This is a genomic window from Pedosphaera parvula Ellin514, from assembly GCF_000172555.1.
GTDB lineage: Bacteria > Verrucomicrobiota > Verrucomicrobiia > Limisphaerales > Pedosphaeraceae > Pedosphaera.
On record NZ_ABOX02000005.1, the window covers coordinates 57,672 to 173,014 of the forward strand.

Sequence of the window (115,343 nt, forward strand, 5' to 3'; positions counted from 1 at the left end):
AGGGCGAGCTGCCGGGCCAGAAGTTGTCCGGCCAGCATTTCCCGCTGCTCGCGGATAAGATATCCCGCATTCTTCATGTCACGTATTCTGTGTCCAGAAAAGCATTCGAAATCCTCTTTGAAAATCTTCCCTCGAACATAACTTCAATAAGCCATGTCCTTGGAATTTATCAATGGAAGCAATTTAATTGCTACCCATGTTTAGGCGGTTGGCTGGAGTAGTAGCCGAATTTCGTCGTAGGAGTGTCGCCGAAGAGTGAACGGGCGTGGTTGGTGTAGCTGGTGGCATCCTTGAAAAGCCAGATGTTGATGGTCTCGGGCGGGTCGTTGGTGAAGTAAAGTTGTTTGAGTTGATCGACGGCGAATTTGACGGTGCGGGTGGCGTGGAGTTGGACTTCAGCGGGTGATTCATCGCCGAGGACGACGAAGGGTGGTTGGATGATGGCGGTGAAGTCGGGTGGGTGTTTGAGTTGGGAGAGGTGATGGGTGAGGCTGGAGGAGTTGGTGGCGGCGTGGGCGGGAGAATTCGAGGCCAGCCAAATTAAGATTGCCAATATTGTTATCCTCCCATGGTCCTTAATCATATTACTTGCTTTGTTGTGTTTTCATCGCGGTATTTGGAAGCCTTCGGGAACAGCGACTGGTGGACGGTTTGTTAGAGCTGAGGGCCAGCGTGAAGCGGGTTGGTTGGTGTGCGTCGCGCGGTATTGCTCGAAGGCGGACGTAAGGACCAGTCGATTGAACTCGCAGTTCCGCTGCTGATAATCTTCGCTGTTAGGGATGGGGTTGGTTTTTGATTCGAGGATTTTGAGGGCAATCTTTGCGCACTGCGCGACGCCGCGATTGGGGTTATTGAGGGCAGCTCTCAGCGGGGGAATTACTTTGGGGCCGCCGATACATGTCAGGACGTAAGCAGCGGTTGGATCGGATTTCGCGGCATTTAACGAATTGGAAAGAGCGGGGATGGCTCCCTGGGCTGCGGGGCCGAGGATGTCGCAAGCTTCATAGGCGAGGAGTCGCGGATGGTATGAGGGAGTAAAGTGGAATTGGATCAGGGTTTGTTTCTCCGCCAGCTGTTTCAGGCGGTTTTTAAGAGGGGAGTCTTGGGCTTGGGCGTAATTGATTATGAGTGGAACGGCTTTGGTGCCGATGTTGCGTATGGCAGCCTTGGCGGCGGATTTGGTTTCGGGTTGTTCGGCCTGCAGGTCTTCCATCCATGCGCTGAGTTTTCGACCGTGATAGGACGGTTCGCGAGAGAAGAAAAAGAGGAAATAAATTCCGACTCCGAGAAGGAGCGATGCGATTAGAATTCCCTTGGCCCAATTTTTGTTCAGAAGGGCAGTATGGGGGATGCGGAGAGAAAGGCAAGATTGGAGGATCATGAGGCGCGCACAGGAGCGGGGAGCCTTGCTTGGACAGTTGGATTGAATCACTGATCGCCTACGCGATGACCACGATGAATTGGATTGGAGTGTGAGGGAGGTCAGGGAAGCGGCGCAGCGCGTTCCCTACCAACGCAATAATTGTTGCCTTGCGGTGGGATTGGGTCGTGGGCCGCGTCCGCGGATGGGCTCGATGGGTGTTGGCAGGGTCACCGACGAGGTTTGAATTCGGGCGAAGCCTCATTCCACCGTTTAGTTGATTGCTGGCGCTAGGATTCAGATCGTAGGCCGCATCCGCGGGAACGGGTGAGGGCAGGATTGGATCGTGGGCATTGTCAGGGAGCGAGCGGCAGCTCATTCATACCGGCGCAAGGGAACGTGCCTGGCGGTGGGATTGTGTCGTGGGTCGCGTGCTCGAGTGGAAGCAGCTGGGGAGATGGAAATGCGGGCAAAGTTAGGGCCTCTCGGAGCCTGGAGTGATTGGTGGTTCGTTGACGGCAAAGCAGGTTGAAAACCTGCGATACGGCAGATTTTAAATCTGCGCTACAAGGATTGGCTGCTATTGCGATGGTTTCTGGAGGGTGAAGGAGAGGTAGCGGGTTTCGCGGGTCTTGAAGGCGTTGTGGATCTTGGAGCCGGTGACGCCGGCGAATTCGCTGAAGGAGGAGCGGAACGGGGCGGGGATGCTGCGGCGGATGTGCTCAAGTTTGGTGGCGGTGTCGGCATCCATGGCGGCGAGGACGCGTGGGGTGATGTCGCGGAAGCTTAGTTGCTTGAGGCCGGAGGTGGCGACTTGTTGGTGGAGGAGCGGGAGTTGGGTGGCATCGCGGAAGTCGGCGCAGAGGAAGTGTCCACCGGGTTTCAATACGCGCGCGGCTTCGGCGAGGAATTTTTCCATGGAGGGATAGCAGTGGGAGGATTCGACGTTGATGATGCAATCGAAGCGGTTGTTGTCAAAGGGGAGGGCTTCGGCGTCGCCTGGTTGGAATTGGATTTTTTGGCCGGTGTATTTGCGGCGGCAGAGTTGGATGACTTTGGCGGAGAAGTCGACGCCGACGGTTTCGGCGGGTTGATGGTAGCGGTGGATGTAGCTGAGGCCGCCGCCGCGTCCGCAGCCGACTTCCAAGATGCTCTTTCCGTGGGGCGAGGCTGATTGGAGGAGGTGATGGTAGAGGCCGATTTGGAGGCGGTTGAATTCGTCGGCGGGGGTGAGTTGGGTGGGGGCGGGTTCATCGAGGCCCGGGAGGTAGCCGTAGTTCATGAATTGCCAGTCGAAGCCGGGGTTGCGCATGGCGAGGAGTTGGTAGAGGCCGCGCCAGAGGAGTTTTTTCATGGTGGCGTTGCGGCAGAGCCAGGCAAAGGTTGAACTGAGCATGGGGAGAGGGTAGCGGGAAATTTTTGATTTGCGATTTTGGATTTTTGATTGGAGATGGAAACTGGCATCGGCTCGTGCGTCGCGCACGCGCCCAAGGTCATCCAATCCAACCGCCAGGCACGTTCACTTGCGTAGCATCTCCGCGTGAGCGGGATCTAACTTTTCTTTTTCCTCACCGACAATTAATAAATAAGAACATGATTCCACTCACCTCGAATGCCATCCCCTGCTCTTCGTGAGCCAACTCCAAAATCCCCTCGATCATGCCAGACTCTGAAAATCCCAATCCACTGCGAGGCCAAGGCACCAACCGCAAATTCTCCCTCCCGCGCCTTCCACGTGAATACTATCAGGCCGATGCCGTTGTGCACTGGACCCTGCCCATCGCGATGCGCCGGATTGGATGGCTGACTGAAACTTTCCATTCAGCTTTTCGCGAAATCATGCTCCACGCCGCCGCCCGCGAAGGCTTATTCTGCCCAACTTACTGCCTCATGCCCGATCATCTGCACTTGGTCTGGATGGGGCTGCGTCTCGATTCTGATCAGCAACTCGCCATGAAATTCCTGCGTGAGCATCTGGGCCCGGCTTTGCGTCCCAACAAATTTCAACACCTACCCCACGATCATGTCCTCCGTGAAGAAGACCGCAAGCACAACGCCTTTGCCAAGGTGTGCCAATACATCATAGAAAACCCGCTCCGTGCCGAACTGGTTAAGCACCCGAACGAATGGTCATTTATAAGTTCCGTCGTGCCCGGTTATCCAACCCTGCATCCACTGGATGACGATTTCTGGCCGACCTTCTGGAAGGTTTATACTGCAAAACGCTCTCCAGACGCTGGCAACTTGAAGAGGCCTCCTCTCTGACCTGGCTGTTCCAAGTGAATTGATTCCAACCTTTGATCTCATTGCCCAGGAAAATAAATGATCCCGCTCACGCGGAGATGCTACGTGAGGGTTGATTGCTGGCGCGCGGTATGGCGTCCCGAGTGGTGTAAGAGAGGTTGAGGAGTGGAGATGCTACGCAAGTGAACGTGCCTGGCGGTTAGGTTGAGATCCTCGGCCGCATTCGCGAAGGAACAAGCGGTTTAGCGGCCAAGAAGAGAATCGATCTTTGCTTTGATGGCGGGGTCCATTTGGATGAGGGGGGGCCAGGGGCGTTTGAAGCCTTCGCCGGGGAGTTTTTTGGTGGCATCGATGCCGAGTTTGGTGCCGATGGCGATGTCGGTGGTGGCATGGTCGAGGACGTCAGCGGGGCCGCGGGTGAAGATGGAGTCGCGCTGGGGGTCGGTGTTGGCGCAGAGGTGGAAGAGGACTTCGCTGGTGTTATGGACGTTGACGTCGGCATCGACGATGACCATGTATTTGGTGAACATCATCTGGCCCATGCCCCAGAGGCCGTGCATGATTTTATAGGCTTGCATGGGGTAGGTTTTTTTGATGCTGACAAAGACGAGGTTGTGGAAGACGCCTTCGGCGGGGAGGGCGATGTCGACAATCTCGGGAAAGTTCATCTTAAAGATGGGGAGGAACAGTTTCACGCTGGCACCGCCGATGTAGAAGTCTTCCATGGGCGGGATGCCGACGATGGTGCAGGGATAAACGGCATCCTTGCGATGGGTGATGGCGGTGATGTGAAAGACGGGATACGGCTCGGGCAGGGTGTAGTAGCCGGTGTGATCGCCGAAGGGGCCTTCCATGCGGAGCGGTTCCTGGGGATCGATGTAACCTTCGATGACAAAGTCGGAATTGGCGGGGACCATGAGGTCGTTGGTCTCGCATTTGACGAGTTCGACAGATTTTTTGCGGAGATAACCGGCGAGGAGGAATTCGTCGAGGCCATCGGGCAGTGGGGCGGTGGCGCAGAAGGTAAATACGGGGTCGCCACCGATGAAGATCGAGACGGGCATGCGTTGGCCGGATTCGTAGTAGCGGCGTCCGTGGCGGGCGGCGACTTTTTGAAGTTGCCAGTGCATGCCGGTGGTTTGGGCGTCGTAAATCTGGATGCGATACATGCCGACGTTGCGGTCGCCAGTGTCGGGATCCTGGGTGACGACGCAGGGGAGGGTGATGAAGCGGCCGCCGTCGTGGGGCCAGCATTTGAGGATGGGCAAGTCGAGGAGAGACGGAGTTGTTGCGTGTTGCGTGTTGCGTGTTGCGGGCTCGGAGATCATCGGAGCATCAGGCCAGTGGGCGGTGCGGGTGGCGGGGGCGTCGTAGCGGTGGATGACGTCCTTGCACGGGCCGGAGCGGACGGTTTTGGGTTTGGCGTGGCGAAGGTCGAGGGCGGTGCTGAGGAGTTTCAGGGCTTCGCGCAGGCCGGTGGGAGGCTTGGCCTTCATGAGAGCGCCGAGTTCGGCGGCGGCGGCATCGATGGATTCGGCGCCGATGCTCATGGCCATGCGGCGATGGGAGCCGAGGGTGTTGATGGCGACGGGGAATGGGGAGAGTTGCCCATTCACGGTCGGTTTTTCGATGAGGAGCGCCTTGCCGCCACCGGGGGATTTCATTTCGCGATCGGCGAGCTCGGTGATTTCGAGCTCGGTGGCAATGGGTTGGGAGATGCGCTTGAGTTCACCCGATTGCTCGAGTGTGTGGAGGAAGTCGCGAAAGGAATCGAACGCCATACGAGGGAAAGGCTAGCAGAGGGGTAGGGACAAGGCAAAGCAAAGGGGCAAGGATGGAGGATGGCAAAAATTGAAACATCCAACGCTGAACTTGCAACATCGAACATCGAAAGGGGAAAAATGGAAGGCGCGGGAAATTCACGCGGAATGCGTGAGGATGCTCACGTGCAGGGGTTTTAAGCGCGAGAAATGTTGGGAAATCGGGTAAAAGTTGGATTGGCATGGGTGATGCAGTAGAGAGCAATCAAATCAGGTTGACACTGGAACTGAATTTAAAATAAAGTTTGCAGACTGTTACCCAACACGAAACAAAGTATGAATAAAATGCGAAAACTCAAAACTGGGGCTTTCACTCTAATCGAGCTGTTAGTCGTCATCGCCATTATTGCCATTTTGGCCGGCCTCTTGCTGCCTGCGTTGGCGAAGGCCAAACAGAAGGCGCAACAGATCAATTGCGTTAACAACCTGAAGCAAGTGGGACTTTCCTACCGCATGTGGGGTGGCGATAACGGAGATAAATATGATTATGCCGTCAGCACTGCGGCGGGTGGTGTCTCGGAATTGTTTCCTGATCCGGGTACCCCAAATGCAGATCCTAATGTTTACCGCGCTTTCCAGTGCATGTCGAATGAGTTGAGCACTCCGAAGGTGGTGATGTGCCCATCAGACGAACGCGTTGCTTGCACCAACTTTGCCCAAATGAATGCTGCGGTTAATACTACTGCCAACGGCGGAAATTTTGGAGTTTCCTACTTTGTAGGCATCCATGCCGATGAAACACAGCCGCAGGCATTGTTGAGCGGTGATCGTAACCTGGGTGCATGGTCTGGCGGCACCGCTCCGAATTACACCACTCCTCCCATAGGATTTGGATATGACAACTCTACTACCGCAGCCGGTGCTTTCATGTATTTGACTACCAATGGAACAGCCGTTGCTGGTTGGACTGACAAGATGCATCAACGCAGTGGTAACGTCGGTTTGGGCGACGGCAGTGTGCAGAAGACCACATTGTCCGGTTTCCGTAAAATCTTGAGCACTTCGGGTGATACTGGTCTTGCCACTTCGCCGACCACCACCGGAAATGCGATTTACATCCCATAACCTGACTACGGGGTTAAGATCTTAAGTTCCAAAGGCGTCCGTAAGGACGCCTTTTTTGTTATTATCAGGCGGGACGCGAGATGAAAGTATGCTCCGACGAATACCGGACGAGTTTTTAACTGGCTGAAGCAGTCAGCTCAATGATGCGTCGGAGGGAAGTGGAGGGTTGAAAGTCGATGGTTTTGAAGAGTTTGTCAACGACGGGCTTGCGTCGGCGCATGTCCTCGAAACCGGGAGCGTAGGCCTGGTTGTAGGGGAGGAACTCGATGGTGGATTTGGAGTTGAGGGCGTGAATGACCTGCTGAGCCAGTTCGAGAATGCTAATCTCCTCCGTGCTGCCAATGTTGAAGACTTCACTGCGGGCAGCGGGGCAATTTTGAAGACGGGTCAACGCTTCGACGGTGTCTTGAACGTAACAGAAGCAACGGGTTTGCCTGCCATCTTCGTAGACTTTCAACGGTTGGCCAGCCTTGGCAGTGGCAATGAACCGAGGTAAGACCATGCCGTAGCGGCCGGTTTGACGGGGGCCGACAGTGTTGAATAAACGGGCAATTACCACCGGGAGTGAACGTTCCTTGGCATAAGCCATGGCCAGAAACTCATCCATGAGTTTCGAACAGGCATAACTCCAGCGTCCGCGGTGAGGTGGGCCAATGAGCAGGTCATCCTCCTCGGTGAATGCGGGTTTCTGGCTTTTGCCGTAAACTTCCGAGGTGGAGGTGAGGAGAATGGGTGTTCCGTGAGCCGCCGCGACTTCGAGGATGATTTCAGTTTCGTGGAGATTTGTCTCGAGAACGTGGATGGGCGAACTGACCACCAATTCAACTCCCACCGCAGCCGCCAGATGATAAATGGATTCAGCGTTGGCAACGATTTCAGACAACTGTTTGCATTGGGAAACCTTGCTTTGAATCACCGTTAACTCGGGATGAGTCGCGAAAGGTTTCAGATTTTCCAAGCTTCCGGTGGAGCAATCATCGATAACAACAATTTTTTTGCCAGCGGGCAGGAGCCGTTCAATCAGATGCGAACCGATAAAGCCAGCACCGCCCGTGATCAGGATATGTTTGGCGTCCGGCATTAGTTTGTCTTTTCGGCAGGTTGAGTGCCGCCGGGAGGCGCGGGAGACTGGCTGGCCAGGTGCACGTTGGAATCCATGCTTTCCAGCAGGGCTTCAGCAACTGCCTCAGCAAGTTTCTGACGATAAGCAGGGTCAGCGATGCGCCGGGCTTCCTGAGGGTTCGACAGGTAACCACCTTCAATCAAAACAGCTGGACGGCTCTGGTTTTGCAGCACACCCAAAAACCGCGCACGTCGCACGCCACGGTCGATTTGGCCGTTCACTTTCAACAAGGAGCGGTGCAGGCGGACAGCGTATTGCAGATTGTCCCGATCATAATAATTGTTGGGAAAGGAGAGGTTTGCGTTATCTGAATAACCGCGGGTGAGATTGGAGGGCAGGCCTTTAGGGGTGAGGCAATAGGTTTCCAATCCTGTCTGCGTATGGTCGGGCAGGGAGGAATTGAAATGCAGGCTGAGAAAGAGGTCAGCTTTGTGTTTTTCGGCGAAGGCGACCCGGTTGGAAAGGGCGAGATTGGCATCGCTGGCGCGGGTCATGAGGGCCGTGAACCCTTTGGCGGCCAGGATTGCCTGGAGGCGGTAGGCCCAGTCCAAGGTAAACTCCTTCTCGAAATGACCGTTGAAAACACTCTTTGTGCCGTTATCCGTGCCGCCATGGCCGGGATCAATGACAACAACCCGATTGGTCGACCACTGGAAGGAGGGTTTGTTGTTGAGCAAAGGCTCGAAATTCTTGTTTGCATCCAGCGCATGAAGATAAGGGCGTCCATTGGAGAGTTGCGGTGCGAAGCCGAGTCGATACTCCAAGCCATTCCAGTAGGCCAGTTGACTTCCCACTTTGACGCTCATCGTGCCATTCGGTGTAGCAAAGGAATAGGTCGGATTCGCGTCAGCGGTGAGACGCCGCAAGGTTCCGAAGCCGTTGAGTTGTACCCAGCGGTCCAAGGCGATCCACGCATCGGTAATCTGATTGGTGGGGGCGGCAGGAGTTACTGGTGCTGGAGCCGGAATTATCCTGGGCGCCGGAACTGCAACCGGCGCCGGAGTGGGCACGGTAACGATGGGGCTTGCAGGTGCGAAATTGGCTGACGCCGTAACGATCGCAGTTTGTTCAGGAACAACCGTAACTTCCGTGGGCGGTTGTTGCGGAGGGACGGTGGAACAGCCAGCCAGGACGACCAGAAGAAACGTACCGAATTTTCCGCACTTTGACACACCGTTATTGTGCGAAAGTGGTCGGTTTACTCAAGAAGTTTTGCAGGGGTCGTAACACTTTTGTTTAAGGCTCCCGCCACATCTCAAACGGGCTTGCGAGATGCTCACCCTGGCTTCATGATTAGGCTTTGGAAAGAATGATGAAAAAGGCCCGCATTTGAGAATACTTGTTGCCATAACCGGCGCCAGTGGTTCGCTCTACGCGCAGCGTTTGCTCGACAACCTGGATGCCGGGCAGCACGAGATCCATGTCGTGATGAGCAACTATGCCCATGCGGTCATTTCGGAAGAATTGCCTGAAGGATTGAAATTGCCAGCCGGTGCGAAGCTTCATGGTTTGAAAAGCATGAACGTGCCCTTCGCCAGCGGTTCCAATCCATTTGATGTGATGGTGGTCATTCCGTGCAGCATGGGAACAATGGGACGTATCGCGCACGGTTATAGTGAAGATGTTCTCCTGCGATCAGCTGATGTCATGTTAAAAGAGCGCAAAAAGCTGATTCTCGTCCCACGAGAGACACCGCTGAATCTGGTGCACATCAAAAATTTTGAACTGCTCACGCTGGCTGGAGCGGTCATTTTGCCAGCCAATCCGTCGTTTTACACCCGCCCTAAAACTGTTGAACAAGTAGTCGATACCGTGGTGGCGCGAGTGTTGGATCATATGGGCGTGCCGCAGGATTTGGTACAGCGTTGGCAGGACGAAAAAGATTAATTAGTAAGCAATCTCAGATGTTTTCTCAAATTTCCAAATACGCATCATTCGTCAAACTATCCCATACGGTATTCGCATTGCCTTTTGCATTGGCATCAATGGTGGTGGCGGCGCGGGAGAATCGAGGCTGGCCGGGATGGAAAACATTTGGTTTGATCCTGGCAGCGATGGTTTGTGCCCGGACTTGTGCGATGGCGTTCAATCGCATCGTGGATAGGAATTTTGACAAACTGAATCCACGGACTGCGAGCAGGCATTTGCCGACGGGGCAAATTACATTGTTCAGCGCAATTTTAGTGTGTGTGTTAAGTGCTGCGGGCTTGATGGTGGCGAGTTTTTTCTTAAATCCGGTTTGCTTTTATCTCTCGCCGGTGGCGCTGACGGTGGTCTGTTTTTATTCCCTGACCAAGCGGTTTACGGATTTCACACATGTATATCTGGGAATTGCATTGGCATTGGCGCCGATTGGGGCATGGCTCGCGGTTCGGGGTGGTTTGGCATTTTGGCCAATCGATAAGCATTCCGGCGTGCTGCCGATTATTTTGGCGGTGGCGGTGGTGTTCTGGTTGATCGGCTTTGATATTATTTATGCGCTGCAGGATTATGAATTTGATCGCAAGCAAAGGCTGCATTCGCTGGTGGTGAGATGGGGGCCGAATAATGCCTTGAGTGCGGCATTTCTGGCCCATGTTTTGATGTGGGGATTGCTCTTCCTCTTCGGGTTGCTTTCGGGGTTCCGCATGGCATACTTGGTGGGGTTGATCGTGATACTGTTCAGTCTGTTGCTGGAACATTGGCTGGCCCGGCGTCGAAGTTTGAAATGGATCAATGTAGCATTTTTCCGGCTGAACGCACTGGTAAGCCTTGTCTTCCTGGTCATCACGGTCGCGGAAGTTGTATTTCCGGGATTTAGGATGAGACAATGAATTCATTTGTACAACGCAGTGAGTTGCGCGACATCTACGAGAAGGTGGCGGCGGGGCAGCGTATTTCCGAGGCGGATGCCTTGCGTCTGTTTGATTCCAAAGACCTGAATGCTATTGGAGCCATTGCCGACCTGGTCCGTCTCAGGAAAAACGCTAATCGCGCCAGTTACATCATTAACCGCTATATCAATTATTCCAACTACTGCATCCTGAGCTGCCAATTCTGTTCATTTGCCAAAAAGAAACGCGATGCGGACGGTTTTCAACTGTCAGTGGAACAGATTGTGCAAAAGGCACGTGAAGCGTCGGCAATTGGCATTACGGAACTTCATATTGTCGGTGGACTGCATCCTTCACTGCCCTTCAGCTATTACACGGAGATGTTGAAGTCACTGCGCGCGCTCGATTCGCGGTTGCAATTGAAATGCTTTACGGCCATTGAGATCCTGCATCTCGCCTGGTTGGCGAAAAAATCAGTGAAGGAAACCTTGGGGGAATTAAAAGCTGCGGGCCTGGATTCGTTGACGGGAGGTGGCGCGGAAATTTTTCGCAAGGAAGTCCGTTCGGCCATTGCCAAGGGCAAGGAATCAGCCGACGAGTACTTGGAGGTACATCGCACTTGGCATCAGATGGGCGGACGTAGCACGTGCACGATGCTGTTTGGTCATATCGAATCACTCACTGATCGTGTGGATCATTTGCGGCAGTTGCGAGCGTTGCAGGATGAGACCAAAGGATTCACTGGTTTTATTCCATTGCCGTACCAACCGGAGAATAATGAGATTCCAGTGAAAACGCCGCCCACTGGTTTTGATACTTTGCGAACGCTGGCGATCAGCCGCATTTACCTGGATAACTTCGATCATATTACCGCCTACTGGGTTGGCATGGGACTGAAGCTCGCGCAAGTCGCGTTGAGCTATGGGGCGGATGATATCCATGGCACTATTATTGAGGAACATATTTTCCACATGGCCGGCGCCAATTCGCCGCAGGAGCAGACGGAAGCCAGTTTGGTGAAGGTCATTCGTGAAGCTGGTCGAGTCCCGGTGCAGAGAAATACGTTTTACGAACCGATCAAAATCTGGGATGCGCCGACGCAAAACGAAATCAGTGCAGGCGCTAACCGGTCCAAAGTTTTGGACGATAATCTCGCCACCGCATGAGCCTTCCGGAAGAAATGCCCAAGTTGCGCATGGCTCCGGTCGAAACGCCCGAGCAATTGGCGCAACGTGCTGAACGTGAGAAGCGCGCACAGGAACTCCAGCGTGAAGGTAATTTGGAACAGTCGCTGGCACCTTTTCGTGTTGGCTCCGTCCATTATCTCAATGCTGCTCCTTTGACGCGAGGCATCGAGGATGAAATCGTGCTGGCCACACCGTCCAAACTTGCGGAGATGTTGCGGCGGGACGAGCTCGATGCCGGGCTTGTGAGCATTACTGAAGTTCTTCTGAACGATCGTTATGACATCCTTGATAGCATGGCCATTGCATCGCTGGGTGAAGTGAAGAGCGTGTTTCTGGCGCATAGGCGTCCGATTGAGGAAATTAAAGAAGTCTTCTGCGACACGGCTTCGCTTACGAGCATCAATTTATTGAAGGTGCTCCTCGCTGAACGCGGGTTGAAGCCGGAGTTCAAGCCATTGCCCAGCTACGAAGCTGCGACTCAGCTGGATTATGTGCTCCTGATTGGCGATGCTGGAATCGATTTCATACGCGCGCCGCATCAGCATGAAATTTTTGATTTGGGTGCGGCCTGGTATGAGCTGACCAGTTTTCCTTTTGTGTATGCAGTCTGGGCGTTGCGTCGTGGAGTGGAGAACAGCCAGTTGCGTCGACAACTAAGGGAAGCGCGGGATTTTGGCCTGGATACATTGGATTCCATTATTCGCAGCCGGACCGAATACGATTACGAATTCCGCAAGGATTACCTTGGCTGGCATATCCATTACCACATGGGCACGGACGAAAAGCGGGGTGTCGCGAAGTTTGTCGAATTATTGCGCAAACATGGACTCGGGCCGGTTTATGAGCCAAGGTTTGTAGTGTAATCTATGAACTGTCCCGTTTGCCAGACCAGGACACTTGCCACTCACAGTCTTGACCAGGACCTGGCCTCCTGGAGGTGCGATAGCTGCCAGGGCCAATGGATCAACTCGTTTCAGTTTTCGAAATGGATCGAGCAACATCGGTTTGGCCATCGTGTCGAAGGCCCGGTGCAAACTTTTGAATTGGCCAGCAATGAAACGAAGTCGGCCAAGGTCTGTCCTGAATGCAGTCGCATCATGACCAAATTCAAAGTGGGAAATTCGCTTCCGTTCTCACTGGATCGGTGCGGAAATTGCGGCGGAATATGGTTCGATAAAAATGAATGGGAGATGTTGCAGGGCTCCAACTTGCGCGATGAGATTCACCTGATTTTTTCCGCAGCGTGGCAGCACCGAGTTCGGCATGAGGAACAGGTAAGGCATCTTGAGGAACTCTTTAAAGAAAGAGTGGGCGAGGCTGACTTTGCTGAAATTAAACGGATCCGGGAATGGTTGAAAAAACATCCCCATCGGCAGGAACTTTACGGTTATTTAAATAACCCCGAGTTTTAACTCTGCTCCTTTTCGAGCTTAGCCAGCACTTCCGGGTCCCGCACATCGACCCAGCGACCGGCGATTTCCATTCCAGCAATGGGATGATGCGCAGCTACGAGTGCGCTTATGGCATCCGTGAGTTCATATTCACCACGCGGAGATTTTTGCAATTTCGCTGTGAAATCAAAAAGGGATGGCCGGAAAATGTAGATGCCTGCATTGTACCAAGCCGTGTCACCGGACTTTAGCCAGCCATCGCGCTGCAACTCGTCCAATTGTGCCGGGCTGGGTTTCTCTACGAGGCGCTTCAGGGAAAACTTTTCATCGAAAAATACCAATCCGCCTTTGGTGACATCCTCACTGCCAGTGACGGTGAGGACGCCTGAAAAATAGTCCTCGTTATAGCGATGAACCATTTGCTGGTATGTTTCAGGTCTGACGAGAATGTCGCCGTAGCTCAGGAAAAAGGGTGAGCTGCCGATGAAGTCTTGAGCGAGCTCAGGAGCTTTGCCGGTGCCGTCCTGCACGAGTTGACGGCCATAAGCGATTTTTAATTTCCATTTTTCGCCGGTGCCAAAATAACTTTCGATCACCTCGGCTTTGAAGCCGGTGACAATGAAAACTTCGTGCACTCCCGCCGCCGCGATGCCTTCAAGAATGTGTTCAAGAATCGGTTTGCCATGCACTTTGAGCATCGGTTTCGGAAGCTCATTGGTGAGTTCCCGCATGCGGGTGCCTTTACCGGCGGCCAGGATAATTGCTTTCACGAGCCAAACTTTAAATGGAAGGAGGAATGATGCCGATAAAAAATTATTACTGAATCCCGAGGCTGGACCACGGGATGCCATAAACGCGTTCAAAGAGCAGCTTTTTTCGCTCGTCGCTGGAAAGGTCCTTTGGTAGCGATGCCAGGATCATTTCACGTGCGGCACTGAACATACGCGCTCCCATGATAAACCGCTCCTCGCCAGAGCGGGACATGATCATTTCACGAACTTTTTGCTCGATTTCAGGAGTTGTATCATTCATTGCAGGCACTCTTGCAACAAGGTATTCAAATTCAGCTCCTGTGTCCACCATTCCAAGTCAATGAGGCCGTTATTACATCATTATCCCATTGAATATTTTTGATAGTTCCCCAGTCTTGAACCGTCTCCTATATGATGCGAAACGTTTTGGTTTTAGCTGTGGTTTCGGGCTTTCTTGCCGGCAGCGATGCGTATGCGGCAGGAAAGCAATTAACGGGGCAACACGCGCCGGCCAATACGGCGGCTCTTGCGCCAGCCGAGGCGCAAAAGGCCTTTACAGTGCCGGAAGGATTTGAGGTGCGCCTGTTCGCCAGCGAACCAGATGTCATCAATCCCGTGGCCATGGCTTGGGATGAACGTGGACGGTTATGGGTCGTCGAACTCTACGAATATCCGTTAGGTGCTGCACCCGGAACAAAGCCACGTGATCGAATAAAGATTTTGGAAGACACAGACGGCGATGGTCGGGCGGATAAAGTCACCGTGTTCGCCGATGGATTGAATCTCGCCACGGGTATTCAGGTGGGTTACGGGGGGGTGTTTGTTGGTCAGGCACCGGATTTATTGTTCCTGCAGGATACCAATCATGATGACATTGCTGATACACGCACGGTCTTGATGACTGGCTTTGGATTGGAGGATCGGCATGAGTTGCTGAATGGCTTTACCTGGGGGCCGGATGGTCAGCTTTATATCACGCATGGAGTGTTTACGCATTCCAAAGTTAAAATTCCTGAAGCCAGTGCGCCAGGGGTGGAAGTGACGGCAGCGGTGGCGCGGTTTCAGCCGAGGACGAAAAGATTCGAGGTCTATGCGGATGGAACGAGTAATCCGTGGGGAGTGGACTTTGACCGGTATGGGAATGCGTTTGTCAGCGCCTGTGTGATTGATCATCTCTTCCACATGGCGGCGGGAGGAATTTATGTGCGGCAGGGTGGAACTCCGGCGAATCCCTATTCCTATCAATTGCTGCCTTCGATTGTGGATCACAAGCACCTGATGGCGGCTTATGCTGGTATTCAGGTGTATCAAGGCAATCAATTTCCGAAGGAATGGCAGGGCGAGGTGCTATTTGGCAACATTCATCAAAGCGCCATTAATCATGATCATCTCGTGCCAAACGGCTCGAGTTTCAAAGCTGAGGCGCAAAAGGATTTTCTCACTACTACAGATGGATGGTTTCGTCCCGTAAGTGAACAAGTCGGACCGGATGGAGCGCTATGGGTGATGGATTGGTATGATAAATATCCCTGCTATCAAAACGCGCAGGCTGACCCGGAAGGAGTGGACCGCGAGCGCGGGCGCATCTGGCGCGTGGTGTATACGGGCAAGCATCCGGGAGCGAAGGTGCCGTCACGTCCTGAGGTGAAGATGGATTTGGCCAAAATGAGCACGGTGGAGCTGGTGAATTTATTGGCACATCCCAACATTTGGCAGCGCAAGACCGCGCAGCGCGTGCTCACCGAACGCCGAGATCCTGCGGCTGTGCCGGCACTCAAGAAACTTCTGAGCGATGGAAAAACCTTGGAGGCGCGCCTGTTTGCGTTGTGGACGCTGAACAGTTCAGATCAGATCAGCGAATCGGTGCTGGAAGATTTTTATCAGGATAAAGAGCCGGCGATACGCGCATGGATCGCGAGGATAGCGGGTGAACGACGATTGGCCGACGAAGCTGTGATCAAAGGGCTGGCGAAGCTGGCGAGTGATCCAGACCCGAGTGTTCGCCTGGCAGTGGCGACAGCGGCGCGGCAATTGGTGTCCGGTTCACTGACTGTGGACACACCGGTGCCCGACAGTTTGAAGGAGATCGAGACGGGGCGCATTCTGGCTCCGCTCGTAATTGCTTCAGCGGATGCCAAGGACCCTTTGATCCCGTTCATGATCTGGCAAGCGGCTGAACCGAGGATTGCGGAGCATCCCGAGTTTGCGTTTCGATGGTTGGCAGCGAATGGCGCCGAAGCCATGCCCCTGCGCGACCAGATTGCGCGCAAGACCATGCGCCGCGTTTGTGATACGCAGGATACCGCCAAGCTGGATATGGCAATGCAATTTTTGGAAGCAGTCAGTGGTAAGAATACCGCACTGACGGCAGCGGCATTGGACGGGCTGCTCGAAGGTTTGCAAGGGAACAAGCTGAAGCCGACGGTGGATACTGATGCCCTGCTTAAAAAGCTGGCTGCTAGTGGCAAGCCGGAATTGGTGGATCGGGCCCAGCGCCTCGGCACTTTGTGGGGCAATGCTTCCTCCATTCAAGCCGCAGTGGGAACGGTCAATGATTCCAAAGCAAGCACTGATGAACGCATCAAGGCAGTTCAGGCGGTGAGGAAAGTTAAATCTTCGGCAGCGCGGGATGCCATGGTCAAAGTGCTCTCGAATAATAATCCTGAGCCGTTGAAATTGGAGGCGATTCGCGCGCTGGGAGAAATTGGTGGCGACAACGTGGCCGAGGGATTGGTGGAACGATGGAAGGAGTTCACACCCGGAGAGCGACGAGTGGCGGCGGAAGTGCTCGTGTCACGGCATCGTTGGATTTATACGTTTTTGTCCGCCATTGAAACTAAAGCGATTTTTGCGAACGAGATTCCGGCGACTGTGATTCGCACATTGAGCGAAAACAGTGACGCGGCGATTCGGCAGCGTGCGGTGCAGGACATCGGGCGGGTTCGTCCCGCGGATGCGGACAAGCAGAAGATCATTGCGGTCAAGAAACAGATGATTCTTGAGGGAAAAGCCGACTTGCAGGCCGGGCATGAGCTGGCGAAGAAAACCTGCTTTGTCTGTCACAAATTGTACGGTGAGGGCGCAGAGGTTGGGCCTGACCTGACCGGTGTGGGGCGGTCAACGCTGGATGCCTTGCTGGCGAATGTGATCGACCCGAATCAAGTTGTGGGCAAGGGATATGAGAATACTGAAGTTGAGACGAAGGATGGCCGAAGCATCAGTGGGCGGTTGGTGGAAAACACGGATACACATGTCAAATTGCTGTCTGCCGGACCGAAGGAGGAAGTGGTTGCCAAGTCGGACATCGCCGTTATGCGCACGGGTGAACTTTCACTGATGCCGGAAGGATTGGAGCAAATGTCGGATGCCGATTTTCGTAATCTGATGATGTTCATCCTGCATCCGCCACAGGAGAAGATTGCGCAGCAGAAATAATTCTGCTTGCGCAGAATCCTTAAACGAAGCCAAATGCACGTAAGTTATGAATAGACGTCAATTTATTCGCACCGCCGCCGTGGCTACAACGGCCGCTGCCACTCTCAAGTTTTCCACCGCTGAAGCCGCCGAAGCCAAAGGCACGAACTGGCCAATCGGTTGTTTTAACCGGCCCTGGGTTGGTGACAACATGACCTACGAAACTGCGCTGATCGGGGTTAAAGCAGCGGGTTACAAGCTCACCGGTTTGCTGACGACGACAAAGGAGGATCCTTTCATCAAGGCTGAGGCGACACCGGAATATCTGGCGGCGTTGAAGGAAAAAATCGCGGCACATGGCCTGAAGGCGAACATGGGGGCACTGCGGTTGAAGAACGAACTCTCAGTGGAGGATTCGATCAAGGATGTGCGCAAGCAGATTGATAATGCCAAGTTCCTGGGATTGGATTTCATCCTGACCTTCGGCGTGGATAGCCCGAAATATTACGAGAATTATTACAAGGTGATGGCGGATGCTGCGCCTTATTCGCAGGAACATGGGATGAAGCTGGTCTTGAAGCCGCATGGCGGCGGCAGCGGCGCATCGGAAGAGATCATCCGTTGCATGGACAAGGTGAAGCAGCCGAATTTCAAAATCTGGTACGACGCGGGCAATATCATTTATTACACCGGGAAGGACCCGCTCGAACAGCTCAAACCCATCGCAGAACATGTTACCGGTTTCTGCGCCAAGGATTGCGACAAGGAAAAAGGAGATGTCTGGCTGGAGTTCGGCACCGGCAAGGTGGATTTCAGAGCAGTCTTCTCAGAATTGAAACGTGCGGGCTTCAACGGCCCGGTAATGGTGGAATGCTGCAAGAAAGGCAAGACCGTCGAAGAGGCCACGGAAGGCGCGCGCAAGAATCGCCTCTATTTGGAAAAGCTGTTTGCCTCGCTGTAATCGGTATGGCTTTTAGGGCGCCAGCACAGAGCGGTAATAACGATGTTCTGCGCTGGCGCCTGCGGGATCGATCAGGTTGAAGGTTCCGTTGGTTGGATACTGTGTGCCGATGGTGGTCCAGTTTTGCAGATCGGTTGAAGACTGGACTTCGTAGGGATATCCATCGTAGCCGGTAAACTGGAGTTGCAACTCACCATCCGCCCTGATCGCAGGTGTGCCCACGGAATCGGCTCTCAGCAAAGGCAGAATTTGGGAGGGAATCATTTCGTAAGCAGCGTCGGAGATGCCGCGTTGAAGTTGAATGCTAGTGCCTTGATTCAACCAGGGAGAGTTCACAGTCAGCTCTGGTGTGGCCAAAATATCAATGGGATCATGGAAGTAATGGCCAGGCTGGAGTGAGCGTTGGGAATCGCGGCCAGCTAAAATCGCTGCAGCTTGCGGTGAGTCCGGGAGCATGGAGACTGAGTTGAACTGGGGAGAGACGGGCGTTACAGAATCAAAGTCCGTATCACTCGTTATGTTTGTCAGAACACTCAGACCTTGAGCAAAGTTTTGAAACAGATTGCCTTGATTCACCGAGAATAAATCCTGCGGCCTGTTGGTGTTAAGGAGTGAAATCATGAGCCGCGCGAGATTCCAGTCGTTGGTGGGATGAGAATAAGCGGCATCCATCGTGAAATAATTGTTGTTCCACTGTTTCGAATAATTGCCGGTCCACTGTTCCCAGGAATTCAGATCCGCAGCGGGAGATTTTAGATAAATGGTTTGCCATGGTGTTCCGCGATGGACGTGACCGAGCCAATTAAAGCTAAGGGGCGCATTGGTTGGGAAACTCCAATCGTCGGAGCGGGTAATAAGCGGGTCTTTGAAGGCAAGGTCGAAAGCATGAGGATCGTTGTCAGAATTTTTTATTGGATTACCTCCCCATGGACGAAACGGATCGTTTAGTGCGGCCAGATTTGGCAGCAGACTAGCTGCGGTCAGACCAAGATTTACAGGTAAGACCTGGGTGGTGTTCAAAGGCGATGATAAATCATTGGATATATAGTGCACCAAAGGATCGTTCGCCTGCCAAGTTCGATACGCGACTAGTTCTCCAGTTGGTGCGAAGGGAGTTTGCATCGAGAAATTGGTACTGGCTCCGATGTAGAATGACTGAAATTGTGAAATTGCCTGACTCTGAGAGGGACCATTTGGAGCACTGATCATGTATTTTGTCCAATCAGCGGGGACAATCGGGCCTTGGCCGAGGGAGATTTGTATTTGCTCGAACATGCCTCTGGTTATGTGCGGAAATCCCGCTTGCAGAGTAGAATCCCAAATGGCTGAAGATGCAGCGGAGTAGCTTCCAATTGGACCTGCATTTCCTAAATCGCGGATAATACTATGGTTGTCCCATAAACCATCGAGTTGCACATAATCAAGAAGTTTCCCTGTGACAGCGTCAACAGTGATGACGCGCAGATGATTCGTTGCGCTCAGGACCCAGTTTTGCACATTAATTCCTGAATTGGCTTCAAAGTTTAAAGGGGGATTGTTTGATAATCCTGGTGGATTATATATGAGAACCGACGTTGGTATAAAGGCGATGTTAGTAATCAACGGAATGTCAAAAGAAAATGAGGGATTCGAGAGGTTTGACGCTCCAGCCCAAACGTTGGATCCGATTTCAACCAAGTTCCCGATGATTAAATTTGTTTGAGCTATTATCCCAAGATCGTTCGTCAATATTATTGCGACTTCATTCGTGACCATGATGTTGACTGCGCGTGGAAATGGAGTCCCATAGGAATTCCACATTTCTACAGCGAAGATGTTGGAAATGCCTACAGCATATTGAGTGCGGTACTCCCAATGGGCGGGATTGTTGTCTGAAAGGTTAGGCTTCCTGATTTGCATCCTCCGAGTGAGTTGCACAACCGCAGCCATCGAAAACTCATTGAAGTTGGGCAAGCCTTTTTTGGCGCCGATAACGAGAGGGATGCCGTAGATGTTGTCGTCTGGCTGAAGGTTGGCGCGGTCGTTGGGGTTGAGGAGATCAAGGGGCTTTTTGGGGATGACGTTGGTCCCGGTTTCTTCGACGTAGCCGGTGATGTAAATTGTGCCGTTGTCGTTCGTAAACTGCGGACGGAAGATGGTGGGTAAATAAGGATAGTCGGTCAGGTCAGCGCGATTGGTAGTGCAATCGTAGATGTTGGCGGTGACTTGGAGCAGTCGATGCACGGCGGGCGTGTATTGGTTGGTGGGGTAGATTTGAATATGGTTGAGATCCAAGCCCATCTCCGATTGTAGGAGCCGTCCCGCAAAATTCGTGAAAAAGCCAATTGGAGTCTCCGTGTTCAGCTTTGGTTGTCCCTGTGAGGGCAATAAAGTCGCGAGGAGTACAAAAAAGATCAAGAGCCTTTTCATGACATGGCACTGTTTCAGCTTTGAGAGGTGGGTGTTCATTATCCAACCTTGATTATTTAACGCGCATGACCTTATGAAAGCTGTGGGGAATTGTCACCTGAAAAAGGTTCGTTTGCATGGGCATGGGCAGAGCACCCTAGTTGAAGTGTGGTTATTCTCCGCAATGTTCTTGAAGGCGTTAAACCGTCAAAAACCTGGCTGAGAATTGTTAATACAAACGCACGACCAAGGAATACCATGCCAACATATGAACACCTTCAGGATTTGAAGAAGGATAAACATCTGTCGAACCCGGATAAAATCGGTGCCTGCCTGACCTGCAAGTTTTGGGACGTCGAAGGCTCGCGTGATGAAGCACTGGCTCCGGAGGAAGCGCTTTGCCTGAATCCAGAGCTCAGAAAGTTCCAACTGATTGTGAGCGGTGGCAGTGGTTGCAACGTTTGGGCCAAGTTGCCGGGCGTTTCCCAGGAAGCAGAAGCCTACGCCATGCGTGGTGAGAAGTGACCTTCCCTACTCACTAGGATTTTTGGCGACTGCGCGTTTACGGCCGCGCAGTCAAGCTCTCCATAGAAAATTTGTTTACAAGGACCGAAGTCAAGTTTGCCTTAAGTGGTGGCAACGACGACTTCGCGTCCTATGATTTACCGGTTCATGTGGGCATCGGCTGTATCCTCCCTGGTACGATTTTGTTTTCTCAGAACCTGATTTCTCGTTGCGTTGATTCATTACATGCTTCGTCTCAGTTCCACCAACATTTGATCCATGGCATTGATGCGGAACACACCCACGTACGGATATTCCAGGTCATAGATAAGAAAAACCGTGGCCGATAAGCTGACCGCGAGGCCAAGAATATGAAGCCAGCTGCGCGACTTGCCGCCAGCCATCCCGTAACCGGCGAGCAGTGCACTCAACAGCATCAGCGCGCTGAGCATCACGAAAATGACTTTTGGAGGGTGTATTCGCGCAGCCAGGGCCCGGGCATGGCTGATGTCGAACATCTGGTTCAGAGCGGGCAGAAGCAACGCCCAGGATGAGGTTACTCCCGACTCGTGACACGCGGTGATCGTCTTTTGCCAGATGTCGTCCTGCAACTTCACTGAGCGCGCAAATTCCGCTTTGCCTGCGGCGGTGTCCGGCAGCTTCCGATACATTTCCAGCCGTGAATCGAGATATTGCCGGAATAACTCCTTCAAGGCTGCTTGATCATCCGCGCGCAGCAGGTCAAGCCGCAGCCATGCCGTTCTGATGGCGCTGACTTCCTGCCCGATCAATTGCCGTTCCGTCTCGAAACTGGTTAGGGAACTGGAAAAAGTGAAAGCCATGATCAAGCCCACCAGACCAAAGATGGCGCCCTCCACCGCCGTCTGTCCGGGGCGTGTTTCTTCGAGGTCGTGCGCCAATCGCCGGACACCGATGCGCCGGCCAATTTCGAGCATGCCGAGCATGCCGAGCAACAAGCCGCCGGTGGCGAGGACGGTAAGAAAAGTGAAATTCATTTCATGATATAGGGTGGCTATTGGAGGAGAAATAGAGTTGCCTCGAAACCTCCCATACACGAATCATGAGGTAAGGATAATATTCAGATCCGAGGTCGATCTTTGTCTTTTTGTTATGCGAATGGTTGTTGTTTGATGTTGGAATTCCGAATTTGACAAAGTGACGCGTTTCCGGGGCCAGGAAACCCAGGTTAGCCTGACGTGCATTCAGTCCCCTTTATAACTTATTGATTTGAAACCAACGCGCCGGATTTCTTCAAGGATGCCGTGGTCTCAGTGGCAGGGGGAACTTTGTAAGCGGTATAGCTCTTGGGCAAACCAATCATACGCTCAAGCCAGATTGATGCCTGAGGGAACATTCCGTTGAACTCATTTCGATCGATCAATCTCAGTTCAGCGAGGACCGAGTCCAATGTCTGTTCCGATGGCCTTTGGAGCCATCCCCAGATGGTGTAATTGCGCAGGAGACGTTTCTGGACTGGTTTGGAAAGCCAATGAATGAATGGAGTAAGGTAGTGCGGTTCGATAAGGCATTCCCGCGCGGGTGTTTGCACCCAGTAACCCCGCCCCACACGTTGTGCTTCACGGGCGAATGCCTGTTGCTTTTCGAATGTTCCCAAATGTTCAATCACACTGTTGGAAAAGACGATGTCAAAGGATTTATCTTCGTAGTGTAAATCAGTGCCATCGCCCTGCACAAACTCCTGGTTTGCCGTCATAAAAGACCGGTCATACGAGCAAAGAGGATGGGTGTTCAACAAAGTGATATGAGATTGGATTGGTATGTCCCGCCAGCAAAGTGGATATCCACCGACATCAAGGATTCTCGTTTCCCTGGTGGGTTGAAATGTTGAGAGAAATTTTTTAACACGCCGCCTTCGAAAAAACGGCGAGATTTTGGAACTAATACTAAAGATTGTCATGTACTCTCCTGTTTTAACGTCATTGATGGCATGCAAAAATTTGGTTGTTGCTTCCCTGATTCAGATCATCCCGAAAGAACTTCCAAACTAATTGTCACGCTCGATACCTGCCTTGTGTAAGAGGTCTGGTAATTATACATCGCCCGACGATCATTCTCAAATTTCTTTTTGCTGTTGGCATGAACAGATCGGTTTTCGACTCGGAACTATTTGGCAACTCCGTCGGAAGAAGTTTTCTTTCAACAATCAATGACAGAGGAGCGGGCAAAAGAAAGCTGCGAACGTCACATGCAAAAACTTGCCGTGCTGTGAGGCGTTTCAGCAGGCTGCGGGTTGCGAAACCGAACGCCAATTAAAAAGTGAACCAGGTGTGATGTCGGGATGCGAAATCACTTTTACAGTGTGGAGGGATGGGGCGGACTTGCTTCCAGCGATCGTAGGCGGTTCATTCGCTGCCTTCCGGAAGCGGCAATCTGACTAACACGATTTGGGAGTTAAACCAGTTGATCAATGCCATGCAAATCACTATTCACCTATGATTTTAACTAAAACCCGCTTGCGCCGACGACCATCAAACTCGCCATAGAAAATCTGTTCCCACGGGCCAAAATCGAGCTTGCCCTTTGTGATGGCGACAACGACTTCCCGGCCCATGATTTGTCGTTTCATATGGGCATCAGCGTTATCTTCGCCCGTTCGGTTGTGATGATATTGGGAAGTGGGGGCATGGGGCGCCAGTTTCTCCAACCAGACTTCGTAATCATGCAAGAGTCCTTCCTCTGCATCATTTATGAAGACCGCCGAAGTGATATGCATGGCATTCACCAGGCAGAGTCCTTCAGACACACCGCTTTTTCGCACCAGTTCGTCAACAGTGTTGGTAATATTCACAAATCCTCTTCGATTGGGAACTTCGAACCACAAATGCTCAGTGAGAGATTTCATGCTGTTCTGAATAGCAGAGGTGGTTCCGTTTGAGAATCGGCATTTGACCTTATTAAAGTTGCAAAGCCCTCACCACGGAAACTAATACCTCGTGATTTACGGTAACTTCTTCCCGTCCGGCGTGCGCGGTGTTGGCAGGAGTACTGGAGAAGAGGCGAAGGCTTGAATCGTGCTTGCCGCAGCAAACCTGTTGTTTGACAAAAAGTCGCGCAACATGAAATAATGCACATTGTGAACCCCTTCGTGACTTACACGGAACGAAAAAACCGTCGTTTTTTCGTGCCAAACCGCATGACCACAAACTGTCCATTCAGCAGTCCAAGGGGCGCGGGTTCGCTTCGAGCGTTGTCCAAAGGTGCACCCGTCCTGGCTATCACCCTCTCCCTGTTCGCTGGGGTTTTTCCCAGCTCCGCGACAACCTTCAACTGGAACCAATCCGCTCCGGCTGCTTACAACAGTTCCGCGAATTGGACGCCGAATGGGGTTCCGGGATCGGCGGACGTTGCGACCGTCGGCAACGGCACGACTCCGAACGGTTCGGTGCTCTACAACAACGCGGTTTTTGCTTACGGGCTGAACGTGCTTCAACTTGGCCAGTCGGTTGCCGGCAATGGCACGTTCAACATGAGCGCCGGCGCATTTGGGATCACTAATAACAGTGGTAATGGACTGGCGATCGGCAACGCCGTGGGTGCCTTCGGCTATTTCACGAACAGCGGCGGGGCACTCACAATCCAGAGAAACGGAGCCGGTGAAACTTATTATCGGGACGTGTTTCAACTGGGGGCCGTCGCGGGTGGCACGGGTTTTTTCACCTTGAACAGCGGTACGGTCACCTGCCTGGGCGGCATTGAAATTGGCACTGGAGGCATTGGCACTCTTACCGTCAATGGCGGGACGCTGATAGGCAACGGCTGGTTCGGCCTGGGGCGCGGCGGCAGCGGGAGCGGTTGGGGCATCTTCAAGCTGACTGGCGGCACGGTTTATCTTTTACGTAACCCAAACACGGATAATGGAGCCAATGGAATTTCATTCTGCCAGGGCGGGACCAATGGCACTGCCAATATTAGCGGTGGGACCGTTTACTGCCCTGTAATCCGAATGCACGTAGGGCCGGGCAGCGCCTTCACGGATTGGGAGAACCTTAATGTTTCCGGCGGGAATATTTACCTTGGCATCGGTGGCGTTTACGACGCCAACGGGGCTGGCACTCACAACACCGCCATCAATCTTTCGGGCGGCACTTTCCATACGGCAAACCTTGCCAATAACAGCGGTGGCACGCTGGGCACGAATTCAATTATTCCGGGCGGCGCGGACTGGTCCTGGGCTTCGAGTCTGCCTGCTACGCTGACAACCAGTCCCGGTCCCGGCACCGTCACCTTCGCGCCCGAAGCGACGCACACCATCACCCTGAACGCCGCATTTTCCGGCGCTGGTAATCTCACGTTGGACGGCCCTGGCACGCTGGCCATGGGTGCCGCCCACACGTACGTGGGTAATACCATTGTCAAGCAGGGCACGCTGGCGTTCGTTGGCGCGGGCGGGTTGGTCAATAGTCCAAGTATCATCCTGTCCGCCGACTCAACGCTGGATGCCTCGGGTGCATCATCGAATTTCGTTTTGGGGGTGAGCCAGACGCTGACCAACAGCAGTTCGACGGCAACGCTCAGCGGCTATCTCAATGCCGGCGCAGGCACGGTATCGTTGCTCTATACCTCGGGTGTTCCCGCGTTCACGGTTGTGGGCGGGGCTCTGGCCCTGGCCACCAACACGGTGTTCAAGATCAACAACACCGGCGCGCAGCTCGGGGCCGGGAGTTACAAGCTCATCTCGGCTGGCTCCGGGGGGCTGGTGTCGGGAGTCGGGCTGCCACCGGTGGCCGTGAACGGCGGTGGCGCCGCGTCGGGGCAATACGTCTCGTTAAATGTTACGGGCAATGAGCTTTACCTCGTCGTCACAAACGACCGGCCACCGGTGGTCGCGAGGAACGTGAGTTTCGACCTGCTTCCGGGAGCCACATGGCAGGCCGCGATCACCAATCTTGCGACCATGGCCGGGTGGAGCGATCCTGATGGCGACACGGTGAGCTTCAGCAGTGCAGGCCCGTTCAGCGCAGCTGGCGCGAGTGTCACCAGTGACAGCAATTCTATTTACTTCAACGGACCGCTGGCAGCGGATGATTATTTCTCTTATACCATCACTGATGGCAAGTTGACCGCCAGCGGCCTGGTTTACCTGCATGTGTTGAATCCCACAGCGGTGATTCCCAGCGAAACAAACAATGTAATCTCGCTGGACGGCTCCTGGCGCTTCTATCTTGAGCGGCTTGCGAACTACTGGTCCGGCTCGGTGCCAAATATTTCGATCGTCGATTCGAGCCAGCCATTCCAGCGGATGGATTACGTCGAAAGCCCGGGTTGGACCAACATAGCGGTGCCGGGCAATTGGGAGATGGCAGGATTCTCACCGGCAACCTATTTCGCTCCCGGACACCACCTCCCGGCCTGCACCGGGATTGGTTTCAAGTGCCGGCTTCGTGGCAGGGGCGGCAGATCTATCTTTACTTCGATGGCGTCCAGACCAGCGCACAGGTGTGGGTAAATGGCCAGCCGGCAATGGTGAACGAGCCGAGCTGGGGCATCAGCAATTATCACGACAGCGGTTGGACTGGATTTCAGGTTAATATTACTTCGCTCGTGAACCTCGGCACGACCAACCTCCTGGCCGTTCGCGTCGTGAAAAAATCACCCTCGGTCGATCTGGACTCCGGCGATTATTTTACACTCGGAGGCATTTTCCGGCCGGTGACTCTTTATTCCGTTCCCCAAACGAATTTTGCCGGCGTCCAGGTGCAAACTCATCTGCTTGCCAATAACCAGGCCGAGGTGGATGTGTCAGCAGATGTGACTCAGGGTGACGCCTCAACGCCGGTTGTAATGACTCTTAATGGCGTGACGACGGTGACGAACGCAGCCAATGGGAAAGCGGTTTTTACCCGGATTCTAAACCAGCCCCAACTGTGGTCCGCGGAATTTCCCAACCTTTACGGTTTGACGTTGCAGTTGAAGAACCCGGCGGGACAGATTACCGAAACCGTTTCCAACCGCATTGGCATTCGCGAGTTGACGATCAGCAATGCCGTTGTGCTGTTGAATGGCGTTCCGGTGAAGTTTGCGGGCGTCTGCAATCATGATTCTACCGCAACCGTAGGCAACGCCATGGGGCCGGACGATTGGAGGCGGGACATCCTGATGATGAAGGCCGCCAACATCAATGCGATCCGCACCACTCACTATAACTTCGGCTCAGGATTCTACGATCTTTGCGATGAACTCGGGATGTACGTGGCGAACGAACTGCCGTATTGCTGGGTCAGCTCCGTAGGCGATCAGGGCATGACCCCTGCCTTCCAACAACGCGCGCGGGAAGTCATTCGGCGAGACAGGAATCATCCCTCCGTGGTGATTTGGGCAATTGGCAACGAAAATAGCGCCGGCACAAACCTGCAGGTCGTGGCCGATCTGGTGAAAACCCTCGATCCCACCCGTCCACGCCTCGTCTCCACTTTTGACGCTTCCAAGTACAACGTCGAACTTTCTGATCGGCATTATCCTTCTCCGGCGACGATGCAGAGCGACGGCGCCTCCGCGACGGTTCACCCCTGGATTTACCTGGAGCAGCCAAACACCTGGGACATACGTCTGGCTGCCGATGCGAGCGTCTGCGAGCAATGGGGCATCGCCCAGCAGCGCGTGTGGAACGTTTGCCTGCAGTATGACACTATTGCGGGTACGTTTCCTTTCGAATGGTCCGATCGCGCCCTGGCTGATCCAAATTCCGACGCGAGTTACCAGCAATACCAAAGCACCGGCGTTCAATTGCTATATTCATTCCCGGCGACGGGCATTCACATCTTGAAGTGCAAAGGCATGGTGGACGGTTTCCGAAATCCACGGCCGAAAGTTTATGAGGCGCAGATGGTCTATTCGCCGATCCAGGTCAGCAACGCGCTCACGGTGTCGTCCGGGCAGGTGTCGTTCCCCGTTAAAAATCTCTATTCCTTTACTGACTTGTCTTACCTGACAACGGCCTGGCAGTTGCAGCGCGGCGGGGTGACGATCGCCTCCGGCACCACCAATGTTACCCTGCCGCCCAGAAGCAGCGGTACCGTGCGAATTTCTGTTCCTGCTGATGCCTTGGCCTATGCGGATGCCTTGCGAGTCGATTTCAATCACCCGGATGGCCGGGATATCGTGGCTCATCAATTCACTTTGGCTAATGCCGCGCCCACCTCACCGGATCCCGCGTTGCCGGCTGGACTGCCAATCCCGACGTTCAATCTTATCACCCGGCAAACCGTTTCTGATCCGGGCTATTGGACCAAGGTATTGCGTTATCCCGCCTCGCTCACGGGCGTCACGCTCACGCCGGCCAACGCCACCACGCTTGGGCAACTGCAAAGTCTCTCGGCCACGGTCATCGGTGGATCCAGCGGCAGCCAAGTGCTGGGGCAGATCCAGGCGCAATATGCGAACAATCAGTTTTCCTATACCTTGCAATGGACCGCCAGCAGTGCGGAGGTGCAGGAAGTGGGTTGGATCTTCCAGATGCCATCGAGTTACGACCATTTCTCGTGGGACCGTGATACACGCTGGACCGTCTATCCGCCTTTGAGCATCGCGCGCGCCACCGGCACCGCCACGCCCGATTCGACCAATGTGGACATCACGCGCATGGACCTGCCGAACGCCTTCGACTTCAACTCGACCAAATATGATTGTAATTGGGCCAGCCTGGCTACTGGAACAGGTGCCGGGCTGATGTTGAGCTTTGATCCGTCTCAACGTTTCCACTGCCGGGCGGGCGGGGGAAATGGCGGTAACTACCTCCTGTACGTCAACCAGCAGGTCAGCCTCCCAAATGACTTTACCATGCAAGTAGTGCCCGATCTTATCCTGACACTTTCATCCGGCAACGTGCTTCAAGGCAGCTTTGACGTCGGTTCCGTGGCTGCGGGTGGGGGCACGTCGTCCTCCAATGCCGTTGCGAGCGTGACCAACGTAACTCCCTTTGCCACGGCTTCGGGAGGCGGGGTTCAATTTGCCCTGACCTTCAGCGCCGTTGTTCACAATAGTTTCAGCGTATGGGCATCCACCAATTTGGTGAATTGGATCTGGGCCGGACCAGCGACCGAGTTCAATCCTGGCCAATATCAATTCTTCGATCAGACTTCGACTAATCTGCCGTCCCGCTACTACCGCGTTTCCTCTCCTTGAGAATTTGCTGCCGACGCTTAGGGTGATGTGCATGGCTGTGAAAGGCAGAGGCCTTACTGAACGCCACTTTTTCTGCCGAGTACTTCGACGGTGTCGGTGAGGTTGATGAAACCTCGGCGATTGGGGACTTCGAACCAGAGATGTTCGGTGAGGGATTTCATGCCGTTTTGGATATCAGACTTGTCGGGGCTGAGAAGGAATTCGTTAATCGCAAAACTTGCTGGTAACGGATTGCCGCAAAGGCAAAAATAGTTGATCGCCGTGTGGAGAGGCGGAGTTATTTTCCCTTGCACGAGAGGTGCAACGGCTGCAGTGCAGAAATTTTGGGGAGCTTCGTAAGTTAACACTTTGCTCACAACAATTCGGCGTGTGAATCTTTATCCTCAGACAAAATGCGAGGCAGTTTATAGAGTAAATCTTGACAAGCACCCTCAAAAAAAATATAAGGGAATCCGGTAGGTGCATTCCTGGGTTTCATGGCCATGGCGGATTTCCATTTTCATAATGATGATCGTTACGTCCTGAACTACTGTGCAAAGTACTTGGGGCGTTTCAACACTGATCGGCGACACTCATACGGGAGCGGCGCGGAAGCCCCGCGAGATCGCATTGCCGAAGCCTGGCGCTTTCCGATTATCGATACCTACGGAGGGGGCGCTTCGGGGATAACCGCGGCTGCAAGTTATCAGGATTACAACCAGGTCACTTTTGTTTATGCGGGGGCGGATACACAATCGCCAGGCAGCGTGGCGGTGATTGGCACGTTCGCCACGCTATACGATCCGATCCCTCTCCAGCGGGTGCAGTTTGAGGGCGAGGACACGAGATATTGGTCGTTGGCCTACGCGGTGCCGAAGGGACAAGTCCATAACTATCGCTTTGTGGTGGATGGATCTTACCCAATAAATGATCCGGTGAATCCCCAGGAAACGGCGACAGAAAATGGCGCTGTATGGTCAAGCTTCTTCACGGATGGCTTTTCGTCCCCTCTGGTGCTGGAAAAGTGGGAGATCGCGCTGCTTTACCGTCTCACCGCCGGCATCCTGCCATTTCAAACTGCTGACGGAACAAATTTTCTGGATCGGTTCTATAACTATCTGGACCGGCAGAAACAAGCGGATCTGTATAACAACGTCTACCGGATGGATAATTCGGTGGGCGAGATTAATTACATCGATAATATTTTGGCGCGCGAAGAACGCCATCACCTCGCGGATTATAAGACCTGCCTGCGACAGATTGATCGTATTCTTAGAACCCGGAATCCTTATACCGAGCCATCACGCATGAGTCGTGAGTTATACTTCGCTCTTTATGATGAGATGGCCACGGATCGAGTTGATGGCTGGGATTACGCGCTGTACGGCAGCCCGCAATATTTTCTGTATTTGCTGCGACGTCACGTTGTAACGGGCGCGTTCTGCCATCCCAAGTATGGAGGTAACGCCGGTGCGGCGGGTTGGGCATATTTAAGCGACCAATATCGACTTCCTTCACCGGCACCCGGGAAGCATGGGGCGACGCTATTCGATTGGCGTCGCGCGATGGAGTCCCCGCTCGGGGTCAATTCGGATTATCTCGGCTGATATTAACGGTTTGGCGTTGGAAAGGTTCTGGAGTAGATCATGAAAGACCAATTTGACGTGATCATTATCGGGAGTGGTGCTGGCGGTGCGCCCATCGCAAATGTGCTTGCGAAGGCGGGGAAATCCGTTCTGGTGCTGGAAAAAGGGCCGATGATCCGTCCCCAGTATCAGAGTCCGAATGGCCGCAGCGATTTCAAACGGGACGAGTTGAGCTCTGACGGACCGGAGAAGCGTCTGCAACTGCCTTTGGCGAACCAAGGTGTTTCCTATTACTCAAGCCACGTTGAGCCAGATCTGAATGATGAACCACACGTGTATCGCGATGGTGATCATTCTGATAAAGCAACCCTTGAAGGTTACACGGCGCAGGTGGTTGGCGGTGGGACGCAACTTTATGGCGGAGTTTCATTTCGCTTTGTGCCGCTCGATTTCAAGCTGGCGAGCTTCAATGCCGGTCGCAACGATATCCGGGAAGACCCGAATGGCGATATCCGGCGTGAAGCCCGCGATTGGCCCATTTCGTATGATGATCTCGAGCCGTATTATACCAAGACCGAGGAATTGGTCGGCATAAACGGAATGGTGCAGAATCAGCAGAAACCATTCAGCCGCGATGTTTATCAGCCGCCTCTGACGCCAAATGGCATCAGCGAATATGCGCGGCGCGGGATGGAGTTGCTGGCCAGGGAACTTAGACCTGCCAATCCGATTCTGCCATATCGCACGCCGCTGGCGGTCATTACGCGGGATCATGGTCCGAGTGGACGTAAGATTCCCTCGGATCCGGAAACCGCGAAGACGAGCTATGTGAATCGTTATGGCGATCCGCTTGGTCTCAAGTCGAGCGCCTGGGTTTCACTGCTGACCCCGGTGAAGGATTTGCCTAACTTCACAATCCGGTGCAACTCGATCGCAACGCGGCTGACTTACACCAACGGCAAAGTGGATCGTGTTTACTACCTGGATCCTGGAGGGATGGAGCGGTCTGCACAGGCAAAGGTGGTTGTCGTCGCCTGCTCGGCGATTGAATCGATTCGGCTGCTGAAACTTTCGGCGAAACTCGATTCTGGATTCGATCAGGCCATTCACCAAAACGATTTGCTGGGTCGTTATTTCATGACGCACTGTTTCGGCGGTGCTGCAGCATTGCTGCCTGATCGATACGACAAGTCAATTGCGCTCGATGCCGACTGGGCAACTGATTGCTGTGGTAACGAGGATTTCCTGCGGAGCCAGGGTCTGTGGGCGGGAGGTGCACTTTACAACAACACATCGGATGAAGCCCTGCCGATCTCCTTGTTCCGCACGCAGGGAGCGATGGACCTGGATAATCTCTGGCTCGGCTTCATGTATAATGCCGGCTTGAAAGGCCAGGCCGTGGTTGATTTTCTGGATACGCAGTTTGGAAGAGGCCTTTCCATCAGTTTCATGGCGAACCAGGTTCCCCAGCGGGACAACCGCATCGAACTCCATCCGACGATACAAGACAAATGGAACCGGTCAGTGGCGTACATCATCAAGGATTGGCATCAGCACGACCGGTATTTGATGGACACTTATGCGAACATGGCGGCGCGTGTTTTGGAGCTTTCGGGGCAGGGCATTCAGGCATTCAAGTTTGTCGGCAAAGGCGGATCCTATCTCGCGCCCAATGGGCTGGTTAGAATTGCCAATCACATTCTGGGAGGCGCCCGTTTCGGCACAGACCGGAACGACTCGGTACTCGACCCGAACTGCCGCGCCTGGGATTTCGACAATTTGTACGTGACGGACGGTGCGTTTATGCCGACTTCCGGAAGCGGCAATCCCACCAACACGATCGAGGCAAATTCATTCCGGGTGGCGGATCGCATATTGGCCCAACTATAGGATTAACACCATGGATCCAAGATTCACCGAAATTGAGAACCGGCCGGAAAACCAGATCTTCAGCATTGTCTTTTATCCTGACCGGATCTACCACGCGCAATACCTGAATGCGACTCGCAGTCCTCGATACCGGTATTACGTCCACGAGGTGCGCAATAAAGTAGACAACGCGGTTCTCAAAGGGCAGGTCTTCCTGGATGGCGCGTTGCTGGCCCGGTTTATCCGAATCGAGTACCGTGCTTCGAGGCTCGTTGAACTGGCCCGGGAGAAGGAACGATTCCTGAAAGACCGCGTGCTGGCTTTTATCAAGGTGAATCACGAGGACCCGGCAAAGAATGCCGAGGGCATGGTTCGCCTGCATTATGACGCGTGGATTGGGGCTTTTCAGGCGGAAATCTGGGACAACCTCGAACCGCCGCCGACCAAGCATCATGATGCGAAAGTGGAATCCATGATGGGACGGGATGGAAGCATTACCCGTATCCGAAGGTTTGGCCCGGCTTTATCCGATCCAAACGGAATCAGACAGGTGGAAGTTGCGTTTCGTGAGAACGAAATCGACATCCCTTTTGGTTATAAAATTGGCGATCCTCAATGGGATAATAATTTCAAGCAGACTTACCAGGTGCCAAACACCCAGACGCCGAGCGCTGACCAAAACACAGTGCCCAAGAACAATTACCTGCTCGACTTCCAGCGCGGATTTTTCTTCCAGAACGTTCGTGATTTGCTGCCGGTGCGATATAAGAACGCGATGACAGAGCCGACGTCGGCTGATTTCGGACGGCCGGGTCCCAACGACAATACCATCGAAATGCGCTGGGTCGTGCAACGGGAACTCGGCGGGTCGAACGTATGGTTTCACGAGGTGACAATTCCGGCCGGAACTGTGGAGGGGACACACCAGCATATCGGCAGCGAGGAGTTATATTACATTTTTGAAGGCGAGGGCATTGCCTACATGGGAGATGGCGATGATCCCAGGATGTCGGATGACACAAAGTATCCCTTGCGTACCGTCGACCTCTTCGGGCTTCCCAAGCACGATGTGCGAGAGGTCAAGGTACAGCCAGGGAGCGTGATTTTTACGAAGAGCGGTGGCATTCACGGCATCCGCAATATTAACAGCGATAAGCCGTTGCGATTTGTCGCATTTGGTTATCACTGCGCTTAGGAAAGCATTATGCCAATGAGAATTGTAAGTGGTGATCGCGTTTTTACCGTCAAACCCCCTGCGTCCGCGGATTATAAGCAAAATAATCCGCTGGCACGGCTGATGAGCGTTCTTGAAAAAGTGGAATTGGCAGCGGAGCGCGAGAACTATTTGTTGAACCAGGTTCAGTATTTGATGCCTTACGATTTCCTGGAACTCTATGGACCCTCCGGCTCTGCTTACAATGTGACTGATCCGGGACAGCAGGATAACAAAGAGGACTTTCAGAAACAGAACATCCATGATTTTCGTTGCACAGATACGTGGATCGCCCGCGGTTGGGCGACGACTCGGGAAGATGCAAGCGACACGGAGTGGACCGGTCCGTTCCTCTTTCTTTCTTATCGCGGAGGGCCAGACTCGAAACTCTCACAGATGTCAGGCCATCGGCTGGGACAGAGTTTGAAATTGTACGTGAAGGTGCAGGGGATGGAAGCGGCGTCGCTCATTGATGTTCCATACAATCCCGAGACTGATCGTTATGAGATTGAGATTTGGGGTTACCCTGGCAACGATCTGCGCAATAAACTCGATGGCCGTGGAATAGCAGCCATCGACCGGGGAGGAATTATTTGCCTGCCTTCCCTCGTTCAAGGTGGTGCCAACGACTTTGCGCGCGAGGGTCTGGACAACCGTGATATGCGCACTGTGGCTGCCAACCACGCGATGCATCCTGTGCTGCCCATGACTGTGGAAGTGGCGTGGGCGGATAAATCCCAGACATGGTGGGACTCCAAAGGCGGGCAAAACTACCGTTATCAGTTCAACATGATTTACCGGGGTTGGGATAACTATCTGAAAGTCGGAGTCAGCGAGTCCCCACACGGTGGATTCGGGTTTCTGCACTTCCGCAATGTGCTCTCCAACTATTTTGATTTTCGTGACAGCGGGGAACTTGGGAGGGAAGTGGCACCCTGGATGTTCGGAGCGAACGGCGATAAGAGCGGGGCGACGCGCTACGAGAAGTTTCTGGCCGTGGAGTATATGGACCTGCACATTCTGAAGCCGGAGTGCGGTATTGGGATTCATCGGCATCGCGATAACCAGGAGATTTTTTTCCTGATGAGCGGGGCAGGCGTAATGGTGACGGGTGACTGGTGCGAATTCCCCCAAAGGGAACGGTGCTTTGAGATACGCACGATGACAGCCGGTTCATTTAGCCTGCTTAAGCCGGGCAACCTGCATGCCCTGTTCAACGTTACTGACGAGGACATTTCACTTCTGATGTTCGGCGGGTACGACTGAAAACCGATGACTACTCCCCAACCGGATCTTTCCAAAGTGCCCATGGGTGGCAGCCTCGTGCCTGGCGGCGCTGCTTTCCGTATTTGGGCGCCACGCGCCAAGGCTGTTTGGGTCTCCGGCGATTTCAATGGCTGGAAGCAACAAGACGATTGCCTGTTGGATCGAATTGGCGGAGGACATTGGGCGGGATTCTTCCCCGCGCTAAAAGAAAGCGACCAGTATCTATTCTACATCGATGGGAATGCCAGCACGGGGTACAAGCGTGACCCGGTTGCCCGGCAGCTTACATTTCAACCTGCCTTTCCAAACTGCAACTGTGTTTTACGTGACCCGTTCCGGTTTCCATGGCATCAAAACGGATTTCGGCCACCGGCTTTCAACGAGTTGATCGTTTATGAACTTCATGTTGGTGCGTTCTCACAGGAAGCGGGACATTTGCATGGCAAGTTCCTTGATTTGATCAAGCGCATTCCCTATTTGAGCGACCTTGGCGTGAATGCAATCGAATTGATGCCGGTGCAGGAGTATCCCAGCATTTTCAGCCTGGGATATAACGGCACGGATTACTACAGTCCCGAAAATGACTACGGCGAAGCGGATGAGTCTCAGCTTCAGGGATATTTCAATTCGGTCAATCAGGTGCTTCAACAACGCGGGCAGGCAGGCTACACCGGGATCGATATCTTGCGCGGCCCGGACAATCAGCTCCGAGCACTCATTGACGTCTGTCACGTCTATGAGATCGCTGTGGTCCTGGATGTGGTCTTCAACCATGCCGGTGGCGGTTTCGATGCAAATAGCATGTGGTTCGAGGACCGGATGCCGGATGGGAATAAGAACGACAGCCTCTATTTCACCGACCATGATTGGGCTGGGGGACAGGTGTTCGCGTATTGGAACAACGACGTGCAGCAATTTCTCATCAATAACACAAAATTCTTTATAGAAGAATACCGCGTCGACGGTTTCCGTTTCGACGAATTCAGCGTGATGGATCGTAACGGCGGATGGAACGCGGGCCAGGCAATCAGTGGCACCCTTCGCGCGATGAAACCGGAAGCCATCACAATCGCGGAATACTGGCCAGTGAACGATTCCGTCGTCAGGGCGGCCGAATCTGGTGGTGCTGGTTTTGATGCCACCTGGCACGATGGTATCCGGCTGAGTGTCCGGGCGGCCATCAGCGGGGCGTCGTCAGGTGCTTCTGCCTTCGTTGACATGGATGCCATCGCCCGCGCGGTGGAAAATCCGGGATTGAACGCCAGGTGGCGTGGTGTCCAATCCGTGGAGGACCATGATGTTGTGCGCCGGGATAAAGACCCTCGGATTCCACGCTTGGCTGATGATTCGAATCCGCGGTCCTGGTATGGTCGGAGCCGCAGTCGGGTCGCAACTGGTCTGTTACTCACCGCCCCTGGCATTCCCATGCTGTTCATGGGCCAGGAATTTTTGGAGGACAAACAGTGGAATGATGATCCTTCGTCAGGGAACCAGCTTTGGTGGTTTGGCCTTGAGAATGGCGATAAACAGATGGCGGACTTTCTTCGTTTTACACGCGAGTTGATCGGAGTGCGCCGACGGCAGCCTGGTTTGCGCGGGGAGGGATGTCGCGTGATTCACTCGAGCAACCAGAACCGTGTTCTCATATTTCAGCGTTGGGCGGAAGGGATTGGGCGTGACGTCGTGGTTGCTGTCAGCCTGAGCGAAAACACCTGGTTCGGATATCAGGTGGGCTTCCCCGGCAATGGCCACTGGCTTGAGGTCTTCAACAGTGATGTCTACGAGAACTGGGTTAACCCGGGTGTTTATGGAAACGGCAGCGGTGTGGAGGCATCAGCAGGCCCGCAGCATGGGCTCGGTGCTTCGGCATTTATCACAATTCCCGCAAACGGGATTGTTGTGTTTGCCCGGGATTCCGGTGATTAGTCGTTTCCTTTGCAGCCGCAGCACGAATTTCAGGGAGAACAGCCATGCAAATCATTCCGCGTTGACAAGGCGAATGTGGGGCAGTCAACTTTTGTCCAACGCAAACCAACTATGAAGAGACGTGAATTTCTTAAATCCTCTCTTGCGGCTGCAAGTGTCGGAGCCTTGACCACTATGAATGTTTCTGCTGCTGAAAAGAGTGAATCGCCGGCGCGTGAATTTTATGAATTACGCCTTTACCATCTGCGACGCGGTCCAAAGCAGAAGTTGTTTGATGATTTTTATGAGCATGCCGCGATTCCTGCAATGAATCGTGCAGGAATCGGGCCAGTTGGCGTGTTTAGCGTCATGGTGGGGCCAGACAGCCCGACGATGTATGTGTTGTTGCCGCATAAATCACTGGAATCGTTTGCGACGGCCAACGACAAGGTGCATTCAGATCCGGAATATCAAAAGGCCGGTGCTGAGTTCATCAATGCGCCGGCGACGGACCCGGCCTATGTGCGGATGGAAAGCTCGCTGATGGTGGCGTTTCAAGGAGTACCGAAGATCGAAGTGCCCGCAGGGGCGATTGGAAACAAGTCTCGCATCTTTGAACTGCGCACGTACGAGAGTCACAGCAAGAAGGCGAATCAGAAGAAGGTGGAGATGTTCAACACGGGCGAGATTGCGATTTTCCGTCGGACAGGTTTGCAGCCGGTTTTCTTCGGCGAAACGTTGATTGGTTCCAGGATGCCGAACCTAACCTACATGCTCACTTTCGAAGACATGGCCGCACGAGAGAAAAATTGGCACGCCTTTGGTTCAGATCCCGAATGGAAGAAACTGAGCAGCACGCCGGGTTATACTGATCCGGAGATTGTTTCCAACATCAGCAATCTATTTCTTCGGCCAACGGCGTATTCGCAGATTTAGAGAGATAAATGTGGGTCCGTAACATGTCTGCACAACTGCTCATTGACCGAGCAAACGGGTTTTGGTTGCCGACGACAGGTTGGCTTTCGCCAACCAGGTTTGGGCGGCGGAGCGGTTGGTTTGCAGCCAGGCGGTGAGTGCTTTTTCGAGGCTGGCATCGCGGAGTTCGGGACGCTCGATGGAGGCGGCCCAATCGACTGCGAGCTCCGGGTTCCTGGCGGTTAGCTGGGCGGAAATCAGGTCTGCTGCACCGTCGCGGGTGGGGCCTGCAGGCAAGGTTTGTGCCCACGAAACGGCCTGGTCGGCGTTCTCAGCCATCCACGCAGCCACTATGGTGCGAACATGATCCACACGGGTTGCACTTTCCGGCTCAGTCAACGCCCAAGTTGCGGCTTCGGTTGGATGGTTGTCAGCCCAGCGAGTCACCACTTCCTGGAGAGCCAGTTCCCGGATGTCATCGGAGGGAAGCGCTTGTGCCCAAGTTAAGGCATCGGCCACGCTATTCTGAGTCAGGACTGGCGCCACAGCCTTGATGGCATGAGGCTGGTCTGTTTCGGGTAAAGTGTTTACAAAACTCCCGGCTGCTTTCGGATCCTCCAACACCCAGTAGGAGAGTGTGTCCTGGATGGTTTTGCCGCGCACAGGACTGTCAGTGGGCAAATTTTCCGCCCATTGCGTTGCCGCCGCTGGATCTTTTCTGGCCCAACCGGAAGCGATATTTACCAATGCCGCCTCTTGCGCTGAATCACTTTCAAGGGTCTGGGCCCAATGAATGGCGGCGGCAGGGTCAGTGGCAGCCAGGGTATGCGCGAGGTGGGCAGCAGCGGCATCCTGATCAGCCCCTTTGGGCATTTGGGCCACATATTTCCCGGCGTCCTCCGGATTTTTACTGCCCCAGACGTCGAGCACATTGTTCAAAGCTTGTTGTTGGAGTTCACCCACAGGCAAGGTTTTCAGCCAGGAGATGGCCGATTCTGGTTGTTGAGTTGCCAGTGCACGCGCCACGTCCAAGGCAGCGCTGGTTTGCACCGGACCGGCGGATAACTGGCTTACCACCTGACTGGCGGTCTGCGGATCCCGGGTGGTCAGTTTTTTCAAACCGGTGAGAAGTGTTCGGTTGAGCGCCTCGCCACTGAGAAATTGTTGAGCCAGATCGAGTGAACGATGGGGATCAGTTCCGGCCAAAGAAGCCAGCGCGGTCTCCAATGCAGCCGCACGTTCTGTGGCATCGCCGAGATGTTCCGCCCAGCTCAGTGTGGAATCCATGTCCTTGTCCGCCCAATTCGTGGCGAGGGCGCGCAGTGCGTTCTCGCGACTCTCACCGGCGGGGACGAGTTCCAGATAACTCAATGCGCTCTGGATATCGTTGCGGGAAAACTGATCGAAGAGAGTATTGTAAATGAAGCGTTGCTCGTGTGTCGTGACCATGTCGCGGGCCAGAGTAAGTGCGCGCTTTGGATCGCTCTTGCCGAAGCTCTCCAGAATCAAGGATGTGGCTTGCGTGTATTCGGTTCCATGGGACATTTTCTGAACGTAAGCCAGTGCTGCTTCAGGGTCTGCTTCAAACCAGACAGCGAAAATGCGTCCAAACTCCATCGAGCGCCTGACTGGATCTTGTTCCGTTAATGCGCGATCCAGGAGAGTAGTTACATCGGTATTCGAAGCCGCTGGCACAGCCGAGGTGAGGCCTGCACTGGTGGGAGTTGTTGAAGGAGCAAGTCCGGATGTTCGCACAACTGGACCGGACTTGTCCTTGCGGAAATTGTTCCCCCGGATCCAAACAGCCGCCATCAACGCAAGTGCGAGCAGCACTGCGCCAATTAACATTTTTTGGCCTTTGGATTGGGTGTTCATGAAGCAGCGGTTGGGAGGAGAGATTTCTCCGGGTCGTGTGAGGTGCACGACCCGGAGTGGAACGTTGAGTAAGCGCGTTAGTTGCGCGGATCGACTGCGCCAGCTGTGAAGTCGGCTGCGTTGTTATTCGTATCGGTAGCACCCCCTCCAGCGCGCACGGCAGAGGTGGTGGCTGAGAGCGTTGGGGCAGCTCCCGAGCCTTCGAAGGCATCGGCCGTGCCGTAACCAACAAAGTCGACAACGGCACTGCTGCCGACGGGATTGTCCACGGTGAGCAGGGTCTGAGTTTTGGTCAGAGCCACCTTGGCGCTGGTAGCAGACATGCTGATGGTGCCGGTGGCTTCCGGTGTGGGCAGGCTGGTGGTGCCGCCCGTCCCTGCGGCTTCTTGAATCAGGTAATAATGGCCCGGCAGAATCGAACCACTGAGGGTGGTTTCCTGCCAACTGCTGCCGGTGGCACTGGCATATTGGACAGCGTAGGTGCTGAGATCAACCGTGGTTGAGCCGGCGTTGTAGAGTTCAATGAAGTCATTTTTATAAGTTGAACCGCTGTTGCCGCCGCCGCCATAAACCTGACTGATGACGACCGTGCCGCTGCCGCCGCCCGTGGTTACGGTGAAGCTGCTGGAACTGGTGGCAACTCCACCGCCAGCGGTTACTGTGATGGTTCCAGAAGTAGCGCCGCCAGGCACCGTCGCAGTGATTTTGGTGCTTGAGTTCACGGTGAAAGAAGCGCTTGTGCCGTGAAAAGCCACGGCAGATGCCGAGCTGAAGCCAGTGCCATTGATGGTCACACTGGCGCCCACTGTGCCGCTGCCTGGTGAGAAGCTGGTAATGGTAGGCGCGACCGCTCCATCCACCTTGGCGCGAAGCACGGTGGCAACGCTGGCCGGCAAGGCAGTGAAAAAGGTAAAGCCGGTATCCGTCTGGAGTTGATTAACCGAGGTGACATAGTTTGACCACGGGGTGGTGCGAATTCCGGAGATGTTGGGGATTTCCAGCGCGATGACGCGGGTGGCAGTGGTGATTCGGCTGAGAGCACTGCCGCTGCCTGCGGGAACCACGACAGCAATTTTCCAGGTAAAACCGGGAATGGAAACCTTGGCACTCGGCTGGATGCGGGAACCGTTGAAACTGCTGGGTCCGCAAATGAGCAGCATTTCATTGCCGGATTGCGCGAGGGTTTGGCAGTAACTTTCAAAATTCTGCCATACACCCTGATTGTTATCGGCTGTCTGGGGGATGATATTCGACATGTAGAATACCAGGTCGTTGTCGGTTGTGTTATCGGTGCGATCGAAGGAGGGGCACATGTGGCCGCGATCAAAACCGGACCCGGTATAATCTCCGGTTTTCACTTCGTAGAAGCCCGCTGGCAGGGTGGTATCAGTAAAGAATGAGCTGGAGCGGCCGCTCGAACCAATATCGCTTCCGGTCAAGTCCCAACTCGCCCAGTTGGGCTCGCCGAGACTATCGCTAAAGTCGATGGCTTCGACGGTGCGTTGAATCAGATAGTGACTGTGGTTATTGGCATCTGCCGTGGCATTGCTGGGATTGCCCAATTGCATTTGCAGGGCGGTGCTGATGGTGGCATCCGCTGGCAGGAGCGAGAACAACAGCGCGCACGCGCTGAGGGCACCCGCAAACAGTTTTCGGGGATGGGAGGAGGGATTCATAGATAGGAATAGTTGCAATGCGGACGTTAACTTCTGAGTTGATGATTGACCGACGAACTTCCAGGACGGGCTTATTCCTTAGGGTTGGAAATCCATTCTGGCAAGGATTTATTGCAAACGTTTCGCTTTTGTAACATCAAGCTGACATCGACAACTTTTATGAAATCGCTAATCTCGTCGAGGAATCAGAAAAGACAGGAGCGCTCAACGGTCCTTCAATAAGGAAAAGAAAATGCTCATGAAGTCATCAGAAGGTCTTGGATGACACAGCGGGGTTGGTGCAGGTGCTCAAGGAAATGCGGAGTTCCTGACTTGCTTCCCGGCATCCTTGTGAGAAATGTCAGTTGAAGCATGCCAGTCGCATCATTCCATGATTGATGGCAGGCGGTGCAAAATAAGGTAATTCCCGCACTCGCTGTTTAGCTTCCCTGGGCCACGCACGCGACCAGCAATTGCGTCACCCGTTTGAGAAATTCGTAATTCAGGGTGTCTGGTGTATCGCTCTTCTGATGGTAATTTGAATTGCGGAATTCGGCGGTATCGGTCCACATCACGGTGGGAATGTTATTTTTCCAGAACGGCAGATGATCGCTACGCGCCAGGACGGGAAACAATTGTTCCGCACCGGGGACAACTTCCAGGCCCATCACCGAAAACTCCGGCAGATAGGTTTTTGCTCCTAATAAAATGGAATCCATGAGGGTTCCCGAAGATTTATTGGCCAGAAGGCCTAAAAAATCACCGCGGTCCGGCAATTGAATGGGCAACCCCGTGGGCAAACGTTGGCTTACCGGAGCGCTTGAGGCGTAGCCCACCATCTCCAGGATGTGCGCCTGGTTCACTCGAAGTTCGACTTCCTGCAGGAAAGCTTTAACGAAATCAGTGCTACCAACCATGCCGTCCTCTTCGCCATTAAAGGCGACGTAACAGACCGGTTCATGCGGGCCAAACTTTGACATTACTTCGGCGCAACCCAACATGGCCGCAAGGGCGCTGGCATTATCGTCTGCTCCCGGCGATTGGGACACGCTGTCATAATGCGCTCCGACGATGGTCATTTCGGGTGCGGTAGTCTTCGGGAGGGCGACGACGTTGCCATATCGGCCCTCGATCTCCACGTTGTAACCCCACTCCTGGAATTGTGCGACCAGCCAGCGGGCGCATTCGCGGTTTGCCTCCGGTTGGAGCAGGGCATGTCTGGGCACCGAGATGCGCTCCACCCAGGTTCGCAATTTCTGCTCGGAAATGGCTTCCATGGCCGTTTGGATTTCCGGTGCCGGGGGCCCCTGCGCGGGCACTTGGGACGAATGGATTAGTCGCATAAAACCTTGTTTAAAGGAGTTTAAACCATCCAGTGTTGTCCTGCGAATTAATTCCAAACAGCCTGTAATGAGGGTTTTCCCTGGCTGGCAAATAGGATGTAACTAATCCAGAGATGTTGCGTCATGTATTGTATGGAGCCGGCCATGAGGCTGGCAAACAATGCACAAAACAGAACAGACAATTATGAAACGATTAGCTCTATTGGCAGTTTTGGCCCTCAGCGGCCTCATGGCCTTCAGCACTACGACGCGCGCTGAAGACACCACCAACGCACCAGCTCACCGTCGTGGCGGTCCTGGCGGACCCGGGGCTCCGGGTGGACGTGGCGGCGAAGGCATGATGAAGGAACGCATGGATAAAATGGCGACCGAACTCAATCTGACCGAGGACCAGAAGACCAAGGTGCAGGCGATCATGAAGGATACCGGCGAAAAGATGAAGGCTCTTCGCGATGATACCACCACCGCGCGGGAAGATAAAATGACCAAGGCGAAAGCCATTCGCGATGATTCCAACACCCAGATCAAGGCCCTGCTCACCGATGAGCAAAAGACCAAATTCGATGCCATGCAAAAGGAAAATGAAGAACGCATGAAAAAATGGCGTGAAGGCCAGGGCGGTGAAAAGAAGCCAGCGAAGCCGGAGGACAGCAAGTAATTTTCCGACTGTAGTATTGTAGGTTGGGGCGGCCTGGTGGCCGCCCTTTTTATTTCCCTTGCGCAAGGGCAAATTCATTTTCACCATGGGTAGTAGTGAAGCCAATGCAATTTTGAGCAATCAAAGAAAAATATGAAGCAGCTACTGAAAAATTTGTTTTTCATCCTGGTGATCGCAGGTTTGGCCGGCCCACAGCTTCGTGCGGAGGACAAGGCGACGCCGAACACACCGGCTCAGCCTGCCCCAAAACAGGACCGCGACACTCCCATGGAAAAGGTGTTTGCCGAGTTGAAAGTCTCACCTGAGCAGAAAGAAAAATTAAAAGCCATTTTCGAAGATCGGCATCAAAAGGTACAGGAGATCATCAAGGACTCCTCGCTTTCCCGCGAAGATAAGCACAAAAAGTTTAAGGAAATTGTGGATGCTGGAAATGACAAAATCAAAACCATTCTGACTCCTGAACAACAGGAGAGATGGCAAAAAATGCGCGAGGAGAATGCCAAAAAGCTCCACGGCGACCCGGTCGCGAACGGAACGAAGTAATCCCGGACAATCTTTACAACAGGACGGCGGGTCAGCCGTCCTTTTTATTTGTCATGCGAACTGCCTGCCGATAGCTTGTTAGCGGTGGGTTTGTGGAACAATCACCAAAGTGAATCTCTGATAAGCCGAAGATGATTGTGCCGCTCACCACGGTCCTTTTTCCCTGCGGATGTGGCGAGGGGACGGGAGAGAGCCTTGAGGTTGCAATGCGGGGCTCAGACAGAAGATGACATTGTTTTTACTGACAATTGCGTAAATGATTTCGGCCCAACAAAAAGCTGCCCTGATTGCTGCAGATTGCGATGTAGCCTATGACAATCTGACGCGACAGCTTTACGCCACTGATGCCTCGATCTACCAGATCACACCGTCAGCGGTGGCGTTCCCACGCGATGCACGCCAGGCCAGTTCTGTGATCCGGCAGGCCGCTGAAGCCGGGATTCCAATCATTCCCCGTGGAGCAGGAACGGGATTGATTGGCGGAGTTTTGGGCGAGGGGCTGATCATTGATTTTTCAAGGCATAACCGGGAGATCAGCGAACTGAATCTGGAGAAGCGCACGGTTCGTGTGGGTGCGGGAGTGGTGCTTGACCAGTTGAATGCGTTCCTGAAACCGTATGGGTTTTGTTTCGGGCCGGATGTGGCGACGAGTTCGCGCGCCACGTTGGGAGGGATGATCGCAAATAATTCGTCCGGGTCGCACGTGCCGTATTATGGTGTTACAGCGGACCATGTGGTTTCGCTGGAAATCGTCATGTCAGATGGGCGGATCGAACATACGGGCTCAAAGTATGATTCACTGCGGTCGCAGCGGCAGTTCATCGGCAAATTGATTCGAGAACATGCGGCGAAGATTCAAGAAAAGTTTTCGCCAGCCTTGCTCAAGCGGCGTCCTGGTTATGGGCTGGATCGGTTTCTCAAAGAGCCGGGTAATTTGAGTCATCTGTTTGCCGGGAGTGAAGGGACGCTCGGGGCGATTCTCTCGGCGGAACTGAAGATTGTTCCACTGCCTAAAATCCGAGGTATTGGCCTGGTTTTCTTTTCCTCGGTGGAAGAGGCAATGCAGGCAACGGTCGAATTATTGGATTTGAAACCGGCAGCAATTGAGCATGTTGACTCCGTGTTGTTCGACCAGACCAAAGGGCAACTGGCGTTCAAGGCTGCACGTGATTTGCTCGAGTTGGACGAGAAGCCGTGCGAAGCGATTCTCGCGGTTGAATTTTTTGAAGACAATGTCACCGAGCGGCTGGATTTGCTTGTGAAGAAAAATTTGGGTCTGCGGACGACCATTCTGCGCAACAATCAGGAGATTGGGTTGGTGTGGAACATGCGCAAGGCGGGGCTCTCACTGGTGACGGGTTGCAAAGGGGACGCGAAGCCGGTGACGTGTGTGGAGGACGGGTGCGTGCGTCCGGAGCATCTGCCGGAATATGTGGCCGGGCTCAAGGCCATCATGAAGCCGCTCGGTTTGCATGGATCATTTTATGGTCATGCCGCTTCGGGGTTGCTGCATGTGCGGCCAGTGTTGAATTTGCACAAGGCGGAGGATGTGGTGAAGATGCGCAAGTTCAGCGATGAAGCCGCTGCGTTGATCAAACAATTCAAAGGCTCGGTTGCTGGTGAGCATGGCGTGGGCATCGCGCGCACGGAGTATGTGCCGGAACAACTCGGGCCGGAGTTGATGAGTTTGACGAAGGAAATCAAGGCCGTCTTTGATCCGAAGAACGTTTTCAATCCGGGCAAGGTGATTCCGGATGGGCGTTACAAGATTGACACCAATCTGCGGATGGGTGGTGGTGATGGTGGTTATAGGTTGGAACTGCCGTTCGAGCCGACGTTGGCGTTTGCAGCGAAGGATAATTCGTTTGTTGGCAACCTGGAGCAGTGCAATGGCTGCGGTGGTTGCCGCAAGGATGCACCGACGATGTGTCCGACGTTTGTGGCGACAGGGGAGGAAATCATGTCCACACGCGGGCGCGCGAACACGATTCGTGCCGTGTTGGAGCATCGCGGGGCTGATGGAGGAGATCCGCTGAGTTCGGAGGAGTTGGAAACAGCGTTGGCAAATTGCCTCTCATGCAAAGCCTGCACGACGGAGTGTCCGTCAAACGTGAACATGGCGCTGCTGAAGGCGGAATTGCTCTATGCGCGACATAAGCGGGATGGATTGCCGTTGCGGGAGCGGATTTTGAGCGATGTGGATTTGTTGGGAAAACTCGGATGTGCATTTCCGTCTCTGGCCAACGCGGGCTTGAAGTGGCCATGGTTGCGGAGCTTGATGCAAAGTGCGTTAGGTATCGAAGCGAAGCGTCCGCTGCCGCCGTATGCGGAGGAGCGGTTTGATCATTGGTTTGCGCAGCATGTGAATTCGCGCCGGCCAACAAGGGGGAAGGTCATTTTGTGGGATGACACTTTCGTGCGGTATCACGAGCCGAACATTGGTATGGCGGCGGTGGCGGTTTTGGAAGCTGCCGGTTTTGAAGTTGTGTTGCCGAATAATCGCCGTTGCTGCGGTCGGCCCGCGTTCAGCCAGGGAAATCTGGATGAGGCGGCGAAGTTGGGACGTCACAATTTGGAATTGTTGAGCCAGGATCGGAGCAACACGCCGATTTTGTTCCTTGAGCCTTCGTGCTATTCGATGTTCGCGGAGGATTATCGCGAATTAAAGCTGGCCAGTGCGGAGGAGGTTTCGAAACGGTGTCATCTCTTCGAACAGTTCATCGAGAATCTTTTGAGTCGCGAGCCGAATGCGATTCCGTTCAACACAGAGCAGGAGACAATCGCGATTCACGCGCATTGTCATGCGAAGTCGTTGGTCAATCCAGCGTTCATGACGCGGTTGCTCCAACGGTTGCCGAATCGCAAAGTCACGCTGTTGGAAACGGGTTGTTGTGGAATGGCGGGGGCGTTTGGAGCGATCGAGTCGAAGTATGAGCTTTCGCTGAAGGTGGCAGCCCCGTTGGTGGATAAGATCGGGAAACAACCGAGTGACAGTGTGATTGTAGCGTCAGGGACGAGTTGTCGTCATCAGATTGAGCATTTGACGCCGGTGCATCCGAAGCATATGGCGGAGGTGTTGGCGGCGGCATTGGGGGAATGAGCAAGGAATGGGTCAAGCAGTTCCGGCCCACTGCGGCGTGGGAGTTTCGAGGTGGGTTCTTACTTTACTTTCATGGATAGCGTGTCTGATTCTCGGGAAATGAAGAGGCGGATTATTTGGAGCCGTGTTGAGGTGTGCGCGAGTGGCGGCTGTTCTTGTTCATGGAGTGTAAATAATTAGGGCGATTCCTTAGTGATCGCTTAAGTGGGACAACAAATGAATTGGCGTAAGAAATTCCAGTTTCAAACCTTGGACAAGTTGGTTAACCGCTTAAACAATACCCAAATTGTTATACGGCGGTGTGATGAAAGCTCTAATCGACCATTTTTCATCCTTAGAAACGCAATCTGGAGGAGCAGGAGTATTGCGATAGCTTGGCTTGTCATGGATTTTTCATCACTTTTTGCGGCTTCTGGTTTTTGGTGGGCTTGTTGGAATGGAAAGATGAAAGCACCCAGGAAACAATTCTAGTTCCACTCAAGATTCTGGTATGTGGATTTTTTGGAACTGTCGGAATGATTATGAACTTTCACCCCTATTATAAGTCAACAATTTCAAGGAAGGACAAGGAAGCTAAAAATGAAAATCAAGACTCGACTATTTCCGATAAGCTGAAAAAGGCGAAAGGTGAATAGGATTATGGATCTATTTGCTCATATAATGAACAAAGCTCCTGGGGAGATTCCTCTCGCAGATGCTGAGCAGCTCTGTCTGTCGATTTTCTGCACACTGGATATTTTGCCCATTGAATTTAGACGAGAAAAAATTGGAAGAAAGGAACTCACACAAGTTTTCTCCGGCCTTGCCTGTAATGGAAAGTTGCTGATTCCCAATAATTCAGATCTTAAGGCAGAAACTTTATTTTCAGAACATTATTGGAACCGACTACTTGATCTTTTATTAGAAGGAAAAGTGAAACTAGATGATGGATTTAGGTCTCGAGCTTCCACATATGTTTGAGCTTAAAGCTGTTTTTGGTTTGGGCTTGCAGGGATGTGGAAGCGCGTGGGGCGGGTCGAGTTACTCTGGTGTTAGCCAACGTGCATGAATTGAAGTCTTGCAGGTGAAGATGCTTTGGAAGGGGAGGGATTGCGCCGTCCTGTTCCGCTTCGGATTGCGCGGGTTGAAAAAAAGTTAGCATCATGGGCCCGAAGCGGGGAATTTATTGTTGAACGATTCCCAGACCGATGGTCTGGGCTAAGGTAAATTCGGCCCTTTGGGCCTCGCCCCCCTTGAGGCTGGGGAAAGGAGGAACGGATAAGACTGAGAGGTGTTCGCAATGACGAGGAGTGTTAGTCTTTGACTGCCTGAACGTGCCAGTCGAAAAAGAGGGTGTTCCGGACTTTGCCGTGAGCTTTCTGGGCAGGTATGAACTGATGATAGCCTGACTGGGGGTTGGCGTTGAGTTTGTCGGCGTCGACGATGGCAAAGGAGTCGGAAGGGCTGCGAATCTCGTGCATTTTCTTGGTGACTTCATCAGATTTGGCTTCCCTCGGCACGCTGCCATACGGGTAGCCGAAGGGGCGGGTGACGACATCAGTGACGAGGTTGGTGACGGCGACGCTGCAGATATAACTGAGCGGCCAGAAGACGGAGTTGGATTTATTGTTGGACGGATAGGTGCAAAGGGGGGCGGAGCCAGGGCAGACGAGGAGTGGAGCTACATTGATAGCATTTTTGGAGGCTTCCGGAAGTCCCATGTAGTGAGCGGTGTAAAAAGGGAGGCGTTTGTTGTCGTCATCATAAACACTGTATAATCCCTGCCAGAGCGGACCGGGCAGATGATCAGAGTTGTCATCCCCGTACAGCGCGATGGTAATGCCGACTTGCTTTAGATTATTGAGGCATTGGGTTTGCCGGGCTTTCTGTTTGGAGGTGGCCAGCACGGGCAATAGTAGTGCCGCCAGGATGGCAATGATGGCGATGACGACAAGTAATTCGATGAGGGTAAAACCGGATGATTCCGCGCGCGTGTTCATTTCCTTACCGGCACGGTGGCAGGTTCAGGCAGGGTTGTCGACCGTTAGTTTAGGCGAGAATCACGGAGCTTTGCCGGTGCATGAAACGAACGAGCCACTTGATTTTTAGTGATTTTTGCCCAGGCATGACCATAACATTTAGAGTCAAATTATTCCTTGTGTGATGCAAATATTACATACTTCACAATCAGGTCCGGCTTGGGCCGTTTACGACTGAGGAGGTCAGGGCCAGACTGGCGAGTGGCGAAGTTCTTATGAGCGATCCGGCCTGGCATGACGGCTTAACCGGGTGGGTGCCGTTGAAAGATGTGCTGGCCTGGTCTGCCCAGTCGATTACACCTCCACTTCTGCCAGTTCGAAATTCCATTCATTGGCCTGGATTGGTGGTTTTGGGATTGGCCGTTTTCGCACTGCTGTTCCTTGCGGTTCTCATATCCCTTGTTTCGAATGGAAAATCTGCCGGAAGTGCAGGCGGTGTGGAATTCATGTATGAAACAGGTGCGATTTTTGTTTTCTTTCTGATTTCAGCCCTGGCCGGCATTGTAGTTTCCCTGGTGGGAATTTTCGTTTTACGGGCCAGAAACCATATGAACATCGGCGGGTTCTGCGCGAATGCGTTTTTAATATTGTTCTTCGTGGTGAGCCTGGCGACGGGTGTATTCCGCAAGAATGAAATACCACCTTCCCGGGATCGGGATGCATCGCAATACTGGCTCACCAACCTGCCGGGCGGATCGGTTGCCAAAACGAATCAGCATTCCTGATTCAGAGGGTCGGCGATCTAAAGACAACGTGGCAGGGAGAGTCAAAAAATCTGGCATTCAAGCCGGGAATAGGTGTAGAACTTTGATGTTGTACGGGAGCAGCAAGAGAAAATTGCTTCGTGCTGAAAAAACCAAATAGCAAATTCACATGGAAATCCACATCCGAAGAGGCGCGCAGAAGCTGGGGGCTTTTCCTTTGGAGGAAGTCAGAACCAAATTGGCCACGGGCGAGCTAAAGCTGGATGACCTGGCATGGCATCTTGGTCTGAGTGATTGGATCCCATTGGGCGCTTTAATTGCCGCAGCCACTTCCAGTACTTCCCGGGCCGGGAAACATGCGGTTCCAGGTCTTATCTCATCTGTGCTGGCGTTGACGGCTATTGCCGGACTGCTGGTCACGCTGGTGCTTTTGCCTGAGCTTACCCGAACTGGAAATACAAACGGCCGGGGAACAGCTTACGTGCTGGCTGGAATGGTGAACGTTTATATTTTGATGGGGACGTTTTTGGGCATCGTTCTCGGGATCATTGGTTGTTTTTCTGCAAAATTCAAAAAAACCTGGAGTGTGGTTGGGTTGATCGTGAACATTTTGGTTTTTGCCACTGCTGCTTCCGTGATGGGGACGAAGGGATATGCCGCTTTTAAGAGTTATCAGAATCGACAAACCAGTAATCGTTACTATTCGCGACCGGCTGATGCCAGCACCGGCCCCATCATCTTTCCTGCGGGAGCCACCACGGTCGAAGACCACATGCAGTTGGTTCGCAAATGGTATGAGGTGAAGTGGATTGAAGCTTACAAGACGGTTGGCTTGCACGATCCCAAATGGGATGAGCCGGCGTTGAAGCTGATCACCGAAGCCTCCAGGATCAACCTGGGTGATCCAACTACCATGACGGAATTGGAACGCTTCCAATTGGCTCAACGTGTGCTGGAGTTGGGTTGCAAAGATCCGTTGGTTCTCTTTCTCTGCGCCAGATACCAGATGGAAGCGCAGGCCGGAGACGAATTATTCCAAAAGGCCGCCGCAGGCATGAAGGTCGCGGCCTATGCTCCGAGTGTAAAGTTTTGCTGGAACCTTGAGTTGGCGCATCGGGCGCAGGGTTGGCATAGGAACCAGGCGCTTTTGGAGGTGGACAATCAAAACGTGGCCCTGCTGGCCGTCATGCTTAAAGAAAAGGAGTTTAACAAGAGTGATATGTCAGTGCTTAAGGACTGCATCATGGAAGGGTACGGCGCGAATTTCTTTGATAGGAGGAAGGATGCTGTCTGCAACACGCTGGAGTCGACGCCCGGAGCGGAACCGTGGCTCGTGCACTATGCGCGCGGCGTTTTCTATGTGAAGAAAGCCTGGGAAGCGCGCGGCAGCGGCACGTCCGGCAGTGTTACCGACGAAGGCTGGCGCGGTTTCACTGATAATCTCAGCCGGGCTGAGAATGAATTGACGCAATCGTGGAAACTGAATCCGCAAGACCCTTCCGCGGCAACAGAAATGATAGCTGTGGCCATGGGCCAAAACGTGGATGCGCGCAAAGATATGCGGCTTTGGTTTGATCGGGCTGTGGCTGCACAGATCGACTGTGCGGGCGCCTATCACAGCTTGTTTTGGGGATTCAGGCCGCGCTGGTTTGGCAGCCATGAAGATATGCTGGCTCTGGGGCGTGCCTGTCTAAAGACCGGCCGTTATGACACCAAGGTTCCGCGACAATTCCTGACCATTGTAAAAGACATCTCCTCAGAGCAGGAGGACGATTATAATGCCATCTATCGGCGACCTGATGTGTATCGAGACCTGCAAATGATGTTTGATAATTACATCAAGGAACCGAAGAAGGCCCGCTGGAAGAAATATTATTTGTCGAATTATGCCGTAGTGGCTTACCACGCGGATGACCTGGCCCAATGCCGCCGCTGCCTTGAGCAGTTGAACTATGTTTATGACGATGTTGCGCTGAATGAATGGAATGCCAATTGGGTGCCCAGCATCGACAAGGTTTGTGCGCTCACCGGTCCGGCCAGGGAAAAGGTGCAACAAGGAGAGGATGCCTACGAGTCCAACCAATTGAAGCGCGCGCAAGATCTTTTTGCCGAGGCGGAGGTGTTGGCCAAGGGTGATGAACATGGATTGAAATTCATTCGCAACCGAAGGGAAAACATAGGAATGGAATCGCTGCTCAAAAAGGGCGATTGGGTAAACTTCACCCCGCCGGCCGATTTTGCTGGTTGGAAGGCTGATGTCGGTGACTGGACGGTGAAGTCCAACAACGTTTTGGAAGTCAAGGGCGGGGTGAAAGGTATGATGATCAAATCTCTGGCCCGGGTCGGTCCGAACTTTGAAACCAAAGGAACAGTTGAATTTGTTTCGAGCACAACCGGGGACGAGCAGGCTGGGGTGACGTTTGGTTGTCCAGACCTGGAGCGAAATGATTGGGAGAGCTTTCGGATCAAGAAAACCAAAAAGGAAGGGCAGGTCGCCTATTTCTCCCAACATTTTTACCTGGGCGAGAAGCCGACCAAAATACAGGTGCTGACCACCAATACTTTTCATATACAAGTCTGGCAGGGGAGCCTGAATGCCTACGTTAACGGGGTGAAGATCATTTCCGATTTTCGGCCTGCGGATAAGAGCGGCCTGGTCGACTACCCGGATGCTCTTGTTGGCTTGGGCGGTTACTCTGACCAGAATGAGTTTGTGGTCCGGTACTGCGGTACACAATTGCGGCGTCTTACCGCCCCGCCGACGAATCCATATGCTTTTCATTTGAGTCAGTAGGTGGTTTAAGTCGCCATAAAATAACTTTTCAAAGGCGATTGTAGCATCTGGATGCGAGAGCAAGCCGGTGGTTGTAATAATGTATAAAGCCCGTATGAACAGATGCTTGCGTTGGTATTGGTGGGTGCTTTTCATCTTTTTTCCAAAGAAAATGAAAATTTCTCAAAAAATAATGTCGGATTTCTCTTTTGATGGCCATTAATAAGCAGATGCAAGCGTTGGCAGACGCGGAATTGCTTGGCTAATATATAGCCCGGCAATCAGACGAGGCCTTTGAGACGTTGGTACAACGCCACGTGAACTTGGTCTATTCCGCAGCTTTACGGCAGGTCCGCATTCCGCATCTCGCCGAGGAGGTGACTCAGGCTGTTTTCATAGTTTTAGCGAGAAAGGCGCCTGAGTTAAAAGAGGGAACGGTTCTCTCTGGCTGGTTGTATCGCACGGCGCGATTTGTGGCTGCGGATGCCTTGAAGGCGGAAATCCGACGTCAACGCCGGGAACAAGAAGTCATGGAAATGGGGAGAACAATTGATGCGCGGGAATCTGAGTGGATGCAAATCGCTCCACTGCTTGACGAGGCCATGAGCGTCCTCGGCGAGAAAGACCGCAATCTGATTGTGTTGAGATTTTTTGAGCAAAAACCGCTCAAGGAGGTGGGAATTGCACTGGGGATCGACCCGGACACGGCGCAGAAGCGTATCTCTCGCGCAGTGGATAAGCTGCGCCACGTTTTATTAAAACGTGGCGCAGCCGTCTCTGCAGTTGCGCTTGTGGGCGTTTTAACGGCCAACGCCGTTCAAGCCGCGCCGGTGGGACTTGCATCTTCAGCGGCAGCGGTGGCTGCAGCGAAAGGACTGGCAGCAACGGGTTCCACTTTGGCACTCGCTAATGGGGCGATGAAAGGGATGTGGTGGTTGAAGATCAAGGCACTGGCAGGCTTATGCGTGGGCTTACTTTTTGTGGGAGGAGGCACCGCCATAGCGATTAATCAGATTGGCAAACATCCTGCCAAGGACGGTATTATTTGGAGTCTTGCCCCATACAAAGTATTAGATCGGGAGCCGGAAGTAATTGAGATCAGAGAAACCACCAAGTGGCCGGATCAAGGCGGTGCCTGGCAGGAGGATGATAATCGTGTTTTATCGTTGGGCGAGCCAATCAGGTTCCTTTATGCCTGGGCATATGATGAAAGTTTGGCCCGAATGATCATGCCTGCCAACGCTCCTACCAACAGGTTTGATTTTTTGGTGGGAATTAAAGCGAACCAAAAAGCAGAGTTTCAAAAAGCATTGAAGGAAAAGTTTGGATTTGAAGCGAAGCATGAGCGGCGTGAGGTGGCGGCTTTGAGCCTCGTTGTCAGTCGGCCGGCGGCCGGACTTAAAATAAACACTGGTGGTGAGGGTGCTTCGGGCGCTTACAAAGACAGGCTTATCGTCCATAAAAGCCCCATGTCCGGTCTTACTTTTTGGCTGGAGGACTATTTTCGCATGCCTGTTGTCGATAAAACTGGGCTTACCAATGTTTACGATATGGATTTGAACTGGGTCCAACCAGACAAAGAACCCGTGGACAAGGAGGCTTTGAAACGAGCTTTATTGGAGCAACTGGGTTTGGAGTTAAAGTCCGAGACGCAAGCAGTGAACATGCTCATCATCGAAAAAAGCAGGTAGATCGTATAATTTCCTCCAGTTTCCGGCCTCCCAGGGAGGGGCGCAATGAGGAAGCTGGAGGTTTCTTTTTGAAGCTGCCTCAAGTGAAAAAAGAATGAGCAAATGTTCCAATACGCTTGCCTGGAAACGAGGGTTTTTGCTTAGAATTATTTGGTCATCTAAGGTATGCGTTACTCGTGTGGTCCAAAATTCATGGGAAGTCGACGCTCAGCATTTACGCTGATTGAACTCCTGGTCGTCATTGCCATCATTGCGATCCTGGCGGGCTTGCTGCTTCCTGCCCTGGCCAGTGCAAAAGAAAAAGGGCGGCGGGTGGTGTGCAAGAATAATCTTCACCAGTTCTACCTGACGGTTCACTTGTACGGCGACGACAATAATGACACGATACCCTCGGGAATACGTGATAACGGTGACCAGGCAGCTTCGTTTATTCCTTCAGTAACGCGAACCGCGCTGGTGAGTTATGCCAATGGCGCGGAAAAATTTCTGGTCTGCCCCAACATGAGCGCATCTTTTCTTTGGGGAACAAACGGAGGCTTGTACACGCCAGGGATTGGCTATTCCATCGGCTATTTTTATCTTGGTGGTCACACCTTTACGCCCTGGCCGGCTTCAGGCGGCTATTCGAACTGGCTTTCACCTTGCAAGCTTACGGATGACTCGTCTCTGACGCTGCTCGCGGATCTGAATGAATGGTCGCCTTTCCTGAAGTGGTCCAGAGCACCGCACGGGCCAAGGGGCGCCATTCTTCTTGGGGATCCATTCAATGGCCAGGCTACATCTGCAGCCGTTCGCTCCATTGGAGCGGCTGGGGGAAATGTCAGTTATCTGGACGGGGCCGTCGTATGGAAACCGATACGGCAAATGGCCGATTATATCGATTCAGGTTTTAATACCGCATATCTGGGCTCCTGGTAGGTAAAACACCACAAGACCGCTGGGGATCGCAGAAAATTTGACTGAGTCGGACATTACATTTGGTGTGTCTCAAGCAGCCACTTTTTCCTTCAGCTTTTTCAGCCATCCGGGAACCGCCTGGTAAGCGTCTTCGGCCGCTTCGTATTCGAGAGCAATGTAGCCTTGATAGTTGGCATCGCGGAGGATTTTAAGAACGCGGTCCAGGTCAGCCGGGCCTCTTTCCTGGTTGCGTGGCTTCATCTCGGTTTTGCAGTGCACGTTGATGGCGTAAGGAGCGCATTTCACGAGATCGCCATACGGATCATCCGTGTGATAATTCCCGGTATCGAGGTTTAAACCCATCCAAGGACTCTTGACTGCTTTAATCATGTCGAGAACATCCCTGGCCTCCGTGGTGATGCCCTGGTCATTTTCAAGGCCGAGGAAGACGCCTTTGGTCCCGGCGTAGTCGGCGCACTCTTCGAAACCTTCGATGCAGTTCTTTTTGGCTTCATCGATGGACATGTCTTTGACGGCACCGCCAAAGACCCGCACGTAGGGTGCTCCAATGAACGCCGCAGTATCGATGAATTTTTTGGTCATCGCGATTTGCTCATCCCGTTTGGGCCCTTTGGGCAGGGTGAAGTTATTGCCCACAGAAGTTCCGCTGGGATGCACACCGCGCAAGTGCAGGTGGTGTTTTAGTTTGGCTAGATATTCTTCTGTAACCGGTTTAGGGAAGTAATAACCTGTGAGTTCTGCCGCGGAGAGACCTTGATCAGCGCAAAAGTCGACTAGATCAAACAAGGTTATCTTTTTGGCAGGATCCTTCTCGGTAAAATACTTTCGGAAGGAATATCCTACGAGACTAAGCGTCATTTTGGATTGGCCAGAACGCTTAAGAGGTTCAATCGCAAGAGCTTGTCGTGGGGCTGCCAACCCTGCGGCGGCCACTCCGAGCCCGGCGGTGAGTGAAGTTTTTAGAAAGTCGCGGCGATTCCAAGCTTTGTTCATATCGGTAAGACGAGTAAACACCAACCATCCATCAAGGAAACAAAAATCTCTGCGGTCCGATCAAAGCAGATTAGGTTTCTATGGGATGGAGATTTGGCGTCTCCCCCGATATAAAACCGCGAGAACGGCTAACTCTGGGCTTGCAAACAGGGGCATTTTAGTTACCTTCCACGGTTCGCCGTCGCGGAAGCCACGGCCCAACCAATTTATAAGTATTTATGGCAACAGCAAACGATCTTCGCCGTGGAATGGCGATCAATTATAATGGTGATATCTGCGTAGTTCTGGACAGCCAGCACCGCACGCCTGGCAACCTCCGCGCCTTTGTGCAGGCCAGCATCCGCAGCATCCGCACGGGCAAATCCTCCGATGTCCGCTTCAGCTCGACCGAGAAAATCGAAGTCGTGCCGATGATGACGCGCAAGATGGAATATAGCTATAAGGACCTGGAAGACTACGTCTTTTCCGACCCCGAAACCTATGAAACCGTCACCTTGCCCCCCGAGCTCGTAGGTGATGTGAAGAATTATCTCGTCGAAAACGCGCAGGTCACCATGACCTTCGTGGAAGACAAGGCTGTTTCCCTGGAACTCCCCTCGAGCGTGGTCCTTACGGTGACTGATGCTCCGGAAGGCATTCGCGGTGACTCCGCGAACAACGTGCAAAAGTCAGTAACCATGGAGACCGGAATCGTGGTGCAGGCGCCTCTATTCATCAAGACCGGAGAAAAGCTCAAGATCGATACCCGCACCGGTAAATACATGGAACGGGCCTAAGCGGCATTGTTTATCCTGGGTAGTTTTTAATTTAAAAGCCCGCCTTCTGGCGGGCTTTTGCTTTGGAAATCTGCAACTGGCAATGGTGCCCCTTAATCCACAATATCCATTTTTGGGCGGAGGCCGTACTTTTTAGCCAGAGCCAGGCACGCGTTTAGCGACTTCATGCCTTCCGTGCAGGTTGGATGGGCCAGTGAAGCGGCGGCGGCGCAGACACCGAGCAGCAGGCAGCGTTGCAAATCCCACCCTTCATGCAGGCCGAACAGAGTTCCGGCACAGAATGCATCCCCAGCGCCGGCAGTTCCCAAGATGTAATTCGCCGGCAATCTCAGAGAGGATTGCCAGACATCTTCACCCATGCGTGTCCGGGCAAAGCCCCCTTCGGGGAAGTGAATGACAACTATTTCGCGTACGCCTTGCTGAAGCAGCGCCCCGGCTGCGTGGCGAAGGGCAACCGTATCCAGTTTGCCGTCAGCCTGGCGAATTTTGAATCCCGTGGTCTTACCAGCCTCGATTTCATTCAGGATGCAATAATCCACATGCTTCAATGCAGGATTAACAATCTTGGCGAAGCGATCGCTATCCTCGCTGACGACATCAACGCTGGTCTTCAGGCCGGCGTTCTGGGCGGCGGCGAGCAGGCGGGCTGCCTTGGTCCCGTACTTGGCATCAGGTGCGTCCATTGCATCCAGCAGGAGCAGGTATCCCAAATGGAAAATGCGGGCCTTGGTCTTTGAAAAGTCCAGGTCTTGACCATGCCATAGGGCATTGGCTCCCCGGGCGTGAAAGAAAGTGCGATGTCCGCAGCCCTTTTCCGTCATGACGTCGGTGTAGGAGGTGGGTGCCTTCTTCGTGACATCGAGGAACTTCGTATCGATCTTGTTGTCACGGCAATCCTGCAGGATTTCCCTGCCGAGGGAGTCATCCCCGACCAATCCGGCGGCGAAGAGCGGGAACGGAGCACCCATCTTGGCAAGATCGATCAACACGTTGTAGGGAGCACCGCCGGTGCCCTGCGATTGGCTTCGGATATTGGCCAATTGCTCGCGCTGCGGGTAAACATCGATAATTTTTACCAGATCGATGATCCAGTTGCCGCCGCCGAGCAATCCAGAGCGGTTGGAGGAAGATTTAATTTTCATGATGATCGTAAATTCCTTTGAGGACACTACCGCACGGGTGCATACTTAGATTGAGAGTGCGCGAGCATGTCATCAGCCTATGATATCGCGCCTAGTGAATGAAATTAACAGGGCTTATGGCAAGAGATTTTTCCAGCCGGTTGGTCTGGGTACTTTCCTGCGGAGCAGGGGAGGGTGAATCGGGGTTGATTTAAGAATGTCTTTTCAAAAAGCCCGGATACTTGTAATGATTGCCCATGCCAGAGCCTGCGCGAAAAGGTGAGAGAATTTTTCGCGGCATACCGGTTTCAGCCGGGGTTTGCCGGGGTAAGGTGCTTGTACTGGGGAAATCAAACGCTTTAGTTCCCAAGCGGCAAATCCCTGAGTCACAGGTAACTGAAGAAGTTGCCCGGCTCGAACAGGCGCTTTCCCAAACCCGGCATCAAATTTTGGACGTCCAGCGGAAGGTCTGTGATGGCATGGGAGCCCAGGAGGGCGGTATTTTCGATGCTCATTTGCTGGTCCTAGAAGATCGCACACTGCTGGATGAGGTGTTGCGCAACATTCAGGATAAGCGATTTAACGCCGAATTCGCCTTCCACGCCGTCGCGGAGAAATATGCCACCACTCTGGCCGCGATCGAGGATGATTACCTTCGTGAGCGGGCGACTGACATGCGGGATGTCACCTCGCGGATACTTAACAATTTGACGGGGCGACAGGAGGAGGTCGATTTGCGCAAGTTGAAAGAGCCTTGCGTCATCATCAGTTACGATCTGTCTCCTTCCACCACCGCCCAACTGGACAAGAAAACCGTGCTGGGATTTGCCACCGACGTGGGAGGCAAGACTTCGCACACGGCGATTATGGCCCGGTCCCTGCGCATTCCGGCGGTGGTTGGTTTGAAGGGTGCGAGCAATGAATTGGAAACCGGCGATTATATACTGCTCGATGGGTACAACGGTGTCATCATCATCAACCCGACTGATCAGACGTTGTTCGAATACGGGCAGATCATTCGCAAACAGGTCACGTTGCAGGAAAAGCTGCGCGACATTCAGTTGAAGCCGGCGGTGACCCTGGATGGACATCGAGTTACCCTCTCAGCCAATGTGGAACAGCCACGGGATGCCGAAGAGGTGCTGGCCAATGGCGGCGAGGGCGTGGGATTATTTCGCACAGAGTATTTGTTCATCAACCGGGACACGATGCCAACGGAGGAGGAGCAATATGAGGCCTACAAGCAGGTAGCATCGGCACTGAAACCGCAACCGGTCGTGATTCGCACCCTGGATTTGGGCGGCGACAAGTTTCATTCGCAACTCCAGGCTCCCACGGAGCTGAATCCTTTTCTTGGGTGGCGGGCGATTCGCTATTGTTTGCAGGAGCCAACGGTTTTTCGCCATCAATTGCGGGCGGTTCTCCGCGCGAGTGTTGAAGGAAACGTCAAGATGATGTACCCGATGATTTCGGGAGTGGATGAGTTGAACCAGGCGAATGCCCTGCTCGAGCAATACAAAGCGGAATTGCGCGCCGAAAAAATTCCATTCGATGAAGGCATGGAGATTGGGGCGATGATCGAAGTGCCTTCAGCAGCGCTGGTGGCCGATGCGTTGGCCAGGCGCCTGAAGTTTTTCAGCCTCGGCACCAATGATTTGATTCAATACACGCTCGCGGTGGACCGGATGAATGAAAAGGTGGCCCATCTTTACGAACCAACGCATCCGGCCATTCTTCGTTTAATTAAGAATACGGTGGAGGCGGGGCGTCGGAATAATATCTGGGTGGGCGTCTGCGGTGAAATGGCGGGCGACCCGGTGCTCATACCACTCCTGCTGGGATTGGGCGTGGATGAGTTGAGTGCGGCACCAGCCCTGGTGCCGCCAGTGAAGTTCCTCATTCGCCGATTGAAAATGAGCGAGGCCAGGGAACTGGCGGAGTTTGCGCTCAGTTGCGAATCTGCGTCCGATATTCTTGTTCGTTGCCAGGCACTGGCGCGGGACATTGCTCCCAGCTTGTTTGAGAACAAAGCGTGAAACTGTGTTGGAAATCCCGCCTGTTATTCCGCCTGAGCCTGCAGTTAAAGTTGCTATTGTGGCTGAAATGAAGGGCTATAGAGGTGAAATGGTTGCTCATCATCGCTAATTTTGCTGCGGCAGGTGCTTTGTGTTTCCTTGGAAGTATGGCGGTGGCAGCGCATCGCAGCCACGCGTACAGCGTATACAGAGAATTGCAATCGCGGCATGTTCTAAGCGAACAGCCCGATTACGATGTAGAAAAACGTTTACGCACCATGGCAAATGGCGGCATGTATTCTTTATCGATTGCCAAGGTTGGTTCTGGAATTTGCATCGCAAATGCTTTGGCGATTGGATTTTTGTTTAGAAATCCAAGACCTATTTCCAAGGCCGCAGAGTCAAATTAAGATATTGCCAAATTATCGCTCCGTAATTCACGTCGACAGCTCGGGCGGGGTGCCATTCTCGCTGCAAGCCTCGAGCAACTTTGTTAAACTAGTCATCCATCTTCAACACGTCTAAAGAGGGCCGACGGACTATAATCCAGTGGGCACGAATGCAGTCCGCGGTTATCGCCTAGCTCAAAAGTGGTGACTATTTATCGGCCTGTCGCAGCCAATCAAAGGTGGTTCGGCGGATGCGGAGTTGATTCGTGCTTTTACCGCCGGCAAGCGTTCGGAAATCCAAGTATGCGAACAACACTGCATTTTCTGTGAAGTGAATGGCGGTGTAGCAATAGGAGCCGGCGGGGTCATTTTCCAAAATCTTTCGTTTTTTCCAGGTGCGTCCGCCGTCCGGTGAAATTGCGGCGACCAGCGGAGTGCGCTTGCCTTTGGGAAAGGGAAACTGGCCGGAATGATCGTTGAACACCGCGAGCAACTCCGCTGAACCGGGCAAGCGCTTGATGCTGGCTGGAGAAACGGGCGATTTGAGTTCGGTGGCAATGGGTGCGGACCAGGTCGCGCCGGAGTTGGCGGAAGCAAAGCCATACTGAGCGCCGGCATCGGTGCGAGCCCAACTCAAAACAGTGCCATCCGCCCGTTCCACCACACCCGGTTCCTGCAGGCCGGTCTTGCTTGCAAGCGGCATTGCCCACCAGGTTTCGGCCTCATGCCATATCTGGCCTTCATCATCTGACAAATACCAAAGAGCTATGGCCCGCGGATCAAAGGTGCTATAATCATTCAGCTTGGAATTGCGCGAGCGATGGAAAGCCACAGGCACGATCAGCCGGCCATTGTTCAACTGAATAACCCGGTCATTATTCAGAACAAAATATCCAGGCGCATCCACCACCAGTTTTGGTGATGACCAGGTTTTGGCTTCGTCACTCGAAAGTTGTATCCAGGGATGACAATCGTGGAGGTTTTGTTTGATAAGATAAAACAGGGCGATTTTTCCGCTCTTCAAACGCAGCAAGGAGACGCTCATTACGTTTTGATTCGTGCCGGTGTCGACCACGAGTTCCGGCTTTTGGTTCCAGGTGAGACCGGCATCGTCGGAGTAAACTGAAACGATGCGAGAAGGGCTCTCATCAGCCGCTCCACCACGAAATTGGGAGTAGAGGAACAAAATGCGCCCGGATTTCAGGTTGAGAAATGCCCCTTCTGAATTGCGCGGGTTTTCGGGAGTGGAATTGATATCGAGAACGACATGGTTTTGGAGATTTGGAGAAGGTTGCGCTGCCATGGGAAGCGTGCAAAGGCCGGCCAATAGGAGCAGTGATAAAAGATATGCGCGCATCCCACTGCCTTTAACAGCCTTCGAGGCGCAAGTCACGGTTTGAATCCAGTCCGCAGTCATGAGATCCGGTGGTGGGCGTTTGATTCAACTATTGTTTCTTTTGCTCTTTTACTTTGGCAAGGGCGGAGCCAAGCAGCCTGGCTTGGGTCGTGGCATTGGTGGCGTAACGCACGACAAAAATCACCTTGCTAATATCCGGATCGACAATGATGACTTTCGGGACGGTATAGTGAACATCATCCGGCGGATGCAAGGCGGCATCAACGATGGGAGGCTCGGTATGATTCTCGGTGAACGAATCAGAAAAGACGAGCACGGTGGCGTTCTTGAGTGCTTCAAAGTCCTGGATGGTTGCGGCTATGGAACTGTTGTCTGGACGAACTTCGGTCGCCTGCAGGCAGGAAGTCGCAGTGGCCAGGAAGGCAATGGGTTTGTTATCCCTTTTGGCTTCGGCTTTGGCTTGCTCAAGTTCACTCAAACGGTAAACGGCACCCAATCTGCCCAGCTTGCGAATCTTTTCCTGTTTTTTCGCCAATTCCTCTGCTTTCACCGGATCGTAGCCATATTGCTTTTGCAATTCCGGCGGCAAATTGGTGAAAGCCACTTTGCCACCCCCTTGTGCGTGCATGATGATGATGCCATCGGGCTCGGTTTTCACCACCCGATAATTTTGAAAAGTCTGCTTATCCAGCGTGGTCAGATTCTCAGCGCAGGCAAACCGGGTCAACAGGCAGAAAGTGGCAACGAATAATGCTTTTGGGCATCTCATCCGCATGGTTTATAACCAACCAAAACCTATTGCAAGTCTTGCGGTAAGCGCCCAGGTGATTGACCTGAATCGCAATCCTTCCTAGCCTTCACTCCGTGGCGGCCAATTGGACCTGTGTCAGGAGTTGGCTTTACTTGGTCCAATTACGCCCCAAACAAAAAATCTAAGGTGTAAATAATCAGGATCGGCCCATTGTATGAAAAACAAATTTCCTTCTTTTGTCGCGACCATGATACTAACCCTCGGGTTGCATCCATCCTCTCTCCACGCGCAGGGTGCACTAATGCCCCCGGGCGCACCTGCGCCGACCATGAAGTCACTCGACCAGATTGAGGCGCGCACGCCACTTTCAGCCGCACCAATTACCATCACCAAGCCGGGTTCCTATTATTTAACGACCAACATCACGGTGAGTTCGGGGAATGCCATCACGATCAATGCCAATCAAGTGACGCTGAATTTGAATGGTTTCACCGTTTCTTCGACGGCTCAGAGTGCCACTGGCGCAGGCATCCTGTTGCCGGTTACCAACATCGACATCACCATTCTCAACGGACACATCAACGGCAGCGTGACCAACAACGGCGGAGTATTTAGTGGCGGCGGGTTTGTGAACGGCATCATGTACACCAATGCGATGCCAATCAACGTCCATGTGTCGGATGTCTCGGTTTCCGGTTGTTTGAGCAATGGGATTTATCTAAACACGGCAAATTCCACCGTGGTGGAATTTTGCATGGTCAAGACGGTGGGAAATTTTGGCATTTATGCCGACAACATGTCTCATTGCACTGTAAAAGAGTGCGGCAACACTGGCTTTAATGGCGGCATCGCCACGGACTGTCGCGCCGATACAGTCGGGAGCGGCTACGGATTTAACGTGTTTTTAGCTCACAATTGTATGGGTATGAATAGCGGCAATGGCGTCGGTCTCTCCGCCGCCACCGCCAACAATTGTTACGGTGCTAATACCGGTAACGGCTGGGGACTTTTGTCGACCACGGCCAATGATTGTCAGGGAACCAGCGGTACTGGCACCGGCCTGGCAGTCGCCATCGCCAATAATTGCAATGGCCAGTCCGGCGGGACTGGGGCTGGAATTTCTGCCACCACCGCCAATAATTGTACTGGCAGCAGCTACTCCGGCACAGGGCTCTTGATTTCGGGTATCGCGATGGGTTGTTACGGTTCCAGCAGTTCCGGCACTGGCATCGTTGCCAAAGTCGCCAATTCTTGCTTCGTAAACAGCGGCGCCACGAACATCACCTTTAAATACAATATGCCTTGAGGAGGTTTGTAATTGATGCGTCAGCAAAGTGCCGTTACTTTGGTTTGACCCGAATGGCGCTTACTTAAGGCCCAAAACTTTATCTTTCAGCGGCTTGCGGTGAACTACTCCGGGAACAGTTGCAAAGAGAATGCGGCGGGATAATTGTTCCATGCGATTCAGGATGGATCGGGCTGTCCGGTGGTTTGCGATGGCTTGCTTAAGCCAGTGATATTGTGCCTTGGAGAGGCTCACCGTAACGGTTTTGCCCGCCACTTTGCGGGTCCAGCGGTAAGGGCTGCCCGACTGGCCGCGCCGCCGTTGCACCACGGAGCCGGCGCTCAAACAGCCCAACTGACTGAGTTGTTGGCGGCATTGCGCCAATTCCTGCTCCCATTGAGGCAGCTTTGGTGTTTTCATTTTTCTTGAGCTTCCAGTATAGCGGAGCGGTCAAATCAGGAAGTAGATATACTTCCTGAATTATGAATACGCCCTTTTTCCCGGCCTGGCGGTCACGGCTGGCTCCCTCCAAAAAGGCTTCCCCGCCACTGGCGGAACAGCCCCTCCCGCAGCTGGAAGCCTTGTTTGCTCCTTTCATTCCCGAACAACTGCTTTCCCGGGCCGGGGCCAACAGCCGCGAGCGGTTTTACACCCTGCGCCAGACCTTCTGGGCTTTCCTGTGGCAAGCCCTCCACCCGGGAACAGCCTGCCGGGAGGTGGTCCGCCAGCTGCTCAGCGACTGGCAGGCGCAGGCTGGCCGGACCCGGGCGCAGGCTGGCACCGCCGCCTACTGCCGGGCCCGCCAACGGCTGCCGCTGGAACGCCTGCAAGCCATCTTGCAGGCCACGCTCGGACCGGAGCCTCCCCGGTGGCGGGGCCATGCCGTCAAACTGGTGGATGGCACCACCTTCTCCCTGCCTGACACGGCGGCCAACCAGAAAAAGTTTCCCCAGTCGGGCGCGCAAAAGCCGGGGTGCGGTTTTCCCACCCTGAAGGTGGTGGCCTTGTTTTCCCTGGCCAGCGGGCTGGCCCTGAACTGGGCCAGGGGTTCCCTGCGGGTGCATGAGATTCCCTTGTTCCGGAAGTTGTGGTCAGGCTTGCGCCGCCGCGACCTCATCATCGGGGACCGGGGCTTTAGCTCCTACACCAATCTGGCGCTTTTACTCGGGCGGGGCGTCGATTGTCTCTTTCGCCTGCACCAGGGCAAGAAGGTGCGCCATCCCCGGCGCAGCCGGTTGCAGCGAAAGCAGAAGCTGGGGCCTCGCCAATGGCTGGTGCAATGGAAGAAGCCGTACCAGAAGCCTGAGTATATGCGACCAAAGGAATGGGCAGCTGTTCCCTCGGAGATGCAGGTGCGGGTGTTTGAAGTGATCGTTTGCACCAGGGGCATGCGGACAAGAAAATTGATGCTGGTGACCACCCTGCTGGATCCGGTGCGCTATCCAGTTGAGGAGCTGGCCGAACTTTATCTGCGGCGCTGGGAGATTGAACTGTCCTTTCGCGACTTGAAGACCACCCTGGGCCTGGAGGTGTTGCGCTGCCAATCCCCGGCAATGGTGGAAAAGGAGGTGTGGATGCATTTGATTGCCTTTAATCTGTTGCGCCGGGTGATGCTCCAGAGCGCAGCCAGCGGGGACAGTGACGTCCGGCACTTGAGTTTCAAAGGCGCCCTCGCCACCGTGCGCCAATACTGCCCGGCCATGGCGGCGGCCCAAACCAGCCACTTGCGAGTCCAGTTGATCGAGCGCCTCAGGGAAGTGATTGCCCAGGATGTGCTCCCCTTAAGACCTGGCAGGCGGGAGCCACGCGCCGTCAAACGCCGACCCAAACCATATCAAATGCTCAACCAACCGCGCCACGTCTTCCGGGAACTCGCCCATCGCGGCAAATACAGGAAAGGAAAGAAATGCAAACTGGTTAAACCTTAAGTAAGCGCCATTCTGGTTTGACCCCTTTAAGGCCAATGGAATTGGCTGGAAGTCAAGTATACCAGTATTCCGAGTGCTATTGAAGATCCCAAACATACTCGTATTGACATTGAAATCAATTCAGGACGAGCATTCGTCCCATGAACATGAATCTGCAAAGCGCTTTTGATGTAATTGAACGTCATTCGACCGGAACAACAGAAGACTCATTTACAAATTTCCTCATGGAGTCCGAAGTCTCGGGAATGGCTTCGGGGGAAAAGCTGCAAGCTATCAACGAGGAAATCCTCGATGCCTTGCAAAGCATTAATTTGGAATGCAGAAAAAGCGGACTTGGAGTAATAGGAATCAAACAAATGCAGTCAGCCACTATTATCCTTACCGAAGGATGGGATAGATACCGCTGGTGGGTCACGAATTCCTATTTTTCAGCTGATTTTTTGCAGCAGTTCTCCCAAACACTCTCGGATTGGGGATTTGCATGGGCAAGAATTCTAGATGGATCGACACCAGATTTGCGCAGAGCATTGGCTGACCGCAGAGAAAATAATCTTTGAACTTTACACGCTACCAGTGCACCAAGTGCCTAGAAAGAGGAGACACCTATTAATAATTCACTAGTGTCCAAATTAGGTTTTTGAAAACTGTGGCTGGGTCCGGCTTATTATTTACAAAACCCAATGTTTATCGAGCAAAAGTGGCGCCCCTTGAAGGGGTCACCCATTAGGGCATTGGGTCAAGAGATAAAAAGGTATCGTTCCCAATTATTTTTCTTTTGGGTTTTTTGCTACTGCCGAGGAGCTGGTTTTCTTAAGTACCAACTCGAACCCCGTCATTTCAATTTTGATTCCGGACCCGCTTCAATTGAAGCGATCCTAATGGGTGGCCCCTTTTGGATTTTACGTTGACACCCGAATCATCGTCTGATTCATTGTCAGAACTTGGTTAAAATTATTGTGATGAAAGGCTATGCGTCTTCCGATATATCTTTCTGTATGAAAGGTTCTTACGTGAGTTCCCTCGGTCTCCATGAGTCAACCAAAAATCTCAAGAATATCCGGGATTGAGCGGCAGAGCGACAAAGCGAAGATTGCATCCAAATCGATGCCCGACGAAATAGGTTGGATCGCATTCGAATAGACGATTAGCTCACCACCACTTTCACAGCAGAAAGAAAAATAAATTCAGCAAGGACGTTCCGCATGGCAATAAGACCCATAAGATTAATCAGAGCAATTCGTAAAATTTTACCCAGGTTGAAGGCGCTTGAGGAACGGACTACCGATACCGACACTCAGTTAAAGCAATTCATCTCGCTTCTTAGCATTAAAGACGGATTGCCACCCATCCCGCCAAAACACCTTCAATTCAGGGTGGCCGGGTCATACTACCCGGAATTTTTCAACCATGGTGAACGCATGTTTCATGACATCGAGGATTTACTGAAAAGTCATGGAGAAAGCTTTTTCCGGTTCAAAAACATTCTTGATTTTGGATGCGGTTGCGGGCGTTTCATGATTCCCATGAGTTACCGGATAGCCCCCAAGAAAATCAGCGGCACTGATATTGACGAAGAGGCTATTCGCTGGTTGAAGGAAAATTACACCTCATTCAACGATCTGGACGCAAATGGTTTCATGCCCCCCACCAAATATGCGGATGGGACATTCGACTTTGTCTTTGGCATTAGTATTTTCACACACCTACCCGAGGACATGCAACACGCGTGGCTAAAGGAGCTTTCCAGAATCATCCAGCCGGGCGGATATGGCCTCTTCACCACACATGGTGAGAATCACTTCGATGAACTCAAGAAGCCTGCCTATGGTGAAACTGCTCATGGAGAATTGATGAAACGAGGATTCTACTATTCCGTCCGCGATTCAACGGATGGGTTGCCAGACTTTTATCAAACAAGTTTTCACACACACGATTACATTAAGCGTGTATGGGCGGAATATTTTGAGGTGGTCTGCATTCGAAAGCAAGGAATTGGTCAGAATCAAGATGCGGTTTTGGTCAGAAAAGGCGTCGCCCATTAGCATTTCACCCGGCGTGCGCCGTTGGGAAGGCGTGAATAACTTGCCAGGGTTTTCGTTCCCGAGCAGAGACGGCTGGTCCGATCCTGAACGGCTCGGCCCTAATTATTTATACCAGCTAGGCGTATGGCTATGGCACCCTGGATCAAATTACCAGCGGCATGAAATACTGAAACTAGTCTGGATCGCTGGTCCCAAGCCGGAAAACAGGCGGATGATGGTCTTGTCGGTTTAAACTTCGAAGGTGAGGCAGAATTTGGTTCGCCGTTTTTGGGCAAATTCCAAGATGAGTTCCAGTTGCTCGAGATCGAAAATTACGGCGGTGTTAAATTCCCGCTGGTCGCAGCAGTGACCCAGATCAGACGGAACACTCACCATCACCCCGCCGTCGCGGATTTTTCCGAGAATGTCCCTGACTGCTCCCAGGCCTTTGCCGGCTTCGTGCCAGCGGAGGGCCGGACCGTGACAAAGAAATTCATCCAGGGACGAAAGCAGGGCGTCTCCTGAACCGCGGGTGCCATTGGGCATGGGGTGGCCATCGCTAAAATTGACCAGGATAATGTTGTCAGCAGTTTGAGCCTCCTCGGGATAGCCATCCAGGCCTTCGCCGCAATAGGCAGCCAGCAGCGACTTGCCTTCCATGTAAGGTGTGTTCAGGTTTTCCCTTTCCAGAACACATTTAATCGCCATCCCCATAAGTTCCGCTTTGAGTCCTTTCAGTTGTTGGATTCGTCCGCTACCAGTCCGACGAATTTAGGGAACTTAAAGCGGAATGACTGAGAGTTCAAGTAAGCTGCGCTTGAACATGGAGTTAGATTTGAAGAAAAGTGGCTCTATTCCGTTGTGGAGTTGACGTTTTCACTGGGAATCTCCGATTTCCAGCGCTTCATTTCTGGATCTGATACACTTCCTGAAAATCGTGTTGTGAAGCCTGCTCGCGTGCCGGGTTTGCTCCGGGCAGGCCTGAGGCATCATTGTCAGGTTGGGCACACCATTTACCCTCTTTTGATTTGAGGACGAGTGTGCGGGTGAGTGCCTTTTTGCCTGTATTGCTGATCACGACTACATCTACAAACATGACGTCCTGAAATTCGAACTTTTGGCGAGCATAGGGAACCACACCTTTATCGCTGAGATGCCGCGCGACGTAAACCTTGCCGATGGTCAGGGGCATCTGCGCAGAACTCTTTTGCGATGCTTCGCTCTTCAGGCGGGTCACCGTTTCCAGCAAATAATCTGCGTAAGCCTTGCGGACCTTCCCGGTGCCATAGGGGATAGCGCAGGTTTTCAGGAAAAGTTGACTGTCGCTAAGAATATAAGCACGGGCAATATCACAAGCCGCGCCTTCAGGAGATTCCTGGCCGGTGGGAAAGCCATCCTTGGCCACTTGAATCTTTGGAAGAGTGGTTTTATCCGCAGCCAGGGCTGGGAAGGAAAGTGCGGTCACGACGAGTAGCAGGAGTAACTTTTTCATGATGCGGACTGTTTGCATATATAAGCCATATTAGCGCCTTGCCACTCACCCTGTTCGGCGCACATCTGATCCTAAACATGCGGCTTTGCCCCGTCGAGCACTAAGCGTAGGAGGAGCGCGAAGGAGGCTCAAATCTCGTTTGAACGGAAAAGAAAAGAGCATGTCTATGTTCACGAAGCCTGTATTAGTGATCCGCGATTGGCGGTCGTTTACTTTGCCTGCAAGGAGTGTTGTTCCCGAGGATAACGCCTTTTTTCGGCAACTTTTCGACCATGGCGGAGTTATTAGGATGATGTTCTCAGTCTAAGGTTGCTTTTCAGAAGGCAGCACAGTCAGATAGTGGAAAAATCGGGTGACCCTAAAAGGAATGCGAAGAATTGTTGTAATTCTTTTGAGCTGTTCCCTTCTATTTTATGAAGGGTGCACGACTTCTTATTACAAAAAATCGGCTGATAAGGAAACTTATGCCGTGATCCGGGAAAAGGGGGCGACGATTCCGAACATGGATCGCCATTTCACGATTGAGGATACCAACATCTTCTCGTTGGAGTTGCCCGTGTCCACGAATGTAGATGAAACGTTGGGCAGCGATGCGGAATCCGAGCGAGAGGCGCGGATTCTTTCTCTGGATGCGGCCTTGGAGGTGGCAGTGCACAGCAGCCGGGTTTATCAGAGGACCAAGGAACAGTTGTATTTGCAGGCGTTATCGCTGACTCTGGCCAGACATGAGTATGATCCCATTTTCTTCGGAAAGGGGAGTGCCGCCTACTCGGTGGAAACCGAGGAAGCCGTTGCTGTAATCGTGGATCCGATCACCCACCTGCCAACGACAGCCGTAAGTGATAATCTCGTGGAACAGAAGCGGGTGGCTGGTAATGGCAGCACGGGATTTGATTGGCTTTTAAAAACCGGCGGACGGCTTTCCGCCGCCATTACGACCGATTTCCTGCGATACCTGAGTGGCAGTCCCCAAACCTTCACTTCTTCACAAGTGGCCGCCAACTTTGTTCAACCACTCTGGCGGGGTGCAGGATACACTGTGGCGATAGAAAACCTTACGGATTCGGAGCGCAACCTTTTGTACGCCATTCGTGATTTCAGCCGTTATCGCAGAACTTTCAGCGTCCAGATCGCGACGGCGTATTATGGAGTCCTGCAAAATCGCGATACCGTACGGAACAGCTATCTCGGCTATCAAAGTTTCAAGAAGAGTGCGGAGAGAACCCGTGCGCTGGCGACCGAGGGCCGAACCAAACAGGCGGAGTTGGCGCGACTCGAGCAGCAGGAGTTATCGAACCAAAGCACCTGGATCAGCGCCATTCGCACGTATAAACAGGCTTTGGACAGTTTCAAAATACAACTTGGCTTGTCCACGGATTTGAATGTCATTCTGGATGACAAGGAGTTGGAGGACCTGAAAATCCTTCACCCTGACATCTCATCGGAGGAGGCTCTGAAGGTGGCGTTGACCACCCGGCTTGATCTCTACAATGTGCGGGACAAAGTGGAGGACAGCGAGCGGCGCGTCAAACTCGCTGCCAATGGTTTGAAACCGCAGGTGGATCTGGTGGCCAATGCCGGGCTTGATAGCAAGCCGAACACCAGTGGTTTCTTTCCGGCCCCCGAGCCAAATCGATACCACTGGACTGCCGGGTTAAATGTGGATCTGCCCCTGGAGAGGAAAGCGGAACGGAATGTCTACCGGGCCGCCTTGATTGATGTCAGAGTAGCCCAAGGCAACCTGGAGCAGACGACCGATGAAATAAAACTGGAGGTGCGCGATGGTTTGCGCAGCCTGGATCAGGCCAAACGCAACTACGAGATCAACGAAATTGCGGTGAAACTGGGCGAGCGGCGCGTGGAGGAACAGACCCTGCTCTCTGAATTAGGGCGGGGCACGGCCGAAGCAACGGTCTCGGCCCAAAACGATTTGGTCGCTGCCAAGAACGCCCTTACCGCCGCGCTGGTTGGCCATACCATTGCGCGGTTGCAGTTCTGGAATAATCTGGGGATTCTTTATATCAAGGACAATGGTCAATTCGAGGAGGTAAATCGTGCAATCGATTAGGAAATTTATTTCAGGCCAGCCACGCTGGAGAAAAATCGCCGCGGCACTGCTGGTGGTTGTCATTCTATTTTTCGTCTTCGGCAGGGGGAAGCACACGGCTGCGGGCATTACATTCACGGCCAAAAGGGGCAAGTTGGAAATTAATGTACTGCAGGGCGGCAGCATAGAAGCCTTGGAATCCCAGGCGGTGAAGTGCGAGGTAAGAGGTTATCAAGGGGTGAAGATTTTGAAGATAGTCGAGGAAGGTTACCTGGTATCCGAGGAGGACGTGAAGACCAACAAGGTTCTGGTACAGCTTGATTCCTCTGAGATTGAGAAGCAAATCACGACGGAGGATATCAATTATGAATCCAATCTTGCTTCGCTGACGGATGCGAAGCAGGCCTATGAAATCCAGGTCAATCAGAATCTCAGCGATTTGAATGCAGCCATACAAAAGGCCAGATTTGCCCGCATGGATTTCGACAAGGCCATGGGGGCGGAGACAACGAAGACAATTATCATTCGTCTAGGTTTACCCGAGGAGTTGCTTGAAACCAACGTGGCTGTGCGCGTGGCTTCCGAGGTGGAGGATAACAAGAAGCTGGCTCTGGGCGGTGGAGCCGCAAAGGGAACCGAGGCTGCCGAAACTGAAGTGAAAAAAGTGGCAATCAAGAAGGAGGATGCGACGGAAAAAGCCGTGACAGGAGAGAAAAAGGAATCCCAGGCACCGGACCCGGTGGAGGAAGCAGAGGCTATAATCAAGCTGGTGAACAGTGATCCCTCATTGATGCAGCCAAAATCAATTGCCATCGATTTTACGAAGTATGCGAAGGAGGAGGCGTTGGGCGATGGCGAGATGAAGCAGAAGATCCGCAAGAATGAGGATGACCTCCAGGTGGCGCAAAAGGAAATGTCGCAGGCCAAGACACAGTTGGAAGGGACCCAACGACTTTTTGGCAAAGGATTCGTCACCAAGACCGAGTTGGAGGGGGATGAGTTCAAGTATGAAAACTGCCGGCTCAAGGTTCAAACCGCCGATACGGCGCGAAATTTATTTATCAAGTATGAGTTTCCCAAGACCTGCGAGGAGGCGCTCTCCAAATATGTGGAAGCCGTGCGGGAATTGGACCGCACACGCAAAGGAGCGATATCCAAGCTGGCACAGGCCGAGGCCAAGTTGAGGTCCGCCGAAGGCCGTTACAAATTGGAATTGCATCAACGGAGCGACCTGCTCGGGCAAATGGGAAAGTGCACGATCAAAGCCCAGAAACCGGGGTTGGTGGTTTATGGCGGTGGCAACATGAATGCATATTATTACGGGGGTGAAGAGCAGGTGCGGGAAGGGGCGCTGGTGAGAGAGCAACAACCCATCATCACGATTCCTGACATGACCAAGATGGCGGTCAAGGTGCGCATCCATGAGACCTACATCAAGAAAATCAAGAAAGGACAGAAGGCGCGGATCACGGTGGAAGCGTTTCCTGACAAAAAGTTGATGGGGGAAATCAGCAAGGTGGCCGTACTGCCCGATTCGCAGAACATGTGGATGAATCCGGACATGAAAGTTTATCTTACCACCATAACGATCAGTGAAGTTCAGGATTGGATCAAACCGGGGATGAGTTCCAAAGTGGAAATCCTGATTAGTTCCTTGGACGACGTAGTCTCTGTTCCATTGCAGGCTGTGATTACGGAAGGAACCAAACAGTTTTGTTACGTTGCCAAGGGAAGCCGGCAGGAACGGCGGGAAGTGGAGGTCGGCGATTTCAACGATGAATTCATTGAGATCAAGAAAGGCATTGCTGAAGGAGAGAAGGTTTGTCTCAGGAGCCCGGAAGGCAGCGGCGACAAGGAAAAGAAGGCTGAAGAACCAGCGGTTGATAAGAAGTCCGCGCCGGCCGCGACGACTGAAAAGAAAAAAGCATAGCCTTGAACCCGAGGGCGAAAAAATGTCCCAGGAAATCGTAACTTCAACACTCGCCGCTGCCAAGCGAAACACGATTGCGACGCGTAAATCCATCGTGCGTTTCGAGGACGTACGCAAAACTTATCAGATGGGGCCCGTACTGGTGGAAGCGTTGCGCGGAGTTACGCTGGATATCAAGCAGGGGGAGTATATCAGCATTATGGGGCCATCGGGATGCGGGAAATCCACGATGCTGAATTTATTGGGTTGCCTGGATCGGCCCACTTCCGGGCGTTATCTGCTGGGCGAGGAAGATGTTTCCCAGATGCCAGATGACGATCTTTCTGGCGTACGGGGAGCGAAATTGGGATTTATTTTTCAATCTTATAATCTTATCCCGCAGCTTTCGGTGGTGGAAAACATCGAAGTGCCGCTTTATTACCAGGACAGGCCGGAGGAGGAGTCGCGGGAGATAGCAATCCGCCTGGCGCAACTGGTAGGCCTGGAAAAGCGCTTATGGCACAAACCCTTTGAGTTGTCCGGTGGACAGCAGCAACGTGTGGCCATCGCGAGATCTCTGGTGAATGATCCATTGGTAATCCTCGCAGACGAACCGACGGGAAATCTCGATTCCAACTCAGGCACAGAAATCCTGAGAGTTTTTGACGACCTGCATCAGCAGGGCAAGACCTTGATCCTGGTGACGCATGACGATGATGTGGCTCACCGGGCGGATCGGGCAATCCGGTTGCGCGATGGGCAGGTGGAAAGCGACGTGAAGGTTTCCAAGGCATGAGTTCCCCTTCCAAAAGCACAAAGAATGCTGCTGAGTTTGTAGATTTCGTACGCTTTCTGCGCGGCATGAAAGCTGCGCGGATGAAACGCATCATCCGCCTGGGCGTGAAGAGCCTTTGGTTGCATCGATTGCGGTCACTGCTGACCGCGTTGGGAATTGTATTTGGCGTTTGTTCCGTCATTGCGATGTTGGCCATTGGCGAGGGAGCCAGCCACGAAGCCCAGGAGCAAATCAAGAATCTGGGGAGTCAGAACATTATTTTAAAGAGTCTGAAACCTTCGGAGGAGCGGAAGGTCTCCGAGAACAACCGACAAAGCTACATCTTACAGTATGGCCTCACCTATACGGACATAAAGGCGATCAAAGATACCATTCCCGGCGTGACCGTGGTGGTGCCGGGGAGAATCATGCGCGAATATGTCTGGAATATCAGTCGCCAGACCGATTGTGAGATACTGGGAACGGTTCCGTGGTATCCGACCATGCGAAATCATCAGGTGGCCCAAGGACGCTTCTTCACGGAAAGAGAAATGGATGAGAAGGCAAACGTCTGTGTGATCAGTTCGGAGATGGTTTCGCAGTTGTTTCCATTGCAGCAAGCGGTCGGTTCGGACGTGCGGGTGGGAAATGCTTATTATCGGGTTATTGGGGTAATGGAACCGCAGTCCAAGGCGGCCAAAGGAGATGAGGTCACAGGAGCCACCCAAGGTCCGACTTTGGAGCGGATGTTCATTCCCCTTGAAACCGCCAAGACCCGATACGGTGAGGTTTTGATGAAGCGCCGGCAGGGCAGTTTTGCGGCCGAGCGGGTGCAATTGCATGAGGTTACCGTGAAAGTAGGCAAGCCCGATGAAGTGATAAACGTTTCCCTGGCGATCAAGGACTTGATGGAACGCAATCACAAAAAGAAAGATTACGAAATGGTGGTGCCCCTTGAACTTCTGAAGCGCGCAGAACGCACCAAACAGATTTTCAACATTGTGCTTGGTTCCATTGCCGCGATTTCGCTTTTGGTGGGAGGGATTGGCATCATGAACATCATGCTGGCCAGTGTGACCGAGCGCACCCGGGAGATTGGGATACGACGGGCATTGGGAGCCAAAAGGCGGGATATTGTTATTCAATTCCTGGTCGAAACGATCATCCTTTCCGGGGCTGGTGGTGTGATGGGAGTGCTGCTGGGAATTCTGATTCCCTTCGCAGTCAGTTATTTTGCCGGCATGGCAACGATTGTAACCTTTTGGTCACCGGTGCTTGCGTTTTCCATCTCGGGATTGGTGGGGATTATTTTTGGACTGTATCCAGCGATTCGGGCCGCCAGCATGGATCCCGTGGAAGCGCTCAGGCACGAATAACACTGGTTTTTCGTTACGATGAGGAGCGAAAGGGTGAATCATCTCTGTGCGCCGCGTTTTGAGCCGATTTCGCTCAAAAAGAATTTGGCTTGATTTAAAATCCAATCGCGAGGAAACATCCATGGACTTCAGAAGCATATAGGTACAACTTGAATTAATAGCGCATGCCAACTCTAAATGTTAAACCAGCCGGTTCCTGCAAATATGACATGCTTGCCCTGGGCGAGATCATGATACGCCTTGATCCCGGCGAAGGCCGCGTACGCACCGCCCGGGAATTCAAAGCATGGGAGGGTGGTGGCGAATACAACGTTGCCCGTGGTCTGCGGCGCTGCTTTGGTTTCAAGACTGCGGTTTGCACCGCGTTTGCCGACAATGACATTGGGCGGTTGATTGAAGACTTTGTTTTGCAGGGTGGAGTCGATACCGAATTCATCAAGTGGGTCCCTTATGATGGGGTGGGCCGGACGGTTCGCAACGGTTTGAATTTTACGGAGCGCGGGTTTGGCGCGCGGGGAGCGGTGGGAATTCCAGATCGCGGCAATACTGCTGCCAGCCAGCTGAAGCCTGGCGATTTCGATTGGGATTATATTTTCGGCAAGCTCGGCGTTCGTTGGCTGCACACCGGAGGCATTTTTGCGGCGCTCTCCGATACCACCCCCAAGCTGGTCATTGAGGCGGTTCAAAAGGCGAAGCAATATGGCACAGTGGTTTCCTATGATCTGAACTATCGGCCTTCACTTTGGAAATCGATTGGCGGCCAAAAACGTGCGCAGGAAGTAAACAAGGAAATCGCCAAATACGTGGATGTAATGATTGGGAACGAGGAAGATTTCACCGCCAGCCTGGGATTCCAAGTGGAGGGAGCAGATGAACACCTGCTGCACATCGATGTCACGGCATTCCAAAAGATGATCGAAACAGCGGTTAAGGCTTATCCCAATTTCAAGGTCGTCGCCACAACACTGCGTGCAGCCAAGACCGCGACGATCAACGATTGGGCGGCGATTTGCTGGATGGATGGAAAGTTTTATGAGTCGCGGCAATATCCGGACCTTGAAATTTTGGACCGGGTTGGCGGTGGAGATAGCTTTGCCAGCGGTCTGGTCTATGGGTTGATGACCACGGGAGACGCACAGAAGGCGGTGAATTACGGGGCAGCCCACGGTGCCCTGGCCATGACCACGCCGGGTGACACTTCCATGGCTTCCAAGGATGAAGTTGAGAAGCTCATGAAGGGCGGCGGTGCCCGAGTTCAGCGATAGACAACCCTCAGATTTATCCGCAGTTTAAACGAACCCCGCTTGTAGCGGGGTTTTTAGCATCCCCCAACAAGGTGATTGGCGATGGCTGCCTTCGGTGATACGCTCGTTGTAATATCACCAGTGTCATGTGGCGCAACCCAAAAAACTGTGTTCCTGCCGGGAAAGGTTTTGGCTTCCTAACAGGTGCCATGTGTGGAGTGCTGCTTTTAGGAATATTGCGGGCAGGCGGTCAAACTCCCGTTCCGAATGACACCCAGTATTCAGTGATTAACAGTATTCCGGCGCCGTTGCATTCGGTGTTGGATGCAACCAATGCGGTTGGTTCCTGGATTTGGGACAAGGAAACGCAGGATAAGCAAACCTGCCGTTTCTGGCGAGTGTTTGAGGTTCCGCGGGATAATCCCGTAGTGCGAGCAGAAATGCGTATCACTGCGGACAATGGCTACGACGTTTTCCTGGATGGTAGGAAGGTTGGCCATGGCATTGATTGGAAATGGTTGAGCACATACGACCTCAGCTATGTTTTGCCACCGGGCAAACATGTGCTGGCAATTGAGGCTTTCAATGAAGGGCAGAAGGCCGGGTTAATTCTCGGCCTCCGAATGCAACTGACTGATGGCCGGGTGCTGGAAGTGGCTTCAGACCGTAGCTGGTATGTGGTGCCGGACGAGGGGGAAGGTTGGCGGAGCAAAGAACATCCTTTGTCCCGTTGGTATCCAGCCATAGTTGTGGGTGTGGTAGGCGACCCGCCCTGGTGGAAGACACCGGTGAGCACGGTGATCGTGCCGCCTATTCAGCCATTGACGCTGCATTTTTGGGGATCCACCTGGTTTCAGGTGGTGATACTGTCCTTATGCGGGATGGCGATGGTCATCTGTTTAAGGTTGATGGCCAAGGTGGCTTTGCAAAGCAAGGAACAAAAACTTTTGCAACTGGAACGCAACCGTATTGCACGGGATATCCACGACGACCTGGGGGCAAGGCTGACAGAGTTGGTATTGTTAGGTGAGGTGGCACAGAGCGAGCGCAGAACTGAACCGGAGACGCTGGCACAAATTGACCAGATTTGTGAAAGGGCGAGAGGAGTGCTGGGTGCCATTGACGAGATCGTGTGGGTGGTGAACTCCCGGCGCGATACCTTGAAGGACTTCGTTACGTACGTTTGCAAGTATGCGCAGCTTTTCCTGCGTTCCAGCAATATTCGTTGCCGCCTGGATATCGAACCGGATTTACCCAGCATTACCTTTGATTTGCCGGTACGCAGGAACCTGCTGTTGGCCGTGAAGGAGGCCTTGAACAACGCAGCCAAGCATTCACAGGCGACCGAGCTGTTTTTGAGAGTCCATCGCGATGGTATGATGCTCAGAGTGATTGTGGAAGATAACGGGGTCGGTTTTGAACCTGCCGAGGCCAACCTCGAACGAAATGGTCTGACGAACATGGGACAGCGAATGAAGGAATTGGGTGGGGAATACCGGGTGGTCAGTCGGCCCGGAAATGGTTCGCGCATTGAATTCCTGATGCCTCTGGAAAATCAACGGTTGCGTTCCAATTGGTTCGGGTGGCTTTGGCGAATCTTTACGGCCAAGGTGGCGCCAGTTCAAGAAAAGGAAAAGATAACTCCAGCCGAGGCAAGTCAGCCTACGCAGTAATAAAATATGAAGCCGCAAGTTTCGATTCCTCAAGTTCAGCCCTCCAGCCGGGCACCTTTACGGGTGGCCCTGGTGGAAGACCAAAAGGAAATTCGGGAAAACTGGACCCGATTGATTGAATCCTTTTCCGATTTTAAATGCGTTTGCACCTGTTCCACCGGGGAGGAAGCTTTGCGGGTCATTCCCTCAGTGCGGCCGGATGTGATTTTGATGGATATTTTTTTACCACGCATGTCGGGAATCGAGTGCACGGCACGGTTTAAGGAGTCATTGCCCAAGACTCAAATTATTATTTTAACGGCCGTGGATGATGATGAAATGGTGTTCCTCGCCCTCGAGGCGGGGGCCGATGGGTATTTGCTCAAACGAACGAAGCCCACGGACTTGCGGGCCGCCCTGCTGGATGTACTGAGTGGCGGGGCGCCGATGACCAGTGAGATTGCGCGACGAGTGGTTGAGTCTTTTCGGCGGGTATCGAGGAATCGGCAGGATACCATTCGCTTAAGCGCTCGTGAAGAGGAGGTCCTGGTAATGCTGTCCAAGGGTTACTCAAACAAGGAGATAGCCGATAAGATAGATCTGAGCGTGGAAACAGTCAGGAGCCACCTTAAGCATATTTATGAAAAAATGCATGTGCGTTCCCGTACCGAGGCAGTGGCGCGTTATATGACGGCCAAGGGGAGTACCGCCGACCCGGATGATCTCTGACTCATCAGTCTGACGCGGGGAGGTAGTATCACCCGCTTGGGTGATAGACGTTGGAGACGCTCATTGTAGTATGAGAGTAACTACCCCATAGGGAATTTTTGCCCTGGCTTCTGGTGCACCCAGGATTCAGTTGGGTAACGAACGCAGCGGTGATCCTAAAACAAACGATTTAATAGGTGTTGATTGCTGTGCCGACATCAATAAACTTAGAGAGATCCTGAAAATAAATCTGAGGTGTTTTCCCCTAATTCAGCCATGAAACCGACCAAATCGAACCTGCTAAAGAAATTCTTAACCCTGGGCTTTTTGACCGGGATGACAGCCTCGATGTCATGCACTCAGGCCGCCATTGTCGGGCCATACAGTCTTGATTCCGCCACGCTGCATCTGTGGCATATGGATCAGGCGACGGTGCCGGTACTGGATTCGGCAGCCGGAGGGACCAACCTGATTGGACTGCAAGGCGGAGCCACCTTGGGCAGTCCGTCATTTACGGGGTTTGGCAATGCGCTTAACACCGTGGACGGGGGACAGGATGGGACTGCCGCTGGCACCAGAGATGCCTTATTGAGCCCTTCCACGGCCAGCCCGCCGGGGAATGTGGCGATCACGTATGCTGATGCGACTACCGGGGCCTTTACGATTGAAGCCATCGTGTGGATTGGTTTTGATCCGACCAGGAACCTTGGCACCGTTGCGAACGGGGGTAATGGGCGGAGCTCGCCACTGGAAATCGTCTCTGCCGAATCTGGTGCCAACCCGGGGCGTATCTTTCAGTTTAGAATCATACCCGTCGGCATGGTGCCTATCGGAACCGCACCGGCCACAGTGCCACTGCTCACTTTTGAAAATATTCGAGCAGTAAGTGGTAATCAGGCAACCATCTATGCGGCCATACCCACCACCGGTCCAGACGCCATTATCACAAATAATTGGTATCATGTCGCGGTGACCTACAATGGAAGTCCCAACACGGCGAATAACATCAAATTTTATTGGACGCTCATGGATCCAAGCCGGACGAGTGCGAACCAAATCAGCATTACTTCGGCACAAACGACACTCTCGGGGATGAATCCACTTTCAGCCACCAGCACACCGCTGGTTATCGGCAATGAAGCACGCAATCGATCCGGCAATTTTTTGGGCGCAATTGATGAAGTGCGTATCAGCAAAGTCGAGCGCACTGCCGTGGGAATGCAGTTTACCCCGGCGAACGTAACCATCCTTACCCAGCCAGCGAGTCAATTTGTAGCTGTGGGTGATACGCTCACACTTTCTACTGTCGCGGGCGGGGGCGCGCCGATTTCCTATCAGTGGCAATTTAATGGCAACAACCTGCCCAATGCCACCAATACCAGCCTGATGATCACCAATGTAACGGCCAGCCAGGCGGGGAATTACCAGGTGATTGTGTCAAATCCGAACAGCAGCGCCACCAGCGCCACTGCCAACGTGCGGGTAGGCCAATTGTTCAGCGAACTATTCAATACAGGTCTGGCGGATAACCGCAGTTTGTTGCCGGGCGGGGCTACCGATCCACATTGGCAGTTGGTACAGAGCGATGATCCGGTCTTTCCTGGACCCGCAGCCATAGTGGACAGTTCACTGCCGGGAGTATGGTTGGTGAATGGGCCCAGTTCATTATGGATATCGCCCGGGGACGGAGCCAATAATGCGGCTGGGCTTTATACTTATCGCACCAGTTTCCTGATTGATACGATGGATCCGAACAACGCGCAATTGAGTGGCAGTTGGGTGTCTGATAACCAGGGAGTGGATGTGCGGTTGAACGGCGTCAGTCTTGGATTAACCAATGCGACCTCGTTGGGAAGCTTCAGCTTTTTTACGATAACCAATGGTTTTGTGGCAGGAAGCAACACGTTGGAATGTGTGGTGTCAAACTCTGTAGGGGCAGGCATCAATCTGAGCGGGTTGAGAGCGGAAGTGCGCGGCGTAGCCCTGCCACTCTCCGCGACGCCACTCACATTGGTGAGTTCGCCGGCAAATGTTTCAACACAAGCACAGCAAAGTGTCAGTTTTTCAGTTGTCGCCACAGGCAGCGGCCCGATTACTTATCAATGGTTCTTCGGAGCATCGCCACTCAGCGGGCAGACCAATCGTACGTTGGTGCTGAACAGACTGACAACAGCCCAATCAGGGAATTACAAGGTGGTGGTGGCAAACGGCGTCAGTTCCACGAACGCCACAGCCACACTTACTGTCACAACGCCGCCATCATTGGCCTGGTTGGGATTGAACAGTGCTGATTGGGACACGGCGACGATTAACTGGCTGGATACCGGCAGTTCTGCCAACGTGCTTTTTAGTCCGAACGACGATGTGCTTTTTGATAACAACGGCAGTGGAGCTCCAGTGGTCAATTTGACGGCGCCGCTACAGCCGAACTCGGTGGTAGTCAATGCGAGCAGCGATTATACCTTCACCTCTGCGACTGGCGGTGGGATCGCCGGCCCAGTTAACTTAACCAAGCAGGGAAGTGGCACGTTGGTTCTCGACACAGTCAATACCTACAGTGGCACGACCTTGATTCAAGGCGGCACACTTCAAGTGGGAAATGCGGACAGCAGTGGAACATTGGGCAGCAGCATGGTCAGCAATAATGCGGCCTTGGTATTCAATCGACTGGATAGCCTGACGGTGCCTAACCCCATCGCTGGCACCGGTAGTGTGACGATGGCTGGTTCGGGAGGGCTCGTTCTTACTGGCAGCAATAGCTATACGGGACCGACCGTGATTTCCAGCGGTGTGGTAAGTGTTCGCAGGACCACGGCGTTGGGGACTGGCGACGCAGGCACCACTGTGGCCGCGGGAGCCCAGCTCTTCCTGGATGTGAACATCGACATAGCCAATGAGCCGTTGATTTTGAATGGCACCGGGCCTGCGGGTGATGGGGCGTTGCGCAAGGGTGGCGGCGGTGTAACAACCTTTTCTGGTCCGATCACGCTGGCGAGTTATTCAGGAATCAAGCTGGATGGCAATACCACATTGAATCTGACCAACAGTGCCGGCATCACGAGTGCGGACATCAACCTCGGATTCGCGGGCGACAGCGGAAGTCGGGGAACTGTGAGTGGTCCCATAACCTTGGGCGCAGGCGCGGTTTCAGAGTTTGGTTCAGGCACCTGGGTGTTGGCAGGGACCAACAATACGTGGACCGGTGGAACGACCATTACTGGCGGCACACTGCAAATCGGTGATGGCGGGAATAACGGCAGCATCGGCAATGGGCCAATCGAGGTGGATACGACACTAACCTTCTTCAGTTCCAATAATATTACCGTAAATAGCACCATCATCGGAGGCGGTGCTTTGAATCAAATTGGGAATGGGACGCTGTTTCTGACCGGCGTTAATTCATATACCGGACCCACCCGTATTACTGGAACTGGCGCGCTGCGTCCGGGCAACAGCCAGGCAATGGGCGGTGGGACAATCACCATCGGTGGATCGCAAACCGACACCAGTCGCTTGGAACTGACGGGGGATATAATGTTGTTGAACACAATCACCATATTCCCGCGTGCGTTTGGAGTGCTGGACAATCCCGCGGACATTGTGAATGTCAGTGGAACTAATGTGATCAACGCACCAACCTCGATTGTGATACCGGGTGGCGGCAACCTGCTTACCTTTGAATCAGATAGCGGCTTGCTGGTGGTTTCAAATGGAGTCACTGCGGGAGGAGTCGGGCGGTTCCTGGTGTTAAAGGGCGCCGCAGCAGGTCAGATTTACGGCACGATCGATCAGACCGCGGGCAATTCTCAAAATCTATACAAACTTGATGCCGGTACCTGGACGCTGTTTGGTCAGGATACCTCCTCGGGCACAACGACTGTCAGTAATGGTACGCTGGTGATCAATGGCAGTTTGGGAACGAACCTGACAACTGTCGCTGGTGGTGCATTGGGTGGCACCGGTGTTATCCTTGGGCCTGTAGTTGTCACTACGGGAGGGACACTGGCTCCGGGCACATCCATTGGCACATTGATGGTCAGCAACTCGCTTACGTTGCAGCCAGGCAGCTTTACCTCCATGGAAATCAACAAGTCAGCGGGCTTGAGCGACGCTGTGGTTGGCCTCACGAGCGCGACTTACGGTGGCACTCTGGTGGTGAGCAATCTCAGTGGCACGCTGGCGATAGGTGACAGCTTCAAATTGTTCGATGCGCTGACCTACTCTGGTACGTTTGCAAGCATCTTGCCGGCGATCCCGGGCAGCGGATTGGCATGGAATACAAACACGCTGGCAACGGATGGCACGTTGCGCGTTGCGGCGAACACTGCTCCTCAGTCGCCGAAGTTCACCAGCATAACATTTAGCGGTGGAAATCAGCTTGTTTTCAGCGGAACCAATGGGAGCGCCAGCGCGCAGTTCACAATTCTGTCTTCAGCAAACGTGGCGGCCCCGCTTTCAACATGGGTGCCAGTCTCAACCAACAGTTTCAATGGTTCTGGCAACTTTACTGTAACAAACACCATTAATCCGGCAGCCGGCAGCCGTTTCTACACCATTCGGGTGCCATAAAAAGCGATCGGAGTTCCATATGAAGTTCAGGGCAGGATGCAATCAGGCAACCCGTTGGAAGCTGCGGGCCGCCAGAGGATTCACGCTCATGGAATTGCTGGTGGTGATTGCGACCATTGCATTTCTTCTGCCAATCAAGGCCCGGGCGGATACTAATTCAGCTGCGACCTATCTGAACTGTCTGCTCGATTTCGAGCGCTATGCCGAAACCATATGGACGGATGCATCGTATTCCAACAGTCCACCCAATTCCGGTTATTGGGGCGATGGTGCGAGTGGTGGCAATGGCGGTATTCGCGGTTCCAGTGGAGTGGCTGTTTCTTATGCGGTGTTGGTAAAGGCTTTTCCGAATGATCCAAAGAATGCAACACGCATCAGCAGGATTACCAAAGCGCTGAATTACGCCGCAAATACCCATGTGAGCGGCACGAACGTCTGCAAGGATGGTTTGAAATGGGGGCACGATTGGCAAACTGCTGAATGGGGCAGTTCGATGGGGTTTGCGTGCGTGCTGGTGCAAAGCAATTTGTCCACGGCAACAGTGCAGGCCTGCCAGAGGGCAGTGGCGGATGAAGCAACTTATCGGTCGGGTGTGGCACCGGCTTCGGGTTATATCAGCGATACCAAAGCTGAGGAAAATGGATGGGATAGTAATATTCTCGCGCTCGGAGCGGCATGGATGAGTACGAACGCCAATGCTGGAGCATGGCTCACCGCATCCAAACAATACCTGGCTAACACCTACACGGTAGCAAATACAAACGGCGATCCACTGGCTTCTTGGGTCACGACCGTGACCTTGTATCCCGATTTTGCCCTGCAGAACCATGGGTTTTATCATCCGACTTATGAGATGGTGGCGGGAATGTCGATGGGTGATTCATTGCTCATGGCGCGCCAGGCGAACTCTGCCATCGCGGCGCAATTGCAGCCGTTTGCCGAGCACAATGTCATCAACGTATGGAATCAACTCACCAATATGGTGATGGATTCCGGTGAGTTTGCCTACCCCGCCGGGCTGGATTGGGCTTTACATGATTACGAGCAAAATTCGTATGTGGCGTGGCTGGCGGCGCACTTCAACGATCCGATGGCGCGTTGGGCTGATGGGAAGCTGGCGCAATTGGTGAGGTATCGCCAACAGGTGAATGGTGACGGGCGGTTTGTTGGAGAAAGCGAGCCGAATGGTTTTTATCGGGAGGCGGTTGAAGCCAAGCGGACGGCGATTGCCTATCTGCACTGGGCAAATGCGGATTTCTTAGATGGAAGCAGCGTAGCTCCAGGATCGGATGTTTCCTTCTTTTCCGATGTTCAAGTCATTACCCATCGAAGCTCGTTTAGTTTCTTTTCACTCAGCTATGGATCGCGGATCATGGGGATGATTGAGGTGCCGGCGACTCCCGGGCCGACAAATACGTTTGTGGCATCTCCGAAGTTGCCGGGGATGATTGGACTGGGAGCCTTGGGAAATCCAACCGCAGCCACGCTGATAAGTTTTGTAACCAACGCGAACGGTTTCGATGCGGAGCTGCGGTTGCAAAATGGGACGCAAGGGACCACGGAGGTTTATGTCAAAAGCACGGGTGAGACGGTGGCAATAGTGGAGGTGCCATATCCGGCCGGCGGGGTGGCGCCCGGAGCAGTGGGCAGTTTTACCGTGGGCATGGAGAACGATCCGCTTTGTGGTGGCTCACGGCTGGTGGAGTGGGGAAGTGGTTCAACGAATATCTTGAATCGCTCCGGAACGGCAAGCAACATCAGCAACAATTGGGTGTGCGTTTCGGGACGCTATGGAATGGCAGCAGGACCGGATGGATATTTTTCTTATAAGACCGCGACTGGATACAATCGATTGGGAGCGGCAGAGGATGCTTTGCAATTCGTGCCGCAGAACACCCTGGGTGCACGCTATGCGGTATGGTTTCCGGGCAAGACGGCAGTCCAGACGATGAGCGGGGCAACGAATATTTCATGGAGCCTTACCAGTTCCAACGCGGTGCTGACCTTTCCAGGATTGGGCGGGGCGATGGAACAGATTACGGTAGCGGTGCCCAACATCGTGCCTTACCCTGCGTACAACGCTCCAGTCTCGAACATAACCGCTTCATCGTCTCAGTCAGGCTATCCACCAACGCGTGCCATTGATGGAGATGCGAACACCTTTTGGGTTTCCTCGGGAACGACTCAAGGACAAGGGCCAACAGCCGCTCACCCGGAATGGCTTAAGTTCGATTTCAGTCGCTCGGTTAATATTTCCAGAGTAAGCATCACTCCCCGGGTGAATTATGGACCGAAAGCCGTTCAAGTATTCATCGGGACTAATTTGGCTTTCTCAACAACCATGAGCAACGCGTCGTTGACGGTGCCACTCAACCCGCCGATGCAAGGTACCAATGCACAACTCCTGATCACCTCCTCCTACGATCCATCGTATCCTGGCAACTCGCGCAACGTGCAAGTGGTGGAAGTCGCCTTCCTGGAGCGGGCTCAGCCGGGAACTTTTGCTGACTGGTCGATTCAACATTTTACGGATGCGCAGCTGGCAAATGCAGCCATCGGCGGCGCTTTGGGTGATGCTGATGGCGACGGTGTGCCCAACCTGCTTGAGTTTATTACCGGGAATGATCCGTGGAGCCCGGATGCTTCACTGGCGGCAATTCAACCTGTTGGGACCGGCGCGGGAAATTATCGCTTTCGTTTCCGGGAACGGCCCAGCCTGGGTGGAATTACACGGCAGTTTCAAAGTTCAGCCGACCTGAGTTCGTGGGGGACAGCGACCCCTGTGAGTGTGAGTGTCGTGGCGAATTTTGGCAATGTACGGGTGTTTGAAGCCAGTTTTCCCGTTACGAATTCGATGCAATACTTTCGGGTGAACTACACACAGTAGAAGATGAGGTCTGCCAGACGGATTTAATGAAAGAGGTTGTGCCGGTCAGTGGTGCGGGAATTTCCGGTTTTTTGCCCGATATTGATTGGGGGAAAGACCAGCTTTCTTTTTGAAGGCAGTGCTGAGATACTCCACATGCTCAAACCCTGTCCGTTCCGCGATCGTGGCCAGATTCAATTCCGTTTCCGTCAGCAACTCTTTGACCCGGTTCATGCGCACCCGGATGATTTCCTCATGCGGCGTGTGTCCCAAAATCTTTTTGAAGAGGCCTTCGAATACGCGGCGCGATAGCGGCACAACCTTCAAAACCGCCTCGATGTTAATTTGTTCGTGGGCATGTTCCCGGATGAAGCGTACCGCCCTGGCAATATGCCGGTCCTCGATGGCCAGCACATCCGTGGACTGACGGGTGGCCACCCCGAGCGGAGTGATCAAATGCGCTGTCGGCGGCACCTTCCGGCCTGACATCATCTGATCCAACAGCGCCGCCGCTTCGTAGCCGGTGCGCTGGGTGTTGGGGATGACGCTGGAGAGCGGCGGAGACGAAAGATCGCAGAGCAGCGTGTCATCATCCACTCCAATTACTGCCACCTCATCCGGCACTGCCAGGCTGGCATTGCGACAGGCATCCAGCACCTGCTGGCCCCGAATGTCGTAACACGCCATGATTGCCACCGGTTTCGGCAATTTGACCAGCCATTGGGCAATTTCAGCAACCTGGTTTTCCAATGGTGCCACCGGCGAAATGGTTGAGCGATAGTGTTGGCATTCGCGGCCCGCCTGATGAATGGCCTTTTCAAAGTGTTCCGCACGCCAGTTGGACCAGTTGAAACGGGCATCGCCACAAAAGCCGAAATGTTTGAAGCCGCGATCGAGCAGATGCTCGGCCGCCAGTCGGGCAATATCCCGGTCATCCGTTTCGACCCAGGGCAGGGACGGCAGCATCCGTGCCGCACTCACATCCACGGCGGGTAGACCGGAGGCTGCGACAGAGCGCGCAATTTCCTGGTTTTCGATGCGGGCAATAATTCCATCCCCCTGCCAATTTGCCAGCCAACCCGGTGGAATATCCCCTCGACCTTGTTCGGGAAGATAAAATGACCAGCGGGAATTTTCGCGAATATACCGGACAACACCTTGGAGCACCCCTCGTGCGTAAGCATTCGAAGTTTCGATTAATAGCGCGACTTCCCTGCGTTTGCTCATGTAATAACTTGCGGAACGATCATCAGCCACCAGTACCCATCAAGCCACGATTTTGAATATTTCATGTCGTCCACTCCCAACCCGAGCGTTCTGGCGCAGCCTGAATGGGGAATTTCGTAACTATCGAATAACAGCAGAAGACCATGGCAGTCAATGGCTTTGTCGCCCACGTCCGCCCGTGGTGCAGGTGGGCGAAAAGTCTGGCGGTGAAAAAGCTTAAAAGATTTGCGCGAAAGCTCATTCACAAACTCCCTCCAAATCCTTTAGCTTTACTGCGATCCCAAAAAGTAAAGTTCTGACGCGAGTCAGTGTCTGCGACTATTCAGCAGCGCGGACATGGCGTCATAATTGGAAGAAATCTTAGGCAAATGAAATATTGGCTTTTGAATCGTCTGCCATCGAGTCCAAAGGAGAACGCTTCTTCACCGTCGTCCAGACGCGGACGACAGGGATTTACCTTGATCGAACTGCTGGTCGTCATCGCCATCATCGCCATCCTGGCAGGCCTGCTCCTGCCCGCCCTCGCCAAAGCAAAATCGAAGGCCTACCGGATTTCCTGCCTGAACAATCTCCGCCAGGTTTCGATCTTCATGCAGCTCTATACGGACGACAACCATGAAGTCTTTCCGGCGCATCGTAATCAAAACCAACCGGACGACCATACGACCGCACTCACCAACTGGTGGGGCACCGCCATTATTGGCTACGCCAATACCCAATCCAACCTCTTTCATTGTCCCGCCTTAAAAGGCAAAATAGTGACTTATGGCCAAACCTGGCAGTGGAATTTCGACTGTGACAACGTCGGTTATGGTTACAACGGCTTCTTCCTGGGACATCATCCCTATACTGCAGGCAGCATCACCGTGGCGGGAATCGTTTTTACTTTCGATACGGAATTTAAACGAACTGCCGTAGTCCACCCGAGTGATAGTTTATTAATTGGCGATAAAAATCCAGTGCCGGGCGATCTCTGGGCCTCCAGCCTTTGGTGGCCGAACGCCTGCATGGACCCAGACCCGTCCAAGAGCAACGGCGCCCATGAAGGAATAGACCCCGTGCGCCATTTGGGGACAGGTGTCGTGGTTTTCAATGACGGTCACTCCGAAGCCCGCAAGGATCAATTTATCAATCCACCGTCGGACCCGGGCAGTTTTAATAATACAACCAGCCTGATCAACTCCCGGTTCTGGGATCCCATGCAACGATCGCCCAAATAATCATTGGCACCAGTGAAAATCCATTCCCTGACGAAATAGACATTTTAAATCTCCCACCTCAAACCTACTCGTATGAAAAAAAACTCTAAAAACCCTGGCGCTACGTCGCCTGCGGACCGTCGAAACCTACCGGGCAACCTTCCCAAAACGCTGACTCGTTCCCTGGCCGTCGCATTTGTGCTGCTGACGGCGGCTTTACCAACCCGAGCTGGCGTGGCCTTGAAGCTCTATTACGATCCAATTCCAGGAAACACGGTCAGCAATCTAACCAGCAATCCGATTTTCCCCAGCGCGCCCACCTCATACGAAGTGCTGGCCAACGGCCTTCAAGAATCAATAAATATTGGTGATACCTTCGGTGCCTGGACGCGGGGGTTCATCGAAGCACCGCAGACGGGCCTGTATACCTTCTCCGTCGCCAGCGACGATGAAGGGCAGTTGTGGTTAAGCACGAATTCCAGTCCGGCTGGTCTGGTCCAGATTTGTGAGAATCAGACCGCTGTCGGCTATGCCACCTATTCTCAAAATCCGGGGCAAAAATCGGCCTCGATCCCGCTGGTAGCCGGACAAAAGTATTATTTCGAAATGTTCCACCAGGAAGGGATTGGCGGGGATCATTGCGAGGCCTCGTGGACCCTGCCGGATGGGACATTTGAAACGATAATCTCGGGCAACCACTTATGGCCATTCCCGGTTGATTTAGCTGATCCAACTTATCCTTCGCTGGCCAAGGCCCCCGCGGTTTTGACTGCCTACAACGGAGTAGGGGTAACCTCACTGCCCGGCTCCATCAGTGTCGAGGAAGGTCGGCCCGTGGATTTGACCGTGACGGTTGAAGCCAGTCAGCCAGCTTTCGTGCAGTGGTATAGCAACGGTGTTGCCATCGCCAATGCCAATCTTTTGAACTATCATATTCCGGTGGTTCCATTGGCTGCCAATGGCGCTGTTTACAGCGTCATCATCACGAATTCCCTCGGCCAGGACACGGCCTCGACAACGGTCTTTGTCTCCCAGGATACCGTCGCGCCAAACCTGGTGGATGCTCTCAATCTGGGCAATCCCACAGGCGATGTGGCCGTGATCTTCGATGAAGCAGTCGATCCAGTGAGTGGTACCACCCTGGCAAATTATTCCATAAGTGGTGCGACCATCACCAGCGCCCATATTGGCACTACTCCGAACATGATTCTGCTGCGAGTTTCCGGGACATCGATTGGCGCCACGCTTACCGTAAACAACGTTCACGACCTGGCCGCGTCTCCCAACACAGTGGCGGCGAATAGTTCGGTGGTGATCGATCAAAATTTACATACCTGGCTCCGGTTGGATGAAGCCACAGGTACGAGCGTTGCAGACTCCTCCGGCAACAACCGTAATGCCACCTTTGTGAACGGTGCCGTGCCTGGTTATACGGGAAAAGTTTTGCGGGCGGCGAAATTTGACGGTCTGGCTGGATACGTGGGATTGCAAACTGGTTATAATGATTTTTCACAGGGAATGACGGTTGCGGTTTGGGCCAACCCCACCAGCACCCTGACGGCCTGGGCTCGATTCATCGATTTCGGCAATGGGCCGGATAACAATAACATCATCTTCGCGCGCAATGGGAACAGTTCTGACCTCACGTTCGAGGTGCGTGTGGGAGTCGCCAGCGGCGGCCAGGTGACAGCTGGCGGTGCCATAGCGTTGAACCAGTGGCAGCATTTCGTGGCCACCCTGGACAACGCTGGAAACGTGACACTTTACAAAAATGGTGTAGTGGTTGCCACTGGAGTCACTGGTGTGCCGAACGTGGTGAATCGCACCAACTGTTTTGTCGGGCGCAGTGACTTTCCACAGGATGGATATTTCCAGGGTAAAATGGACGACGTCCGCATCTACAACCGGGTGCTGGGGCCGGAAGCAATCGCCGCCCTGGCCAGTGGCGGTGGGGCGGATGATTCCAGCCCTTCGATTCCACCAGTTTCCATTGTAGCCACCACGCCATCCACGGCTGAGAAAGCAACTCCACCCGGCGTTTTCACGGTCACCCGTACCGGCAGCACCAGCAGCTCCCTCTCGGTTTCCTACGTTATCGGAGGAACCGCCACGAACGGGGTCAATTATACGGCGCTGACCAATCCTGTTGTCATTGCGGCTGGCACCACATCGGCAGTGGTTCAAATCAAGCCAATCGACTTTTCCTTTCAGCAACTTTCCGAAACCGTAAATCTCACCCTGGCTGGCAATACGAATTACACCATTGCTGATGCGGACAACGACACTGTCACCATCCTCAATAACGACGTGAGTCCGGGCGCATCCATTGCCCTGGCCGACAATGCGCCCTCAGCCGCTGCGCTCACGACTGTTGATGTCTGGTTCAACGCGTCAGTCACCACGCCGACAGCCACCAATCTGGCAAATTACACGTTGAACAACGCGCCCGGCTTGAGCATCACGAATGCAACTTTGGGCAATCGCAATCTGCGCGTGGTGCTGGGAATTTCCGGGGGTCTCGTGCCGACCAATGCGACCTTATCGGTCAGTGGAGTGCAGGATCCCGGCGGGAATAGCAGCACCACGAATGTGCCGATTCGAGTCCGGTTGCCAGCCGCGAACTTGCTGGCCAATATCTATCACGCATCTGCCACGCGCAGTGTTGACTTTGCTGGCGTCAACAACGGGCTGGTCAACACCACAGCCAATGGGGGCGGGGCGAACGGTTTCGACACGTTTGGCGGCGCGGCGAATGCTGTGCTCACGCAATTCGGAGGAATGCTCTATCCCTCCTCTGTGGATATTCGCGAAATCAAGGTGGATCTCGGCCAGCAATTTAGTGACGGCGGCAACTGGAAGGTCCAGCCGAGCGTTTACATTCTGAAAAATCCCGTGGACTCCAATTCGACCCGGCCGGAAGCCGATACCAATGATTGGGTTCTGGTTCCTGCCAATCTCATTAGCGGCAGCCAGTTCCCCGCTACGGGAGTGGACGCCAATCCATCGCCCAATACGCCGATCGTATTTGACCTTTCCGGTTTGACGGCAGGTCAAAGAACCGGTTATGGCTGGGCTGTGGGCGGGGCGAAAGGAGACGGAGCCAATGGATTTCTTTCCTTCACCGAAATGCGCGCCTACGGCTTCCCCGGAAGTAATTCAGTGATGTTCGTGCAACAACCCACGAATGTGACAGTAATTGCCGGGCAACGAGCGATTTTCTCCGGGGTTCTAAATACCAACCTGCTCGCGATCAACTACCAGTGGCTGCGGGATGGTGTGGCCATCGATGGGGCCACCAATGGGACCTACACCACAATCCAGACAACGACAGGCGATAATGGAGCTCACTTCAGCTTGATTGCGAGCAATGCCTTGCTTTCCATCACCAGCCAGGTGGCGGTATTGTCGGTAACGCCCCGCACCACACCTCCAGTGGTAGTTGCTGCCACGATGGACCAGCTTGGCAATATCGATGTCTGGTTTGACGAGCCGGTTGATGCGGGAAGCGCGCAAAACAGCGCCAACTATGTGCTTAACGATCCTGCGTTGTCGATAATCGGCATCAGCCAGGATTCGTATCAATTGCGCGTAGGCTTGACGGTTTCCGGAACTCCAAGCGTCTCAAGCCTGACCCTTACCGTTTCGAGTGTGATGGATATTTTTGGCAACACCCTTGGGACGCAAACGGTGCCTCTGTTTTCCGAGAGCTGGCCAGCGCTGAACCTGGTGGCCAACCAGTTTCATCAGGGGCGGGCGGTCATGTTAAGCGCGTTGACTAACGGAGTGGCTCAATATGCCAGTGCGGCCAACACAGACAACGCAGATACCTTTGGAGGCAATTTGGGACTGAGTGATTTTGTGGGATTGATTTACAGTCAGCCTCAAGTATTTGGAGTGGTCAAAGTTGATCTTGGCCATCAATTTGCAGATGGCGGTGACTGGTCGGCACTGCCCACTTTGTATGTGCTGAAGAGCCCGCAGGACCCTGGTCAAACACCTCCGGAAACAAGCGCCAACTGGGTGGCGGTGCCGGCCAAGCTGGTCAGTGGGAACATCTTCTCGTGGGAAATTGATGCACCGAATGGCAGCGCACCGGTCAACAGCCCGATAGCATTTGACCTGTCGCATCTGCCAGCCAGCCAGCGCACCGGTTATGGTTGGGCAGTGGGTGGTGTGCCGGGGAATGCGTTGGCTTCGGCCAAGACCGGCATTGCGCCAGCCGCTGAGTTCCTTTCCATATCGGAACTGAGCTCGTTCGGAGTTCCGGCGAATGCCTACACTAATGTCGCTGGCGCGCCGCAGATCCTGCTGGATGTTGCGCCCCTGTCGCAGACGTACCCAAGCGGATTACCGCTTACCTATTCAGTGTATGCCACCGGAACGCAGCCAATCTCCTATCAGTGGAAGTTCAATGGAACCAATCTCACCGATAATGGCCACATCAGCGGCGCGCACTCCAATCTATTGACCATTGGACAGGTATTCGCCAATGATGCAGGGACCTACCAATTGTTCATGACCAACAGTGCAGGAAACAATGCCAGTGCCGTCGCAACCCTGGCGGTTTCCAGAATTGCCCTCAACAATGGCAGCGGCTGGACGCAAAACGGCGGTGCTGTAATCAGTAATAATGTCCTGTCACTGATCGATGGTCAGGGAAACGAAGCTCGCAGCAGCTTCGTGAATTATCCGCAATACATCGGAGCGTTTAGAGCTTCGTTCACCTATCAGGATCTGGGTGGTGGCGGGGCTGACGGAGCTACGTTTGTGATGCAGAATTCGCCGGCAGGTGCATCAGCACTCGGCGGCGGTGGCGGTGGTTTGGGTTACGCCGGAATCATCCCAAGTGCGGCTTTGGAATTTAACATCTACGGTCCGAATACGCCGGGAATTGCCTTGCGCAGTAATGGAGCGACTGGGACGCCGTATGCACCTACGACTCCCGTCAACATTGCCAGCGGGGATGCGATTGGGGTGAATCTGAATTACGACGGAACTACGTTGTCATTGACATTGACTGATGCGGTAGCAGGCGTTTCGTTCAGCACCAATTACATCGCCAATCTGCCATCCATCGTTGGCACGAATACGGCTTATGTTGGCATCACTGCCGCCAGTGGTGGTGTGGCTTCGACGCAGAACGTAAGCAACTTCTTGTTTGTCAGCCTGCCGGGATTATCCGTTCAGACCACAGGCACCAACACGTACGTGTTCACCTGGCCTGCTTCTGCCGGAGGCTTTGTGCTCCAGCAAAACACGACGATTGGCACCGGGAGTTGGGTGAATGTGACCAGTCCGGTTACCCAGATTAACGGCCAGAATCAGGTGGTGGTGCCCATCGCTGGCGGTAACCGTTTTTACCGCCTCAGTCTGCCGTAAGGTTTGTTTGTAAAGTTGGTGATCATTGCGGTTTAATGGCCATGGGTCGAGTTGGCGGGAGCGGTCAAAAGCTTCCACCACTTTTCCATTGCGACTCAAGATGTTTTTCACGCAGCAGATTGAAGAGACAAAGCCGAGCGCACGGTTGACAGGCCAATATTTTTTTATGATGGATCGTCGTGGATGGATTACATGCGGGCTGGTTGGTTCTTTTCTCGTCGTCGCCAGTGCTTTTGCCCAGGTCAATGTGCTCACTTACCACAATGATAATGGTCGCACCGGACAGAATCTGAACGAGACAATTTTGACGCCCACGAACGTCAATCAAACGACATTTGGCAAGCTTGGTTCCTATACTGTGGATGGTCAAATTTATACCCAGCCGCTGTACGTTTCGAATCTGCTTCTTCCCGGCCAGGGCACGCATAATGTGGTTTTTGTCGCCACGCAGCACAACACGGTTTACGCGTTCGATGCGGACAGCAACGCCGGGCCGACGCGTGGATTAATCTGGCAGACAAACCTGGGGCCATCCGCGATCACGCCGAACAATGATTTTGGCAATCGTTATCAGCCTTATCCGGACATTCGGCCGGAAGTGGGCATTACGGGCACGCCGGTTATTGATCTCGCTTCGGGCACACTCTTTGTCGATGCCTTCACGCACGAGGGCACAAATTACTTTCATCGGCTTCACGCGCTCAACCTTACCAGTGGAACGGAGCAACCGAACGGCCCGGTCGTGGTCACCGCTTCCATTCCGGGAGTAGGAGCGGGAAGCATAGGAGGGCGGCAAATATTCAATGCCCGGCAGCAACTTCAACGCTCTGCATTGACCCTCGCCGGCGGCATTTTGTACGTGGCATATTGCGGGTATGGCGATACCGATCCATATCACGGCTGGGTTATTGGATTTAATCCGGCCAACCTTCAGCAGCTTACCAACTATGTTTTCAACACGACTCCCAACAGCGCGACGGGTGCTTACGGCACGAATGCCGGTGAAGGCGGTATCTGGATGGCAGGCGGCGGGTTGGCGGTGGATGCCAATACGAATTTATATTTCGAAGTCGGTAATGGAATTTTTAATGCCACGAATAATTCGGGCGGAACCGAGTATGGCGATGGTTTCATCCGGCTTTCGACTACCAACCGGCTGGCGGTGGCGGACTATTTTGTCCCTTACAATCAATTGGCCTTACAAGCCGCTGACAAAGATCTCGGTTCGGGCGGGTTATTAATACTTCCTGATCAACCCGGGGTTTTTCCGCACTTAATGGTGGGCTCCGGTAAGGAAGGAAAAATGTATTTGATGAACCGCGACCTGATGACCACGGGCAATAATCATTATAATGCCACCGGCACGGTGGATTATGTCCTGCAGACGATTACCGGGCAGATAACCGGGTCGTTTGACACTCCGGCCTATTTCAATGGAAGAATTTATTATGTGGGCACGGGAGACAAACTGAAAGCCTTTGCACTTAATAACGGGTTGCTGGTCGCCAGCCCTGTCTCTGTGGGACCGCGCACATTCGGATTTCCTGGCTCAACACCGAGTGTGACCGCCAACGGAACCAATAACGGGATCATTTGGACTCTGCAGATGGGAAGCCCGGCGGTGTTGGCTGCCTATGACCCGGTGGATTTGACGACGGAAATTTATAATAGCACCCAAGCGGCGGGAAACCGGGATCAGCTTCCCAGTGGCGTCAAATTTGCCGTGCCTACGATCGCCAATGGAAAAGTCTATATCGGCGGGCAGTATGCCTTATCCATCTTCGGCATTCTCGCTGACACTAATTTATTCACCTCGCCGGATATAGCGCCGCAGGGGACGGCAATTCTTGGTGTCAAGGATACCATTAGCAGCGGCACGGAGACATCGCTGGTTCATGCCGGTGTAATCGGTGCCATCAATGATGGCGATTCCTCCACGCGCGTGGACACTTTCAACGGGACCGGCACAAGCACCGCCAGTTTTGTGGGCGTTGTCTGGAATCAGCCGCTTACGAACCCCATTGTTCGTTTGGAATTGAGTCTGGCAATCTTCTTTGACGGTGGCTGGCTGGGCGTCAACGACGCAGGTCCAGGTGCTGGCGGATCACTCTCGGCCACACTACATCTGGTTGAGCCCACGGTGCAGGTCACGACCAATGGTGGAAGCACATGGACCACAGCAGAGCACACGTCCGATTATCTTCAGGCGCTTAATGGACAGCAACTCCCGGCGGTTGTTTCTGGTCCACCCACACACGTTACGGCCAATTTCCAACTCAGCGAACCGCAAGAAGGGATCAATGGTGTTCGGATCATCGGAACTGAAGGGGGCACTGCGAGCGGCGGTTTTCTGGGCGTGTTCGAACTGGCGGTTAAAACCAGCACACCGCAGCCGGTAAAGCTGATGAACGTGGCGATTGCCAGTGGACAGGTCCAGTTCGAGTTCGATTCACAGACAGCTGTAACGCATCTGGTTCAGTTTAAGACTTCGGCCACTGCGGACTGGCAAACGCTAGCATCCATAAAAGGCGATGGCACGCGCAAGCAAGTGACCGATAATCTCGCTGATGCGGAACGCATCTATCGGGTAACCAGTCAGTGAATCAGGCCAAGGTTGTTGAGCTGCCCTCATTGCAGGTTTTTGTAGATACTTCCACAATTTTTTGTTTCTTTAAAAAAACTTTCCAAAAAAACGTTGCGTAGCTATATAGCTACGCATATATTCGTAGCTACATAATGAATTTGAGACGAGACGTATTTCAAGCAATGGCAGACCCGACCAGACGGGCTATACTTCTGTTGGTTGCTTCGCAATCCATGACAGCAGGTGCAATAGCCTCAAACTTTGACACAGCAAGGCCGACTGTTTCAAAACACCTGCAAATACTCACCGAGTGCGAATTGCTTAAACAGGAGCAAAACGGCAGAGAAATATATTATCACTTGAACCCCCAAAAGATAAAAGAAATAGCAGACTTTATTGAACCGTTTCGAAAATTGTGGGACGACAGGTTTAATAAATTGGAGGCCATTATGAAAAAAAGCAGATCAAATAAATAGAATAACATGGAACAAAAAACAAAAATCAATGCCGAGGATGGCAGGCAGGATTTGGTGATAACACGGGAATTTGATTTGCCATTGGAATTGCTTTTTAAAGCGTATGTAGAGCCCGACATTGTTGAGCAATGGATGGGCACGCGCGTGCTGAAACTCGAAAGTAAAAAGCACGGCAGTTACCAATTTGAAACAACCGATCCTAAAGGAAACAAACACAGGTTCAATGGGGTCATTCATGAGTTTGTCCCGAACCGGAAAATCACGCGGACATTTGAAATGGAGAATACGCCTTTTGAGGTCCAGATCGAGTTCCTGGAATTTGAAAAACTCACTGACGACACCAGCAAGCTCAATATGCATGTAGTATACAGATCAGTCGCACTCAGGGACCAAATGCTGCGGCTACCCTTTGCTCAAGGCATAAATATGGCACATAACCGGTTACAAGACATCGCAAGCAAATTAAAATAACATACCATGGCAAAGAGCAGCATGAATCCCAAGGTTGATTTCTTTTTCAGTAAGGCCACTCAGTGGCAGGAAGAATTTGAGCAATTGAGAACCATCGTTGTTGGTTGCGGGCTGACCGAAGAATTGAGGTGGGGTAAACCTTGTTACACATTCCAGGAAAAAAACATCGTTTTAATACATGGATTCAAAGAATACTGCGCGCTGCTGTTTATGAAAGGTGCCTTGTTGAAGGATTCCAAAGGCATTCTCATTCAACAAACGGAGAATGTGCAGGCCGCGCGCCAGATCCGGTTCACCAATGTCCGGGAAATAGTGAAGCTGCAACCGATCCTGAAAGCCTATATCAAAGAAGCCATTGAAGTGGAAAATGCCGGTTTGGAAGTGAATTATAAAAAGACTGCAGAATTCACAATGCCTGAAGAATTGCAAAATAAATTAAATGAAATCCCTGCCCTGAAAACTGCTTTTGCTGCATTGACGCCGGGACGGCAAAGAGGATACATCCTGTATTTTTCTGCAGCCAAACAATCCAAAACCCGGGAGGCAAGGGTTGAAAAATGTATGCCGCAAATTCTCAAAGGAAAGGGATTAGATGATTAGCGATGCCACCAAACGTTCGATTCTTCGCTGGATACATATCGTCTTTAGCATCCCGATAGTCGGCTATATTTATAGTCCGTTTAAAGAATTGCCAAATTACGCCCCGGTTGTTCGGTATGTCGCCATCCCCGTCATTTTCCTTTCGGGGCTTTGTATGTGGAAAGGCCATCTCCTTCGGCGACTTATTGCGAAAAGATCGGGCTAACAAGATCCTGCGGCGAACCCCGACTCAGAGTCGGTCAAATGAGCTTGAAAGTTAGGCGCTAAAACCTGCTTTATGAAAAAACGACCCACATCTGGGAGGAGTCGGAAAGAAATGAAGTCCCCAAAATTTAATTCAATTGAGGAATATTTGGCCTCACTGGACCCTGTGAAAGCAAGGACCTTCAGGTTCGTCATTGATTTCATTCTTACCGAATTTCCAGAACTGGAGTCCAAAATTTCCTGGAACGTGCCTACCATCCACCGGAAAGGGAAGTATGTATTTGGCCTGGCTGCCTACAAAAATCATCTCACATTGGCACCCTGGAGTCCTCGTGTCATTGAAGACTTTAAGGTGAGGTTGGGGAAGTTTGTCGTCTGGAAGAACTGCTTTCAGATCCCTGTCGATTGGGAAATCGACAGAGAATTAGTGAAGGATTTGATCCGGGCCAGACTAGCCGAGCTGGACTAAGAATATCTTTGGCATGCCGTCTAAATCGACGATGTTTTTGAGTTGTGGCTTGATTGGAATGGTATGTCAGGCAGTCTCATGCTGATAAAAATGATTTTAGAGACGAAGCCAGAATACATACGCACCAACCTTTTGTTGAAAGCCAGCCTTTGGCTTGTGCTGGGACTCTTCGGTGTTTTCCCGGCCCATGGCGAAGCATCGTCCGAGGATGATTTTTATGCGCACACTGTCACTTCTGCCAAAGTTCTGCAGCAGTGGTATAACGGACAGGGTTTATGGGATTCCGCGGGTTGGTGGAATGCTGCCAACTGCCTGGAGGCGATTGAAAGTGTCATCGAATCCAATAATGGCCAGGAATATAGCGAGGTCATGCGCACGACGTTTGACAACAACAAGACCAACAATTTTCTTAACGAGTATTACGATGACGAGGGTTGGTGGGCGCTGACGTGGATTCGGGCGTTCGACCTCACGGGTGAGCCTCGTTATCTCGAGATGGCCGGGAAGATTTTCGAAGATATGAAGGGTGGTTGGGATGACCATTGCGGCGGTGGCATCTGGTGGAAGAAGGAGCGTCGTTACAAGAATGCGATCGCCAATGAGCTATTCCTGTTGGTTGCAATTCGCCTGCATCAAAGAACCCCTGACAAGGAAGGAGCCGGCAGTTATTTGGATTGGGCCAAACGTGAATGGACGTGGTTCAAGCAAACCGGGATGATTAATACCAACAACCTGGTCAATGACGGCTTGAATCGTAATTGCGAGAACAATGGGCGCACGACATTCACATACAATCAAGGGGTAATTATCGGCGGTTTGACGGAATTATACAGGAGCACTGCCGACACGAATTGCTTATCGCAGGCGATCGCGATAGCAGATGCGACGGTTAAAATGCTGGTTAATTCCAATGGCATTTTGGAAGAGCCGAACGAGTCAAGAGGGCTGCATGGGGCGGATGTCCCGCAATTCAAGGGCATTTTCATTCGTCATCTCGTGGAGCTTTACGAAGTGACGGGCAATCCGGCCTATCGCGAATTCCTGGTGCGAAATGCCCGCTCGGTGTGGCGCGGCGATCGCGATCAGACCAACGGTTTCGGTGGGCATTGGAGCGGGCCGATTGACGCAGTGGATGCCGTTCGTCACAGCTCCGCCATGAGGGTCATCACTGCACTGGCAGATCCGGTGACCACGAATTTAGTGTTCATCAAGGTGGCTGGCAGTCCTGAGTTTCGACACGAAGTGGGCGCGCCTGTGGGCGCAGCGGGTTGGAAGTGTGATGATGCCCAGCACTGTGGTTATTTTCTCAAAAGCCCGGACTTAACATCGCTCCCGGCAGGCACGCTGGAAGTCCAGTTTCGCCTGGCGATCAGCGCGCTCTCGCGGTCTGAGGCAAAGCTGGCGCGCCTGGAGGTCTGTGAGTCGGATGGGGAAGCAGTTCTCGCGCGTCGGGAGATAAGGTGGAACGAGTTCCATGAGGCAAATCAACCACAGAGTTTTTCCATTGCGTTCACGAATTCCGCCAAAGGTAATCCGGTGCAATTCCGCGCCTACTGGAATCAGGAGTCGAAGTCTCCGGTCATGACGGCCACGGATGTGAGCGTCAGCAATTATCGCAATTGGAGCGCGGCGAACCTAGGGCATGATTTGGGACGGATGGACAGATTCAGTCATTGGTTTGCTGATCCGCTTCGGGATAAGGCTGCCGGCTATCTGGTAAAAGGTCCGGAGACAGCAGACCTGCCTCCGGGCGAATACGACATTTGCTATGAGTTGAAGGTGGACAATTTTAATCGAGACAATTCAACCATCGCGACCATTAGCGTAGTGGACGTTGGAACAAAGAAGATTCTGGCCACAAGAGATTTGCGGAGGGGTGATTTTGCCAACGTATTATACCAAACGTTTGCGTTGCCTGTAAAAACCGTTGCCGGCCAACGATTGGATTTTCGGACATTCTGGCATCATGCACCCACTGCGCCGCAATTGACCCAGCGCAGCGTTGTTATCAAGCCGCGTGTGAGAAATCCATAAGTGAGGAATGGCTCATGCCATGGCAAGCGGAGTTGTTGAACCGGATTGTCGGAGAAACGAAAACATGCCGGCTTGCTTCAATTCCTGCCGCAGATCCTCCTTCTGTTTCGCAGATAAATTTTGCAGGGGCGCGCGGACCGGCCCGCAGTCAATCCCGATCATTTTCATGATTGCCTTGGCAGCAGGCAACCCTCCGTGACGAATCATTATCGAAATAATCTCGATGGCGAAAAGTTGGTGCTGACGGGCAGTGCGGATATCTCCAGCGTTGAACGCCGTCATCAATTGGAGATATACCGGGGCAATATAATTATACGTGCTGCCCACGGCGCCGTTGGCGCCCATGGCTAACGACCCAAGAAGAATTTCGTCCCGTCCAAAAAGAATATTGAATCGCCCCTCTTCAAAATGAACACACTGGCTGTAATCCATCAAATTCTCATGGGTGAACTTGATGCCGGCGAGGTTGGGGATGCGATTGCCAGCGGTCATGAGAAAATCGAGCATGGAGAAATTGATCCCGGTCATGGCGGGCATATGGTAGAAATAAAACGGCAAACTGGGAGCTGCGGCGGCAATCTCCATACAATATTGCACCAACTGTTCCACGTTGGCCGGACGAAAAAAATTGGAACCCATCGTCGCGATGGCGTGCGCGCCAATATGCTCCGCGTGAGCTGCCAACTCGCAGCTTTCCTTCAGGGAGTTATGCCCAACATGCACAATCACCCGCAACTGCGGCGGTGCTGTCGCGACCCATTTTTCAGCAACGAGCAGCCGCTCTTCGGTCGTCAAAGACAATCCTTCTCCCGTGGTGCCGCAAATAAAAGCGCCCTGAACTCCCGAGGCAGACAAGGCGTTCGCCTGGGTTTCGATCATGGGCAGATTAAGGCTGCCGTCCTCCAACATTGGTGTGAAAGGTGCGGCAATAAGTCCGGTCAATTTTGATTTCATATTAGGGTTGGCACTGAAATAATTCTCTGAAAGTATTCCACATCACTCGTGGCAGATTCCGCCTCGATTTTTGATGCTGCCTCAGACTGTCCAAGGATTAATTTTACTCTTTGTTAGTAGTCCGCTGTTGCAGCCAAATCAGGTCTTCATTATTAGGAGAATAAGGGCTGTTTCCAGACAATTTTTTTCCAGGAACCAGCGGGGGCATGGTCCGCCCATCCCTCCACTTGTGAATCTCCGAATGCCCATCAGCAAAGGCGAGCCCCGCTGCGTTGCCGTGATAAAAGCCCGGGTAGTTTGCCCAAAGAATTAATGTGCGTTGATTCGGATACCCGGTCATATCCACCGCAAAATAGCCGTCATCGATGGTATCCTCGCGCTCGTCCATTAGAATCCAGGTCATCGATGGCCCGGGATCCGTCATGTCCCCCACTTTCTTTATCACCTTATATCCGGGTGACTCCGCCAGACGACCGGTAGAGAGCCAGCAGTTCATCGAAACACTGCGCACGCGCGGATAACTTGCGCCCCCATGGGTTGAAGTCGACTTGTCACCCGGACATTTCCACACCCCATAACCCTTGCAATAAGGAGCGAGCAAACTTTGGTCAAGCAGGGACGTGTTGGTGTTGTCCGTGCTGTTGCTATAGTCCAAAACACCTGATACCCATGTTTTCCCCACCCCGGATGTGCCGTACGGGAGCGCCAGATTCGGGGGGACTTTATCGTCTGAATCATGCGTGTACATTACCCAGGCAAGTCCGAGTTGTTTCGAGTTGTTCATGCAGGCGATCGCCTGCGCCTTCAGCTTCGCTCTCGTTAAAGCAGGCAACAGCAATCCCGCCAAAATCGCGATGATTGCGATGACGACCAACAATTCGATCAGGGTGAAGCCACTGGAATGGTCCCAGTTGCGACTTTCGTCCGCTCTCCGACAATTTACAACTTTCATATACAACTCCGAAAAATGAAATTTCAGGATAAAGGTATTTGCCTAGCGCACGTTGATTCGGAAGAACTTTTGTGCACCGCTGGCCGGATAGTTCACTGTCTTCCGGGTTCCATCACCGGCCACCGTCTCGACATCCGTCCATGCTCCACCCAGGGAGGTGGTGGACTGCACCACATAAGAGCGTCCAGTTTCCGTAACGAAACTGAAGGACACAGAGTTAGAACTCACGGAGACGTTTTGAATGCTTACGTTGGCCACAATTCCGCCCAGCGGAATGAACCAGCTTACATCCAACGGCGCGCCTGTTACACGGACGGCGTCGATATCTCCTTCGAACAGGCGATTCCCGGCCTGGAACCCGGCAACCCACAAGTCCTGGGCTGTGCCGATGATATTGCTCAATGAGGTGTAGGTCGTGGCTACAGTATTGCCGTCCTGCACGTAATCAACATAAGCACGCAACTGCTTTGCGGTGCCATCATAGATCACAGCCACATGATGCCATTGGCCATCATTCAGCTTTTTCGTTCCGCTGACACTTTTGGCCCCTGTGCCGTCATTGACATTGAATTGCTGGAAGCCGGTCGTATTAATTCGCCACCACCATTCAGGCGGTGTGGCGGATTGTTTGGACAAAATGGACCCGACTTGAGCCTGCCCAATAGTGGTTGTTTTAATGATCGCTTCGAGGGTAATGCTTTGGGTCGGTGTAAAGTTGAACACACCGCCGGGATCAGGAATGCTGACATGGTTCGCGGCAGCGACGGTGAACTCAAGCGCCGACGATCCGCCATAACTCGGACTGCCGATGACATAAGGCAATCCCGTCTTGCTCGCGGTGCCATGGCGCAGGTTCACGCTGGAATCCAGGATCGCTCCAGGAGTTGTATCTGCCGTATCGCCGGGAGCCTTTTCATTAAACTGATAGAACCCAAGGACTGGTTCGTTGTTCACCACCGTAAAACTCCATTGATTGGTGACAGAATTGGCTGGTGAAGCAGTGTCGCCAAACCGGACCACCACTGTATGCAAACCATTTGCCAGCGGCGAAGCGGGTTTATACTGGATGGAAGCGTTAGAGACGGAGGACGTCACCGTGATTCCTGCACTCACATCGTTCCCATCAATGAACATCTTGCAACTTCCAGGCACTACCTGAGTATCCCGGTTCTGCACATCCATTTGGATGGAAGGCATTGGAAATACATGCGTGGCGTTGGTATTCGGACGCACTGCCTTCACGATGGGCGGCAGGGCAACCGTGGTTTGGATGAATTGTGAATTGGTCAGCGCTCCATTGCTGATGCGAATCGCATCAATGTCGCCGTCGAAGTCATTTCCACCACCAATGAAGCCGCCGATTTGAAGATCCGCAGGACGGCCAATACTGTTGGTAAAGAGCACATTCGTCAGCGTCGCCTCCAACTTATAGTCCGCATAGAGCCGGATTTGCGCAGTGTTGGTGTCGTACACCACTGCGACATGATGCCACGCCCCATCGGTCAGGCTATTGGTGCCCGCAAGAAATTTGGCTCCGGTGCCGTCGTTCATCCCAACGGACTGCACTCCATTTGCACTTCCTGGTAACCGCCACCAGAATTCTCCTTCACCATCACCCGTGCCGTTTTTGGCCAGGATGGCGAGATTCGTTCCGGTGCTGGTGCTGCGCAACACGGCTTCCCAGGTAAAGGAGCCTTGGAAATTGAAGCTGCCCGAAGGATCAGGAATCACGACACGATCCGAGCCGGAAGTGAACCTTAGCGCAGAGGAGTTGCCATAATTAAAACTGCCGGTGACATATTGCATTGTGGGGTCGTTGGCGGTGCCGTTACGGCTGTTGCCACTGGCATCCAGAATGGCTCCGTTGGTGATGCTGACCAGGTTGCCCGGAGTTTTCTCATTGAAGTTCCAGTAACCGCGAACCAATGGGTTTGCCACCCAGAATTGCCACTTGTTTGTGATCGAACTCGAGGCGCTGTCGGTGAAGATTAACGTGACGGTGTGTAATCCCACGGCCAGAGGAAATGGGGTGTAGCTGATTTGCGTTCCGGTGGCTGTGCCCGTAATAGCGGGTGTAACACTGGTCCCATCGAGTTTCAACTGGATGCTGCCTGTATTGACCTGCGTATCTGCATTACGAATTGTGGCTTGCACTACAACGTTGCTGCTCTCGTTATTCGCAGCCGAGGCGGGTGAAACTGAAGCGAGAAACGGAACCTGCGAACCCTGAGGAACGAACACGAGATAGTTTGCGTTCAAGCCGGTTGTGCCTGAAACCATTGACAGTTTCAGTGTTTTCACACCGTTCAAGGAGACCCCAACCTCATTACCCAATGCGTCCGTGAGTGGAATAAATGCAAAAGCTTGAGCGCTACCGGTAGGTTGGCCACGGAACACGCCGATAGGCGAAGTGGTCTGTGAGTTGGTGGTGCTGCCGGCAGTTACCTCATCGAGATTCATCACGATCGGAACAGTTCCACTTTTGGAAACACGTGCATAGACATGGTACGTGTTCGCAGGGAACGTGCGGGTGTAGTTTACCCACTCGCCGTTGATGAAATCCCTGGCATTGTAATCGACAACACCTGGATCTACTGCCTGGGCGTCGATATAGTTCTGACGAAGCGCGTCGCTGCTTACAAAGGTGCCCACCTGGTCGCCGGAACGGTACTGAGTGGCTACCGGAGGATTCACTTTATGGTAATCAATTCCTTCCACGCCCACTTGATAGAGGTAATTGTTGGGCCCGGGAGAGCTGGATAACTGCGGATTATCAATGTATTGGCCCCCAGCAAAGTTGTAATCCTCCGCTTCGATAAAGAAGAGGTTTTGCGTGAAAGTATTAAAAGTGTTCGTTTGACCGGCCTGGTGTCCGGCCTGATCGGTTACAGAAATCTCCAGCCGGTAATTTTGATTTGCCGTCAAGGCAGGAAGTGAAGCCGTCCAGTCGTTGATGTTTCCCGTAAGCTGTAACTGGCTGGAAATGTTTGTTCCACTCAGAATGGCATGGATGTTCGCCGCCGTGACTCCAATGGTCGGAGATTTTACACTGAAGCTCGCAGTGGCGGCGGAAAAAAAGCTCGCTCCATCTACCGGCACCACGTTGGCTATATAGGTCAGAGGCTGAACAAAGTCACTGGTCAGCAGTGCACCCGTGGAAATGCGAACAAAATCGATGTCCCCATCGAATTGTCGATTTCCGGCCTGAAAAGCTCCGATCCACAGGTCCTTGTCGTTGCCGATGATATTTCCCAAAACGGCCGACGCCGGCGCACCATCCAGCGCGTAATCCACATATACACGCACCTGCTGGGCAGTTGCGTCGTACTCGGCTGTGACGAGATGCCATTGACCATCATTCAGCTTGCGGGTGCCACTGACGTTCCGGCTTGTTGTGGTATCGTTGATAAAAAACTGCTGGGTGCCGTTGGCGTTGATACGCCACCACCATTCGCCGGATACGCCAGCTACAGCACCCTGTTTCGCCACCATGCAGCCAACCCCATCCTGACCGATGTTGGTTGTCCGAATCATCGCCTCCAGAGTGAAGCTCTGCGATGAAGAAAAATTGAAGTTGCCAATCCCCGTGTCAGGAACTGTCACATGATCCGGGCCGAGTGTGAAGCGCAAGGCTGAGGTCCCGGCATAATTCGTGTTTCCACTCACATACAACACCCCGGCGTCACTCATCGTGCCTGGTCGCGCATTGCCGCTGGAATCGAGCAGGGCACCGGCGGTGAGGTCTGCTGTGTTGCCGGGTGTTTGTTCGTCGAAGCGCCAGTAGCCGATGACCTGTGCATGGACCATTCCTGCGAGGAAGAAACTTAAGATCCAGAGAATGCCACCCGTCAGTCTGTAATTCCGTTTCATAACTTTTGTTTGCCTTTCGTGGGCAGTAACTCCCCGACTGAATTCAAAGGACGAGTCATCGCGCGTCTGCCGATTCGCAGATTGGATGGTTTCGCCTGTGCCATCATGGTTCGTGGAGCGGTTCCAAGTTATGGCTGGTCCTCCCGTCATTCAAACGGCAAACGCTGGTCAGTTCACCTTACCAGTGGGCAGGCACGACAAATGGCAATATTTAGCAGAAGAAGAATTTGCGCGTGCTTATGAGTTACTCGAAGCTGGGCTGCCGGTCAGCTGAAAGTTTCGCCTTTGACCAATTCCGGCGTAAGTCGAATTTCCTTTTGCAGCAGTGGCATGCCCGATGCCAATTGGATTACCATGCGGGAGGCCACCTTGGCATAGTGCCGAGGATTCAAGGCATAGCGGGCGACGGTTGGAACCATGTATTCCAAAAACGGATCATGGTCCCGCGAAATCAACAGTGCATCCTTGGGAAAGCGCAACCCGCGCTTAAGCAAATAACCAACTACCGTTAACGCAGCAGCCGAACGTGCCACTAAAAAAGCAGTGGGAGGTCGCGAACTTGCGAACAAGGCATCCAATCGATGCACAATCCCTTCAGGCGAACTGTCATGCCAGACGATTTCCGGAGCAGGAGCAGCAGGAGCAAATTGGGTGTGCGCTTCATGAACCCCTTCCACACTTTCCAGGTCCCCGGCAAAACCGCCGGTATGAATAATGAAAGCAATACGTTGGTGGCCGCGCGCATAAAATTGCGACACCGCATGGCGGCAGACTGCGCGTTGATCCAGATCAAGGGAGGGCAATGAAATGCCGTGGTGGGATGACCCCATGAGCAGGCAGGGGACCTTTTGCTCAGAAAACCATCGTTGCATGCGTGCTGAGGAAAGCCACAGCACCCAACCGGCAGCGCGAGTCTGTTGAACTAGTCCTGCCAATGATTTTTTGGGGTTCTCCCGGTAAAACCGTTCGCCGTAATGAATCTCCAAACGGTACCCCGCCTCGGTAAGATGATCCCGCAATTCATCGATCCAAAACAATGTCAACGGAGGAACAGCATACAGCGGCAGCGGTGTGAGCAGACCTACCACGTTGGTGACCTGTTTGCCGGCCAGGGCAGGACGCAGGATGCGTCGGCAGCGAGTGCTATCCACGCGCAGCCAGCCTTCTTTCTCCAACTTTTCAAGCGCTGCCCGCAAGGTCGGACGACTGACCTTCAATCGTTCGCAAAGCAGTCTTTCTCCCGGAAGCCATTCGGTCCAGATTCCACTCATCATTCCGTCGCGGAGAATGTCAGCCACCTGACTGGAGAGCGAAACGCGCTTTGGTACTAAAAGTGACATCGGATAAACCAAGTCTATCCCTGCGGTGGCGTCAATACAGCAAAGAATTTTGGAAGGGAGATAAAAAGTGAGGTCGATTCGTTAAATGCAGGCACACTCGCCGGGAGCAATTTGAAGTGACCTGCAATTACTACTAACTGCGGCGGGCTTCGACCTGGGGGCAGGAATCCTCTCTGGTTTCGGCAATGCGTGCTGGCCTTGGTTTTATGGCCAACAGCAACAACCCGACGACGAACAAACCTGCGGCGGAGATTTGAAAGATCAGACTTAGATCCACATGCGCATCCTTCATCCGTCCGCTGGCGTAGATCATGATGCCTCCGGCCACACAACTGACCAGATTCAGCAGACCATAGCCTGTGGCGCTGTATCGCTCATTCACCAGTTGACGCAAAATGGGCATGTGATTGGCGTCAAAAAAGCCGCGTCCTAATCCGAAGACCACCAGTCCGGCGATAGCCATTGGCAAAGTATCCGTCACTGCGCTCAGAAATAGGCATGGACCAGCAATACAATAGCCGATGGCCGGAACGAGTGTGCGTGCACGCGGGTTGGTGCGACTCCATTTGTCCGCCCAGGCGCCGCCCAGGAGCACTCCCAGGAAGGAGGCTGTTTGAATATACCCGGTGGCCGACAAGCCTGCCGCACCCAGACCCAAATGAAAGTGTTCCTTGAGATACGTGGGGAGCCATCCGTTGATCGACCAGTTGGCTGAGCCGACGAGAGCGTTCAGAGCAAAGAGAATCCAGAAGGAAAAAACACCGAAAAGACCGAGCAAGATCGCAGGAATACCCAGAGGCTTGGCGGATGTGGTAGAGCTCTCCTGACTGGCCGTGTCCAACCGGGGCACATCCCGCAAATAAAACGCCAGCAAGATCGCATAAGCCACGCCGAAGGCACCAAAGATGCCGAAGCCTGCGCGCCACCCATAATATTTTGCCAGGTATCCTCCCACACCACCCAACGCCGCACCGGCATAGACTCCACTCATGTGTAAGCCGGTCGCCAACGAACGAGTTGAACCGCGATGGTAGTCGCAGATGAGAGCCAGGGCTGCGGGAATGTAACAAGCCTCGCTTATTCCCATCAGCGCCCGGGCCAGCAGCAAGTGTTCGAAGGTCTTCACGTAACCGGTAACCCAGGTGAGCAACGACCAGACGAACAGGCTGCCCAAAATGACCTTGCTGCGGCTGAATCGGTCTGCCAGGAACCCACCGAAGGGACTTAGCAGTCCGTAAACCCATAGGAACACAGAAGTCAACAATCCGAACTGCGCATCCGTCATTGGAATCGCCGCCTTGATCGGGTCACGCATGGTCGTGATCATCAAGCGATCCAGGTAATTCAGGAGCGCGACCACCCAGAGCAAGCCGACTACCAACCAGGCACGCCTGGTTACGGCTGAAATTCCTGGCGCTTGGGCTTGCCTGTTCATTTTACGTCTTTGTCAGTGCGGGAAATATTCGTCCACCACACTTCCGGCGTGCGTTCGCGAGGACGAAGCTCGCCGTTTAGCACGACGATATGGCCACGCCACTGCACCGCCGGTGCGGTCGCCCGTGAGAAAGGCACCTCGCCCGGGATAGACCAAGTGCCATTTTTAATATCAAACGCCAACACCTCGCGCGAGAAACCGGGATGTTCCGTTAGCGGCTGAAAATCGACTTTCGTTCCATCATCACCTGAAAGAACAAGCAGATGATCAGTGCCGATGGCTGGCGAAGGCGCGGCAACAACGGGGTGAGGGAGATCAGTCAGACGTTGCCATCCCTTGCCGGGAGTAAAGCGATACGCATCCTGTAAATATTCCCGTACTGGTTTGCCGGTTGGTCCTGCTTTCAAATGCGCGCCGCTGAACAAATAAAAAGATCCTCCGGATGCACCGGCAACGGCAAGCATGCGCGCCGGTCCGGGCCACGGTTCCAACTCCTCCCAGTGCGGTTTTTTCGCAGACAGGTCCAGCTTCCAGAAGGTCTTCAAGGCTTCCGTTGCGGTAGGCGTTTCCGTGCCGCCTGCCACATAGATTGTGTGGTCAATAATTGTGCCGCAGAAATTGGCGCAGGGCTTCGGCAGGGCTGGCATGGGAATGCACTCGAGCTTCCCTTGATGCCAAACGAGGCGAAACACATCCGGGTAATGGCGATTCGCATCACTGCCTCCGATGCACACAATGCCATTCTCCGTCGTAACGGAGACACCGTAGCCGAGTGGATGAGGCAGCTTGAAGCCGGTTTGCCACGGACCATCGGGTTGCTCCAATACAAAGACCGAGTCGTACCAAACCTTATCAAAGCTGCTTCCCCATTTGTCCCCTTTGATATTGGCGCCGCCGGCAAATATGAGTGCATCATTGCTCACCCCGGCAAAGCCGCCAGCAAAACCTTCCCGGTCAGGGACGGGCGGAAGTTTGGTCCAATGAAGAGGCATGGCATTAGGATGCGAGCCGGTGGTTTGACAACCCGTTTGGGTAATTAACATGTAAATTCCCAGCATGAATGGAGCGAGCGCTTTTCGAATAAACCTATGGGTGCACTGGCTTTTCACATGAGACGTAAAATGTGCTTCAGTTTACCGCCAGTTGCAACGAACTTGAAATCATTCATTTGGACCACGAGTCCTTGCCCCCGGTGAGCCATTCGAGATTGAACCGGGCTACCGTGAGCAGCTTTTGGCGCTCGTAGAAGCAAAGGATGGTGCCATCGGGAAGCACGGCCATGTCCGAATAGGCGCTTGGCCCCTCTTCCAGGGTTTGGTGCACCGGCCAACTCCTGGCTTCGTCGTAGCTCAACTTAATGGTGAGATTCCTGCGGTCGCGATGTGCTCCCGGCTGCTCATTTCCTTTGGCGCTGGAGAGATTTTCAGGATTGGAGAACAAGACCCGGTTCGTTTTGTTCGCTGGCATTGTGGAGAGGCGGATGAGACTGGCCATGCAGACTGGTTCCACCAAAGCATCGTCAAAGTGTGGCTTGGTCCAATGCGTTGCTCCGTCGGGACTGGTAGTCACCAGCCGGCGATTTGGCTTGGATGCGCTACGGATATTCAGCATCACGCCCCCATCTGCAAGCTCCATGGCGATGGTCTCATTCGGTTCGACCCAGTCCGCGGTGTTCGGGGCGGCGATTTCTCCGTGCTGCCAGGTCCGGCCATGGTCGTCGCTATAAATGGTGGTTGCGACCGAGGGGCCATGACCTTTGGCACCGGTCGATATCCAAACTGGAACGACCAGGCGGCCATTGCTCAGTTGGATGCCGTGTCCTGGGCCGGTGGCGATGACGTTGCAATCATAGGCAGGGCGGAAGCTTTCAAACGCGGCGCTGATATCGGCCGGCTTGGAGAAAGTCACGCCATCGTCATCGCTCCGCAGGTAGAAGCACTTTTGATAATTGACGCAGTAAAGAAAATGCACTGTACCCGTCTGACGATCCACGATTGCCACTGGATTATTTACAGTCTGGTCCGTGTCATTGCCTGCTTTCCGGCGGATGGCAACCGGGCTGCGGGGCAATCTTGGACCAAAATGGGCAATCTGGCGGGGCGGTTCCCAGGTTTTGCCTCCGTCAGTGCTGCGACGCAGGAAGGTTTCGCTCTCAGCCCAGTCACTGTTGCTGTTCTTGCGCGCTTCGCAATAGGCCAGCAGCGTGCCGTTGGTGGTGACCACGATTCCGGGAATGCGGTAGAGGGCGTGTCCTTCTTCACCGGCTTTGAATAGATCGATTTTCTCGATGAATCCTGGGGCGGCCTGGGTGATCCCGGCAATGGCCGGCAGGAGCAACAGCACAGCCAGGAGTGTTGCAATTTGCAAATGTGGTCGGAAAGGCTTTTGATAACTCATGATACTCAAACACGGTATTGGAATCGTGGACGATAATAGAATCAGTTTTGTTCAGGCACCAGATTTGTTTGCTGGTAAGTTATTATGACCAGCGGCTCGACGGCCGTGGATGAAGGTTTCTAGCAAAGCGAAGTATACTCCCAAATTATTCGAAGAACGCTGTGACCGGGAGACGCGGTACGTCCATAACATTTTCTAATTTATGTGATTGTCGTGTAAATTATTTTAGCTTATGCTTCGTTAACCAAAGGCGCGTGATTGCAGGGTTTTTTTTCAGTTTAGATTTACCGCACAAGTTTAGTTTTGATAATTCAAACGTGTGTGTTGGTGTCCAATTCTGAAGAGGAATGTTGTATATATTTAGGCCAAGAAAGTCAGGTGAAGGCGGGAACGGATCTGGTAGATTGCCTCTGACCTTGCATTATGCCGGCAGTTTTAACGGTGCTTCTGGTTAATAAGTTCTTTCCGGCAGTGTCTGTCGTTAGTTTTTCGATTCATTCTTATTGTTTATCCCCTACGGAAAGCTGCATGAAACGCCGATGGGAACATTGGCAATCGATTTGCTTGGACGCAGGTATGCTGAAAACTTTCACATCATTCAGTTCACAGCAGATGTATCGGGTTCTGAGCCGAGGATTTCGTCTGGCAGTCTTCTGCATGCTTGCTTGTCCCAGTTTGCATGCTTCACAGACTGTAACGCTGGCATGGAACAAGAGCCCGGATACCAATGTTGTCGGCTACAACGTTCATTATGGAACCCAAAGCGGTAATTATCAGCAAATGATATCTGCCGGAACCAATAAGACGGTAAAAGTGACTGGCCTGACTGATGGTCTTACAAACTACTTTGTTGTGACAGCCTATAATAAGCAAAATGTGGAAAGCACTCCTTCAAATGAAATTTCGTTTATAGCGCCGGGACGCCTTTTTATCGCTCCCAAAGCAAAACCGTCTGCCACCTCTACGATTATTTCATTTCCGGCAGCCTCAGGGCATTACTATGAAATTTACGCTTCGGAGAACATGAACTCGTGGACGAACGTTTACAAATCTCCGGTGGCCACCACAAATTCCTTTTTACATTTCACGAACTCATTAATTTACCAGCATCGCTTTTACAAACTGGTTCTCCATTGATGGACGCAAGATGGAGAGAAAGGTTGGTAATATAAAAGGGAAGGGTTCGAATTTCCACGTTGCACCGGATTTTTCGGCTTTCAGATCATGGTTCTCTTCGTTAGCGTACGGTTATTGGGCCGCAGGGCAGGTTGGTCAAGCCTTGCGCAGATGTCGTTTCCAGGCAGGCAATCTGTCAAGGGGCCCGGTTGGTTTTGGATCAGTGGAGTGGTCCAGGAGCATCTGGGTAAAACAGGGGGAATTGCAGAATGAACATTGCCCAGCTGCAAAATGCAAGGGGGAGTGTCCAAAATTTAGATGGCAAAAAGAGTGTGTTTGTACTGAAACGAGACATTTTTTAATGAAAATACATGAAATTGGCCTCTTTTTAGCTTGGCATTGCAGATGCTAGGGATACTGTATGCAAAAAACACCGATATACTTAACTGTTATCCTGATGTTACCGCTTGCTATCATTCTCCGGAAACTGCGTTCTGCGTTGGAAGCGAAAGTGCCGGTTGGCTATCAAGATGAAAGTGGTTTTCATGTCGGCGTGAAGTCTAATGGTGCAAAATCCTGGCCTTCCCTCTGGTAATATATTGCACAATCAAGATTTCAAGCCGCGATGAGGCTCTTCACTCTTGAGTTGGGGCTAATTGTCGTCGGTTTTCTTTGGGGATAACGTCGGTTTCCGCGTCGTAAAATCAGGCCAGCCCAGGAAATTGAAATAGTTCCCACCCGTTTCCAGTCGTTTCTTGGCTATCGGTAATTTTTAAAGGATCAGTGTAGGTAGCGCCTTCTTCAGCTTTGCTCCTTCGTCACTTTCCAAAAGTGGTTTAATTCGCAAGCCACATGCCTTTCCAAAATACTGCACACATTGGACTGTGCACCATGTCCCTATAGCATCCGCCATCCCACCATGCGGGTCATCACTGCAGGTATCAAAGGGGAGTCGTTGATTGGCAGCATGTGTTCCATAATTGAATTCGGAAATGAGGGCGAGGACTCAAAAGTCGCAACAAGGCTCTGACAAGGGTTAACTTTTAGCCTAAAATTTATGCCTCCTGTTAAACGTGACTCATGCGTCCACTGAACCGCTTCCAGATCGCCACATTGTGGCCCGAGTGGAAGCCGGAAGAATGGATGACAACAATGAATTGAGACGAACATGAGGTCCCCGATTTCGTGGACACGCAAGCGAGATTCATGTTGATGGTTAGTTTAGTTGGTTTTCACAGTCCACAGGTGATTGGTAACCGAGCGAGCTGTGGAGCCTGGTTCGGTCGTAAAAGACTTCGATCCACTCGAAGGTACGCAGGCCTGCTGATTTCCGATCCGGGTAGATACGGACTGGCAACTTTAGTGGTATGGCACCTTAAGTGGATTTTCAGTAGGATGCGCTCCTCGAGTGAGATCCGATGCCTACAAACGAGACGAGGGGTTGCAGAGTTGTCCTGTTGGAGCATTAAGGAATCGAATTATTCGTAAATCTAATGGGAAATACGCTTTGGCATGCTGCTTGCGGTTGAGATTTCCAGAAAATCCACTCACCGTGGTGCGGGACAGAATCGCAAATACCGATGAGAGACTGGCAATTTGAGCATACAAATTCATCAAAAAGAAGATTGTAGCAAGGGCTAAAAGTGTGTAATTGAAACAATTGCGAGTTGTCTCGTGGAGCTTAAAAAAACAAGACAACTGCGACGAAGGACTTGGTGAGGGGGAGTTAACTGTTTAGAAGAGAAAAATGTCCGAGGGACATTTGGCGTGGTAGCAGCCGCGTGTTTTTGGGTTTTAGAGATGGTGACAGTTGCCGGGCTGGGGAGAGGCGGCATCTCCTGCCTGGGCAGGTTTGGTGCGGGCTGTCGGAAAAAATAGGGTATCGGAAGTATTCATTTGCGGAGACGTACGGTGCCAGAGAGAAAAGTTGAGAGAAAGCATTCTCGCCAACAAGTGCGGAGCCTTGTTTAAATCTGGTCCAGCACTGTCAAACGGCCGCGAAATTCGGGGGCGGGAGCCATTATTGAGTGGTTGCTGCACATGAGTAGAAAGTGCACTGACTTGACCAGTTGTAAAGTGTCGGAATTGCATAGGTCGTGTTTGTTTTTTGGAGTTTTGAAGAATTTGGTTGGGTTAGAGGCTTTGTGGGATGCCAGATAGGATTTG

At 53.0% G+C, this 115,343-nt stretch carries 85 protein-coding genes and 1 pseudogene (1 of these 86 only partly in view); 52 read left to right on the forward strand and 34 right to left on the reverse strand.

Translation table 11 applies throughout. The annotated features are described in order from the left end of the window. The 5 genes from CFLAV_RS05320 to CFLAV_RS05340 form a co-directional block, all read right to left on the reverse strand. A protein-coding gene (locus tag CFLAV_RS05320) for a cobalamin B12-binding domain-containing protein (RefSeq protein ID WP_007413622.1) crosses the window boundary here: on the reverse strand, positions 1–77 show its start. Its footprint begins 976 nt before the window's first position; 77 of the gene's 1,053 nt are visible here — the first part of the coding sequence; its start codon is at positions 75–77; its stop codon lies beyond the left edge, outside the window. 113 nt (positions 78–190) lie between these two features. After that, positions 191–553 (reverse strand): hypothetical protein, encoded by a 363-nt coding sequence (locus CFLAV_RS05325; protein WP_150107282.1) that lies wholly within the window; start codon positions 551–553, stop codon positions 191–193. 51 nt (positions 554–604) lie between these two features. Beyond that, positions 605–1,381, reverse strand: coding sequence for a hypothetical protein (locus CFLAV_RS05330; protein ID WP_007413624.1), 777 nt, complete (start codon positions 1,379–1,381; stop codon positions 605–607). A 58-nt stretch (positions 1,382–1,439) separates the two neighbouring features. Further along, positions 1,440–1,739, reverse strand: coding sequence for a hypothetical protein (locus tag CFLAV_RS05335; protein WP_007413625.1), 300 nt, complete (start codon positions 1,737–1,739; stop codon positions 1,440–1,442). A gap of 201 nt (positions 1,740–1,940) precedes the next feature. Then, positions 1,941–2,756 (reverse strand): class I SAM-dependent methyltransferase, encoded by an 816-nt coding sequence (locus CFLAV_RS05340; RefSeq protein ID WP_007413626.1) that lies wholly within the window; start codon positions 2,754–2,756, stop codon positions 1,941–1,943. A 263-nt stretch (positions 2,757–3,019) separates the two neighbouring features. Here CFLAV_RS05340 and CFLAV_RS05345 point away from each other — a divergent pair, with 263 nt between their 5' ends. Continuing rightward, the gene (locus CFLAV_RS05345) at positions 3,020–3,625 is read left to right on the forward strand and encodes a hypothetical protein (protein WP_007413627.1); all 606 of its coding nucleotides are present in this window, start codon (positions 3,020–3,022) and stop codon (positions 3,623–3,625) included. 221 nt (positions 3,626–3,846) lie between these two features. Here the strand turns inward: CFLAV_RS05345 and CFLAV_RS05350 are convergent, their stop codons facing one another. Continuing rightward, positions 3,847–5,385, reverse strand: coding sequence for a UbiD family decarboxylase (locus tag CFLAV_RS05350; protein ID WP_007413628.1), 1,539 nt, complete (start codon positions 5,383–5,385; stop codon positions 3,847–3,849). Between the two features lie 324 nt (positions 5,386–5,709). On the opposite strand from CFLAV_RS05350, the gene CFLAV_RS05355 reads away from it, so the two are divergent. Then, positions 5,710–6,489: a type II secretion system protein gene (locus CFLAV_RS05355; protein WP_237712365.1), complete on the forward strand. Its 780-nt coding sequence runs from the start codon at positions 5,710–5,712 to the stop codon at positions 6,487–6,489. Between the two features lie 115 nt (positions 6,490–6,604). Here CFLAV_RS05355 and CFLAV_RS05360 read toward each other — a convergent pair whose 3' ends face one another. Both CFLAV_RS05360 and CFLAV_RS05365 read right to left on the reverse strand, forming a co-directional pair. Then, positions 6,605–7,570, reverse strand: coding sequence for a GDP-mannose 4,6-dehydratase (locus CFLAV_RS05360; RefSeq protein ID WP_007413630.1), 966 nt, complete (start codon positions 7,568–7,570; stop codon positions 6,605–6,607). Beyond that, positions 7,570–8,784 (reverse strand): N-acetylmuramoyl-L-alanine amidase family protein, encoded by a 1,215-nt coding sequence (locus CFLAV_RS05365; RefSeq protein ID WP_007413631.1) that lies wholly within the window; start codon positions 8,782–8,784, stop codon positions 7,570–7,572. The genes CFLAV_RS05360 and CFLAV_RS05365 overlap by 1 nt, the downstream gene beginning before the upstream one ends. Positions 8,785–8,938: 154 nt before the next feature. Here CFLAV_RS05365 and CFLAV_RS05370 point away from each other — a divergent pair. The 5 genes and pseudogenes from CFLAV_RS05370 to CFLAV_RS05390 all read left to right on the forward strand — a co-directional run. Then, positions 8,939–9,499, forward strand: a pseudogene (locus CFLAV_RS05370) (UbiX family flavin prenyltransferase); the annotation flags it as partial. Between the two features lie 17 nt (positions 9,500–9,516). Then, the gene (locus CFLAV_RS05375; RefSeq protein WP_007413634.1) at positions 9,517–10,425 is read left to right on the forward strand and encodes a UbiA-like polyprenyltransferase; all 909 of its coding nucleotides are present in this window, start codon (positions 9,517–9,519) and stop codon (positions 10,423–10,425) included. Beyond that, the gene (gene mqnE / locus CFLAV_RS05380) at positions 10,422–11,591 is read left to right on the forward strand and encodes an aminofutalosine synthase MqnE (RefSeq protein ID WP_007413635.1); all 1,170 of its coding nucleotides are present in this window, start codon (positions 10,422–10,424) and stop codon (positions 11,589–11,591) included. Before CFLAV_RS05375 ends, mqnE begins: the two co-directional genes overlap by 4 nt. Continuing rightward, entirely contained in the window at positions 11,588–12,475 is an 888-nt protein-coding gene (locus CFLAV_RS05385) for a menaquinone biosynthesis protein (protein WP_007413636.1), read from the forward strand. The genes mqnE and CFLAV_RS05385 overlap by 4 nt, the downstream gene beginning before the upstream one ends. Before the next feature lie 3 nt (positions 12,476–12,478). Next, positions 12,479–13,024 (forward strand): TFIIB-type zinc ribbon-containing protein, encoded by a 546-nt coding sequence (locus tag CFLAV_RS05390; protein ID WP_007413637.1) that lies wholly within the window; start codon positions 12,479–12,481, stop codon positions 13,022–13,024. Here the strand turns inward: CFLAV_RS05390 and CFLAV_RS05395 are convergent. Continuing rightward, positions 13,021–13,773, reverse strand: a complete 753-nt coding sequence (locus CFLAV_RS05395) for a nucleotidyltransferase family protein (RefSeq protein WP_040547153.1) — start codon at positions 13,771–13,773, stop codon at positions 13,021–13,023. The two genes, CFLAV_RS05390 and CFLAV_RS05395, sit on opposite strands and share 4 nt — an antisense overlap. A gap of 46 nt (positions 13,774–13,819) precedes the next feature. Further along, a complete protein-coding gene (locus CFLAV_RS05400; protein ID WP_150107283.1) occupies positions 13,820–14,035 on the reverse strand; it encodes a hypothetical protein in 216 nt (71 codons plus the stop codon). A 131-nt stretch (positions 14,036–14,166) separates the two neighbouring features. On the opposite strand from CFLAV_RS05400, the gene CFLAV_RS05405 reads away from it, so the two are divergent. Further along, on the forward strand, positions 14,167–17,190 hold the full coding sequence (locus CFLAV_RS05405) for a PVC-type heme-binding CxxCH protein (RefSeq protein WP_007413640.1): 3,024 nt from the start codon (positions 14,167–14,169) through the stop codon (positions 17,188–17,190). Positions 17,191–17,236: 46 nt separating this feature from the next. Then, entirely contained in the window at positions 17,237–18,130 is an 894-nt protein-coding gene (locus CFLAV_RS05410; RefSeq protein WP_007413641.1) for a sugar phosphate isomerase/epimerase family protein, read from the forward strand. A gap of 12 nt (positions 18,131–18,142) precedes the next feature. Here the strand turns inward: CFLAV_RS05410 and CFLAV_RS05415 are convergent, their stop codons facing one another. Beyond that, positions 18,143–20,539, reverse strand: a complete 2,397-nt coding sequence (locus CFLAV_RS05415; protein ID WP_040547104.1) for a hypothetical protein — start codon at positions 20,537–20,539, stop codon at positions 18,143–18,145. 237 nt (positions 20,540–20,776) lie between these two features. Here CFLAV_RS05415 and CFLAV_RS05420 point away from each other — a divergent pair, with 237 nt between their 5' ends. Continuing rightward, a complete protein-coding gene (locus CFLAV_RS05420) occupies positions 20,777–21,043 on the forward strand; it encodes a hypothetical protein (protein ID WP_007413643.1) in 267 nt (88 codons plus the stop codon). Positions 21,044–21,264: 221 nt separating this feature from the next. Here CFLAV_RS05420 and CFLAV_RS05425 read toward each other — a convergent pair whose 3' ends face one another. The 3 genes from CFLAV_RS05425 to CFLAV_RS05435 form a co-directional block, all read right to left on the reverse strand. Then, positions 21,265–22,038, reverse strand: a complete 774-nt coding sequence (locus tag CFLAV_RS05425) for a bestrophin-like domain (protein ID WP_007413644.1) — start codon at positions 22,036–22,038, stop codon at positions 21,265–21,267. A 224-nt stretch (positions 22,039–22,262) separates the two neighbouring features. Next, a complete protein-coding gene (locus CFLAV_RS05430; RefSeq protein WP_050785635.1) occupies positions 22,263–22,757 on the reverse strand; it encodes a class I SAM-dependent methyltransferase in 495 nt (164 codons plus the stop codon). 729 nt (positions 22,758–23,486) lie between these two features. After that, complete coding sequence (locus CFLAV_RS05435) at positions 23,487–23,906, reverse strand: secondary thiamine-phosphate synthase enzyme YjbQ (RefSeq protein ID WP_007413646.1); 420 nt, start codon at positions 23,904–23,906, stop codon at positions 23,487–23,489. Between the two features lie 291 nt (positions 23,907–24,197). Here CFLAV_RS05435 and CFLAV_RS36390 point away from each other — a divergent pair, with 291 nt between their 5' ends. Both CFLAV_RS36390 and CFLAV_RS05445 read left to right on the forward strand, forming a co-directional pair. Continuing rightward, the gene (locus CFLAV_RS36390) at positions 24,198–26,510 is read left to right on the forward strand and encodes an Ig-like domain-containing protein (RefSeq protein WP_160164495.1); all 2,313 of its coding nucleotides are present in this window, start codon (positions 24,198–24,200) and stop codon (positions 26,508–26,510) included. Beyond that, positions 26,435–29,185 carry a glycoside hydrolase family 2 TIM barrel-domain containing protein gene (locus tag CFLAV_RS05445; protein ID WP_237712367.1) on the forward strand — a complete coding sequence of 917 codons (2,751 nt, stop codon included), beginning with the start codon at positions 26,435–26,437 and terminating at the stop codon, positions 29,183–29,185. Before CFLAV_RS36390 ends, CFLAV_RS05445 begins: the two co-directional genes overlap by 76 nt. Positions 29,186–29,238: 53 nt before the next feature. Here the strand turns inward: CFLAV_RS05445 and CFLAV_RS37815 are convergent, their stop codons facing one another. Beyond that, complete coding sequence (locus tag CFLAV_RS37815; RefSeq protein WP_007413649.1) at positions 29,239–29,541, reverse strand: YjbQ family protein; 303 nt, start codon at positions 29,539–29,541, stop codon at positions 29,239–29,241. A 126-nt stretch (positions 29,542–29,667) separates the two neighbouring features. Here CFLAV_RS37815 and CFLAV_RS05455 point away from each other — a divergent pair, with 126 nt between their 5' ends. The 6 genes from CFLAV_RS05455 to CFLAV_RS05480 all read left to right on the forward strand — a co-directional run bounded on the left by CFLAV_RS05455 (position 29,668) and on the right by CFLAV_RS05480 (position 37,939). Continuing rightward, positions 29,668–30,771, forward strand: a complete 1,104-nt coding sequence (locus CFLAV_RS05455; RefSeq protein ID WP_040547106.1) for an early set domain-containing protein — start codon at positions 29,668–29,670, stop codon at positions 30,769–30,771. A 39-nt stretch (positions 30,772–30,810) separates the two neighbouring features. Next, complete coding sequence (locus tag CFLAV_RS05460; RefSeq protein ID WP_007413651.1) at positions 30,811–32,640, forward strand: GMC oxidoreductase; 1,830 nt, start codon at positions 30,811–30,813, stop codon at positions 32,638–32,640. Between the two features lie 10 nt (positions 32,641–32,650). Further along, positions 32,651–33,814, forward strand: a complete 1,164-nt coding sequence (locus CFLAV_RS05465; protein WP_007413652.1) for a cupin domain-containing protein — start codon at positions 32,651–32,653, stop codon at positions 33,812–33,814. 9 nt (positions 33,815–33,823) lie between these two features. After that, a complete protein-coding gene (locus tag CFLAV_RS05470; protein WP_007413653.1) occupies positions 33,824–35,098 on the forward strand; it encodes a cupin domain-containing protein in 1,275 nt (424 codons plus the stop codon). Between the two features lie 6 nt (positions 35,099–35,104). Beyond that, on the forward strand, positions 35,105–37,024 hold the full coding sequence (locus CFLAV_RS05475) for an alpha amylase C-terminal domain-containing protein (RefSeq protein ID WP_007413654.1): 1,920 nt from the start codon (positions 35,105–35,107) through the stop codon (positions 37,022–37,024). Positions 37,025–37,135: 111 nt separating this feature from the next. Next, positions 37,136–37,939: an NIPSNAP family protein gene (locus tag CFLAV_RS05480; RefSeq protein ID WP_007413655.1), complete on the forward strand. Its 804-nt coding sequence runs from the start codon at positions 37,136–37,138 to the stop codon at positions 37,937–37,939. A 39-nt stretch (positions 37,940–37,978) separates the two neighbouring features. Here CFLAV_RS05480 and CFLAV_RS05485 read toward each other — a convergent pair whose 3' ends face one another. The 3 genes from CFLAV_RS05485 to CFLAV_RS05495 all read right to left on the reverse strand — a co-directional run bounded on the left by CFLAV_RS05485 (position 37,979) and on the right by CFLAV_RS05495 (position 42,725). Continuing rightward, on the reverse strand, positions 37,979–39,766 hold the full coding sequence (locus CFLAV_RS05485; protein ID WP_150107284.1) for a hypothetical protein: 1,788 nt from the start codon (positions 39,764–39,766) through the stop codon (positions 37,979–37,981). Positions 39,767–39,870: 104 nt separating this feature from the next. Continuing rightward, complete coding sequence (locus CFLAV_RS31870) at positions 39,871–41,469, reverse strand: DNA/RNA non-specific endonuclease (RefSeq protein WP_007413657.1); 1,599 nt, start codon at positions 41,467–41,469, stop codon at positions 39,871–39,873. Between the two features lie 419 nt (positions 41,470–41,888). Beyond that, positions 41,889–42,725: a M28 family peptidase gene (locus tag CFLAV_RS05495; RefSeq protein ID WP_202796848.1), complete on the reverse strand. Its 837-nt coding sequence runs from the start codon at positions 42,723–42,725 to the stop codon at positions 41,889–41,891. 250 nt (positions 42,726–42,975) lie between these two features. Here CFLAV_RS05495 and CFLAV_RS05500 point away from each other — a divergent pair, with 250 nt between their 5' ends. The 4 genes from CFLAV_RS05500 (at position 42,976) to CFLAV_RS05520 (ending at position 48,052) form a co-directional block, all read left to right on the forward strand. Further along, positions 42,976–43,449 carry a DUF4890 domain-containing protein gene (locus CFLAV_RS05500; RefSeq protein ID WP_150107285.1) on the forward strand — a complete coding sequence of 158 codons (474 nt, stop codon included), beginning with the start codon at positions 42,976–42,978 and terminating at the stop codon, positions 43,447–43,449. Positions 43,450–43,581: 132 nt separating this feature from the next. Beyond that, positions 43,582–43,992 carry a hypothetical protein gene (locus CFLAV_RS05505; RefSeq protein ID WP_007413660.1) on the forward strand — a complete coding sequence of 137 codons (411 nt, stop codon included), beginning with the start codon at positions 43,582–43,584 and terminating at the stop codon, positions 43,990–43,992. A 256-nt stretch (positions 43,993–44,248) separates the two neighbouring features. Further along, the gene (locus CFLAV_RS05510) at positions 44,249–47,092 is read left to right on the forward strand and encodes an FAD-binding and (Fe-S)-binding domain-containing protein (RefSeq protein ID WP_007413661.1); all 2,844 of its coding nucleotides are present in this window, start codon (positions 44,249–44,251) and stop codon (positions 47,090–47,092) included. Positions 47,093–47,731: 639 nt separating this feature from the next. Then, on the forward strand, positions 47,732–48,052 hold the full coding sequence (locus tag CFLAV_RS05520) for a hypothetical protein (protein WP_007413662.1): 321 nt from the start codon (positions 47,732–47,734) through the stop codon (positions 48,050–48,052). A 332-nt stretch (positions 48,053–48,384) separates the two neighbouring features. Here CFLAV_RS05520 and CFLAV_RS31875 read toward each other — a convergent pair whose 3' ends face one another. Further along, a complete protein-coding gene (locus CFLAV_RS31875; protein WP_007413664.1) occupies positions 48,385–49,071 on the reverse strand; it encodes a prepilin-type N-terminal cleavage/methylation domain-containing protein in 687 nt (228 codons plus the stop codon). Between the two features lie 176 nt (positions 49,072–49,247). Between CFLAV_RS31875 and CFLAV_RS05530 the strand changes: the two genes are divergently transcribed. From CFLAV_RS05530 to CFLAV_RS31885, 4 genes are all read left to right on the forward strand, one after another. Beyond that, positions 49,248–49,835 (forward strand): DUF4339 domain-containing protein, encoded by a 588-nt coding sequence (locus tag CFLAV_RS05530; RefSeq protein ID WP_083808761.1) that lies wholly within the window; start codon positions 49,248–49,250, stop codon positions 49,833–49,835. Between the two features lie 148 nt (positions 49,836–49,983). Further along, positions 49,984–52,608, forward strand: a complete 2,625-nt coding sequence (locus tag CFLAV_RS05535; protein WP_007413666.1) for a GYF domain-containing protein — start codon at positions 49,984–49,986, stop codon at positions 52,606–52,608. Between the two features lie 248 nt (positions 52,609–52,856). Beyond that, positions 52,857–54,278 (forward strand): TIGR03435 family protein, encoded by a 1,422-nt coding sequence (locus CFLAV_RS31880; RefSeq protein WP_272941467.1) that lies wholly within the window; start codon positions 52,857–52,859, stop codon positions 54,276–54,278. 192 nt (positions 54,279–54,470) lie between these two features. Beyond that, the gene (locus tag CFLAV_RS31885) at positions 54,471–55,196 is read left to right on the forward strand and encodes a type II secretion system protein (RefSeq protein WP_050785636.1); all 726 of its coding nucleotides are present in this window, start codon (positions 54,471–54,473) and stop codon (positions 55,194–55,196) included. Positions 55,197–55,265: 69 nt separating this feature from the next. On the opposite strand, the gene CFLAV_RS05550 is transcribed toward CFLAV_RS31885, so the two are convergent. After that, positions 55,266–56,189: a sugar phosphate isomerase/epimerase family protein gene (locus CFLAV_RS05550; RefSeq protein WP_007413669.1), complete on the reverse strand. Its 924-nt coding sequence runs from the start codon at positions 56,187–56,189 to the stop codon at positions 55,266–55,268. Between the two features lie 218 nt (positions 56,190–56,407). Between CFLAV_RS05550 and efp the strand changes: the two genes are divergently transcribed. Then, positions 56,408–56,965: an elongation factor P gene (gene efp / locus CFLAV_RS05555; protein ID WP_040547112.1), complete on the forward strand. Its 558-nt coding sequence runs from the start codon at positions 56,408–56,410 to the stop codon at positions 56,963–56,965. A gap of 92 nt (positions 56,966–57,057) precedes the next feature. On the opposite strand, the gene CFLAV_RS05560 is transcribed toward efp, so the two are convergent. Further along, positions 57,058–58,107, reverse strand: a complete 1,050-nt coding sequence (locus CFLAV_RS05560; RefSeq protein WP_007413671.1) for a carbohydrate kinase family protein — start codon at positions 58,105–58,107, stop codon at positions 57,058–57,060. Between the two features lie 236 nt (positions 58,108–58,343). Between CFLAV_RS05560 and ptsP the strand changes: the two genes are divergently transcribed. Both ptsP and CFLAV_RS05570 read left to right on the forward strand, forming a co-directional pair. Then, positions 58,344–60,122: a phosphoenolpyruvate--protein phosphotransferase gene (ptsP, locus tag CFLAV_RS05565; RefSeq protein WP_007413672.1), complete on the forward strand. Its 1,779-nt coding sequence runs from the start codon at positions 58,344–58,346 to the stop codon at positions 60,120–60,122. A gap of 83 nt (positions 60,123–60,205) precedes the next feature. Continuing rightward, positions 60,206–60,511, forward strand: a complete 306-nt coding sequence (locus CFLAV_RS05570) for a hypothetical protein (RefSeq protein WP_040547114.1) — start codon at positions 60,206–60,208, stop codon at positions 60,509–60,511. Between the two features lie 187 nt (positions 60,512–60,698). Here CFLAV_RS05570 and CFLAV_RS05575 read toward each other — a convergent pair whose 3' ends face one another. Then, a complete protein-coding gene (locus CFLAV_RS05575; RefSeq protein ID WP_007413674.1) occupies positions 60,699–61,907 on the reverse strand; it encodes a sialidase family protein in 1,209 nt (402 codons plus the stop codon). 28 nt (positions 61,908–61,935) lie between these two features. Further along, complete coding sequence (locus CFLAV_RS05580) at positions 61,936–62,616, reverse strand: hypothetical protein (protein WP_040547116.1); 681 nt, start codon at positions 62,614–62,616, stop codon at positions 61,936–61,938. A gap of 196 nt (positions 62,617–62,812) precedes the next feature. Between CFLAV_RS05580 and CFLAV_RS05585 the strand changes: the two genes are divergently transcribed. Beyond that, positions 62,813–63,904 (forward strand): hypothetical protein, encoded by a 1,092-nt coding sequence (locus CFLAV_RS05585; protein ID WP_007413676.1) that lies wholly within the window; start codon positions 62,813–62,815, stop codon positions 63,902–63,904. A gap of 60 nt (positions 63,905–63,964) precedes the next feature. On the opposite strand, the gene CFLAV_RS05590 is transcribed toward CFLAV_RS05585, so the two are convergent. After that, positions 63,965–64,303, reverse strand: coding sequence for a DUF6788 family protein (locus CFLAV_RS05590; protein ID WP_007413677.1), 339 nt, complete (start codon positions 64,301–64,303; stop codon positions 63,965–63,967). A 62-nt stretch (positions 64,304–64,365) separates the two neighbouring features. On the opposite strand from CFLAV_RS05590, the gene CFLAV_RS05595 reads away from it, so the two are divergent. From CFLAV_RS05595 to CFLAV_RS31890, 3 genes are all read left to right on the forward strand, one after another. Then, positions 64,366–65,811 carry an IS4 family transposase gene (locus CFLAV_RS05595; protein ID WP_007413678.1) on the forward strand — a complete coding sequence of 482 codons (1,446 nt, stop codon included), beginning with the start codon at positions 64,366–64,368 and terminating at the stop codon, positions 65,809–65,811. Between the two features lie 140 nt (positions 65,812–65,951). After that, positions 65,952–66,368 (forward strand): hypothetical protein, encoded by a 417-nt coding sequence (locus CFLAV_RS05600; protein WP_007413679.1) that lies wholly within the window; start codon positions 65,952–65,954, stop codon positions 66,366–66,368. Between the two features lie 861 nt (positions 66,369–67,229). Beyond that, positions 67,230–67,853 (forward strand): class I SAM-dependent methyltransferase, encoded by a 624-nt coding sequence (locus CFLAV_RS31890; RefSeq protein WP_237712368.1) that lies wholly within the window; start codon positions 67,230–67,232, stop codon positions 67,851–67,853. 228 nt (positions 67,854–68,081) lie between these two features. Here the strand turns inward: CFLAV_RS31890 and CFLAV_RS05610 are convergent, their stop codons facing one another. Next, positions 68,082–68,540, reverse strand: coding sequence for a hypothetical protein (locus CFLAV_RS05610; RefSeq protein WP_150107287.1), 459 nt, complete (start codon positions 68,538–68,540; stop codon positions 68,082–68,084). Between the two features lie 196 nt (positions 68,541–68,736). Further along, on the reverse strand, positions 68,737–69,324 hold the full coding sequence (locus CFLAV_RS05615; RefSeq protein ID WP_150107288.1) for a hypothetical protein: 588 nt from the start codon (positions 69,322–69,324) through the stop codon (positions 68,737–68,739). Positions 69,325–69,691: 367 nt separating this feature from the next. Between CFLAV_RS05615 and CFLAV_RS05620 the strand changes: the two genes are divergently transcribed. The 9 genes from CFLAV_RS05620 (at position 69,692) to CFLAV_RS05660 (ending at position 86,491) form a co-directional block, all read left to right on the forward strand. Next, positions 69,692–71,392, forward strand: coding sequence for a TolC family protein (locus tag CFLAV_RS05620; RefSeq protein ID WP_007413683.1), 1,701 nt, complete (start codon positions 69,692–69,694; stop codon positions 71,390–71,392). Then, the gene (locus CFLAV_RS05625) at positions 71,379–73,301 is read left to right on the forward strand and encodes an efflux RND transporter periplasmic adaptor subunit (RefSeq protein WP_007413684.1); all 1,923 of its coding nucleotides are present in this window, start codon (positions 71,379–71,381) and stop codon (positions 73,299–73,301) included. Before CFLAV_RS05620 ends, CFLAV_RS05625 begins: the two co-directional genes overlap by 14 nt. Positions 73,302–73,323: 22 nt before the next feature. Further along, complete coding sequence (locus tag CFLAV_RS05630; RefSeq protein WP_007413685.1) at positions 73,324–74,076, forward strand: ABC transporter ATP-binding protein; 753 nt, start codon at positions 73,324–73,326, stop codon at positions 74,074–74,076. Next, a complete protein-coding gene (locus tag CFLAV_RS05635) occupies positions 74,073–75,431 on the forward strand; it encodes an ABC transporter permease (RefSeq protein ID WP_007413686.1) in 1,359 nt (452 codons plus the stop codon). The genes CFLAV_RS05630 and CFLAV_RS05635 overlap by 4 nt, the downstream gene beginning before the upstream one ends. Before the next feature lie 164 nt (positions 75,432–75,595). Next, positions 75,596–76,696 (forward strand): sugar kinase, encoded by a 1,101-nt coding sequence (locus tag CFLAV_RS05640; RefSeq protein WP_007413687.1) that lies wholly within the window; start codon positions 75,596–75,598, stop codon positions 76,694–76,696. A gap of 125 nt (positions 76,697–76,821) precedes the next feature. Next, positions 76,822–78,348, forward strand: a complete 1,527-nt coding sequence (locus tag CFLAV_RS05645) for an ATP-binding protein (RefSeq protein WP_007413688.1) — start codon at positions 76,822–76,824, stop codon at positions 78,346–78,348. 6 nt (positions 78,349–78,354) lie between these two features. Beyond that, complete coding sequence (locus CFLAV_RS05650; RefSeq protein ID WP_007413689.1) at positions 78,355–79,056, forward strand: response regulator; 702 nt, start codon at positions 78,355–78,357, stop codon at positions 79,054–79,056. Positions 79,057–79,311: 255 nt separating this feature from the next. After that, positions 79,312–83,604 carry a beta strand repeat-containing protein gene (locus CFLAV_RS05655; protein WP_007413690.1) on the forward strand — a complete coding sequence of 1,431 codons (4,293 nt, stop codon included), beginning with the start codon at positions 79,312–79,314 and terminating at the stop codon, positions 83,602–83,604. A 19-nt stretch (positions 83,605–83,623) separates the two neighbouring features. Then, a complete protein-coding gene (locus CFLAV_RS05660) occupies positions 83,624–86,491 on the forward strand; it encodes a discoidin domain-containing protein (RefSeq protein ID WP_040547117.1) in 2,868 nt (955 codons plus the stop codon). A gap of 45 nt (positions 86,492–86,536) precedes the next feature. On the opposite strand, the gene CFLAV_RS05665 is transcribed toward CFLAV_RS05660, so the two are convergent. Beyond that, positions 86,537–87,697 carry an AraC family transcriptional regulator gene (locus CFLAV_RS05665; RefSeq protein ID WP_007413692.1) on the reverse strand — a complete coding sequence of 387 codons (1,161 nt, stop codon included), beginning with the start codon at positions 87,695–87,697 and terminating at the stop codon, positions 86,537–86,539. Positions 87,698–88,065: 368 nt separating this feature from the next. Between CFLAV_RS05665 and CFLAV_RS05670 the strand changes: the two genes are divergently transcribed. From CFLAV_RS05670 to CFLAV_RS33650, 8 genes are all read left to right on the forward strand, one after another. Continuing rightward, entirely contained in the window at positions 88,066–88,917 is an 852-nt protein-coding gene (locus CFLAV_RS05670) for a type II secretion system protein (protein ID WP_007413693.1), read from the forward strand. A gap of 72 nt (positions 88,918–88,989) precedes the next feature. Continuing rightward, positions 88,990–94,275, forward strand: a complete 5,286-nt coding sequence (locus CFLAV_RS05675; RefSeq protein ID WP_007413694.1) for a LamG-like jellyroll fold domain-containing protein — start codon at positions 88,990–88,992, stop codon at positions 94,273–94,275. 166 nt (positions 94,276–94,441) lie between these two features. Continuing rightward, entirely contained in the window at positions 94,442–96,877 is a 2,436-nt protein-coding gene (locus CFLAV_RS31895) for a PQQ-binding-like beta-propeller repeat protein (protein WP_150107289.1), read from the forward strand. A gap of 134 nt (positions 96,878–97,011) precedes the next feature. Next, positions 97,012–97,335 carry an ArsR/SmtB family transcription factor gene (locus tag CFLAV_RS05685; protein ID WP_040547119.1) on the forward strand — a complete coding sequence of 108 codons (324 nt, stop codon included), beginning with the start codon at positions 97,012–97,014 and terminating at the stop codon, positions 97,333–97,335. A gap of 6 nt (positions 97,336–97,341) precedes the next feature. Next, positions 97,342–97,806 (forward strand): SRPBCC family protein, encoded by a 465-nt coding sequence (locus CFLAV_RS05690; RefSeq protein ID WP_007413697.1) that lies wholly within the window; start codon positions 97,342–97,344, stop codon positions 97,804–97,806. A 6-nt stretch (positions 97,807–97,812) separates the two neighbouring features. Further along, positions 97,813–98,406 (forward strand): YdeI/OmpD-associated family protein, encoded by a 594-nt coding sequence (locus CFLAV_RS05695; protein ID WP_007413698.1) that lies wholly within the window; start codon positions 97,813–97,815, stop codon positions 98,404–98,406. Positions 98,407–98,722: 316 nt separating this feature from the next. Beyond that, on the forward strand, positions 98,723–99,079 hold the full coding sequence (locus CFLAV_RS05705) for an iron chaperone (protein ID WP_007413700.1): 357 nt from the start codon (positions 98,723–98,725) through the stop codon (positions 99,077–99,079). 63 nt (positions 99,080–99,142) lie between these two features. Beyond that, positions 99,143–101,113, forward strand: coding sequence for a glycoside hydrolase family 76 protein (locus CFLAV_RS33650; protein WP_007413701.1), 1,971 nt, complete (start codon positions 99,143–99,145; stop codon positions 101,111–101,113). Positions 101,114–101,125: 12 nt separating this feature from the next. Here the strand turns inward: CFLAV_RS33650 and CFLAV_RS05715 are convergent, their stop codons facing one another. From CFLAV_RS05715 to CFLAV_RS05745, 7 genes are all read right to left on the reverse strand, one after another. Continuing rightward, on the reverse strand, positions 101,126–102,067 hold the full coding sequence (locus CFLAV_RS05715; RefSeq protein ID WP_007413702.1) for a dihydrodipicolinate synthase family protein: 942 nt from the start codon (positions 102,065–102,067) through the stop codon (positions 101,126–101,128). Positions 102,068–102,170: 103 nt separating this feature from the next. Next, positions 102,171–103,019, reverse strand: coding sequence for a type II secretion system protein (locus CFLAV_RS05720; RefSeq protein WP_007413703.1), 849 nt, complete (start codon positions 103,017–103,019; stop codon positions 102,171–102,173). A gap of 42 nt (positions 103,020–103,061) precedes the next feature. After that, entirely contained in the window at positions 103,062–106,889 is a 3,828-nt protein-coding gene (locus CFLAV_RS05725; RefSeq protein WP_160164496.1) for a LamG-like jellyroll fold domain-containing protein, read from the reverse strand. Positions 106,890–107,155: 266 nt separating this feature from the next. Beyond that, complete coding sequence (locus CFLAV_RS05730; RefSeq protein WP_007413705.1) at positions 107,156–108,229, reverse strand: substrate-binding domain-containing protein; 1,074 nt, start codon at positions 108,227–108,229, stop codon at positions 107,156–107,158. Positions 108,230–108,362: 133 nt separating this feature from the next. Then, positions 108,363–109,664 (reverse strand): MFS transporter, encoded by a 1,302-nt coding sequence (locus CFLAV_RS05735; RefSeq protein ID WP_007413706.1) that lies wholly within the window; start codon positions 109,662–109,664, stop codon positions 108,363–108,365. Continuing rightward, a complete protein-coding gene (locus CFLAV_RS05740) occupies positions 109,661–110,707 on the reverse strand; it encodes a galactose oxidase (RefSeq protein WP_160164497.1) in 1,047 nt (348 codons plus the stop codon). Before CFLAV_RS05740 ends, CFLAV_RS05735 begins: the two co-directional genes overlap by 4 nt. Positions 110,708–110,828: 121 nt before the next feature. After that, positions 110,829–112,061 carry a sialidase family protein gene (locus CFLAV_RS05745; RefSeq protein ID WP_007413708.1) on the reverse strand — a complete coding sequence of 411 codons (1,233 nt, stop codon included), beginning with the start codon at positions 112,059–112,061 and terminating at the stop codon, positions 110,829–110,831. Positions 112,062–112,589: 528 nt separating this feature from the next. Between CFLAV_RS05745 and CFLAV_RS31900 the strand changes: the two genes are divergently transcribed. Together CFLAV_RS31900 and CFLAV_RS34730 are read left to right on the forward strand one after the other, a co-directional pair. Beyond that, positions 112,590–113,198 carry a fibronectin type III domain-containing protein gene (locus CFLAV_RS31900; RefSeq protein WP_050785638.1) on the forward strand — a complete coding sequence of 203 codons (609 nt, stop codon included), beginning with the start codon at positions 112,590–112,592 and terminating at the stop codon, positions 113,196–113,198. Between the two features lie 400 nt (positions 113,199–113,598). Next, entirely contained in the window at positions 113,599–113,772 is a 174-nt protein-coding gene (locus tag CFLAV_RS34730) for a DUF4102 domain-containing protein (RefSeq protein WP_007413710.1), read from the forward strand. Positions 113,773–115,343: the final 1,571 nt, after the last annotated feature.

Bases quoted from the DNA above. Each gene is read 5' to 3' on its own strand.
- CFLAV_RS05645 (WP_007413688.1), top strand. From the start codon at position 76,822: ATGTGGCGCAACCCAAAAAACTGTGTTCCTGCCGGGAAAGGTTTTGGC.
- CFLAV_RS05670 (WP_007413693.1), top strand. From the start codon at position 88,066: ATGAAATATTGGCTTTTGAATCGTCTGCCATCGAGTCCAAAGGAGAAC.
- CFLAV_RS05740 (WP_160164497.1), bottom strand. From the start codon at position 110,707: ATGTTAATTACCCAAACGGGTTGTCAAACCACCGGCTCGCATCCTAAT.
- CFLAV_RS05535 (WP_007413666.1), top strand. From the start codon at position 49,984: ATGGAAATCCACATCCGAAGAGGCGCGCAGAAGCTGGGGGCTTTTCCT.
- CFLAV_RS05635 (WP_007413686.1), top strand. From the start codon at position 74,073: ATGAGTTCCCCTTCCAAAAGCACAAAGAATGCTGCTGAGTTTGTAGAT.
- CFLAV_RS05400 (WP_150107283.1), bottom strand. From the start codon at position 14,035: ATGAATGATACAACTCCTGAAATCGAGCAAAAAGTTCGTGAAATGATC.
- CFLAV_RS05375 (WP_007413634.1), top strand. From the start codon at position 9,517: ATGTTTTCTCAAATTTCCAAATACGCATCATTCGTCAAACTATCCCAT.
- CFLAV_RS05575 (WP_007413674.1), bottom strand. From the start codon at position 61,907: ATGACTGCGGACTGGATTCAAACCGTGACTTGCGCCTCGAAGGCTGTT.
- ptsP (WP_007413672.1), top strand. From the start codon at position 58,344: ATGCCAGAGCCTGCGCGAAAAGGTGAGAGAATTTTTCGCGGCATACCG.
- CFLAV_RS05745 (WP_007413708.1), bottom strand. From the start codon at position 112,061: ATGAGTTATCAAAAGCCTTTCCGACCACATTTGCAAATTGCAACACTC.
- CFLAV_RS05640 (WP_007413687.1), top strand. From the start codon at position 75,596: ATGCCAACTCTAAATGTTAAACCAGCCGGTTCCTGCAAATATGACATG.
- CFLAV_RS05705 (WP_007413700.1), top strand. From the start codon at position 98,723: ATGAAGTCCCCAAAATTTAATTCAATTGAGGAATATTTGGCCTCACTG.
- CFLAV_RS05470 (WP_007413653.1), top strand. From the start codon at position 33,824: ATGCCAATGAGAATTGTAAGTGGTGATCGCGTTTTTACCGTCAAACCC.
- CFLAV_RS05480 (WP_007413655.1), top strand. From the start codon at position 37,136: ATGAAGAGACGTGAATTTCTTAAATCCTCTCTTGCGGCTGCAAGTGTC.
- CFLAV_RS05485 (WP_150107284.1), bottom strand. From the start codon at position 39,766: ATGTTAATTGGCGCAGTGCTGCTCGCACTTGCGTTGATGGCGGCTGTT.
- CFLAV_RS05675 (WP_007413694.1), top strand. From the start codon at position 88,990: ATGAAAAAAAACTCTAAAAACCCTGGCGCTACGTCGCCTGCGGACCGT.
- CFLAV_RS05335 (WP_007413625.1), bottom strand. From the start codon at position 1,739: ATGAGCTGCCGCTCGCTCCCTGACAATGCCCACGATCCAATCCTGCCC.
- CFLAV_RS05495 (WP_202796848.1), bottom strand. From the start codon at position 42,725: ATGGAAGCCATTTCCGAGCAGAAATTGCGAACCTGGGTGGAGCGCATC.
- CFLAV_RS05695 (WP_007413698.1), top strand. From the start codon at position 97,813: ATGGCAAAGAGCAGCATGAATCCCAAGGTTGATTTCTTTTTCAGTAAG.
- CFLAV_RS05435 (WP_007413646.1), bottom strand. From the start codon at position 23,906: ATGAAATCTCTCACTGAGCATTTGTGGTTCGAAGTTCCCAATCGAAGA.
- CFLAV_RS05595 (WP_007413678.1), top strand. From the start codon at position 64,366: ATGAATACGCCCTTTTTCCCGGCCTGGCGGTCACGGCTGGCTCCCTCC.
- CFLAV_RS05600 (WP_007413679.1), top strand. From the start codon at position 65,952: ATGAACATGAATCTGCAAAGCGCTTTTGATGTAATTGAACGTCATTCG.
- CFLAV_RS31890 (WP_237712368.1), top strand. From the start codon at position 67,230: ATGTTTCATGACATCGAGGATTTACTGAAAAGTCATGGAGAAAGCTTT.
- CFLAV_RS05330 (WP_007413624.1), bottom strand. From the start codon at position 1,381: ATGATCCTCCAATCTTGCCTTTCTCTCCGCATCCCCCATACTGCCCTT.
- CFLAV_RS05690 (WP_007413697.1), top strand. From the start codon at position 97,342: ATGGAACAAAAAACAAAAATCAATGCCGAGGATGGCAGGCAGGATTTG.
- CFLAV_RS05505 (WP_007413660.1), top strand. From the start codon at position 43,582: ATGAAGCAGCTACTGAAAAATTTGTTTTTCATCCTGGTGATCGCAGGT.
- CFLAV_RS05475 (WP_007413654.1), top strand. From the start codon at position 35,105: ATGACTACTCCCCAACCGGATCTTTCCAAAGTGCCCATGGGTGGCAGC.
- CFLAV_RS05580 (WP_040547116.1), bottom strand. From the start codon at position 62,616: ATGAGATGCCCAAAAGCATTATTCGTTGCCACTTTCTGCCTGTTGACC.
- CFLAV_RS05500 (WP_150107285.1), top strand. From the start codon at position 42,976: ATGAAACGATTAGCTCTATTGGCAGTTTTGGCCCTCAGCGGCCTCATG.
- CFLAV_RS05735 (WP_007413706.1), bottom strand. From the start codon at position 109,664: ATGAACAGGCAAGCCCAAGCGCCAGGAATTTCAGCCGTAACCAGGCGT.
- CFLAV_RS31870 (WP_007413657.1), bottom strand. From the start codon at position 41,469: ATGAATCCCTCCTCCCATCCCCGAAAACTGTTTGCGGGTGCCCTCAGC.
- CFLAV_RS05510 (WP_007413661.1), top strand. From the start codon at position 44,249: ATGATTTCGGCCCAACAAAAAGCTGCCCTGATTGCTGCAGATTGCGAT.
- CFLAV_RS05415 (WP_040547104.1), bottom strand. From the start codon at position 20,539: ATGAAAAGGCTCTTGATCTTTTTTGTACTCCTCGCGACTTTATTGCCC.
- CFLAV_RS05620 (WP_007413683.1), top strand. From the start codon at position 69,692: ATGCGAAGAATTGTTGTAATTCTTTTGAGCTGTTCCCTTCTATTTTAT.
- CFLAV_RS05345 (WP_007413627.1), top strand. From the start codon at position 3,020: ATGCCAGACTCTGAAAATCCCAATCCACTGCGAGGCCAAGGCACCAAC.
- CFLAV_RS05715 (WP_007413702.1), bottom strand. From the start codon at position 102,067: ATGAAATCAAAATTGACCGGACTTATTGCCGCACCTTTCACACCAATG.
- CFLAV_RS05665 (WP_007413692.1), bottom strand. From the start codon at position 87,697: ATGAGCAAACGCAGGGAAGTCGCGCTATTAATCGAAACTTCGAATGCT.
- CFLAV_RS05405 (WP_007413640.1), top strand. From the start codon at position 14,167: ATGATGCGAAACGTTTTGGTTTTAGCTGTGGTTTCGGGCTTTCTTGCC.
- CFLAV_RS05730 (WP_007413705.1), bottom strand. From the start codon at position 108,229: ATGTCACTTTTAGTACCAAAGCGCGTTTCGCTCTCCAGTCAGGTGGCT.
- CFLAV_RS05460 (WP_007413651.1), top strand. From the start codon at position 30,811: ATGAAAGACCAATTTGACGTGATCATTATCGGGAGTGGTGCTGGCGGT.
- efp (WP_040547112.1), top strand. From the start codon at position 56,408: ATGGCAACAGCAAACGATCTTCGCCGTGGAATGGCGATCAATTATAAT.
- CFLAV_RS05520 (WP_007413662.1), top strand. From the start codon at position 47,732: ATGGATCTATTTGCTCATATAATGAACAAAGCTCCTGGGGAGATTCCT.
- CFLAV_RS33650 (WP_007413701.1), top strand. From the start codon at position 99,143: ATGTCAGGCAGTCTCATGCTGATAAAAATGATTTTAGAGACGAAGCCA.
- CFLAV_RS05410 (WP_007413641.1), top strand. From the start codon at position 17,237: ATGAATAGACGTCAATTTATTCGCACCGCCGCCGTGGCTACAACGGCC.
- CFLAV_RS05560 (WP_007413671.1), bottom strand. From the start codon at position 58,107: ATGAAAATTAAATCTTCCTCCAACCGCTCTGGATTGCTCGGCGGCGGC.
- CFLAV_RS05590 (WP_007413677.1), bottom strand. From the start codon at position 64,303: ATGAAAACACCAAAGCTGCCTCAATGGGAGCAGGAATTGGCGCAATGC.
- CFLAV_RS05630 (WP_007413685.1), top strand. From the start codon at position 73,324: ATGTCCCAGGAAATCGTAACTTCAACACTCGCCGCTGCCAAGCGAAAC.
- mqnE (WP_007413635.1), top strand. From the start codon at position 10,422: ATGAATTCATTTGTACAACGCAGTGAGTTGCGCGACATCTACGAGAAG.
- CFLAV_RS05385 (WP_007413636.1), top strand. From the start codon at position 11,588: ATGAGCCTTCCGGAAGAAATGCCCAAGTTGCGCATGGCTCCGGTCGAA.
- CFLAV_RS05420 (WP_007413643.1), top strand. From the start codon at position 20,777: ATGCCAACATATGAACACCTTCAGGATTTGAAGAAGGATAAACATCTG.
- CFLAV_RS05425 (WP_007413644.1), bottom strand. From the start codon at position 22,038: ATGAATTTCACTTTTCTTACCGTCCTCGCCACCGGCGGCTTGTTGCTC.
- CFLAV_RS05340 (WP_007413626.1), bottom strand. From the start codon at position 2,756: ATGCTCAGTTCAACCTTTGCCTGGCTCTGCCGCAACGCCACCATGAAA.
- CFLAV_RS05585 (WP_007413676.1), top strand. From the start codon at position 62,813: ATGAAAAACAAATTTCCTTCTTTTGTCGCGACCATGATACTAACCCTC.
- CFLAV_RS05390 (WP_007413637.1), top strand. From the start codon at position 12,479: ATGAACTGTCCCGTTTGCCAGACCAGGACACTTGCCACTCACAGTCTT.
- CFLAV_RS05610 (WP_150107287.1), bottom strand. From the start codon at position 68,540: ATGGCGATTAAATGTGTTCTGGAAAGGGAAAACCTGAACACACCTTAC.
- CFLAV_RS05685 (WP_040547119.1), top strand. From the start codon at position 97,012: ATGAATTTGAGACGAGACGTATTTCAAGCAATGGCAGACCCGACCAGA.
- CFLAV_RS05655 (WP_007413690.1), top strand. From the start codon at position 79,312: ATGAAACCGACCAAATCGAACCTGCTAAAGAAATTCTTAACCCTGGGC.
- CFLAV_RS05650 (WP_007413689.1), top strand. From the start codon at position 78,355: ATGAAGCCGCAAGTTTCGATTCCTCAAGTTCAGCCCTCCAGCCGGGCA.
- CFLAV_RS31895 (WP_150107289.1), top strand. From the start codon at position 94,442: ATGATGGATCGTCGTGGATGGATTACATGCGGGCTGGTTGGTTCTTTT.
- CFLAV_RS31900 (WP_050785638.1), top strand. From the start codon at position 112,590: ATGAAACGCCGATGGGAACATTGGCAATCGATTTGCTTGGACGCAGGT.
- CFLAV_RS05350 (WP_007413628.1), bottom strand. From the start codon at position 5,385: ATGGCGTTCGATTCCTTTCGCGACTTCCTCCACACACTCGAGCAATCG.
- CFLAV_RS05615 (WP_150107288.1), bottom strand. From the start codon at position 69,324: ATGAAAAAGTTACTCCTGCTACTCGTCGTGACCGCACTTTCCTTCCCA.
- CFLAV_RS05455 (WP_040547106.1), top strand. From the start codon at position 29,668: ATGGCGGATTTCCATTTTCATAATGATGATCGTTACGTCCTGAACTAC.
- CFLAV_RS05355 (WP_237712365.1), top strand. From the start codon at position 5,710: ATGCGAAAACTCAAAACTGGGGCTTTCACTCTAATCGAGCTGTTAGTC.
- CFLAV_RS05430 (WP_050785635.1), bottom strand. From the start codon at position 22,757: ATGACGGCAAACCAGGAGTTTGTGCAGGGCGATGGCACTGATTTACAC.
- CFLAV_RS05720 (WP_007413703.1), bottom strand. From the start codon at position 103,019: ATGAAAGTTGTAAATTGTCGGAGAGCGGACGAAAGTCGCAACTGGGAC.
- CFLAV_RS36390 (WP_160164495.1), top strand. From the start codon at position 24,198: ATGACCACAAACTGTCCATTCAGCAGTCCAAGGGGCGCGGGTTCGCTT.
- CFLAV_RS31875 (WP_007413664.1), bottom strand. From the start codon at position 49,071: ATGAACACGCGCGCGGAATCATCCGGTTTTACCCTCATCGAATTACTT.
- CFLAV_RS05465 (WP_007413652.1), top strand. From the start codon at position 32,651: ATGGATCCAAGATTCACCGAAATTGAGAACCGGCCGGAAAACCAGATC.
- CFLAV_RS31885 (WP_050785636.1), top strand. From the start codon at position 54,471: ATGGGAAGTCGACGCTCAGCATTTACGCTGATTGAACTCCTGGTCGTC.
- CFLAV_RS05550 (WP_007413669.1), bottom strand. From the start codon at position 56,189: ATGAACAAAGCTTGGAATCGCCGCGACTTTCTAAAAACTTCACTCACC.
- CFLAV_RS05360 (WP_007413630.1), bottom strand. From the start codon at position 7,570: ATGCCGGACGCCAAACATATCCTGATCACGGGCGGTGCTGGCTTTATC.
- CFLAV_RS05725 (WP_160164496.1), bottom strand. From the start codon at position 106,889: ATGAAACGGAATTACAGACTGACGGGTGGCATTCTCTGGATCTTAAGT.
- CFLAV_RS05660 (WP_040547117.1), top strand. From the start codon at position 83,624: ATGAAGTTCAGGGCAGGATGCAATCAGGCAACCCGTTGGAAGCTGCGG.
- CFLAV_RS34730 (WP_007413710.1), top strand. From the start codon at position 113,599: ATGCAAAAAACACCGATATACTTAACTGTTATCCTGATGTTACCGCTT.